Origin of the sequence: Arthrobacter zhaoguopingii (assembly GCF_009828605.1) — a bacterium.
Taxonomy (GTDB): Bacteria; Actinomycetota; Actinomycetes; order Actinomycetales; family Micrococcaceae; genus Arthrobacter_D; species Arthrobacter_D zhaoguopingii.
Map to the genome: position 1 here is coordinate 512129 of NZ_WIAE01000001.1, position 108960 is coordinate 621088.

General features: G+C 69.8%; 105 protein-coding genes (1 of these 105 running past the window's edge). 82 read left to right on the forward strand and 23 right to left on the reverse strand.

What is annotated here, in order from left to right; genetic code table 11:
- Together GVV77_RS02275 and GVV77_RS02280 are read right to left on the reverse strand one after the other, a co-directional pair.
- Window positions 1–161: the 5' portion of a hypothetical protein gene (locus GVV77_RS02275; RefSeq protein ID WP_246199574.1), read on the reverse strand. The gene continues 211 nt to the left of window position 1, outside the view; the window shows 161 of its 372 coding nt (coding positions 1–161); the start codon lies at window positions 159–161; its stop codon lies beyond the left edge, outside the window.
- A gap of 86 nt (window positions 162–247) precedes the next feature.
- Window positions 248–1561, reverse strand: coding sequence for a DUF2252 domain-containing protein (locus GVV77_RS02280; RefSeq protein ID WP_159615959.1), 1314 nt, complete (start codon window positions 1559–1561; stop codon window positions 248–250).
- A gap of 227 nt (window positions 1562–1788) precedes the next feature.
- On the opposite strand from GVV77_RS02280, the gene GVV77_RS02285 reads away from it, so the two are divergent.
- Together GVV77_RS02285 and GVV77_RS02290 are read left to right on the forward strand one after the other, a co-directional pair.
- Window positions 1789–2346 carry a dihydrofolate reductase family protein gene (locus GVV77_RS02285; protein ID WP_159615961.1) on the forward strand — a complete coding sequence of 186 codons (558 nt, stop codon included), beginning with the start codon at window positions 1789–1791 and terminating at the stop codon, window positions 2344–2346.
- Between the two features lie 317 nt (window positions 2347–2663).
- On the forward strand, window positions 2664–3938 hold the full coding sequence (locus tag GVV77_RS02290) for an MFS transporter (RefSeq protein WP_246199575.1): 1275 nt from the start codon (window positions 2664–2666) through the stop codon (window positions 3936–3938).
- 129 nt (window positions 3939–4067) lie between these two features.
- Here GVV77_RS02290 and GVV77_RS02295 read toward each other — a convergent pair whose 3' ends face one another.
- The gene (locus GVV77_RS02295) at window positions 4068–4535 is read right to left on the reverse strand and encodes a GNAT family N-acetyltransferase (RefSeq protein ID WP_159615965.1); all 468 of its coding nucleotides are present in this window, start codon (window positions 4533–4535) and stop codon (window positions 4068–4070) included.
- Window positions 4536–4663: 128 nt separating this feature from the next.
- Entirely contained in the window at window positions 4664–5275 is a 612-nt protein-coding gene (locus GVV77_RS02300; RefSeq protein WP_159615967.1) for a TetR/AcrR family transcriptional regulator, read from the reverse strand.
- A 115-nt stretch (window positions 5276–5390) separates the two neighbouring features.
- Between GVV77_RS02300 and GVV77_RS02305 the strand changes: the two genes are divergently transcribed.
- Genes GVV77_RS02305 through GVV77_RS02335 form a run of 7 tightly spaced genes read left to right on the forward strand, consistent with a single transcriptional unit; the run spans window position 5391 to window position 13254 of the window.
- Window positions 5391–6995 (forward strand): carboxyl transferase domain-containing protein, encoded by a 1605-nt coding sequence (locus tag GVV77_RS02305; protein WP_159615969.1) that lies wholly within the window; start codon window positions 5391–5393, stop codon window positions 6993–6995.
- An 11-nt stretch (window positions 6996–7006) separates the two neighbouring features.
- Window positions 7007–9232, forward strand: coding sequence for an acetyl/propionyl/methylcrotonyl-CoA carboxylase subunit alpha (locus GVV77_RS02310; protein WP_159615971.1), 2226 nt, complete (start codon window positions 7007–7009; stop codon window positions 9230–9232).
- Window positions 9229–10401, forward strand: a complete 1173-nt coding sequence (locus GVV77_RS02315; RefSeq protein ID WP_133403288.1) for an acyl-CoA dehydrogenase family protein — start codon at window positions 9229–9231, stop codon at window positions 10399–10401. The genes GVV77_RS02310 and GVV77_RS02315 overlap by 4 nt, the downstream gene beginning before the upstream one ends.
- Before the next feature lie 30 nt (window positions 10402–10431).
- A complete protein-coding gene (locus tag GVV77_RS02320; protein ID WP_159615973.1) occupies window positions 10432–11214 on the forward strand; it encodes a CoA transferase subunit A in 783 nt (260 codons plus the stop codon).
- Window positions 11215–11217: 3 nt separating this feature from the next.
- Window positions 11218–11871, forward strand: a complete 654-nt coding sequence (locus GVV77_RS02325) for a CoA transferase subunit B (protein WP_159615975.1) — start codon at window positions 11218–11220, stop codon at window positions 11869–11871.
- Complete coding sequence (locus GVV77_RS02330) at window positions 11864–12436, forward strand: MaoC family dehydratase (protein ID WP_159615977.1); 573 nt, start codon at window positions 11864–11866, stop codon at window positions 12434–12436. Before GVV77_RS02325 ends, GVV77_RS02330 begins: the two co-directional genes overlap by 8 nt.
- Before the next feature lie 11 nt (window positions 12437–12447).
- Complete coding sequence (locus tag GVV77_RS02335; protein WP_159616191.1) at window positions 12448–13254, forward strand: HpcH/HpaI aldolase/citrate lyase family protein; 807 nt, start codon at window positions 12448–12450, stop codon at window positions 13252–13254.
- 539 nt (window positions 13255–13793) lie between these two features.
- Here the strand turns inward: GVV77_RS02335 and GVV77_RS02340 are convergent.
- The gene (locus GVV77_RS02340) at window positions 13794–15116 is read right to left on the reverse strand and encodes an HNH endonuclease signature motif containing protein (RefSeq protein ID WP_159615979.1); all 1323 of its coding nucleotides are present in this window, start codon (window positions 15114–15116) and stop codon (window positions 13794–13796) included.
- Between the two features lie 154 nt (window positions 15117–15270).
- Here GVV77_RS02340 and GVV77_RS02345 point away from each other — a divergent pair, with 154 nt between their 5' ends.
- From GVV77_RS02345 to GVV77_RS02390, 10 genes are all read left to right on the forward strand, one after another.
- Window positions 15271–15939: an SDR family oxidoreductase gene (locus GVV77_RS02345; RefSeq protein ID WP_159615981.1), complete on the forward strand. Its 669-nt coding sequence runs from the start codon at window positions 15271–15273 to the stop codon at window positions 15937–15939.
- Window positions 15940–15987: 48 nt separating this feature from the next.
- Window positions 15988–17241 carry a 1-deoxy-D-xylulose-5-phosphate reductoisomerase gene (dxr, locus tag GVV77_RS02350; protein ID WP_159615983.1) on the forward strand — a complete coding sequence of 418 codons (1254 nt, stop codon included), beginning with the start codon at window positions 15988–15990 and terminating at the stop codon, window positions 17239–17241.
- Window positions 17242–17256: 15 nt separating this feature from the next.
- Complete coding sequence (locus tag GVV77_RS02355; protein WP_159615985.1) at window positions 17257–18654, forward strand: M50 family metallopeptidase; 1398 nt, start codon at window positions 17257–17259, stop codon at window positions 18652–18654.
- A 65-nt stretch (window positions 18655–18719) separates the two neighbouring features.
- Window positions 18720–19490, forward strand: coding sequence for a MarR family transcriptional regulator (locus GVV77_RS02360; protein WP_343033030.1), 771 nt, complete (start codon window positions 18720–18722; stop codon window positions 19488–19490).
- Complete coding sequence (locus tag GVV77_RS02365; protein WP_159615987.1) at window positions 19490–19954, forward strand: hypothetical protein; 465 nt, start codon at window positions 19490–19492, stop codon at window positions 19952–19954. Before GVV77_RS02360 ends, GVV77_RS02365 begins: the two co-directional genes overlap by 1 nt.
- Window positions 19955–19971: 17 nt before the next feature.
- Window positions 19972–20262: a YciI family protein gene (locus tag GVV77_RS02370; protein WP_159615988.1), complete on the forward strand. Its 291-nt coding sequence runs from the start codon at window positions 19972–19974 to the stop codon at window positions 20260–20262.
- Window positions 20263–20362: 100 nt separating this feature from the next.
- Entirely contained in the window at window positions 20363–21529 is a 1167-nt protein-coding gene (gene ispG / locus GVV77_RS02375) for a flavodoxin-dependent (E)-4-hydroxy-3-methylbut-2-enyl-diphosphate synthase (RefSeq protein WP_159615989.1), read from the forward strand.
- Complete coding sequence (locus tag GVV77_RS02380; protein WP_343033031.1) at window positions 21504–22385, forward strand: GNAT family N-acetyltransferase; 882 nt, start codon at window positions 21504–21506, stop codon at window positions 22383–22385. The genes ispG and GVV77_RS02380 overlap by 26 nt, the downstream gene beginning before the upstream one ends.
- Before the next feature lie 147 nt (window positions 22386–22532).
- Window positions 22533–24332 carry a proline--tRNA ligase gene (locus GVV77_RS02385; protein ID WP_159615990.1) on the forward strand — a complete coding sequence of 600 codons (1800 nt, stop codon included), beginning with the start codon at window positions 22533–22535 and terminating at the stop codon, window positions 24330–24332.
- A gap of 5 nt (window positions 24333–24337) precedes the next feature.
- Window positions 24338–25147, forward strand: a complete 810-nt coding sequence (locus GVV77_RS02390) for a sulfite exporter TauE/SafE family protein (protein ID WP_159615991.1) — start codon at window positions 24338–24340, stop codon at window positions 25145–25147.
- Here GVV77_RS02390 and GVV77_RS02395 read toward each other — a convergent pair.
- The 3 genes from GVV77_RS02395 to GVV77_RS02405 are packed head-to-tail and all read right to left on the reverse strand — an operon-like array spanning window position 25134 to window position 27994.
- Window positions 25134–26165, reverse strand: a complete 1032-nt coding sequence (locus GVV77_RS02395; RefSeq protein WP_159615992.1) for an aminoglycoside phosphotransferase family protein — start codon at window positions 26163–26165, stop codon at window positions 25134–25136. The two genes, GVV77_RS02390 and GVV77_RS02395, sit on opposite strands and share 14 nt — an antisense overlap.
- A 9-nt stretch (window positions 26166–26174) precedes the next feature.
- Window positions 26175–26897 carry a VIT1/CCC1 transporter family protein gene (locus GVV77_RS02400; RefSeq protein WP_159615993.1) on the reverse strand — a complete coding sequence of 241 codons (723 nt, stop codon included), beginning with the start codon at window positions 26895–26897 and terminating at the stop codon, window positions 26175–26177.
- Window positions 26894–27994: a DUF4439 domain-containing protein gene (locus GVV77_RS02405; RefSeq protein ID WP_159615994.1), complete on the reverse strand. Its 1101-nt coding sequence runs from the start codon at window positions 27992–27994 to the stop codon at window positions 26894–26896. Before GVV77_RS02405 ends, GVV77_RS02400 begins: the two co-directional genes overlap by 4 nt.
- Window positions 27995–28066: 72 nt before the next feature.
- On the opposite strand from GVV77_RS02405, the gene GVV77_RS02410 reads away from it, so the two are divergent.
- The 5 genes from GVV77_RS02410 to rbfA all read left to right on the forward strand — a co-directional run bounded on the left by GVV77_RS02410 (window position 28067) and on the right by rbfA (window position 33820).
- Window positions 28067–28729, forward strand: a complete 663-nt coding sequence (locus GVV77_RS02410; RefSeq protein WP_246199576.1) for a ribosome maturation factor RimP — start codon at window positions 28067–28069, stop codon at window positions 28727–28729.
- 11 nt (window positions 28730–28740) lie between these two features.
- Window positions 28741–29721 (forward strand): transcription termination factor NusA, encoded by a 981-nt coding sequence (gene nusA, locus GVV77_RS02415; RefSeq protein ID WP_133403304.1) that lies wholly within the window; start codon window positions 28741–28743, stop codon window positions 29719–29721.
- Window positions 29722–29782: 61 nt separating this feature from the next.
- Window positions 29783–30133 carry a YlxR family protein gene (locus tag GVV77_RS18550; protein WP_159616197.1) on the forward strand — a complete coding sequence of 117 codons (351 nt, stop codon included), beginning with the start codon at window positions 29783–29785 and terminating at the stop codon, window positions 30131–30133.
- 152 nt (window positions 30134–30285) lie between these two features.
- A complete protein-coding gene (gene infB, locus GVV77_RS02425; protein WP_159615995.1) occupies window positions 30286–33252 on the forward strand; it encodes a translation initiation factor IF-2 in 2967 nt (988 codons plus the stop codon).
- Window positions 33253–33361: 109 nt separating this feature from the next.
- A complete protein-coding gene (gene rbfA / locus GVV77_RS02430; protein ID WP_120166623.1) occupies window positions 33362–33820 on the forward strand; it encodes a 30S ribosome-binding factor RbfA in 459 nt (152 codons plus the stop codon).
- A gap of 83 nt (window positions 33821–33903) precedes the next feature.
- Here rbfA and GVV77_RS02435 read toward each other — a convergent pair whose 3' ends face one another.
- Entirely contained in the window at window positions 33904–35079 is a 1176-nt protein-coding gene (locus GVV77_RS02435) for a pyridoxal phosphate-dependent aminotransferase (protein WP_159615997.1), read from the reverse strand.
- Between the two features lie 84 nt (window positions 35080–35163).
- Here GVV77_RS02435 and truB point away from each other — a divergent pair, with 84 nt between their 5' ends.
- The 8 genes from truB to GVV77_RS02475 all read left to right on the forward strand — a co-directional run bounded on the left by truB (window position 35164) and on the right by GVV77_RS02475 (window position 43323).
- Window positions 35164–36066: a tRNA pseudouridine(55) synthase TruB gene (gene truB / locus GVV77_RS02440; protein WP_281350560.1), complete on the forward strand. Its 903-nt coding sequence runs from the start codon at window positions 35164–35166 to the stop codon at window positions 36064–36066.
- A complete protein-coding gene (locus GVV77_RS02445) occupies window positions 36066–36434 on the forward strand; it encodes a hypothetical protein (RefSeq protein ID WP_120166619.1) in 369 nt (122 codons plus the stop codon). The genes truB and GVV77_RS02445 overlap by 1 nt, the downstream gene beginning before the upstream one ends.
- The gene (locus tag GVV77_RS02450) at window positions 36431–36934 is read left to right on the forward strand and encodes a hypothetical protein (protein ID WP_425483328.1); all 504 of its coding nucleotides are present in this window, start codon (window positions 36431–36433) and stop codon (window positions 36932–36934) included. The genes GVV77_RS02445 and GVV77_RS02450 overlap by 4 nt, the downstream gene beginning before the upstream one ends.
- Window positions 36935–37074: 140 nt before the next feature.
- Window positions 37075–37740, forward strand: coding sequence for a DUF4345 domain-containing protein (locus GVV77_RS02455; RefSeq protein ID WP_159616001.1), 666 nt, complete (start codon window positions 37075–37077; stop codon window positions 37738–37740).
- A 167-nt stretch (window positions 37741–37907) separates the two neighbouring features.
- Window positions 37908–38903 carry a bifunctional riboflavin kinase/FAD synthetase gene (locus tag GVV77_RS02460; RefSeq protein WP_159616003.1) on the forward strand — a complete coding sequence of 332 codons (996 nt, stop codon included), beginning with the start codon at window positions 37908–37910 and terminating at the stop codon, window positions 38901–38903.
- Between the two features lie 135 nt (window positions 38904–39038).
- Complete coding sequence (gene rpsO / locus GVV77_RS02465) at window positions 39039–39308, forward strand: 30S ribosomal protein S15 (protein ID WP_120166611.1); 270 nt, start codon at window positions 39039–39041, stop codon at window positions 39306–39308.
- A 269-nt stretch (window positions 39309–39577) separates the two neighbouring features.
- Window positions 39578–41836: a polyribonucleotide nucleotidyltransferase gene (locus GVV77_RS02470; RefSeq protein WP_159616004.1), complete on the forward strand. Its 2259-nt coding sequence runs from the start codon at window positions 39578–39580 to the stop codon at window positions 41834–41836.
- 116 nt (window positions 41837–41952) lie between these two features.
- Window positions 41953–43323, forward strand: a complete 1371-nt coding sequence (locus tag GVV77_RS02475; protein ID WP_159616005.1) for a M16 family metallopeptidase — start codon at window positions 41953–41955, stop codon at window positions 43321–43323.
- Window positions 43324–43393: 70 nt separating this feature from the next.
- Here the strand turns inward: GVV77_RS02475 and GVV77_RS02480 are convergent, their stop codons facing one another.
- Window positions 43394–43648, reverse strand: a complete 255-nt coding sequence (locus GVV77_RS02480) for a MoaD/ThiS family protein (RefSeq protein WP_159616006.1) — start codon at window positions 43646–43648, stop codon at window positions 43394–43396.
- Entirely contained in the window at window positions 43649–44719 is a 1071-nt protein-coding gene (gene moaA, locus GVV77_RS02485) for a GTP 3',8-cyclase MoaA (protein ID WP_159616007.1), read from the reverse strand.
- A gap of 293 nt (window positions 44720–45012) precedes the next feature.
- On the opposite strand from moaA, the gene GVV77_RS02490 reads away from it, so the two are divergent.
- From GVV77_RS02490 to GVV77_RS02515, 6 genes are read left to right on the forward strand one after another with little or no spacing between them, the layout of a single operon-like run.
- Window positions 45013–46341 carry a molybdopterin molybdotransferase MoeA gene (locus GVV77_RS02490; RefSeq protein WP_159616008.1) on the forward strand — a complete coding sequence of 443 codons (1329 nt, stop codon included), beginning with the start codon at window positions 45013–45015 and terminating at the stop codon, window positions 46339–46341.
- Window positions 46338–46829, forward strand: a complete 492-nt coding sequence (gene moaC, locus GVV77_RS02495; RefSeq protein WP_159616009.1) for a cyclic pyranopterin monophosphate synthase MoaC — start codon at window positions 46338–46340, stop codon at window positions 46827–46829. Before GVV77_RS02490 ends, moaC begins: the two co-directional genes overlap by 4 nt.
- Window positions 46826–47311: a MogA/MoaB family molybdenum cofactor biosynthesis protein gene (locus tag GVV77_RS02500; RefSeq protein WP_159616010.1), complete on the forward strand. Its 486-nt coding sequence runs from the start codon at window positions 46826–46828 to the stop codon at window positions 47309–47311. Before moaC ends, GVV77_RS02500 begins: the two co-directional genes overlap by 4 nt.
- A complete protein-coding gene (locus GVV77_RS02505) occupies window positions 47298–47726 on the forward strand; it encodes a molybdenum cofactor biosynthesis protein MoaE (protein ID WP_159616011.1) in 429 nt (142 codons plus the stop codon). Before GVV77_RS02500 ends, GVV77_RS02505 begins: the two co-directional genes overlap by 14 nt.
- Window positions 47727–47745: 19 nt before the next feature.
- Window positions 47746–48522, forward strand: a complete 777-nt coding sequence (gene dapB / locus GVV77_RS02510) for a 4-hydroxy-tetrahydrodipicolinate reductase (RefSeq protein ID WP_159616013.1) — start codon at window positions 47746–47748, stop codon at window positions 48520–48522.
- The gene (locus GVV77_RS02515; protein WP_159616015.1) at window positions 48515–48970 is read left to right on the forward strand and encodes a tetratricopeptide repeat protein; all 456 of its coding nucleotides are present in this window, start codon (window positions 48515–48517) and stop codon (window positions 48968–48970) included. Before dapB ends, GVV77_RS02515 begins: the two co-directional genes overlap by 8 nt.
- Window positions 48971–49079: 109 nt before the next feature.
- Here GVV77_RS02515 and GVV77_RS02520 read toward each other — a convergent pair whose 3' ends face one another.
- Window positions 49080–50273: a heparan-alpha-glucosaminide N-acetyltransferase domain-containing protein gene (locus GVV77_RS02520; RefSeq protein ID WP_159616017.1), complete on the reverse strand. Its 1194-nt coding sequence runs from the start codon at window positions 50271–50273 to the stop codon at window positions 49080–49082.
- A 101-nt stretch (window positions 50274–50374) separates the two neighbouring features.
- On the opposite strand from GVV77_RS02520, the gene dapA reads away from it, so the two are divergent.
- From dapA to GVV77_RS02550, 6 genes are all read left to right on the forward strand, one after another.
- A complete protein-coding gene (gene dapA, locus GVV77_RS02525; RefSeq protein ID WP_159616019.1) occupies window positions 50375–51316 on the forward strand; it encodes a 4-hydroxy-tetrahydrodipicolinate synthase in 942 nt (313 codons plus the stop codon).
- Complete coding sequence (locus GVV77_RS02530; protein ID WP_159616021.1) at window positions 51313–52998, forward strand: ribonuclease J; 1686 nt, start codon at window positions 51313–51315, stop codon at window positions 52996–52998. The genes dapA and GVV77_RS02530 overlap by 4 nt, the downstream gene beginning before the upstream one ends.
- Before the next feature lie 106 nt (window positions 52999–53104).
- Entirely contained in the window at window positions 53105–55921 is a 2817-nt protein-coding gene (locus GVV77_RS02535) for an FtsK/SpoIIIE family DNA translocase (protein ID WP_159616023.1), read from the forward strand.
- Window positions 55922–55933: 12 nt separating this feature from the next.
- Entirely contained in the window at window positions 55934–56530 is a 597-nt protein-coding gene (gene pgsA, locus GVV77_RS02540) for a CDP-diacylglycerol--glycerol-3-phosphate 3-phosphatidyltransferase (protein WP_159616201.1), read from the forward strand.
- The gene (locus GVV77_RS02545) at window positions 56527–57000 is read left to right on the forward strand and encodes a CinA family protein (protein ID WP_159616025.1); all 474 of its coding nucleotides are present in this window, start codon (window positions 56527–56529) and stop codon (window positions 56998–57000) included. Before pgsA ends, GVV77_RS02545 begins: the two co-directional genes overlap by 4 nt.
- Window positions 57001–57133: 133 nt before the next feature.
- Window positions 57134–57574 carry a helix-turn-helix domain-containing protein gene (locus GVV77_RS02550; protein ID WP_159616027.1) on the forward strand — a complete coding sequence of 147 codons (441 nt, stop codon included), beginning with the start codon at window positions 57134–57136 and terminating at the stop codon, window positions 57572–57574.
- Between the two features lie 115 nt (window positions 57575–57689).
- Here the strand turns inward: GVV77_RS02550 and GVV77_RS02555 are convergent, their stop codons facing one another.
- Window positions 57690–58163 carry a MarR family winged helix-turn-helix transcriptional regulator gene (locus GVV77_RS02555; RefSeq protein ID WP_120166577.1) on the reverse strand — a complete coding sequence of 158 codons (474 nt, stop codon included), beginning with the start codon at window positions 58161–58163 and terminating at the stop codon, window positions 57690–57692.
- Window positions 58164–58314: 151 nt separating this feature from the next.
- On the opposite strand from GVV77_RS02555, the gene GVV77_RS02560 reads away from it, so the two are divergent.
- From GVV77_RS02560 to dapF, 6 genes are all read left to right on the forward strand, one after another.
- Window positions 58315–58551 carry a DUF3046 domain-containing protein gene (locus tag GVV77_RS02560; protein ID WP_159616029.1) on the forward strand — a complete coding sequence of 79 codons (237 nt, stop codon included), beginning with the start codon at window positions 58315–58317 and terminating at the stop codon, window positions 58549–58551.
- Window positions 58552–58746: 195 nt separating this feature from the next.
- A complete protein-coding gene (gene recA, locus GVV77_RS02565) occupies window positions 58747–59796 on the forward strand; it encodes a recombinase RecA (protein WP_120166573.1) in 1050 nt (349 codons plus the stop codon).
- A gap of 5 nt (window positions 59797–59801) precedes the next feature.
- A complete protein-coding gene (locus tag GVV77_RS18260) occupies window positions 59802–61031 on the forward strand; it encodes a regulatory protein RecX (protein ID WP_246199578.1) in 1230 nt (409 codons plus the stop codon).
- Between the two features lie 99 nt (window positions 61032–61130).
- A complete protein-coding gene (gene miaB, locus GVV77_RS02575) occupies window positions 61131–62693 on the forward strand; it encodes a tRNA (N6-isopentenyl adenosine(37)-C2)-methylthiotransferase MiaB (protein WP_159616031.1) in 1563 nt (520 codons plus the stop codon).
- A gap of 146 nt (window positions 62694–62839) precedes the next feature.
- Window positions 62840–63766: a tRNA (adenosine(37)-N6)-dimethylallyltransferase MiaA gene (gene miaA, locus GVV77_RS02580; protein ID WP_159616033.1), complete on the forward strand. Its 927-nt coding sequence runs from the start codon at window positions 62840–62842 to the stop codon at window positions 63764–63766.
- 4 nt (window positions 63767–63770) lie between these two features.
- Window positions 63771–64718 (forward strand): diaminopimelate epimerase, encoded by a 948-nt coding sequence (gene dapF, locus GVV77_RS02585; protein WP_159616035.1) that lies wholly within the window; start codon window positions 63771–63773, stop codon window positions 64716–64718.
- Window positions 64719–64820: 102 nt separating this feature from the next.
- On the opposite strand, the gene GVV77_RS02590 is transcribed toward dapF, so the two are convergent.
- Window positions 64821–65432 (reverse strand): class I SAM-dependent methyltransferase, encoded by a 612-nt coding sequence (locus GVV77_RS02590; protein WP_159616037.1) that lies wholly within the window; start codon window positions 65430–65432, stop codon window positions 64821–64823.
- A 159-nt stretch (window positions 65433–65591) separates the two neighbouring features.
- On the opposite strand from GVV77_RS02590, the gene hflX reads away from it, so the two are divergent.
- Both hflX and GVV77_RS02600 read left to right on the forward strand, forming a co-directional pair.
- The gene (hflX, locus tag GVV77_RS02595; RefSeq protein WP_425483329.1) at window positions 65592–67199 is read left to right on the forward strand and encodes a GTPase HflX; all 1608 of its coding nucleotides are present in this window, start codon (window positions 65592–65594) and stop codon (window positions 67197–67199) included.
- Entirely contained in the window at window positions 67192–69222 is a 2031-nt protein-coding gene (locus GVV77_RS02600) for an ATP-dependent DNA helicase (RefSeq protein ID WP_159616039.1), read from the forward strand. The genes hflX and GVV77_RS02600 overlap by 8 nt, the downstream gene beginning before the upstream one ends.
- Window positions 69223–69279: 57 nt before the next feature.
- Here GVV77_RS02600 and GVV77_RS02605 read toward each other — a convergent pair whose 3' ends face one another.
- Together GVV77_RS02605 and lexA are read right to left on the reverse strand one after the other, a co-directional pair.
- Window positions 69280–70425: a GGDEF domain-containing protein gene (locus tag GVV77_RS02605; protein ID WP_159616041.1), complete on the reverse strand. Its 1146-nt coding sequence runs from the start codon at window positions 70423–70425 to the stop codon at window positions 69280–69282.
- Window positions 70426–70624: 199 nt separating this feature from the next.
- Window positions 70625–71320: a transcriptional repressor LexA gene (gene lexA / locus GVV77_RS02610; protein ID WP_159616207.1), complete on the reverse strand. Its 696-nt coding sequence runs from the start codon at window positions 71318–71320 to the stop codon at window positions 70625–70627.
- Between the two features lie 382 nt (window positions 71321–71702).
- On the opposite strand from lexA, the gene GVV77_RS02615 reads away from it, so the two are divergent.
- From GVV77_RS02615 to GVV77_RS02645, 8 genes are all read left to right on the forward strand, one after another.
- Window positions 71703–72125, forward strand: coding sequence for a LysM peptidoglycan-binding domain-containing protein (locus tag GVV77_RS02615; protein WP_246199579.1), 423 nt, complete (start codon window positions 71703–71705; stop codon window positions 72123–72125).
- A 75-nt stretch (window positions 72126–72200) separates the two neighbouring features.
- Window positions 72201–73295 carry a histidinol-phosphate transaminase gene (locus GVV77_RS02620; RefSeq protein ID WP_159616043.1) on the forward strand — a complete coding sequence of 365 codons (1095 nt, stop codon included), beginning with the start codon at window positions 72201–72203 and terminating at the stop codon, window positions 73293–73295.
- Window positions 73296–73387: 92 nt separating this feature from the next.
- Complete coding sequence (gene hisB / locus GVV77_RS02625) at window positions 73388–74005, forward strand: imidazoleglycerol-phosphate dehydratase HisB (RefSeq protein WP_159616045.1); 618 nt, start codon at window positions 73388–73390, stop codon at window positions 74003–74005.
- Entirely contained in the window at window positions 74002–74643 is a 642-nt protein-coding gene (gene hisH, locus GVV77_RS02630; RefSeq protein ID WP_159616047.1) for an imidazole glycerol phosphate synthase subunit HisH, read from the forward strand. Before hisB ends, hisH begins: the two co-directional genes overlap by 4 nt.
- Window positions 74643–74798: a hypothetical protein gene (locus GVV77_RS18090; protein WP_201291387.1), complete on the forward strand. Its 156-nt coding sequence runs from the start codon at window positions 74643–74645 to the stop codon at window positions 74796–74798. Before hisH ends, GVV77_RS18090 begins: the two co-directional genes overlap by 1 nt.
- Before the next feature lie 116 nt (window positions 74799–74914).
- Window positions 74915–75673 (forward strand): bifunctional 1-(5-phosphoribosyl)-5-((5-phosphoribosylamino)methylideneamino)imidazole-4-carboxamide isomerase/phosphoribosylanthranilate isomerase PriA, encoded by a 759-nt coding sequence (gene priA / locus GVV77_RS02635; protein WP_159616049.1) that lies wholly within the window; start codon window positions 74915–74917, stop codon window positions 75671–75673.
- Window positions 75670–76509: an SseB family protein gene (locus tag GVV77_RS02640; protein ID WP_159616051.1), complete on the forward strand. Its 840-nt coding sequence runs from the start codon at window positions 75670–75672 to the stop codon at window positions 76507–76509. Before priA ends, GVV77_RS02640 begins: the two co-directional genes overlap by 4 nt.
- 30 nt (window positions 76510–76539) lie before the next feature.
- Entirely contained in the window at window positions 76540–77847 is a 1308-nt protein-coding gene (locus GVV77_RS02645; protein WP_159616053.1) for an MFS transporter, read from the forward strand.
- A gap of 132 nt (window positions 77848–77979) precedes the next feature.
- Here GVV77_RS02645 and GVV77_RS02650 read toward each other — a convergent pair whose 3' ends face one another.
- Window positions 77980–78435: a DUF1844 domain-containing protein gene (locus GVV77_RS02650; RefSeq protein WP_159616055.1), complete on the reverse strand. Its 456-nt coding sequence runs from the start codon at window positions 78433–78435 to the stop codon at window positions 77980–77982.
- 347 nt (window positions 78436–78782) lie between these two features.
- Between GVV77_RS02650 and infC the strand changes: the two genes are divergently transcribed.
- From infC to GVV77_RS02670, 4 genes are all read left to right on the forward strand, one after another.
- Window positions 78783–79880 carry a translation initiation factor IF-3 gene (gene infC, locus GVV77_RS02655; protein ID WP_246199580.1) on the forward strand — a complete coding sequence of 366 codons (1098 nt, stop codon included), beginning with the start codon at window positions 78783–78785 and terminating at the stop codon, window positions 79878–79880.
- A gap of 113 nt (window positions 79881–79993) precedes the next feature.
- Entirely contained in the window at window positions 79994–80188 is a 195-nt protein-coding gene (gene rpmI / locus GVV77_RS02660; RefSeq protein ID WP_120166546.1) for a 50S ribosomal protein L35, read from the forward strand.
- Window positions 80189–80280: 92 nt separating this feature from the next.
- Window positions 80281–80721, forward strand: coding sequence for a 50S ribosomal protein L20 (gene rplT / locus GVV77_RS02665; protein WP_120166544.1), 441 nt, complete (start codon window positions 80281–80283; stop codon window positions 80719–80721).
- A gap of 38 nt (window positions 80722–80759) precedes the next feature.
- Entirely contained in the window at window positions 80760–81710 is a 951-nt protein-coding gene (locus GVV77_RS02670) for a TrmH family RNA methyltransferase (protein ID WP_159616057.1), read from the forward strand.
- Window positions 81711–81741: 31 nt separating this feature from the next.
- Here GVV77_RS02670 and GVV77_RS02675 read toward each other — a convergent pair whose 3' ends face one another.
- On the reverse strand, window positions 81742–82965 hold the full coding sequence (locus GVV77_RS02675) for an MFS transporter (protein WP_159616059.1): 1224 nt from the start codon (window positions 82963–82965) through the stop codon (window positions 81742–81744).
- A gap of 253 nt (window positions 82966–83218) precedes the next feature.
- Between GVV77_RS02675 and GVV77_RS02680 the strand changes: the two genes are divergently transcribed.
- Together GVV77_RS02680 and GVV77_RS02685 are read left to right on the forward strand one after the other, a co-directional pair.
- Window positions 83219–83464, forward strand: coding sequence for a hypothetical protein (locus tag GVV77_RS02680; RefSeq protein WP_159616061.1), 246 nt, complete (start codon window positions 83219–83221; stop codon window positions 83462–83464).
- An 86-nt stretch (window positions 83465–83550) separates the two neighbouring features.
- Window positions 83551–83997: a (deoxy)nucleoside triphosphate pyrophosphohydrolase gene (locus tag GVV77_RS02685; RefSeq protein ID WP_159616063.1), complete on the forward strand. Its 447-nt coding sequence runs from the start codon at window positions 83551–83553 to the stop codon at window positions 83995–83997.
- A gap of 43 nt (window positions 83998–84040) precedes the next feature.
- On the opposite strand, the gene GVV77_RS02690 is transcribed toward GVV77_RS02685, so the two are convergent.
- Window positions 84041–85144 carry an Rv2578c family radical SAM protein gene (locus GVV77_RS02690; protein WP_159616065.1) on the reverse strand — a complete coding sequence of 368 codons (1104 nt, stop codon included), beginning with the start codon at window positions 85142–85144 and terminating at the stop codon, window positions 84041–84043.
- A 68-nt stretch (window positions 85145–85212) separates the two neighbouring features.
- Here GVV77_RS02690 and pcp point away from each other — a divergent pair, with 68 nt between their 5' ends.
- Entirely contained in the window at window positions 85213–85851 is a 639-nt protein-coding gene (pcp, locus tag GVV77_RS02695; RefSeq protein ID WP_159616067.1) for a pyroglutamyl-peptidase I, read from the forward strand.
- A gap of 138 nt (window positions 85852–85989) precedes the next feature.
- Here the strand turns inward: pcp and GVV77_RS02700 are convergent, their stop codons facing one another.
- On the reverse strand, window positions 85990–86433 hold the full coding sequence (locus tag GVV77_RS02700) for an eCIS core domain-containing protein (RefSeq protein WP_159616069.1): 444 nt from the start codon (window positions 86431–86433) through the stop codon (window positions 85990–85992).
- 145 nt (window positions 86434–86578) lie between these two features.
- Between GVV77_RS02700 and pheS the strand changes: the two genes are divergently transcribed.
- Window positions 86579–87661 (forward strand): phenylalanine--tRNA ligase subunit alpha, encoded by a 1083-nt coding sequence (gene pheS, locus GVV77_RS02705; protein ID WP_159616071.1) that lies wholly within the window; start codon window positions 86579–86581, stop codon window positions 87659–87661.
- Window positions 87662–90205, forward strand: coding sequence for a phenylalanine--tRNA ligase subunit beta (gene pheT, locus GVV77_RS02710; protein WP_159616073.1), 2544 nt, complete (start codon window positions 87662–87664; stop codon window positions 90203–90205).
- A gap of 152 nt (window positions 90206–90357) precedes the next feature.
- On the opposite strand, the gene GVV77_RS02715 is transcribed toward pheT, so the two are convergent.
- Window positions 90358–91323 carry a quinone oxidoreductase family protein gene (locus GVV77_RS02715; protein ID WP_159616075.1) on the reverse strand — a complete coding sequence of 322 codons (966 nt, stop codon included), beginning with the start codon at window positions 91321–91323 and terminating at the stop codon, window positions 90358–90360.
- 131 nt (window positions 91324–91454) lie between these two features.
- On the opposite strand from GVV77_RS02715, the gene argC reads away from it, so the two are divergent.
- From argC to GVV77_RS02760, 9 genes are all read left to right on the forward strand, one after another.
- Entirely contained in the window at window positions 91455–92486 is a 1032-nt protein-coding gene (argC, locus tag GVV77_RS02720) for an N-acetyl-gamma-glutamyl-phosphate reductase (RefSeq protein ID WP_159616077.1), read from the forward strand.
- A complete protein-coding gene (argJ, locus tag GVV77_RS02725; protein WP_159616079.1) occupies window positions 92483–93652 on the forward strand; it encodes a bifunctional glutamate N-acetyltransferase/amino-acid acetyltransferase ArgJ in 1170 nt (389 codons plus the stop codon). Before argC ends, argJ begins: the two co-directional genes overlap by 4 nt.
- A gap of 14 nt (window positions 93653–93666) precedes the next feature.
- Window positions 93667–94614: an acetylglutamate kinase gene (gene argB / locus GVV77_RS02730; protein ID WP_246199581.1), complete on the forward strand. Its 948-nt coding sequence runs from the start codon at window positions 93667–93669 to the stop codon at window positions 94612–94614.
- Entirely contained in the window at window positions 94611–95858 is a 1248-nt protein-coding gene (locus GVV77_RS02735) for an acetylornithine transaminase (RefSeq protein ID WP_159616081.1), read from the forward strand. Before argB ends, GVV77_RS02735 begins: the two co-directional genes overlap by 4 nt.
- Window positions 95855–96811, forward strand: coding sequence for an ornithine carbamoyltransferase (gene argF / locus GVV77_RS02740; protein ID WP_159616083.1), 957 nt, complete (start codon window positions 95855–95857; stop codon window positions 96809–96811). Before GVV77_RS02735 ends, argF begins: the two co-directional genes overlap by 4 nt.
- Window positions 96808–97404 carry an arginine repressor gene (locus tag GVV77_RS02745; protein WP_246199582.1) on the forward strand — a complete coding sequence of 199 codons (597 nt, stop codon included), beginning with the start codon at window positions 96808–96810 and terminating at the stop codon, window positions 97402–97404. Before argF ends, GVV77_RS02745 begins: the two co-directional genes overlap by 4 nt.
- Window positions 97401–98603 (forward strand): argininosuccinate synthase, encoded by a 1203-nt coding sequence (locus GVV77_RS02750; RefSeq protein ID WP_159616085.1) that lies wholly within the window; start codon window positions 97401–97403, stop codon window positions 98601–98603. The genes GVV77_RS02745 and GVV77_RS02750 overlap by 4 nt, the downstream gene beginning before the upstream one ends.
- A gap of 1 nt (window position 98604) precedes the next feature.
- Window positions 98605–100044, forward strand: a complete 1440-nt coding sequence (gene argH / locus GVV77_RS02755) for an argininosuccinate lyase (protein WP_159616087.1) — start codon at window positions 98605–98607, stop codon at window positions 100042–100044.
- A 66-nt stretch (window positions 100045–100110) separates the two neighbouring features.
- Window positions 100111–101061 (forward strand): SRPBCC domain-containing protein, encoded by a 951-nt coding sequence (locus GVV77_RS02760; RefSeq protein WP_159616089.1) that lies wholly within the window; start codon window positions 100111–100113, stop codon window positions 101059–101061.
- Window positions 101062–101316: 255 nt separating this feature from the next.
- Here the strand turns inward: GVV77_RS02760 and GVV77_RS02765 are convergent, their stop codons facing one another.
- On the reverse strand, window positions 101317–101877 hold the full coding sequence (locus GVV77_RS02765; protein ID WP_159616212.1) for a methylated-DNA--[protein]-cysteine S-methyltransferase: 561 nt from the start codon (window positions 101875–101877) through the stop codon (window positions 101317–101319).
- Complete coding sequence (locus GVV77_RS02770; protein ID WP_159616091.1) at window positions 101877–103502, reverse strand: DNA-3-methyladenine glycosylase 2 family protein; 1626 nt, start codon at window positions 103500–103502, stop codon at window positions 101877–101879. The genes GVV77_RS02765 and GVV77_RS02770 overlap by 1 nt, the downstream gene beginning before the upstream one ends.
- Window positions 103503–103677: 175 nt before the next feature.
- Between GVV77_RS02770 and GVV77_RS02775 the strand changes: the two genes are divergently transcribed.
- The 4 genes from GVV77_RS02775 (at window position 103678) to tyrS (ending at window position 108494) form a co-directional block, all read left to right on the forward strand.
- Entirely contained in the window at window positions 103678–104286 is a 609-nt protein-coding gene (locus GVV77_RS02775; protein WP_159616213.1) for a DNA-3-methyladenine glycosylase, read from the forward strand.
- Window positions 104283–104837: an adenine phosphoribosyltransferase gene (locus tag GVV77_RS02780; protein WP_246199583.1), complete on the forward strand. Its 555-nt coding sequence runs from the start codon at window positions 104283–104285 to the stop codon at window positions 104835–104837. The genes GVV77_RS02775 and GVV77_RS02780 overlap by 4 nt, the downstream gene beginning before the upstream one ends.
- Window positions 104838–104899: 62 nt before the next feature.
- Window positions 104900–107152, forward strand: coding sequence for a HelD family protein (locus tag GVV77_RS02785; RefSeq protein WP_159616093.1), 2253 nt, complete (start codon window positions 104900–104902; stop codon window positions 107150–107152).
- Between the two features lie 13 nt (window positions 107153–107165).
- Window positions 107166–108494, forward strand: coding sequence for a tyrosine--tRNA ligase (tyrS, locus tag GVV77_RS02790; RefSeq protein ID WP_201293152.1), 1329 nt, complete (start codon window positions 107166–107168; stop codon window positions 108492–108494).
- Window positions 108495–108960 lie beyond the last annotated feature (466 nt).

The window sequence follows — 108960 nt, forward strand, 5'->3', positions numbered from 1 at the left end:
TTCTCTTTTACCTCACCTGTCGCGGCGGTAGCGGCCGACGACACGGCGTCCCGGGCTGTGTCCTCGACCTGGGAGCACGCTCCCAGCAGCGCGGCGAACGGAACGGCGAGCAGGGCGAGGCGCAACTGTTTCCGGCCGCGGGTGTGGGTCTGGACGGTCATCAAAGATTCTCCTCGGTTCTGCGGAAGGCCGGCACAACAGGCCGGACGCCGCGCAATAGGTTGATTTTACCTCTGCTGGGGAGGGTTCAGGTGGCCGGAACTGCCGTGATTTTTCCTTCCCGGAAGGCATCGACGAACAGTGAATGGTCCCGGCGGACCTCCGCCGCGTAGGCCGTGGCGAAGTCGATGATGTCTTCGATGAACTCCTCCTCACGGCCCTCAAGCAATTCGATGATCGCAGTTTCGATGCGGAAGGGCACAAGATCGTGGTCGCTGTCCTCGTCGCTGGCACAGTGGATCTTGGCCGTGGCCTGGCCAAGGCTGGCCAGGACGGGTTCCATCTGGGACGGCTCCGTCAGGTCTTCCCAGTCGAGGTCCCGCTTGTAGGGGGAGAGTTCGCCGACGACGAAGGACACCCCGTCGATCGTGGTGTAGCCGAGGAACGGATCAGTGTGGGTCTGGAGTGAGCGCTGGCTGATGACTGCGCGGTGGCCGTCATCAATAAAGTAGGAGCGCACCCGTTCATCGGAGACGATCCGGCTGGGCGCGGCAACGTTCGACTGCTTCATGGTGAGGATGATGTCGTTTTCCTGGGCCTCGTCGAAGCCTTCGATGAGGACGTTGTAGGCGGGCAGGCCCGCACTGCCGATGCCGAAACCCTTCTTGCCGACGATTCCCTTCACCTGGTAGAACACCCGCCGCCGGGACCGTTCGCTGTCGGGAATGGTCGTCAGGTACTGCTCGAACGCGGCGTCCACCTTCCGGTACTCGGCCTCCTCAAGCGTGCGGATCGAGCCATCCTCGCGGAAGTGCCGTTCATAATCCTCGATCCGGGTCAGGGCGTCGAGCAGCGCGGTCCGTCTGGAGGCCCGGGCCTCCTGGAGGACGGCACGGACTGCCCCGTCGGTATTGGAAAGGCCGAAGGCGAAATCCTCATCTTCGGCACGGACATAGTCGCGCACCCGGTCCAGGTAGGCCTGCAGGTAGACCCGGGCGAGGTCGTGCACAGCCCGGGTGGGAAGTGCCTTCTGCCAGCACAGCAGGGCAAGGGACGCGGCGAAGCGGCGGAGGTCCCAGGAGAAATGGCCAACGTAGGCCTCGTCGAAGTCGTTGACGTCGAAGGTCAGGCGTCCTTCATTGCTCATGTAGGTGCCGAAGTTTGCGGCGTGCAGGTCCCCGTGAATCCACACGCGGCTCGTGCGCTCGTCGGCCCAGCGGTCCTCGAGGTCCGCCATATCGGCGTAGAAGAGCGCGGCACTGCCCCGGTAGAACGCGTAGGGGTCGGCGGCCATCTTCCGGAACCGGGCACGGAAAGCGTGAGGATCGGCCTCCATCAGTGCCTCGTGGGCTTCGACCAGGGTGTCGATGATGAGCTGCTGGCGGCGCGTGGAGTCGACCATGGAGTCAGACTACCCGCGCTCCGCAGCCTTGCGCAGGGGGGAAACGGCGGGTGCGCCTCGTGGAAATGGCAGGTGCCGGATCGGTGGAGCCGGGCGGGGAGCCCGGGGTACGCTTCGTCCGGAATCTGGCGGTCGATGGAACCGGCCGGCCGGTCCCATCCGGTCCGTGCAGCGGCCGGCCCCTGCCGGGCCGCGCGCAGGCCGCCCCGCGTACCCGAAGGAGAAGCATGGCAAAGCTGATCTACTCGATGATCACCTCGCTCGACGGCTACGCAGAGGCGGCGGACGGCGACCTCGGCGCCGGGGCCGAGATTGCGGAGGTGCACACCTTCATCGGTGACATTTTCCGCCCCGTCCGCACCTTCCTCTACGGCCGGCGGATGTACGAGACGATGGTGTTCTGGGAGACGGCGCATAACCTGCCCGACGTGCCTCCGCACATCCTGCAGTACGCCCGCGACTGGCAGGCCGCGGAGAAGATCGTGTACTCCACGACGCTGGAGTCGGTGTCAAGCGCGAAGACCCGGATCGAGCGGACCTTCGATCCTGATGCGGTGCGCAGGCTCAAGGCTGAGTCCGACTCCGACCTCACCGTCGATGGCCCGAACCTCGCGGCCCAGGCGATCGCGGCCGGTCTGGTGGACGAGTACCACCTGTTCATCACCACGAGTGTGGTCGGAGGCGGCAAGCGGTTCTTCCCCGACGGCGTGAGGCTGGATCTCCAGCTGGTCGAGGAGCGCGCCTTCGACAGCGGACTGATCTACGCCCGCTACCGGACCCGCTGAGCCGCACCCGGCGGCGCCGCTGCCGGAGCCCGATCCTCCGCCGGTGACCTCTCCAGCAGGCGTCGCCACCCGATCGCGTTGAAGTCCTTCCCTGGTGATCCCGCCCGAGGCGGGACAGGTTGGCCCTGGATTCACGTGCTCGACCGGCTCCCTGGCGCGGCGCGCCGTAAGCGGCGCTTCATTGAACTCCGTTGGAGTGGATGCCATTCTCGACGGGTTGCAGCTAACGGCCGAAGAGAACGGCCGGAACTCACGGCCGGAGCTACCGGCGGGCCGTGCCGGCAGCTCGTGCCGGCCGGAGACAGGACGGGGATTCAGTGGTGGAGGATGGAGGGCGCCCTCCCGGGGATCCGGTGCCCGATGGCGAACGGCAGCCGCTCGGGGCCGCGTTCTGGACGCTGTGGACCGCTTCGGGCTTCTCGAACCTCGCCGACGGCATCCTCAAGGTCGCCCTGCCGCTGATTGCCCTGCGCTTCACCGATTCCCCGACGCTGATCGCCGGCCTCGCCGTGGCCCTGTCGCTTCCGTGGCTGCTCTTCGCGCTCCCGGCCGGAGCGCTCGCCGACCGCGGCGACCGCCGCCGGATCATGCTCACGGCCAACACCGCTCGAGCCGCCCTTCTCCTCGCCCTCGTCGCTGCCCTGCTGTCGGGGGCGGAGCCGATCTGGGCCCTCTACATTGTGGCGTTCGGCATCGGCTGCTCCGAGACCGCCTACGACACCTCGGCCCAGTCAATCCTGCCGCAGGTGGTGCCCCGGCCGGTGCTCTCGCGGGCCAACGGCCGGCTCTTTGCAGTGGAACTGACGGCGAATCAGTTCATCGGGCCACCGCTGGGAGGAGCGCTCGTCGTCGTGGGGGCCACCCTGGCCCTGGCCCTCCCGGCGGCCCTGTGGGTCTGCGCGGTTGGCGCACTGCTGTTCGTACGCGGCAGTTTCCGGGTGGAGCGGACTACATCCTCCTCGATGCGTGCCGACATCGCCGAGGGGCTGCGGTTCCTGTGGAGCCGGCCGCTGCTGCGCACGCTCGCGGCGATGGTCGGGGGCTTCAACTTCGCCTCCAGCGCGGCGTTCACCGTCTTCGTGCTTTTCGCCGTCGGGCCTGGATCGGCCATGAAGCTTTCGGAGCCCGGTTTCGGGCTGCTGCTGACCTCAATCGCCGTCGGAAGCCTCCTCGGTTCGCTCGTCGCCGAAGGGATTGAGACGCGGCTGGGACGCTCCCGGTCCCTGGCCGTGGCGATCCTCGCGAGCGTCCCCCTCATCGGCATCCCGGCCGTGACCGCCGACCCGGCGTTCGTGGGCCTGGCCTTCTTCGTGGGCGGGGTGGCCATCGCCGTCTGGAACGTCGTCTCGGTCTCGCTGCGGCAGCGGATCACTCCGGACCGGCTGCTCGGACGGGTCAACAGCACCTACCGCCTGCTGGCCTGGGGCACGATGCCGGCCGGTGCGGCCGCCGGCGGGCTGGTGGCCCAGTACTTCGGGCTGACCACGGTGTTCGCCGCGATGGGCATCCTGTCCCTGGCGCTGCTGCTCGGCATGCGGGTGGTGACCGAACCGGCCATTGAGGCCGCGGAGCGCGACGTCGAAGGCGCCTGAGCGGGCGCCGCGGTGACGGACTGCAGCCCCGGACGGACCGCCCGCGGCGCGCCGCGCTGACGGACGGCGGGCCCGCGGGGTTGGCTGCCCGGCCGCGCCCCCGGCCGGCGCAGTGCGGTTCCGGCGGGCCTACCGTAGTTCGAGAATCAGTTCCTTGACCACTGCGCCGCGGGCGTTGGCGAAACCCTGGGCCTCGCCCACGCGCTGGAAGCCCCACCGCTCAAGAATGCGGATCGAGCTGACGTTGTCGACCACGGCCCGGGCGCGCAGGGGCCGTTCGGTCACCTCGGCGAGGAACTGGCCCACCGCCGCCGTCGTGATGCCCTGGCCCCAGCGGGCCTTGTCCACCCAGTAGCTGATTTCGGGGGTCTCCTCGTCCTTGTAGGCGAGGATGCTGCCGACGACCTCGCCGTCCGCGAGGATGGTGCGCACCGTGATCTTGGGGTTGTTGAGGATGTCCTGCCAGTGGTGGTCGAACACCCCGCGGTCCGATGGATTCTTCGCGGCGAAGGCCGCCATGTGGTTGGCGCTCGGGTCCAGCTGGTGGGTGAAGAACTTATCCAGGTCGGCGGCTTCAACGGGGCGGAGTTCAATCACGGCGGAACTTTCGGTTAGGAGGCACTGTCGGTTAGGAGGCACTGTCGGTGAGGAAGCACAGTCGGTTGGGCGGCACTATCGGTATCGGTAAGGAACCAGCGTACCTGCGGGTTCGGCGGATGCCGGGCTCAGGCGTTGAGTGCGGCCCACGCCATGTTCTCCAGCAGGAGGCGCAGGCCGCCGAGATCCCTGCTGCTCCTGCTGCCCTGGGTCGTGTGCGGGGTTGAGTTGATGAGCCCGAACACCGCGTGGGCCTTGCGGCGCAGCTGCACCAGGTCGGCGCCCGGAGTGCGGTCGGCCATCGCCTCGACCCACACCTCGAGGTAGCGGCGCTGCAGGGACCTCACCGTCTGGGCATCCTCCCTGGACAGGCTGCTGAGGTCGCGGTCCTGGACGCGGATGACGTTGGCATTGCTGAGGGCAAAATCGACCTGGAACTCGATGAGTCCGCGCAGGGCGCTGTCGGCGTCGGCGGAGTTGGCCAAGACGGCCCGCCCGCCGTCGAGAAGGTCTTCGCTCACTCCGGTCAGGAGCGCCGACAGCACTGCCGGCTTGCCGCTGAAGTGCCGGTAAACAGCTGGCCCGCTGACGCCTGCGGCAGCGCCGAGGTCCTCAATGGAGACACCGTTGTACCCGCGCTCCGCGAAAAGCTGGGCTGCCGCGCCCAGGAGGGCGGCGCGCCGCGAGGCCTTGGCCAGGCTGCGGCCCGTGACCCGGTCGACGGTGGGCGGTGATTCCATGACAATATCCCCCTGTTGGTGTGTGTGCTCTTATTGTGGTGGACAGGCCGGTTAATCGCCACTAACCTAAATTCGGTTAGCGTTTACTAACTTAATTCGTTTGAGGGAAGAGTCGATGGAGACGCTCACGTCGAAGGTGGACACCACCTCGCTGGAATTCTTGGAGAACGACGCCGCGCAGCGCCGCCTGGCCGGTGAGCTCGGCGACCGGCTCGCGGAAACCGCCCTGGGCGGACCGCCGCGGTCCCGCGAGCGGCACGTGGCCCGCGGCAAGCTCCTGCCGCGCGAACGCATCGACTTCCTGCTCGACGACGGCAGCCCCTTCCTCGAGATCGCGCCGCTGGCGGCCAACGGCATGTACGACGACGAGTCCCCGGGAGCCGGCGTCATCGCGGGCATCGGCCTGGTCCACGGCCGGCACGTCCTGGTCATCTCCAATGACGCGACGGTGAAGGGCGGTACCTACTACCCGCTCACGGTGAAGAAGCACCTGCGGGCCCAGGAGATCGCGCTCGAGAACAACCTGCCGTGCGTCTACCTCGTCGACTCCGGCGGGGCCTACCTCCCGAAGCAGGACGAGGTGTTCCCCGACCGCGACCACTTCGGCCGCATCTTCTACAACCAGGCCACCCTGTCGGCGCGGAAGATCCCCCAGATCGCCGCGGTGATGGGCTCCTGCACCGCCGGCGGCGCCTATGTCCCCGCCATGAGCGATGAAACGGTGATCGTCCGGAACCAGGGCACCATCTTCCTGGGCGGGCCGCCGCTGGTGAAGGCCGCCATCGGCGAGGTTGTCACGGCGGAGGAACTCGGCGGCGGCGAGCTTCACTCCCGGGTCTCCGGAGTCACCGACCACCTCGCGGAGAACGATCATCACGCCCTCGAGATCGTGCGTGACATCATCTCGACGCTCCCGGTCCAGCGGCCGGCCGAGGAAGCCGTTCCGGTGCAGCCCCCCGCCGTCGACACCGACGAGCTGTACGGTGCCGTGCCGGTCGACGTCAACGCCTCCTACGACGTCCGAGAGGTCATCGCGCGCCTCGTCGATGGAAGCCATTTCCACGAGTTCAAGCGTGACTACGGCACCACGCTGGTCACCGGTTTCGCCACCCTGCACGGGCACAAGGTCGGGATCGTCGCCAACAACGGAGTGCTCTTCAGCGAGTCGGCGCTCAAGGGCGCCCACTTCATCGAACTGTGCGACCAGCGCGGCATCCCGCTGATCTTCCTGCAGAACATCTCCGGATTCATGGTCGGCAGGGACTCCGAGGCCGGCGGTATCGCCAAGAACGGGGCCAAGATGGTCACCGCGGTGGCCACCTGCCGCGTTCCCAAGCTCACAGTGGTGATCGGGGGCTCCTTCGGGGCGGGCAACTATTCGATGTGCGGGCGGGCCTATTCCCCGCGCTTCCTGTGGATGTGGCCCGCGAGCCGCATCTCCGTCATGGGCGGAAACCAGGCCTCCTCGGTGCTCAGCACGGTCAAGCGCGACCAGCTCGAAGCGCGCGGGGAAGCGTGGAGCGCCGAGGAGGAAGCGGCCTTCACCGCCCCGATCCGGGAGCAGTACGAAGCCCAGGGAAGCCCCTACTACTCAACGGCCCGGCTGTGGGACGACGGCATTATCGACCCCGCCGACACCCGCACCGTCCTCGGCCTTGCCCTCGACGTGTGCGCCAACAGCCCGTTGCCGGAGACCTCCTTCGGCCTCTTCCGGATGTGAGAGAACTGCCCATGACTGCTCCCCACCGGCCGCCGTTCTCGACGGTCCTTGTTGCCAACCGCGGTGAGATCGCCTGCCGGGTGATCCGCACCCTGCGCTCCCTGGGCATCCGCTCCGTCGCCGTCTACAGCGACGCCGACGCCGGGGCCCGCCACGTCCAGGAGGCCGACACCGCCGTGCGGATCGGTCCCGCCTCCGCGGCCGAGAGCTACCTCAGCGCCGAGGCGATCCTCGCCGCCTGCCGGCGGACCGGAGCCGAAGCGGTCCACCCGGGCTACGGGTTCCTCAGTGAGAACGCCGGGTTCGCCCGGGCGCTGGCGGAGGAGGGCATCGTCTTCATCGGCCCCGACGTTCACGCCCTGAACGTGATGGGTGACAAAATCCGTTCGAAGAACCACGTGGCAGGCCACGGCGTGCCCGTGGTTCCGGGGCTCGCCGAGCCGGGCCTGACGGACGAGCAGCTGATCGAGGCCGCCGGAAGCATCGGCTACCCGCTGCTCATCAAGCCCTCGGCCGGCGGCGGCGGAAAAGGTATGCACGCCGTGTACGGGCCGGAGGAACTGCCGGCGGTGCTGCTGACCGCCCGGCGCGTTGCCGCTTCCGCGTTCGGCGATGACACCCTGTTCCTCGAACGGCTCATCCCCACGCCGCGCCACATCGAGGTGCAGGTGCTCGCCGACCAGCACGGGAACGTCGTCCACCTGGGGGAGCGCGAGTGCTCATTGCAGCGCCGCCACCAGAAGGTCATCGAGGAGGCGCCGTCGGCTCTGCTCACCGAGGCCACCCGGGCGCGCATCGGCGAGGCCGCCTGCAACGCCGCGCGCAGCGTGGACTACACCGGGGCGGGAACCGTCGAATTCCTCGTCTCGGATGCCTCGCCGGACGAGTTCTTCTTCATGGAGATGAACACCCGCCTGCAGGTGGAGCACCCGGTGACCGAGCTCGTCACCGGCGTCGACCTGGTTGAGTGGCAGGTGCGCATCGCCGGAGGGGAGGCGCTCGCCTTCGGTCAGGACGACGTCGTCCTCACCGGCCATGCCGTGGAGGCGCGGGTCTACGCGGAGAACCCCGAGGCAGGCTTCCTTCCCTCCTCCGGAACGGTGCTGCGCCTCGAGGAACCGGCGGGCGAGGGAATCCGGGTGGACAGCTCGCTGCTGCCCGGGCTCACCATCCCGGCCGCCTACGATCCGATGCTCTCCAAGGTGATCGCGTGGGGTGCCGACCGGACCGAGGCCCTCGACCGGCTCGACACGGCGCTCGCCTCCTCGGTGGTGCTCGGCATCGACACCAACACCGAATACCTGCGCCTGCTCATCGGCGACGAGGACGTCCGGGCCGCGCGGCTCGACACCACCCTGATCGAGCGGAAGCTGCCGGAGCTTGCCTTCCGGACGGTCACCGACGAAGAGCTCGCCGTCCTCGCTGTCGGCATGCTGGAGTCCGATCCGCAGGGCGCCGGGGGCTCTCCTGCCGCAGCGGGGGAGCTGCCGCCCTGGCAGCGCCGGGACGGCTTCCGGTTGGGCGTGCCCCAGCCGCGCCGGCTGAGCCTCGAGGTGGGCCCCGACGACGTGCGTGAGATATCGGTCCTGCCTACCGACTCCGCGAGGCCGGCTGGGACGTACGCGGTCGCCGTCGATGGCGGGCCGACCCGGACCGTCCGGCTCGATCCCGCAGGCGGCGCCGTCGTGGACGGCGTGCGCACCGGTGTGGCGATGGTGCACGCCGACGGCGTGTCCTGGTTGGGGGAGGACGGCTGGTCGGTCTCGGTGCGCGGGCTCAGCCGCAGCGCCCGTTTGCAGGCCCAGCTCGCCCTGGTGGCCCGCGCTGCCGGAACCGCCGATCCGCTCGTGCGCAGCCCCATGCCGGGCACCGTCGTCTCGGTGTCCGTCAGCGATGGGGACGCCGTCGAGGAGGGCCAGGTGCTCCTGGCCGTCGAGGCGATGAAGATGGAGCACCAGCTGCGGGCCGCCGTCGCCGGTACCGTCCACCTCACCCTGAAACCGGGAGATCTGGTGCGGGCCGATCAAGTGGTCGCGAGCATCCATGTCGAGGAGGCCGTCCCGGCAGCGGAACCCGCCGGGCGAGACGCGGCGGATCAGGACGCGGCGGATCAGGACGCGGCGGATCAGGACGCGGCGGATCAGGACGCGGCGGATCAGGACGCGGCAGATCAGGACGCGGCAGATCAAGAAACAGCAGCGCAGAAACCAACAGCGAAGGAAGTATCAGCACGATGAACTTTGAACTGTCTGAGGAGTACCAGGACCTCGTCGACACGGTGCGCGAATTCGCCGACGAGGTTGTCGCGCCGGTTTCCGCCAAGCACGACGAGGAGCACAGCTTCCCCTACGACGTGGTGAAGCAGATGGCTGACATGGGCCTGTTCGGCCTGCCGTTCCCCGAGGAATACGGCGGAATGGGCGGAGACTACTTCGCGCTGTGCCTCGCGCTCGAACAGCTCGCCCGGGTCGACCAGTCGGTGGCCATCACCCTCGAGGCCGGTGTCTCCCTCGGCGCCATGCCGATCTATCGGTTCGGCACCGAGGAACAGAAGCAGACCTGGCTGCCGTCGCTGGCCTCCGGCAAGGCCCTCGGCGGGTTCGGCCTGACCGAGTCCGAGGCAGGCTCCGACGCGTCCGGCACCCGCACCACCGCCCGGCTCGAGGACGGCCCGAACGGCCGCGAGTGGGTCATCAACGGCACCAAGGAGTTCATCACCAACTCCGGCACCGACATCACGAGCCTCGTCACGGTCACCGCGGTGACCGGCACCTCCGAAGGCCCCAACGGGACGGTGAAGAAAGAGATCTCGACGATCCTCGTTCCCTCGGACACCCCCGGGTTCACTGCAGAGAAGGCCTACAACAAGGTCGGCTGGAACGCCTCCGACACCCACCCGCTGACCCTGCGCGACGTCCGGGTGCCCGAGGCGAACCTGCTGGGTACCCGCGGCCGCGGCTACGCGAACTTCCTGCAGATCCTCGACGAGGGCCGGATTGCCATCGCGGCGCTGGCCACCGGAGCGGCGCAGGGCTGCGTCGAGCAGTCGCTGCGGTACGCCAAGGAACGCCAGGCGTTCGGCACCAATATCGGCTCCTACCAGTCGATCCAGTTCAAGATCGCCCGCATGCAGGCGCGGGCACACACCGCACGCCTCGCCTACTACGACGCCGCCTCGCGGATGCTCGCCGGCAAGCCGTTCAAGACGCAGGCCTCCATCGCCAAGCTGGTCGCCGGCGAGGCCGCGATGGACAACGCAAGGGACGCGACCCAGATCTTCGGCGGGTACGGTTTCATCAACGAGTTCACCGTCTCCCGGCACTACCGGGATTCGAAGATCCTCGAAATCGGCGAGGGCACCACCGAGGTTCAGCTCATGCTGATCGCCCGCGAGTTGGGCCTGTAACCTGCCAGCAATGGAGTTGAAGGAGACGCAGTGATCGACAAAGTTGTGGCAAGCGCGGCGGAGGCCGTCGCCGACATCCAGGACGGGGCGAGCCTCGCCGTGGGCGGGTTCGGTCTGTGCGGGATTCCCTCGGTCCTGATCGACGCCCTGCACGCCCAGGGCACCGGGAACCTTGAAACCATCAGCAACAACTGCGGGGTGGACGAATGGGGGCTCGGTGTCCTCCTGATGGACCACCGGATCCGCCGCACCATCAGCTCCTACGTGGGTGAGAACAAGGAGTTTGCCCGCCAGTACCTCTCGGGCGAACTGGAGGTTGAGCTGACCCCGCAGGGCACCCTCGCCGAGAAGCTGCGGGCCGGCGGCGCCGGCATCCCGGCGTTCTACACCACCGCCGGGGTGGGCACCCTCGTGAGCGAGGGCGGACTGCCGCAGAAGTACGACGCCGACGGGAACGTCCTCCTCTCCTCCAAACCCAAGGAGGTCCGGACCTTCGACGGCGTCGACTACGTGCTCGAGGAATCGGTGCGCCCCGACTTCGCCCTGGTCCATGCCTGGAAGGGCGACCGCCACGGCAACCTGGTCTTCCATGCGACGGCCGCGAACTTCAATCCGTTGTGCGCCCAGGCCGGGCGGATCACCATCGCGGAAGTCGAGGAACTGGTGGAGCCGGGGGAGCTCGATCCCGAACACATCCATCTCCCCGGGATCTTCGTGCAGCGGGTAGTGCACGCGCCCGGCGTCGAAAAGCGGATCGAGAAGCGCACCGTCTCGCTGTCGGCCACCGAACCATCACCAGCCAAGGAGGTCTGAGACGTGGCACTGACTCGAAATGAACTCGCCGCCCGGGTGGCCCGGGAGCTCGAAAACGGGCAGTACGTCAACCTCGGCATCGGGATGCCGACGCTGATCCCGAACTACATTCCGGAGTCCGTCGAGGTGGTGCTTCACTCCGAGAACGGCATCCTCGGGGTGGGACCGTATCCGACGGAAGAGCAGTTGGACCCCGACCTGATCAACGCCGGCAAGGAGACCGTGACTGTCAATGCCGGTGCGTCGTTCTTCGATTCGGCCGCGTCCTTCGGCATGGTCCGCGGCGGTCACGTCGACCTCGCCGTGCTCGGAGCGATGGAGGTCGCGGCCAACGGTGACCTGGCGAACTGGGTCATCCCGGGAAAGATGGTCAAGGGGATGGGTGGTGCCATGGACCTCGTGTTCGGCGCCAAGCGGCTGATCGTCATGATGGAGCACGTCGACCGTGCAGGAAATCCCAAGATCGTTGAACGCTGCTCCCTCCCGCTGACGGGCAGGGGCTGTGTCGACCGCATCATCACCGACCTCGCGGTGATCGACGTCGATTCAACGCGCGGGGGCGGAACACTTGTGCTGCGCGAAACGGCACCGGGCGTGAGCGTTGAGGAAGTTCTCGCCAGGACCGGGGCTCCGCTTGAGGTCCGCATCGATGGGTGAGCCGCAGGAGCCGGCGCCGGGCGAGGTGATCGTGCAGCGCGGGCTGTACTTCGATGAGCTGAGGACAGGGGTGAGGTACGCCCACCGTCCGGGCCGAACCCTGACCGAGGCCGACAATGTGCTCTTCACGACCCTCACCATGAACACGCAGGGCCTTCACCTCGATGCCGCCTGGTCCCAGGGCCAGCCCTTCGGCCAGCGGCTCGTCAACTCGATGCTCACCCTGGCGACGCTCGTGGGCCAGTCGGTGACCCAGCTCACCCAGGGCACCATCGTGGCCCAGCTCGGGCTGACGGACATCCGGTTCCCGCATCCGCTCTTCCACGGCGACACCCTGTACACCGAAACGGAGATCACCGGGGTGCGGGAATCGTCCTCCCGCCCTGGACAGGGCATCGTCACCATGGTGCACACCGGCCGGAACCAGGACGGTGTCGTCGTCGCTTCTGCGGAGCGCTCAGTGCTGATGTGGTCAAGGGCGGGACATGAGGCGTCAGGATCTGAGCCGGCGGGATCTGAGCCGGCCGGACCTGAAGCTATCGGGCATCAGGCGGCGGGCTCGTGAGCGGCTTCACAATGGGTCCGTCGCTGCTGTTCTGCCCGGCGGACCGGCCCGAGCGTTACCGCAAGGCCGCCGAGCGGGCCGACGCCGTCATCCTCGACCTTGAGGACGCCGTCGCGCCGGATAACAAGGAGGCGGCACGGGAGGCGCTCGTCGACAGCGCACTGGATCCGGAGCGCACCATCGTGCGGATCAACCCTGTTCCGACGGGCGACTTCCTGCGCGACTGCGCGGCGCTGCGCCGCACCTCCTACCGCACGGTCATGCTGGCCAAGGCCGGATCCGGTGGTGACCTCCGCGATGTCGGACTGCACCTGCCGTCCTATGACGTGATCGCCCTGTGTGAGACGGCCTCGGGGATCCTTAAGGCACCGCACATCGCGATTCAGCCGAATGTCACCGCGTTGATGTGGGGCGCCGAGGATCTTGTCGCCTCGCTCGGGGGTACCTCGAGCCGCCGCAAGGACGGCACCTACCGTGGCGTGGCCGCGCATGCGCGGTCGCAGGTCCTCCTCGCCGCGGGTGCGGCGGGCATCCCCGCCATCGACTCCGTCTATCTCGACATCCCCGACCTTGACGGGCTCGCGGCCGAGGCAGAGGATGCCGCGGCCTCTGGGTTCTTCGCGAAAGCCTGCATCCATCCCAGCCAGGCCGAGCCGGTGCGCAGGGCCTACGCACCGAGTGATGAGGAAGTCGAGCAGGCCCGTGACCTGCTGCGTGAGGCAGCCGACCGGGGCGGGGTGTTCCAGTACCAGGGGCGCATGATCGACGGTCCGATCCTGAGGCATGCCGAGCAGGTGCTTTCCCGGGTCCGCGGCTGACGTCACGGCCCGAAGCGTCCGTACCGGCGAAGCTTACGGAGATGGTCACCATGCGGGGATCACACCGCTCATGAGATGCGCGGTTCGCTGTCCAGCCTGCGTGCTTCCGGGCCTTCCGGGTCCTTCCGGTGGGGGAGCGGTTCGGGTACGAGCGGGAATCACCCGTTCACGGCATGCGCAGTTCGCTGCCCGGACTGCGTGCTGCCGGGTCATTTCGGTCCCTCCGGTGGGGGAGCGGCTCGGGTACGAGCGGGAATCACCCGTTCACCGCATGCGCGGTTCCCTGCTCGGACTGCGTGCTTCCGGGACTTCCGGGGCCCTCCGGTAAGGGAGCGGGCCGCTCCCGAGCGGGAATCATCCGTTCACGGCATGCGCGGTTCCCTGCCCGGACTGCGTGCTGCCGGGTCACTTCGGTCCCTCCGGCTGGGGAGCGGGCCGCTCCCGAGCGGGAATCATCCGTTCACGGCATGCGCGGAGCCCCATCTGGGTTGTGCCCTTCCAGCTCTTTGCAGGTCATTCCGGCCGGGGAGCGGCCCTCGTTAGAACGGAGGCGGCTCGGCCAGTTGTCCCGGAGGCGCCGTCGTGTAGTGGCGGCCGGTGGGGGACTTCCACTTCAGGGTACCGGCGTCGTTCTCCAGGAGGTTCCAGCAGGTCACCGACTTGTACATGAGGTGCTTGCGGCAGAGATGGGCGAGATTTCCATGGTCCGTCGGCCCGCCCCGTGACCATGGAATGCTGTGGTCGATGTCGGAGTGTGCCGCCGACCGCCCGCACCCGGGGAAACGGCAGGTCGCGTCGCGGTACCGGAGCCACCTCCGCAGCGTCGTGGATGGCAGCCTGGCCTTCCGGCCCAGGGCCAGCACGTTCCGGCCCTCGGAGGTCAGCAGGGGAAGGAAGGTTCCGGACAGCGCCGCAAGTTCCCTCGCGGTTTCGGGGCTGATGGGCCCGTATCCCTCAAGTTCGGCGGGGTGGTCGGCGACTCCGAGGAGGGTCTGGACATCCATGGTGACCAGAACGTCGGCGGGCGCCGATGGATCGCTTCCACCCGCCGGGAGGGCCGTCTTGGTCAACAGATCGGCAAGGACGTCGGCTCGCAGCTGGGTGAGAGTCCTCGGCTCGTCCGGGCACTGCACCGCTCTGGCCAGAGTGGTGAGGCGGTTGTAGGCGGCCGTCGCCGTGTCCGCGGGAAGGTAGGCGGAGAACCAGCACATCCCGTCGAGATCCGGCGTCAGGGAGACCCTGCGGTCGGCTGCTGCTTTCCGTGCGCGCTGCAGAATCGTCTCGGGGTGATGTTTCTCCCGCTCACGCCGGCTGCTGCGGGCCAGTTCGGCCGTCGTCTGGGTAGGAGCATCGGCAAGCAGGTGCTCCTCGAAGCCGGCCCGGGCGTCGGGTGGCAGGAGGAGTGCGTCGTCGACGATCGTCTCCGCCTGGCGGTAATTGAGCTCACCGGTACGCAGGGCAGTGAGGGTTGCCGGGAAGTCCTCGCACAGCAGGCGGGCGGTCCTCAGCTTCCCGAGCGCGGTGCGCTCTGGAACACGTAGCGCACAGGCGGCCTCGGTGGCGGCGAGGCTAGTTGCGAGTTCTTCGTCGAGCCGGCGGAGCGCCGCCCGGGTGCTCCCCTTGATTTCGGCAGGTTGTGGGAGAGAATCCCTGGCTGCGGCGTCGAGGAAGCTCTGTTCAAGCAGGTGCAGGACCCGTGCCTGGCCTGCGTGTGCCCAGTTGATCAGCGACTCAAGTTTCTCGAGGGCGGCCACGAGGCCCGGCCCGTCGAGCAGTTCGGGGGAGAACAACTGGATCGCGCCGCTGAGCCCCGCCGGGACGGGAATCTCCCGTGTGGTGGATGGCTGCGTCGGTGCTTCCATGACCCCACTCTGTCACCCGCCACCGACATTTCTGGCGGGCCGATCGGCTGACCAATCACTCGAGGCCCGTCCTCGGGCGCACCTGAAAAGCCCTGCGAAATAGGTTCACCTGAAGGACGGGGAATGTGCCCGGGGCCACAACCGTTGTCCCCATATGAGAATTGGAATTGCAGGAGCCCACGGAAAAATCGCCCGCGAACTGACCCGCCGGCTGGTGGCGCAGGGCCACTACGTCACCGGACTGATCCGCAACCCCGACCACGCGGCAGACCTTCGACAGGACGGGGCCGACCCGGTGGTTCTCGACCTCGAGTCGGCCACCGCCCAGGAAGTGGCCGATGTCCTCACAGGGGCCGACGCCGTCGTCTTCGCCGCCGGAGCCGGGCCCGGCAGTGGCGTTGAACGCAAGGACACCGTCGACCGCGCAGCGTCGGTGCTGCTCGCCGACGCCGCGGAACTCGCGGGAGTTGGACGCTTCCTCCAGATCTCCTCGATGGGCGCCGACTCCGTCGACGGCGGCGTCAGGCCCGAAGGCATGGATGACATCTTCTACGCCTACCTGCTGGCCAAGCTTGCGGCCGAACAGGACCTGCAGGCCCGAAAGCAGCTGAGCTGGACGATCGTCCGGCCAGGAGGGCTCACCGACGAACCGGGCACCGGCCGGGTGAAGCTCGCCGCCAAGACCGGTTTCGGCTCCATCCCGCGCGCCGACGTCGCCTCCGTCCTCGCCGCACTCCTGGTCGGCAACACCGGCCGCTCAGCGGTTCTCGAACTCACCTCGGGGGAACAGACGGTGCGCGACGCCGTCAGCGCGCTCGCCTAGCGGCCCGCCCGTTTCTGCCGACGGCGCGCCGTGCGGGATACTTGGGCCATGGACTTCACCAAGCTTCCGCGCGGCCACCGCCGGGTTGTCATCCTGGGATCCACTGGTTCCATCGGCACCCAGGCGCTTGAAGTGATCGCCCAGGCCCCGGACCGGTTCAGCGTCGCTGCGCTCGCCGCCGGCGGCCGCAACCCGGCCATGCTGGCACGGCAGGCCGTGACAACCCGCGCGCCGGCGGTCGGGGCTGCCCTGTGTACGGAAAGCGAGCTCGAACAGGCTATCGGCAAGGCCGCGGACGCCGCAGGAGTGCGCGGCTACAACCCGGAGATCGTCGCCGGACCCGACGCGGCCCAGCGCCTGGCCGCCTGGCCCGAGGCCGACGTCGTCCTCAACGGCATCACCGGTTCGATCGGCCTCGCGCCCACCCTGGCGGCCCTGCGGGCAGGGCACCTGCTGGCTCTGGCGAACAAGGAATCCCTCATCGTCGGAGGCCAGCTCGTGAAGGACGCCGCGGCCCCCGGACAGCTGGTGCCTGTGGATTCCGAGCATTCGGCCCTCGCCCAGGCCCTCCGGTCGGGCCTCCCGGACGAAGTGGACCGGCTGGTACTCACCGCCTCGGGCGGCCCGTTCCGTGGGATGTCCCGATCCGATCTCACCGCCGTCACCCCGGCCCAGGCGCTGGCCCACCCCACCTGGACCATGGGCAGGGTGGTCACCACCAACTCCGCCACCATGGTGAACAAGGCCCTCGAGGTCATCGAGGCGCACCTGCTCTTCGACATTTCCCTGGACCGGATCGACGTCGTGGTGCACCCCCAGTCGGTCATCCACTCGATGGTCCAGTTCATCGACGGCTCCACCATCGCCCAAGCCTCGCCGCCGGACATGCGCCTTCCGATCGCGCTCGGCATCGGCTGGCCCTACCGCGTGCCGGGCTCCGCCGCCGCATGCGACTGGAGCACCGCCGCGAGCTGGACCTTCGAGCCGCTCGACGAGGAAGCGTTTCCCGCCGTGCGCCTCGCAAAGACCGCGGCCGCGGCGGGCGGTACGTCAATGGCGGTGTTCAATGCCGCCAACGAGGAGGCCGTCGAGGCCTTCCACACGGGCATCATCGGCTTCACCGACATCGTCGATACGGTCGCGGCGGTTGTGGCAGAGCACAGTGAATCCGGTGACACCCGGGCGGCGACCGGCGGCGCCGACGCCGGCGACATCACCCTTGACGCGGTGCTCGACGCCGAGCGCCGGGCACGTGCCTCCGCCCGCGCCCGTTGTGGAATGAAGGAAACCTCCGCCGGATAGGGACGGGCACGCCGGATGCACCGGCGCCCGACGCAACCGACGGAACACGAAATCGAAGGAAACGCCTTGTCTATTCTGCTCTTCATCCTCGGAGTGCTTTTCGTTGTGGTGGGCATCGGTGCGTCCATCGCGCTCCACGAGGTGGGGCACCTGGTGCCGGCCAAGCTGTTCAAGGTCCGCGTCACCCAGTACATGGTCGGCTTCGGCCCCACCCTCTGGTCCCGCCGCAAGGGCGAAACGGAGTACGGAATCAAGGCAATCCCTGCCGGCGGCTACATCTCGATGATTGGCATGTTCCCGCCGGGGCCCACCGACGAGGAAGGCAGGGCCCGCCAGTCCGGCACCGGCGTATTCCAGCAGTTGACCAATGACGCACGCCAGGCCGCTGCCGTGCAGCTCCAGCCGGGCGACGAAAAGCGCGTCTTCTACAAGCTCCCGATCTACAAGCGCATCATCATCATGCTCGGCGGGCCACTGATGAACCTGCTGATCGGCATCGTCCTGTTCGCCGTCCTGATCATGGGCTTCGGGACCGCCCAGGCGACGACGACCGTCGCAGAGGTCTACAAGTGCGTGGTTCCGGCTGACCGGCAGGCCGAGACCGGCCAGACGGACTGCGCCGACGGCGACCCGGCCGCCCCCGCGTTCGAGGCGGGACTCCAGCCAGGCGACCGCATCCTCACCTTCGACGGCCGCGACGTCGAAAGCTGGGGCGAGTTCTCGGAGTGGATCCGTGAGGCTGCGGGCCGCAGCGTTCCGATCAGCTACGTCCGCGACGGGGAAACGCGGAGCTCGTCCATCACACCGCTGCTCACCGAGCGGCCGGTGGCGGGGCCCGACGGCCAGGCCCGCGTCGACGCCGACGGCAGTCCGATCACCAAGGAGGTCGGCTTCATCGGCATCGGCTCCCAGCAGGAGCTGGTGCCGCAGCCGGCCAGCGAGGTCCTGCCCGCAGTGGGGGATTCCCTGGCCCGGGTCACCGGCGTCGTGCTGAACCTGCCCCAGCGGGTGGTCGATGTCGGGGAGGCCGCATTCTCGGACGCACCCCGGGACCCGGAGGGACCGATCAGCGTGGTGGGTGTCGGCAGGATCGCCGGCGAGGTCTCCGCCATGGAGGAAATCCCCCTCAAGGCACGGGCAACGACCCTCGTCGGGCTGGTGGGCGGAGTCAATCTCGCGCTGTTCGTCTTCAACCTCATCCCCCTTCTCCCGCTCGACGGCGGGCACGTCGCCGGCGCCCTGTGGGAGGGGCTGCGGCGCACCGTCGCCCGGATCTTCCGGCGCCCCGACCCGGGACCGTTCGACATGGCCAAGCTGCTGCCCCTGACCTACGCGGTGGCTGTCCTCCTGATGGGCATGGGCATCCTGCTCATCTACGCCGACATCGTCAAGCCGGTTTCCCTGTTCGGATAGGGTGTAAATTCATTTGAACCCCAATATGGTTGAAAGTCGGCATTCAGCCTTATAGGCTCAGGCGCGTGTTCGTACTCACAATCGACCAGGCCGGCAGTCAGCGCGACGTCGACCGCGTCCCTGACCTGCTGGAGCTCCTCCGCGGGATCGACGTGGTCACACCCTTCGAGCGCTCGGTCGGAGACGAGGCACAGGGCATTCCCGCCACGGCTGAGGCCACCATCGAAGCCGCACTGCTGTGCCTGCGCCAGGGCGGCTGGTACGTGGGCCTGGGAATCGGCGGGATCGAGCGTCCCCTGCCCGCCAGCCCCCGGGAGGGCCGCGGCAGCGCCTTCGTGGCGGCGCGTACCGCCGTCGAGCGGGCCAAGAAGACCGGCGACCGTGCTCCGCTGGCCGTGGAGGGCCCGCCCGGAGCCGCCGAGGCAGAGGGGGTGCTGACCCTGATTGGACGCCACGTCATGCACCGGACGCGGGCCGAGTGGCGCATCCTCGACCGGCTGGAACCGGGAAGGTGGGGAAGTCAGACGGCCGCCGCGAGGGAACTGGGCATCGCCCCGCAGTCGGTCAGCAAAGCGGTGGCGCGCTCGGCCTGGACCGAGGAATGGGCTGCCCGCCCGGCGGCGGCGCTCCTGCTGCAGTGGGCCGATAAAGCGTCGGACGCAGAGCCTACAGTCGACGGGAAGGCCGCAGCGGGTGCTGGACGCCCCGGGGACGCGGGACACCGCGACACAGATGCCCCCGGCACCTCCGGCGGAAACCAGGACGGCTCCGGCGGAACCCCCACGGTGGCCGAGCCGGACTCCGCGGCTGCCGAAGCGGAAGGAGAGGGAAATTGATGGACATGCTGTGGATCGTCCTCACCCTCGTCGTCGCGGGAGGTTTAGGCTGGCCGGTCACCACGCTGGTGCTGCGCCTGGCACGGACCGTCGACGCCCAGGAGCGCCTCAACGAATCCGGACCTGAGCCGGCGGACCAGCCCCAGCTCGCCTTCCCGGCCCCACCCCGGCCCAACCCCTGGGAGCAGGGGACTCCGCCCGCACCGGCGCCGCCGCCGGAGCTCCCTGCGGGGGTCCTCCGCGGCGGACTCGTCATCGGCGTGCTCGAACGCCTCGCCGTCGCCACCGCAATCCTCACCAGCGAGCCGGTGGCCATCGCCTACGTGGTGGCAATCAAGGGCCTGGGCCGGTACGCCGAACTCAAGGAAACCCCGGCCGCCGCCGAACGCTTCATCATCGGCACCCTGACCTCAATGCTGTGGGCCGCCGGCGTGGCCGCACTCACGGCAAACTACCTGCTCTGATCACGTAGGGTGGCTTTATGAGTGTTTTCGCCGTCGAGTACGTCTACAGCCCTGACCAGTCCGACCTTCGGGCCGAACACCGCCCGGCCCACCGGGAGTGGCTGGCCCGACTCGTCGAGCAGGGCCGGCTCCTGGCCTCCGGGCCCTTCGCCGACGGGACCGGAGCCCTGCTGGTCTTCACCGCCGACTCCGAGAACGACCTGCACCAGCTGGTGAGCGAGGACCCCTTCACCCGGGCCCAGGCGATCTCCGCCGTGAAGACCACGGAGTGGAACCCCGTCGTCGGTGCTTTCGCCAGGTACGTGTGAGCTTCGTCCTTCAACTAGGAGAACCGACTTCTCCGGGGTGGATAATAGGATCAGGAAAATTGGACTGCCACGCGGTGAACGCCGCCACATGGAGGATGTTTTGACTTCGGTCAGCCTAGGAATGCCAGCAGCGCCCCCGCCCGTACTCGCCCCGCGGCGCAAAACCCGCCAGATCAAGGTCGGCTCGGTCGGGGTGGGCTCGGATTCCCCGATCAGCATCCAGTCGATGACCACGACCCCGACCACCGACATCAACGCGACGCTCCAGCAGATCGCCGAGCTGACGGCGACAGGCTGCGACATCGTGCGCGTCGCCTGCCCCTCCGCCGACGACGCGGCCGCGCTGCCGATCATCGCCAAGAAGTCCCAGATCCCGGTGATCGCCGACATCCACTTCCAGCCGAAGTACGTCTTCGCCGCAATCGACGCCGGCTGCGCCGCGGTCCGCGTCAACCCGGGCAACATCCGCAAGTTCGATGACCAGGTCAAGGAGATCGCTGCCGCGGCGAAGGCCGCCGGCACCTCGATCCGCATCGGTGTCAACGCCGGATCGCTCGACCCGCGCCTGATGGAGAAGTACGGCAAGGCCACACCCGAGGCCCTCGTCGAGTCGGCGGTCTGGGAAGCCTCCCTGTTCGAGGAGCACGACTTCCACGACTTCAAGATCTCGGTCAAGCACAACGACCCCGTGATCATGGTGCGCGCCTACGAACTGCTCGCCGAACGCGGCGACTGGCCGCTCCACCTCGGCGTGACCGAGGCCGGGCCGGCCTTCCAGGGCACGATCAAGTCGGCCACCGCCTTCGGTGCGCTCCTCTCCAAGGGCATCGGCGACACCATCCGCGTGTCCCTCTCGGCCCCTCCGGTGGAGGAGGTCAAGGTCGGCACCCAGATCCTGCAGTCGCTGAACCTCCGGCCGCGCAAGCTCGAAATCGTCTCCTGCCCCTCCTGCGGCCGCGCCCAGGTCGACGTCTATACCCTCGCGGACCAGGTCACCGCCGGACTCGAAGGCATGGAGGTACCGCTGCGCGTCGCCGTCATGGGCTGCGTGGTGAACGGCCCGGGCGAGGCCCGCGAAGCCGATCTCGGGGTGGCCTCCGGCAACGGGAAGGGACAGATCTTCGTCCGTGGCGAAGTGATCAAGACCGTCCCCGAGGACCAGATCGTTGAAACACTCATCGAAGAAGCAATGAGGATCGCGGAGGAGATGGGGGAGACCGATGGCGAAAATGCTGTCCCGGGTGGCCCCGTGGTTACCGTTAGCTAAGGCACCGGCCGACCCGGTCGGGCCGTGGTCCTTCCGCGTCCTCGAACAGCAGGACACCGCGGCCCTGTGGGCCCTCGTGAACCGCGATCCGGTCGCCAACGTCTTCCTCGCGGCGCACCTCGAAGCCACCGGAAGCGCCGCCGGCTCGGCGGTGGGCGGCCACATCGTGGGCATGTACCGGAACGGCGCACTCGAATGCGCCTGCTGGGCTGGAGTGAACCTCATCCCTGTCGGCGTGACCGCAAAGACCGGCGCCGAGTTGGGCGAGCACCTGGGCCGCTCGGGCCGCAGTTTCTCCTCGATCTTCGGACCGGCCGCCGGCGTGCTGGCGCTCTGGTCGACCCTTCAGGACTATTCCTCGGAGCCCTTCGACCTGCGACCGGTCCAGCCGCTGCTCACGCTGGACACCGACCCCGCGGTGGAGCCGGCGCAGGGAATACGCTTCACACGGCCCGATGAGCTTGATGTCCTGCTGCCCGCCTGCGCCGCAATGTTCGAGGAGGAGGTCGGCTACTCGCCCTACATCGGCGGCACCGAACACTACCGCCGCCGCGTCGCCTCGCTCATCCGCAGGAAGCACTCCCTGGCCGCCTTCGCGGACGACGGAGCCGTGATCTTCAAAGCGGAACTCGGCACGGTTTCATCCCAGGCCGTCCAGGTCCAGGGCGTCTGGATGAACCCGGACTACCGCGGCCGGGGCCTGAGCGCCGGCTACATGGCGGCTGTGGCCGTGGCAGCCCGCGCCCTCGCGCCGACGGTCAGCCTCTACGTCAACTCCTACAACGCCCGCGCCATCGCCTCCTACCGCCGGGTCGGATTCACCGAGGCGGGAACCTTCGCCACCGTCCTGCTCTGACGGCTGCGCCCGCAAACCGGCCCCTCCACCGCCGGGGCGGCGGGTCTGCGGCGGCGGCTGTCGTTGCCGGAGCCCCGGAGCCGATAGATTGGTACCTGTTGTTCCCCGCCCGGTCGGGGCCTGTCTCGAAGAAACGGATTCCCCAGCGTGGTCCTACGACTCTCAACCCTGTTCCTGCGCACCCTGCGTGAAGACCCTGCCGAAGCCGAAGTGGCAAGCCACCGGTTGCTGGTGCGCGCGGGCTACATCCGCCGGGCCGCCCCGGGGATCTACAGCTGGCTGCCGCTGGGCCTGAAGGTCCTGGGCCGGGTTGAAACGATCATCCGTGAGGAGATGGCGGCCATCGGCGCGCAGGAAGTCCACTTCCCGGCCCTGCTGCCGAAGGAACCCTACGAGGTGACGAACCGGTGGACCGAGTACGGCGACGGCATCTTCCGCCTGCAGGACCGCAAGGGCGCCGACTACCTCCTGGCCCCCACCCACGAGGAAATGTTCACGCTGCTGGTGAAGGACCTGTACAACTCCTACAAGGACCTCCCGGTCAGCCTGTACCAGATCCAGAACAAGTACCGCGACGAGGCCCGGCCCCGCGCCGGCCTGCTGCGCGGCCGCGAATTCATCATGAAGGACTCCTACTCCTTCGACATCGACGACTCCGGCCTGGAGCGCAGCTACCAGCTGCACCGGAAGGCCTACCTGCGCATCTTCGAGCGCCTCGGACTTGAGGTCATCCCGGTGACGGCGACCTCCGGCGCCATGGGCGGCTCCAAGAGCGAGGAATTCCTCCACCCCACCGACATCGGCGAGGACACCTTCGTCCGCTCCGCCGGAGGCTACACCGCGAACGTCGAGGCCGTCACCACCGTTGTGCCGCCCGAGCTCGACTATTCCGGCGCCCCTGCGGCCGAGGTGCTCGATACCCCCGACACCCCCACCATCGAGACGCTGGTGAACTCGGCCAACGCGAATGCGCCGCGTGAAGGGGAGCCCTGGACTGCTGCGGACACCCTCAAGAACGTCGTCCTTGCCGCTGTGCTGCCCACCGGCGGCCGCGAGATCTTCGTCGTCGGTGTGCCCGGGGACCGCACCGTCGACCTGAAGCGCATGGAGGCGACCATCGGCAGCCACCTGGAGGTGGGCGGCGAGGTCGCCGTCGAAGCCGCAACCGATGAGGACCTCAAGAAGCACCCGGGCCTGGTGAAGGGCTACATCGGCCCGGGCCTGAGCCTCGGCGAGCCGGTGATCGGACTGGAGGGCAGCACCGGCCTGCGCTACCTCGTCGACCCGCGCATCGTCTCCGGCACCACCTGGATCACCGGTGCGAACCAGCACGGAAAGCACGTCTTCGGCCTTGTCGCAGGCCGCGACTTCGCCTGGGACGGGGTCATCGAGGCCGTCGAGGTGCGCGAAGGGGACGAGGCCCCGGACGGCTCCGGGCCGCTGCAGGCCGCCCGCGGCATCGAGATGGGCCACATCTTCCAGCTCGGCCGTCTATATACCGAGGCCCTCGGCCTGAAGGTCCTCGACGCCAACGGCAAGCTGGCCACCGTCACCATGGGCTCCTACGGCGTCGGCGTAACCAGGGCTGTTGCGGCCCTGGCCGAAGCCAACCACGACGACAAGGGCATCATCTGGCCCCGCAACGTCGCCCCCGCCGACGTGCACATCGTCGCCACCGGCAAGGGCGAGGAGATCTTCGCCCTTGCCGAAAAGCTCGCCGGGGACCTCGAGGCAGCCGGCTTCGACGTGATGTACGACGACCGGCCCAAGGTCTCACCCGGGGTGAAGTTCGGCGACGCCGAACTGATCGGCGTCCCCACCATCGTCGTGGTGGGCCGCGGCCTGGCCGACGGCGTCATCGAGGTGAAGGACCGGCGGACCGGAGAAGCCGCATCCGTCGCCGTCGATGAGGCGCTGGAGCACCTCCGCACCCTCCTGAACGGCTAGCGCCGGTGGTCTCCGGGCTCGAGGAAATCGAGCTGGCGACGATCCTGCTGGTGCTCATCGCCGGCCTGGCCGCCGGCTGGATCGACGCCGTGGTAGGCGGAGGAGGGCTGCTCCAGCTGCCGGCGCTGCTCCTGGTACCGGGCATCACGCCCGTCCAGGCGCTGGCGACGAACAAGATGGGCTCGATCTTCGGCACCACGACGAGCGCCATCACCTACTACCGCCGTGCCCACCCCGACCTGCGCACCGCCGTTCCCATGGCGCTGATCGCGCTGGCGGGCAGCTTCGGCGGGGCGGTGCTGGCGGCCTCGCTGCCCTCGTCGGTGTTCAAGCCGATCATCGTCGCGGCCCTGATCGCCGTCGCGGTTTTCACCGCCCTGCGGCCCACCGTCGGAACGCTGACGAAGCTTAAGTATTCCGGCCGGCGGCACTACGGAACCGCAGGGGCCATCGGCGCAGTGATCGGGTTCTACGACGGACTGATCGGCCCGGGCACCGGCTCCTTCCTCGTCATCGCGATGGTGACGCTGCTCGGCTACAGCTTCCTGGGCGCGAGTGCGAAGGCCAAGATCGTCAACATGGCCACCAACTTCGGCGCCCTGGTGTTCTTCCTGCCGCACGGCTCCATCCTGTGGGGCCTCGGGCTCCTGCTGGGGGCGGCCAATATGGTCGGCGGGTATCTCGGCTCCCGCATGGCCATCACCCGGGGGAGCCGGTTCATCCGCATCATCTTCCTCGTCGTGGTCGGCGCCCTCATTGTGAAGCTCGGCTACGACGTGTGGGTCGAAAACCTCAGGCCGCTCACGGAGCGCTAAGCAGGTGCGCCGGCGGGAGATCCGGCAGCGTCCGCCCCAGCAGGGAACTTGCCACCCACAGGGACCGCCTGGCATGCCCCGGGGAACCCAGCTCAAGGTAGTAGAGGGTGTTGCGCACCTCCCGCACCACCGTCCAGTCGCGGGCGAGGTCCGGATCCAGACCGGCCGACGCAGCCAGCGCGGCGCACCGCAGGCGCAGCTCCGCGGCCGGATCGGCGGGCGGCAGGTCCCCGATCCGGTTCCACAGCATGGGCGCGACGGCGTACTCGGCGTCCCCGAGCAGGGGCTTGGGATCAATGGCGACGAAGCCGCGGGCCGACGGCTGCTCCGCTACCGCATCCTCGGCGTCGCCCTCAGGCGTGCGGCGGGCCAGGATGTTCCCGTAGTGAAGGTCCGAGTGCACCAGCACGTCCCGTGCCGAGCGCCGGCCCACGGCTCCACGCACCTGGCAGGTCTCAAGTGCGTGCTCAAGCAGCCACCGCGGGAACGGCCTGCCGGTGGCCTCCCAGTCCGCGGGCAGGGTGTCGGTCCAGGTCTCGGCCTCGGCGGCGAGCGCAGGGATCTGCGCCCATTCGCTCCTGCCGTCCGGGCGCAGCGACAGCCGCCGCATCAGCGCACCCCAGATGGACGTCGTCTGCTCCAACGGAAGCGACCCGAGCGGGCGGCGCGCATCGAGGCGCTCCAGCAGAAGGATGGAGTCCGCGGCGTTGGAGGCCAGCAGCCGCACGGCCCCGGCGCCGCCCCACAGCGTGAGCGCCTGGGGCTCGGTGCGGGACTCGTCGTGCGGGACGCCGATCTTCAGCGCGGCCTCCGTAGCATCCGAGGTGCGTACCGGCAGGACCACCGAGCACTGCCCGGACCAGGGCGGCCGGCCGGAGGGAAGATCGAGGGTCAGCTCCCAGGCTTCGAGGTACCGCTGGAGGATACCGGGCCAGTTCCGCAGCCAGGCGCTTCCGCCGGGCAGCTGCCGCGCGGCGCGCTTCAGCCCCTCGGGGAGCTCGACTGCGAAACCTGTCATTCCAGCACGCTATACGAGATTCGTGGCCCCGAGCAGGTTTCCGATCAGGAAGGTGGCCAGGAGGGCGAGGAACCCTCCAACAACGACCCTCAGCGCGGCGCGCAGCTTCGATCCGCCGCCCACCTGTGCTCCGAGGCCGCCGGTCAGGGCAAGGGCCATGAGGACGGCCGCGAAGGTGACGGGAACCCGCAGCCCGGTCGGGGGAAGCATAACGGCGATCAGTGGCAGCAGGGCCCCGACGGTGAAGGCCACGGCCGACGCGAATGCGGCGTGCCACGGGCTGACGACGTCGTCCTCTTCGATGCCCAGTTCCGCCGAAAGGTGCGCGCCAAGGGCGTCCCTTTCGGTGAGCTCGACCGCCACCGTCATCGCGGTCTCGGCGCTGAGGCCCTTCGCCTGGTAGAGGCCGGCCAGTTCGAGCAGTTCCTCCTCCGGCTCCTCCTCAAGCTCACGGCGTTCCTTCTCGATCAGGGCCCGCTGGCTGTCGCTCTGGCTGCTCACCGACACGTATTCGCCAAGGGCCATCGAGAGGGCTCCGCCGACCAGGGCAGCCACCCCGGCGGTGAGGATGGGCCCGGAGGCGGTGGTCACGCCGGCGACTCCGACGACGACGGCGGCCACCGAGACGATGCCGTCGTTCGCTCCGAGGACTCCCGCGCGCAGGCGGTTCAGGCGTTGGGCGAGCGCGCCCCGGTGCGGTTCGCCGTCGTGGAAGGCATCATTTCCGCTCATGGTTTCCCAGTATCCTCCGCGTTGGATCCGTCGGTGCTCTCCGCCGCGGGCAGCGCCTGCTCCTCGACGGGAATGCCGGGGAAGGGCTCAGTGACGCCGTCCAGGGCGAAGCTGCGCTGGACGGCGGTGGTGAGCCGCCCGACCGCCCAGCCCCGAAGTTCCGGTCCGCCCGAGCCGACCACCGAACCGTAGAACACGCTCAACTCCTGCTCCAGCTGCGCGATGCCGGCCGCGGGGTCGGCGAGGAACTCCGGGGCCAGGGCGTAGGCCGAGGGCACCGGCGCCGGTGCGGCGCAGAGCCCGGCCAGCGCTGAGGTGGCCGCGGCGGCGACCGCCGCGTGCTCCCGGGAGGCCGCCAGCAGATTCTCAGGATCGGGCAGCCGGGCGGCGGCCACCTCATAGGCGTAGACGGCCCTGTCCTCGGTGCGGACGGCCGACAGCAGCGCGCGGCGCTGTTCGGCGCTGCCCCGGGGTTCATCCGTGCACGCCGGACCGTCGGCCGCGTCCAGGGCGGCCGCAGCGGGAGCCTCGGCGGGCAGGCCCAGCAGGGCGCCAAGGGAGGCGGCCTGCTGCCACTGGCTGCTGCCGACCGAGGCGAGTAGCCTCGCGATCCCGGGCTCGGCCTTGACCGCGTCGGAGAGGTTCCTGCCGGCCGACGCGGTGAGGTCCTCAAGGAACCCCGCAGGGGTCACGGGCCCGGCCGGGCCGGTGCTCTCCGCGGTCGCCTCCGGACCGCCGGACCCGGTGCCGGAGCGGGTGCCCGAATCCTGCCCCCGCGCGCCGCCCTGGCCGGCCGGGGCGAGGCCGCGCGCCTGCGCCGCAAGCAGCTCCGCGGTGTCGGCATAACCGGCCGTCGGCGCGGAGGCGGCAAGCACGGCGGCGTCGGCGGCGAGGTCCCGGGCACGGTCTGCGGAGGCCTGCTGCGCCCGTTCCGTGAAGCTTGGTTCCGGCCCGCCGCGGGGGCTCAGCGCGGCGACTCCGGCGCCCGTCACCAGCAGGAAAACCAGCACCGGAACCAGGAGCCCGGCCACCCGGAAACCGGCGGGAGGGGCACCCTTCTTCCCGGTGATGCGCTGGCGGGGCGGGGGTGTCGTCACAGGAAGAGATCATGTCATGAACGGGCCGGTTTGAGCCGCCGATACATCTGCGCCTACCGAAAGTCGGTACTCTTGGGAGACAACATCATCGAGTGGGAGGCAGCTATGGCGGTTCGGTCCGGCCAGGGAAATCCGTCGTCGCCGCGCAAAGCGGCCCAAGATGCCGAGCTGCAGGCGGAAGCGCAGAGGCTCCGGGACCTGCTCCAGCCGGTCGTCGAGAAGCACGACCTCTTCCTCGAGGACATCGACATCAAGACCGCCGGCGTGCAGCGCACCGTCCACGTCATCGTCGACCTCCCGGAGGACCGGCAGGGCGGCATCGGCCTCGACGTCATCTCGAATGTCTCCCTCGACCTCTCCGAAGCCATGGACAACGACCCCCACGACGACGGCAGGCCGTACAGCCTCGAAATCTCCTCGCCTGGAGTCTCGCGCCCCCTGACCGAGCCGCGGCACTGGCGCCGGAACCTCGGCCGGCTCGTCGAGGTGACGCCGGCCAGCGGCGACACCGTCGTGGGACGGCTGCTCGAGGTGTCCGCCGACGGCATCCGGCTGCTTCCGCAGCTGCCCGTCAAAAAGGGGATGAAACCCCGCCAGGGCGAACCGATGACCCTTGAATTTTCCCGAATCCGCAAAGGCACGGTGCAGGTCGAATTTGCGCACGCCGAGGATGAACACCACGAAGACAACGGTGCCGACGGTCCGGGCGATCCCGGCCCGGCGCACCCAGCATAAGGAGTCCCCCAATGGATATTGATATGAGCGCGCTGAGGCTGCTCGAGCGCGAACGGGAGATCCCGCTTGACCTGCTGATCCCCACGATCGAACAGGCCCTGCTCGTGGCCTACCACCGCAGCCCCGGCGCGGTGGAAAAGGCGCGGGCCGAACTCGACCGCAAGAACGGCCACGTGACCATCTGGGCGACCGAGGTTGACGACGACGGCGAGCCGGTCGGCGAGTTCGACGACACGCCCAGCGGTTTCGGGCGCATCGCCGCGAGCACCGCCCGGCAGATCATCCTGCAGCGGCTGCGCGACGCCGAGGACGACAACATCCTCGGCGAGTTCCGCGGCAAGGAGGGCGAACTCGTCGCCGGCATGATCCAGCAGGGCAGCAACCCGCACATGATCCAGGTCAACCTCGGCTCGGTCGAAGCAGTGCTGCCGCCGCCCGAGCAGGTGCCGGGGGAGAAGTACCTCCACGGCACCCGGCTGCGCGCCTTCGTCGTCGACGTCCACCGCGGGATGAAGGGCCCCTCGATCACGCTCTCACGCTCCCACCCGGGCCTGGTGCGGAAGCTCTTCGAACTCGAAGTTCCCGAGATCGCCGATAAGACCGTCGAGATTGTGGCGCTTGCCCGCGAGGCCGGGCACCGCACGAAGATCGCCGTCAAGGCCAACGTCCCCGGCGTCAACGCCAAGGGTGCCTGCATCGGGGAGATGGGCTCGCGGGTGCGTGCGGTCATGAGTGAGCTCAACGACGAGAAGATCGACATCGTCGACTACAGCGACGACGCCGCCACCTTCATCGCCAGCTCGCTGTCGCCGTCGCGGGTGTCATCGGTGACGATCACCGACGAGACGACCCGCTCGGCCCGCGTCGTCGTCCCCGACTACCAGCTCTCCCTTGCCATCGGCAAGGAGGGCCAGAACGCGCGCCTTGCCGCCAAGCTCACCGGCTGGCGCATCGACATCGTCTCCGACGCCGCCCAGCCCGCCAAGGCCTGAGCGGGGCGCGGGTAACAACATCGTTCGCGGAAGCGGTAGAATGGAAGGGACTGAGGATTTCATGCGCCTCGGCGGACCGGGCACGACGGACACGGGGTTCCACCCCATCCGGACCTGCATCGGCTGCCGGCAGCGCGGAGACCAGTCGGAACTAATGCGGGTGGTGGCCCAGGCAGGCGACGAAGGTAAGGTCGCCGTGCTTGACGCGCACCGCCGGCTGTCCGGTCGGGGCGCATGGCTGCACCCGGATCCGGCCTGTATGGAAACGGCTCTTCGACGCAAGGCATTTCACCGTGCTTTTCGGGGCGCTGTCGAGACCGGGCAACTGGCGCTTCAATTCCATGCACTCACTGGGACCTCCAACGGCCCCAGGCAAGAAACCGTCCTCCCTGAAAGCGGGTCAGAAAACTGATGGAAACCCGATGAGTACCCAGCGATGAGTGCCCAACGATGAACAATCCGTTGAGCTCTGCATTCGGCTTCCCGGCTGCCTCGGCAGGCGGGTTCTGCAGTAGGAATTAGACGGTTCGTACCTGACTCGGTGCGGACCGAGACAGGAGAAATGTGGCCAAGGTCCGCGTACACGAACTCGCAAAAGAGCTCGGTATTACCTCGAAAGACGCAGTAGCAAAACTGCAGGAACTGGGCGAATTCGTCCGTTCCGCCTCCTCAACCATTGAGGCCCCCGTCGTGAAGAAACTTCGCGGCGCCTTCCCATCCAACGGTGCATCCAAGACCGACGCGGCCGCTTCGGCGCCCAAGGCCTCAGCACCGGCACCGTCAGCGCCGGCCAGCGCGGAGCCCGCCCCGGCGGCCCCGTCACCGGCGCCCGCCGCGGTTCCGAGCCCGGGCGCCCAGCCGAAGCCGGCAGACGCCGAGCAGGCTCCGGCGCAGCAGGCCCCGGCCGACGCGCAGGAGCAGGCGCCTGCTGCCAGCCCCTCACCGTTCTCCGAGCCGGCCGCCCCGCAGGCACCGGCCGGCGACGGCACCCCGGCCGGAAGCTCCTCGGCCGCCAAGCCCGGTGCCCGTCCGGCACCCCGCACCGCAGCAACCCCTCCTGCGGCAGGTGCGGCCCGTCCCGGCAGCACCCGCCCCGGCGGCGGACCGCGTCCGGGCAACAACCCCTTCGCCCCCTCACAGGGCATGGGCTCCCGTCGCGGCGACGGAGATCGTCCGGCCGACCGGACGGGCGACCGTCCCGGTGGCGGACCGCGTCCGGGCAACAACCCGTTCGCCCCCTCCCAGGGCATGCCCCGCCCGGGTGGACGCCGTGAGGACGAGCGCGGACCCCGCCCGGCGGCAGGTCCGGGTGGTCCCCGTCCGGCAGCAGGCGCCGGCGGACCCCGCCCGGCAGCAGGCGCCGGTGGACCCCGTCCGGGCGCTCCGCGTCCGGGTGCGCCCCGTCCCGCCGGTCCCGGTGGAAACCGTCCCACCCCGGGCATGATGCCCAACCGCACCGAGCGTCCCGCAGCCCCCGGCCGCGGCGCGCCCGGAGCGGGTGCAGGACCGCGCCGCGGTCCCGGTGGAGCTCCGGCAAGCCCCGGTGGAGCCCCCGCAGGCGGCGGTTTCGGCAAGGGCGGCCGCGGACGCGGCGGCACCGCCGGAGCCTTCGGTAAGGGAGGAGCAGGCCGCGGCAAGCAGCGCAAGTCGAAGCGTGCCAAGCGGCAGGAACTCGAGCAGATGTCGGCTCCCTCGCTGGGCGGCGTCAGCGTTCCCCGTGGCGACGGAAACACCGTCGTCCGCCTGCGCCGCGGTGCATCGATCACCGACTTCGCCGACAAGATCGAGGCGAACCCGGCGGCCCTGGTCACGGTGCTCTTCCACCTCGGCGAAATGGCGACGGCAACCCAGTCACTCGACGAGGACACCTTCCAGGTGCTCGGAACCGAGCTGGGCTACCTGATCCAGGTCGTTTCCCCCGAGGACGAAGAGCGCGAGCTGCTCAGCAGCTTCGACATCGACTTCGATGCCGAGCTTGAGGCCGAGGGCGACGAGCAGCTGGAGGCACGTCCTCCGGTCGTCACCGTCATGGGCCACGTGGACCACGGTAAGACGCGCCTCCTGGACGCCGTCCGCAACACCAAGGTTGTCGAGGGCGAGCACGGCGGCATCACCCAGCACATCGGTGCCTACCAGATCCAGCACGAGATGGAGGACTCGGAACGCGCGATCACCTTCATCGACACCCCCGGTCACGAGGCGTTCACCGCCATGCGTGCCCGTGGTGCCAGCGTCACCGACATCGCGGTGCTGGTTGTTGCAGCGGACGACGGCGTCATGCCGCAGACCGTTGAGGCACTCAACCACGCCCAGGCGGCCAACGTGCCGATCGTCGTCGCAGTGAACAAGATGGATAAGGAAGGCGCGAACCCGGACAAGGTCAAGGGACAGCTGACCGAATACGGCCTGGTTCCCGAGGAGTACGGCGGCGACACCATGTTCGTCCACGTCTCCGCGCTCAAGGGCGACGGCATCGACGAGCTGCTCGAAGCGGTCCTGCTGACCGCCGACGCGGCGCTCGACATGCGGGCGAACCCGAACAAGGACGCCCGCGGCATCGCCATCGAGGCAAACCTCGACAAGGGCCGCGGCGCCGTTGCGACGGTCCTGGTCCAGTCGGGAACGCTGCGCGTCGGAGACACCATCGTCGCCGGAACGGCCCACGGACGCGTCCGTGCCATGTTCAACGAAAACGGCGATGTGGTCACCACTGCCGGACCGTCGCGGCCCGTCCAGGTGCTCGGTCTTTCCACAGTGCCGAGGGCAGGCGACACGTTCTTCGTCACCGACGACGAGCGCACCGCCCGCCAGATCGCCGAGAAGCGTGAGACCGCTGACCGCAACGCCGCCCTGGCGAAGCGCCGCAAGCGCATCAGCCTCGAGGACTTCGACCAGGCCGTGGCCGAGGGCAAGGTTGACACCCTCAACCTCATCCTCAAGGGTGACGTCTCCGGTGCCGTTGAGGCGCTCGAGGATTCGCTGCTCAAGATCGACGTCGGCGAAGGCGTGCAGCTGCGCGTCATCCACCGCGGCGTCGGCGCCATCACCCAGAACGACGTCAACCTGGCGACCGTGGACAACGCGATCATCATCGGCTTCAACGTCAAGCCCGCCGAGCGCGTGGCCGACCTGGCCGAGCGTGAAGGCGTGGACATGCGCTTCTACTCCGTCATCTATGCAGCCATCGATGACATTGAGCTCGCCCTCAAGGGCATGCTCAAGCCGGAGTACGAGGAGGTCCAGCTCGGCACCGCCGAAGTCCGCGAAGTCTTCCGTTCCTCGAAGTTCGGAAACATCGCAGGCTCGATCGTCCGCTCGGGGATCATCCGCCGCAACACCAAGGCCCGCGTCCTGCGCGAGGGCAAGGTTATCGGCGAGGGCCTCACCGTCGACTCGCTCAAGCGGTTCAAGGACGACGTCACCGAGGTCCGGACGGACTTCGAGTGCGGTATCGGCCTTGGGTCCTTCAACGACATCAAGGAAGGCGACACCATCGAGACCTTCGAAATGCGGGAGAAGCCCCGCGTCTAGCAGGTAGCACAGCACAGGCGCTCCGGGATCCGGGGCGCCTGTGCTGTCCGCCGGCCGTTCTGCGGCCGGCTCAACGTTTCAGCAGACCAGAGCAACAGGAGGAAGAGTAATGGCAGATCCGGCACGCGCTGCGCGGCTCGCACAGCGGATCAAGGTGATTGTCGCCGAGGCTCTCCGCCGCAGGGTCAAGGATCCACGGCTCGAAGCAGTGACCCTGACCGATGCACGCGTCACCAACGACCTCCAGCACGCCACCCTCTACTACACGGTGCTCGGTGACGAGGACGAGCAGCAGGCCACCCGGGCGGCCCTCGAATCCGCCCGCGGCATCCTGCGCGCCGAAGTCGGCAAGAACATCACGGCGCGGCTCACGCCGACGCTGGAGTTCGTTCCCGACGAGATTCCGGTGAACGCCGGCCACCTCGAGGAGCTCCTCCGGAAGGCCCGCGAACGCGACGCCGAAGTGGCAGCCATCGCCCAGGGCGCCGAATTCGCCGGCGACGCCGACCCGTACCGCACCGCCGAGGAGCGCGACGAGGAGTCAACCGAGGCTCCGCGCGGGCTCTAGGGCCTCCGCCGGGTTGAGGGCCGGGCACGTCCGGCCGAACCGGCACCGGCTCACGGTGCATAGAAGAAGCAGTTGACCGTTGGTCAGCTGCTTTTTCTGTGCGGGAGGCGGCCGAGGCCCTCAACCAGCGCGTCGGTATCGGTGCACAGGGCAATCCGGACCCAGCCCTCACCCCCGGAGCCGAACGCCGTTCCCGGCGCCAGCGCCACCCCCCGGGTCTCCAGCAGGGAAGCGACCCACGCCCGGACATCGCCGCCGGAGGCGTGGGAGACATCGGCCCACAGGTAGAACGCCCCCTGCGCCGGCAGGTACGGAATATTGAGCTCCCGGAGCACCGCCGTGGCCGCGTCCCGGTTCTTCCGGTAGTGCGCCAGGGCGTCGACCACGTAGTCCTGCGGCCCGGTCAGCGCTGCGAGGGCGCCGTACTGGGACGGCGCGGAAACGCAGGAGACGGTGGCCTCCATGATGTTGTTCAGCAGCGCCTCCATGCCGGGCGGGGTGACCAGGGCGCCGATCCGCAGCCCCGTGAGGCCGTAGGTCTTCGACAGGGTCAGGGAGGTGAAGACCCTCGGACTGCCGGCCTCCGCGGGGGCCTCGGGGCCGCCGGCGTCGAAGCGTGCCGGGCTCACATGCTCGACGTCGAAGGTGAACGCCTCGTAGCACTCATCGGAGAGGATCCACAGGTCCCGACGCCGGGCGAGGTCCACCAGCCGCCGGGTCAGATCGGCGTCGAACACGGCCCCGAGCGGGTTCGACGGCGAATTGAGGACGAGCATCCGGGTGCGCGGGGTCACCAGCGCCTCGAGGTCTTCGATGCGCGGCTGGAAGCCGTTGTCCGGCAGCAGCGGGTAGGGGACGGCGACGGCGTGCACCAGCCCCGCCGTCATCGGGTAGGTGGGGTAGCCGGGGTTGGGGATGAGCACCTCGTCGCCGGGCCCAAGGAGGGTGCTCATCGCCAGGTGCAGCCCCTGCTGGGCGCCGGCGGTGACATAGACCTGCGAGGGATCCACGGCCACGCCGTTGTGCTCAAGGAACCGGGCGGCGAAGGCCTCCCGCAGCGGTGCGATGCCCGCATTTGGCGTGTAGTTCGTCTCGTCGCGGTCCAGCGCCGCCATCGAGGCCTCAAGGACGTGCCGGGCGACGGTGAACCCGGGCTCCCCGATGCTGAGCACGATCGAGTGCGGCGTGGCCCACGCGGCCTGGGTGATCTCGCGGATCTGGTTGACCGGTACCTGACGGGCGTGGGCGGCGGGAAGCATAGGGGAATGCTATCGCCTGCGCTGCGCCGCGCGGGCGGCACCGGCCGGTGGGGAGCGCCCCGGCTTCGCCCTATACTGGGAGGCGTGAATTCCGGGCAGGTCCACTCAGGGCTGATAATCGTGGACAAGCCCCAGGGCTGGACTAGCCATGACGTCGTCGGACGCATGCGCCGGCTGGCGGGCACCCGCAAGGTCGGCCACGCCGGCACCCTCGACCCGATGGCCACCGGGGTCCTGGTGATCGGCGTCAACCGCGCCACCCGGCTGCTCACCTACATCGTCGGCACCGACAAGACCTACACCGCCACCATCCGGCTGGGCCAGTCGACGATCACCGACGACGCCGAAGGCGAGATCACCGGAGGCAGCATTGCGGCCGCCATCACGCCGGAGGACATCGCCGCCGGCGTGCGCACACTCACCGGGACGATCTCCCAGGTGCCCAGCAGCGTCAGCGCCATCAAGGTCAAGGGCCAGCGGGCCTACGCCAGGGTGCGCTCGGGGGAGGACGTCCAGCTCGAGGCGCGGTCCGTCACGATCTCCCGGTTCGAGATCCACGACATCCGCCGCGTCAACGGCGGACGGCATCAGGACGTCGACGTCACCGTCGAGTGCAGCTCCGGCACCTACATCCGCGCCCTCGCCCGCGACCTCGGGGAGGCCCTGGGGGTGGGCGGGCATCTCACCGCGCTGCGGCGCACCCGGGTGGGCCCCTACACCATCGAGCAGGCTTCCACCCTTGACCAGCTTGCCGAAACGCTGACGCTGCTTGAGCTCGACGACGCCGGGCGCGTCCTGTTCCCGGTGCGGGAGCTCAGCGCCGACGAGGCCGACGACGTCTCCCACGGCCGGAAGATCCCCGCCGGGCAGGAGGGCGGGCCCGCGGCCGCCTACTCGCCCAATGGCACCCTTGTCGCCCTTCTCGAGAACCGCGGCCAGGACGCCCGGGCCCTCCTCGTCTTCGCACCCGGAAACGGTCCGGCATGATGGACGGATTCCTCCTTGCGGGCTCGGTGATCGGCGTCGTCTCCGCCCTGCTGTGCATCGGGGCAGCGCTGCTGCGCCAGCCCCCGAACGACATCACCATCCTCTCCGTGGCAGCCGTCGAGCTGTTCCTGCTCGTCTATGCCGTGGCCGCCGGCGTGCGGCAGGCCGGCGGAGAGCCGGTGCTGGGCGAGGCCTGGGAGTTCTGGGGCTACCTCCTGACGGCCCTGGTCCTGCCGGTAGGCGCATTCTGGTGGGCCATCCTCGAGCGGAGCCGCTGGAGCAATCTTGTGCTGGCCGCCGCCGGGCTCGCCGTCTTTGTCATGCTGGTTCGAATGGAGCAGATTTGGGACGGAGTGGCAGGACTGTGAAGCACACCGGAAGCGGCGGTGCCGGCGGCCCCGGAAACGCGGGCACTCCCTCCGGCGGCGGAGCCGCTCCCGCCGGCCGTTCCGACGGGGGAGGGGAGGGCCGGCGGACGCACGGCCCGGGACGGCTGCTGATTGCCGTCTACGGGATCTTCGCCCTTGCCGCCTCCGCACGGGCCGCCTTCCAGATCGCCACCAAGTTCTCCGAGGCACCGCTGGCATACCTGCTGACCGCCTTCGCGGCCGCCGTCTACGTCCTCGCGACCGTGTCCCTGGCCCGGCCCGGCACCCGCTGGTATCGAATTTCCGTCGCCGCCGTCGGCGTCGAACTCATCGGCGTGCTGGGCGTGGGCATCTTCAGCCTCCTCGACCCGCAGGCCTTTCCCGCCGACACCGTGTGGTCCGCCTTCGGCCAGGGCTACGGCTACGTCCCCCTGATCCTTCCGGTCCTCGGCCTGGCGTGGCTGTACCGCAATCGGCCGGCGGCCCCCGTTCCCGCCTAGGCTGCACCGCCCTCCGCCTGCAGCCGCCCGGGGCCGCGTGCCGCGGCCCGACCCGCCGGTCGCCCCAAGATCGCCCTTTCCGGTCCCTGTGCCGCGTGAGAGTATTGCGGCAGGAGCAGCAAAAACAGCGAGGAAGAGTCATGAGCACGAACATCCCGGATCCGCACGGCCGGCCGGGGACCAACACCCCGGGCTCGGCGGCTTCCGCATCCAGCACGGGATCGACCGGCACCGGTCCGGCCGAAACCCCGCCCTCCACTCGACCGCCCTCCACGCCGGCGCCGTCCCGCACCTCAGCCGGTCCGGCCAGGGAAGGGACCACCAAGGGAGACTCCGCCAGGAAGGGGACTCCTCCGGAGAAGACCAAGGCGAGCGAGGGGATCGGCGGCAGCGACTGGAGCATGTTCCGCACCGTCGTCGTCCTCGTGGGCCTGATCCTTGCCGGATTCGGCGCCTACTACCTGATCCTCGGCACCGCGGGCCTTCCCGACACCGACGCCCGGCCCGTCAACCCGACCCTCGAGAACCAGTTCCGTTTCTTCTCCGCGATGATGGTCGGCGTGGGGGCCGCCTTCGTCACCATCGCCGTGAAGTTCAAGTGGGCCAACATGCTGTGGCTGGTCTGCCTCATGGTCTTCGCCGGGGGCATCGGCAGGGTGCTGTCCTGGGCGTTCTCGGGAACTCCCCACTACCTGCTGATCATCCTCATGGTCGTTGAGCTCGCCTTCCCGGCCGCCCTGCTGGTGTGGCATAAATACATCACCAAGACCACCCAGCTGCGGAAGGACTTCAGCTCCCGCAGCTGATGCCAGTGGCGGCACTTCCCCGTGATCCTGCCTGCGGCTCCTGTGAAGCTTTCCTCCGGCAACCGTGAAATACCGAAGCGCGTTATCGGCAATAATGGACACTGGCGCTGCAGGGAACCGGACGCTCCGGCCCGCGCCGCGGAAAGCCGCAACGGCGAAGGAGATGCGTGTTCTACTGGAGAGACCTTGCCGATGTGCCCCACGATTTCGGCCCGTCGGTCCTCACGCTCGGCAACTTCGACGGTGTCCACCGGGGCCACCAGCGCGTGCTGGAGCACCTGGTTGAGGCGGCGCGGAAGCGCGACGCCGCGGCCGTCGCCATCTCCTTCGACCCGCACCCCGCCCAGGTCCACCGCCCCGACAGCGCACCGGCGCTGATCATGGGGCTCGAGGACCGGGTGCACACGCTGGCCGAGACCGGCATCGACGGCGTCCTGATGATGCACTACACCCTCGACCTCGCCTCCCACACCCCCGAAGAGTTCGTCGAGAAGGTCCTCGTGAACGCGCTCCACGCCCGCGCCGTCGTCATCGGACATGACGTGCGGTTTGGGCGCGGCAACAGCGGTGACCTCGAGACAATGCGCGCCCTTGGCCAGCGGTTCGGCTTCGAGGTCCTCGCCATCGACGACTTCGCGGCGAGCGTCCCCCTGGCCACCGGCGACGGTGAGGCAACGCGCCGCTGCTCCTCGACCTGGGTGCGCGAATCGCTTGACGCCGGCGATGTGGAAACCGCGGCCCGGATCCTCGGGCGCCCGCACCGGATGCGCGGCGAGGTGGTCCACGGGGCGAAACGGGGAAGGGAGATGGGTTTCCCGACGGCCAACCTCTCAGACGACGCCGAGGGCTACATCCCGGCCGACGGCATCTATGCCGGCTGGCTCGTCGACGGATCGGGGACCCGGTGGCCCGCGGCGATCTCCGTCGGATCGAACCCGACCTTCGACGGCGTCACCCGGCAGGTCGAGGCGCACGTCATCGACCGTCCGGAGGAGGAGATCTCGGCCTTCAACCTGTACGGGCAGAGGATTGTCGTCGAGTTCGTCCAGCGGCTGCGGGGCCAGGTCACCTACACGGGACCGGAGGCGCTGGCCGAGCAGATGGGTCTCGACGTTGACCGCTCGCGGCAGGTGCTTTCGACAGATCTGCAGGCCAGCGGCTAAACTGGAGGCTGAGATCCGGCTGCAGTCCGTGGTGGCTGGATTTTTGTGTGTCAGGCCTTCGCGCGGTCCGCTCCGGCGGACGGTCCGGCAGCCGGCCGAAACCTCTTATTCACGGTACAACTCTAGGAGTTACACGTGGCCCTTGACGCCGCTATCAAGCAGGAAATCATCAAAGAGTACGCCACCTCCGAGGGGGACACCGGTTCCCCCGAGGTGCAGATCGCGATGCTTTCCCGCCGCATCCTCGACCTGACCGAACACCTGAAGATGCACAAGCATGACCACCACACCCGTCGTGGCCTGCTTCTTCTGGTCGGACGCCGCCGTCGCCTGCTGGACTACCTGCGCGACACCGACATCACGCGTTACCGGACGCTCATCGAGCGCCTCGGCCTGCGCCGATAGGTTGAATGGAAGGCGGCGCCATCTCCTGAGGAGACGGAGCCGCCTTCCGCTTATGCCCGGTCAGTCCGGGTGCACCACCGCTAGATAAACATCTGGAGCCAGCAGGCACCGCGCATTCGCGGTCCTCGGTAGTGATCTCCGGGAGGCGGGCCGCAGAGGCCGCCGTCCCGTGGATCTCGATCGAAGACCGGGTGCACAGGCGGCCCACGAGGGGCCGCCCGACAATGGTTCCGACCGCCCCCACCACAAAGAAACGGAGGTGACTCTCTATGGAGGGTCCCGAGATCCAATTTGCTGAAGCCGTCATCGACAATGGCCGCTTCGGAACACGCACCGTCCGCTTCGAGACCGGCCGCCTTGCCCAGCAGGCCGCCGGCGCAGCGATGGTCTACATCGACGAAGACACCGCGCTCCTTTCGGCGACCACCGCCGGAAGCTCCCCGCGCGAAGGCTTCGACTTCTTCCCGCTGACCGTCGACGTCGAAGAGCGCATGTACGGCGCCGGGCGCATCCCGGGCTCGTTCTTCCGCCGCGAGGGACGCCCCTCCACCGAGGCGATCCTCGCCTGCCGCCTGATGGACCGCCCGCTGCGTCCGGCCTTCGTCAAGGGCCTGCGCAACGAGGTCCAGATCGTCGTCACCGTGCTGGCGATCAACCCCGACGTGCGCTACGACGTCGTGGCCATCAACGCGGCCTCGATGTCCACCCAGCTCTCCGGACTTCCCTTCTCCGGCCCGATCGGCGGCGTCCGCGTTGCGCTCGTCTCCGACGGCAGCGGAAGCGACCAGTGGATCGCCTTCCCGAAGCACTCGGAGCTCGAGAACTCCGTCTTCGACATGGTCGTTGCCGGCCGCGTCGTCGGTGACGACGTCGCCATCATGATGGTCGAGGCCGAAGCGACCGACAACTCCTGGAACCTCATCAAGGAAAACGGCGCCACGGCACCGACCGAGGAGATCGTCGCCGAGGGCCTGGAAGCGGCAAAGCCGTTCATCCGCGCCCTGTGCGAAGCGCAGTCGGACCTGGCCTCGCGTGCGGCCAAGCCGACCGTCGAGTTCCCCGTGTTCCTCGACTACCAGGACGACGTCTACGCCGCCGTCGAGTCGGCCGCCGCGCAGAAGCTCGCCGAGGTCTTCCAGATCGCCGACAAGCAGGAGCGCAACACCGCCTCCGACGCCCTCAAGGCCGAGGTCCTCGAGTCCCTCGCCGGGTCCTTCGAGGGACGCGAGAAGGAGCTCTCGGCAGCCTTCCGCTCGGTCACCAAGGCCGTTGTGCGCCAGCGCATCCTCAAGGACCAGGTCCGCATCGACGGGCGTGGCCTTTCCGACATCCGCAAGCTCACCGCCGAGGTCGAGGTCCTGCCCCGCGTCCACGGTTCGGCCATCTTCGAGCGCGGCGAGACCCAGATCCTGGGTGTCACCACGCTGAACATGCTCAAGATGGAACAGCAGATCGACTCGCTGTCCCCGGTGACGCGCAAGCGCTACATGCACCACTACAACTTCCCGCCGTACTCCACCGGTGAAACCGGCCGCGTGGGTTCGCCCAAGCGCCGCGAAATCGGCCACGGTGCCCTCGCCGAGCGCGCCATCGCCCCGGTCCTTCCGAGCCGCGAGGATTTCCCCTACGCGATCCGCCAGGTCTCCGAGGCGCTGAGCTCCAACGGCTCCACCTCGATGGGCTCGGTCTGCGCCGCAACGCTGTCCCTGCTCAACGCCGGTGTCCCGCTGCGGGCACCCGTCGCGGGCATCGCGATGGGCCTCGTTTCCGATGAGGTCGACGGTCAGACCCGCTACGCGGCGCTGACCGACATCCTTGGAGCCGAGGACGCCTTCGGTGACATGGACTTCAAGGTCGCCGGTACCTCCGAGTTCGTCACCGCCATCCAGCTCGACACCAAGCTCGACGGCATTCCCGCCTCGGTGCTGGCAGCCGCGCTGAAGCAGGCCCGTGAGGCCCGCCTCCACATCCTCGGCGTTCTCGAAGCCGCGATCGACGCGCCGGACGAGCTCTCCGAGTTCGCCCCGCGCATCATCTCGGTCAAGATCCCCGTTGACAAGATCGGCGAGGTCATCGGCCCCAAGGGCAAGATGATCAACCAGATCCAGGAGGACACCGGCGCCGACATCTCCATCGAGGATGACGGCACCGTGCTGATCGGCGCGACCGACGGAGGCTCGGCCGAGGCCGCCCGCGCAGCGGTCAACGCCATCGCGAACCCCCAGGTTCCCGAGATCGGCGAGCGCTACCTGGGCACCGTCGTCAAGACGACGACGTTCGGCGCGTTCGTCTCGCTGACCCCGGGCAAGGACGGACTGCTTCACATCTCCGAGCTGCGCAAGCTCTCGGGCGGCAAGCGCGTCGACAATGTCGATGACGTCGTCGCGGTGGGCCAGAAGGTCCAGGTCGAGATCACCAAGATCGACGACCGCGGAAAGCTCTCGCTGTCGCCGGTGGTCGCCGATGAGGCTGCCGACGACGCCGGCATCGAGCTCCCTGAGGTGCCCGCCGAGGACGCCGTCAGCTAGGTGCCCGCGGTTCCGCCGCCGACGGCCCCGCCGTGGACCCTGGTCCACGGCGGGGCCGTTGGCCGTTTCCCGATCGACGCTCAACCCTGAACCGACGCACAACCTGAGAGACCCCGATGTCACTGCCTTCAGCTGTTTCCCTCCCGCTGCTCCCCACGCCGCTCGCCGACGGTGAGAGCGGCGACCCGACGTTCGTGGCCGGCGACCCCGGCGGGGCGGTGGTCCGCCGCTCGGTGCTGCCCGGCGGAGTGCGTGTACTGACCGAAGCGATGCCCGGGCAGCGCTCGGCCACCATCGGGTTCTGGGTCGGGGTCGGGTCACGGGACGAGGCCGAGGGCGAGCACGGCTCCACCCACTTCCTCGAGCACCTGCTGTTCAAGGGCACACGGAAGCGCTCCGCCCTGGAAATCGCCTCCGCCTTTGACGAGGTCGGCGGCGAATCCAACGCGGCGACGGCCAAGGAAAACACCTGCTACTACGCCCGGGTGCTCGACACGGACCTGCCCCTGGCCATCGACGTGATCGCCGATATGGTCACCTCGGCCGTCCTCGACCCCGAGGAACTCGAGCAGGAACGCGACGTCATCCTCGAGGAAATCGCGATGGACAGCGATGACCCCGCCGATGTCGCGCACGAGGAGTTCGTCTCGGCCGTCCTCGGCGGCCACCCCCTGGGGCGGCCCATCGGCGGCACCCCCGAGGCCATCCGCGCCATCCCGCGCGACGCGGTGCTGGCCCACTACCGCCGGTACTACACCCCCGCCGAGCTCGTCGTCACCGCCGCCGGCGGCCTCGACCACGACACCGTCTGCCGGCAGGTGCAGCAGGCCCTCGAGGAGGCCGGCTGGGTCCTTGAGGAGGGCGCCGTGCCGGTGCCCCGCCGCCTGGGCAGGCCCGTCGAGATCTCCGGTGCGCCCGGGGTGCACGTGATCCGCCGCGCGGTCGAACAGGCGAACATCCTGATCGGCTGCCCCTCGCTGGTGGCCACGGACGAGCGCCGATTCGTCATGAGTGTGCTGAACGCCGTGCTCGGCGGCGGCATGTCCTCGCGGCTGTTCCAGGAGATCCGGGAGAAGCGGGGCCTGGTGTACTCGACGTACTCCTTCTCGGCCTCCTACGCCGACGCCGGCTACTTTGCCATGTACGCCGGGTGCTCACCAGCCAAGACGGGACAGGTCATCGCCCTTCTGGGGGAGGAGCTGGACCGCCTTGCCCGTGACGGCATCAGCGAGGAGGAGCTGCGAAAGGCCGTGGGCCAGCTTTCCGGCGGTCTGGTGCTCGCCCTCGAGGACAGCAGTTCGCGCATGTCGCGCCTCGGCCGCTCCGAACTCGTCTCGGGGGAGTTCATCGACCTCGATGAGTCGCTCGCTCGGGTCCGTGCCGTCACCCCCGCCGAGGTCCAGGAACTGGCCGCGGAGCTGGCCGCCGCGCCGCGCACCACGATGGTCGTCGGACCCTTCGACGGGCCCGCGGACTTCGGGCTGTAGGCACCCGGAGGCAGCGCGCCCGACGCAGGCGCACCGGCGTGGCCGCTGCGGCGGCCGCTGGAGCTTCCGGTCAGCCGCCGGCGAAGGGCGGCAGGACGTCGAGGACGTCCTGCTCGGCCAGGACCCGGCCGCGGTCGCGCAGCGCCACCTCGTTCAGCAGGAAGCTGCTGCGCCGCAGGACCTGCTCCATTGACGGGCTTTGAGTTCCGGCATAGCGGTCGCCGAGGATGGCCAGAATGTCTTCAACGGTGGCCCCGGCGCCATCGAGGATTTCCTCGGCGGTGCCCGCTGCCGCACGCGCCGCACCGAAATAGCGGATCAGCATTCAGCCACCGATCGCGCTCATCGAGCGGTCGGGCTGGATGAAGCCCTCAGCACCGAGCCCGGTGCGGGCCATCCCATGCGCCTTGGGCTTGGCCCACATCGCCTCCTGCCACCGCCGGGCGACGGCGGCATCGTCAGCGCCGGAACGAAGCAGTTCCCGCAGGTCCGTCTCCTCACGGGAAAACAGGCAGCTCATCACCTTTCCCTCGGCGGTGATCCGGGTCCTGCGGCAGTCGGCGCAGAACGGCTCCGTGACGGAGGCGATGATGCCCACCGAGCCCACGACCTTCTCCGGCGCGCTGCGCCTCCGCACCTCCCACCGCTCGGCCGGTGCGCCGTCGCGGCTGCGCGGGTCGGCGGTCAGGACGAAGGCCGGTTCGAGCAGCGCGCGCATTTCGGCGGCCGTGATCATGCCGTCCCGGGTCCAGCCGTGGTCGGCGTCAAGGGGCATCTGCTCGATGAACCGCAGCTCGAATCCGCGTGAGACGGCCCATTCGAGCAGGTCCGGGGCTTCATGATCATTGATGCCGCGCATCAGCACCGCATTGATCTTCACCAGGCCCAGCCCCACCTCCGCGGCGGCCTCGATCCCGCGCAGCACCCGGTCGAGGAACGGACGCCGGGTCAGCTGGGCGAAGGTTCCGGGGTGCAGGGAGTCCATCGAGACGTTGATGCGGGTGAGTCCCGCCTCCTTCAGCCGGGCTGCCTTCCGATCGAGCCCGAGCCCGTTGGTCGTCAGGGAAATCGGCAGACCGGGGTGGGCGGTGCGCAGGTCCGAGACGATTTCCACCAGGTCCGCCCGCACCAGGGGTTCCCCACCGGTCAGGCGGAGCTCGCGCACCCCGAGGAGGTCGACGCCGATCCGCACGAGGCGCACGATTTCGGCGCGGGAGAGCACCTGCTCCTTCTGCAGCCAGCTGAGGCCCTCCGCCGGCATGCAGTAGGTGCAGCGCAGGTTGCATTTGTCGGTCAGCGACACACGCAGATCGGTGGCGCGGCGCCCGAAGGTGTCGAGCAGGCCCACGCCCGGATCCGAGGGTGCCGGGCCCGGCAGCCCGAGAGATATTCCCATAGTGAGAGGTTACGCCTTTTCGCATCGGCTCCAAGGGCGAATCTGGAGCCCGGGGATAAGGATGTCGGGTGGCTGTTCTTTCTTCGGCCCCGCCGGGAGTCCGCGGCGGCCCCCGGCGGACTAGGGTTGAAGTACCGCAGCACCCGCCGGCCAGGCCCAGCCCCCGGCCCACCGACCCGACCCGCCCACCGACCCGACCCGACCCGCCCACCGACCCGCCGCCGAGCCACCCGACCCGCCCACCGACCCGCCGCCGAGCCACCCGCCCACCGGGGCGCAGCCGAAAGGACGTCATGACCCGCAGCGTTTCCGAGCACCAGTCGGCGGTCGAACAGCTCCTGAGCGCCGGCGGCTACGCCCGCGGCGGGCGCGGCGGCGCCGTGGAGTCCCTTCCGCTCAGCGCAGCCCTCGGCCGGGTCCTCGCCGCGGACGTCTCTGCCCCGGTGGCCCTTCCGCCCTTCGACAACTCGCAGATGGACGGATACGCGGTGCATCTGCGCGATCTGGGGGACGGCTCGGCCGTGGCAGGCGACGGGGAGCCCGAGGGCCACCTCCGGCTCCACGTGGGGGCGCCCGTTCCCGCCGGAAGTTCCCCGCCGCCGCTCGAGCCAGGCACGGCCGTTCCGATCATGACCGGGGCGATGGTTCCCTCCGGCACCGGCGCCGTCGTGCCGATCGAGCGCGCTGACCCCCCGCGGTTCCCCGCCCTGTCCTCGGGCGACGGCGGGCCGCCCGCGGTGCGGCTGCCTGCCGGAACCCCTGCCGGCAGTTTCATCCGGCGCGCCGGCAGCGACATCGCCGCCGGGGAACTGGCTCTGGGGGCCGGGACCCTGCTCGGCCCGGCGCAACTGGGACTGCTGGCCGCCTGCGGCCTGGCCGAGGTCGCCGTCCGCACGCCGTTCCGTGTCCTCCTGCTGTCCACCGGGGACGAAGTGACCGAGCCCGGCGGGCCGCTCGGGGCCGGCCGGATCTACGACGCCAACACCACCCTGCTTGAGGCCGCCCTGCGGGAAGCCGGCGCCGAGGTCCTCCGGACCCGGGTCCTCTCCGACGACCCGGAGAAGCTGCGCGAGGCACTCGACGCCCCGCCCGCGGCGGAGGTCCACCTGATCCTGACCTCCGGCGGCATCAGCCAGGGCGCCTACGAGGTGGTCAAGCAGGCCCTGTCCGGCAGCGGCGTCGAGTTCCCCGGGGTGGCCCTGCAGCCCGGCGGGCCGCAGGCCATCGGTACCCTCGGCGGGGTCCCGTTCCTCGGCTTTCCCGGCAACCCCGTCAGTGCCCTCGTGTCCTTCGAAATGTTCCTCCGGCCGGCCCTGACGGCCCTCACCGGCGCGCCCGCACCGCGGGTCGCGCTTCCGGCACGGCTCACCGCCCCGGCGTCGTCCCCGGCCGCCAAGCACCAGGTCCGGCGCGGGCTGTACCGGGACGGGCAGGTCGAACTCATCGGAGGACCCGGATCCCATCTGCTCAACGCCCTCGCGGGCTCGAACGCCCTCGTCCACTTCCCTGTCGGCCTCTCTGAGGCGGCCGCCGGCGACGAAGTGACCGTCTGGCTGATCGGCCCCGTCCCGCCGCCGGCACCTCCCGCGCCGGCCCCAACCGACCAGGAGCTGCCCTCATGACACCCAACGAAACCGCCGACGCGCCCGCGCTGTCGCATGTCCGGGCCGACGGCACCGCCCACATGGTCGATGTCTCCGCCAAGGCCGTGACGGCCCGCCAGGCGGTGGCACAGTCGGTCCTGGAGACCAGCGCCGGGGTCGTAGCCATGATCACCGACGGGTCGCTGCCCAAGGGGGACGCCCTCGCCGTCGCCCGCGTCGCCGGGATTATGGCCGCCAAGCAGACCTCCACCCTGATCCCGCTGTGCCATCCGCTGCCGATCAGCCGCGTCTCGGTCGACTTCACCGCCGACGCGGGGACCGTCACGGTGACGGCGCTCGTGAAGACGACCTCGGTGACCGGGGTTGAGATGGAGGCGCTGACCGCCGCCTCCATCGCCGCCCTGACCCTCTATGACATGATCAAGGCCGTCGACCCGCGCGCCGTGATCCGGGAGACGAAGGTCCTTTCGAAGACCGGTGGGAAGAGCGGAGACTGGAGCGTATGACCCCGCTGAGGAACGCCGCGGTGATTATCGCCTCGACCCGCGCCGCCGCCGGCGCCTACCAGGACGAATGCGGCCCCCTCGTGGCCGGCTGGCTCCTCGAGCACGGCTTCGCCGTGCAGGACGCCGAGGTCGTGCCCGACGGGGACGCCGTGGGCGAAGCCATCGGCCGGGCGCTGGCTGCCGGGCCGGCCGTGCTCATCACCAGCGGGGGCACCGGCCTAAGCGCCGACGACGCCACGCCGGAGCAGACCCTGCCCTACCTCGACCGGCAGCTGCCGGGCATCATGGAGGCGGCGCGCCGGGCGGGAGCCGACAAGGTGCCCACCGCGGCCCTGACCCGCGGCCTTGCCGGCACCGCAGGAAGCACCTTCGTGATCAACCTCCCGGGTTCACCCGGGGGCGTGCGGGACGGGCTCGCCGTCCTCGAACCGCTCATCGGCCACATCTGTGCCCAGCTAGAAGGATCCCATGACCACCAGTGAAGTTGTCCGGGCCTACGTGTCGGACACGCCCATCACCCCGGAAGAGGCCCTGGCCGCCGTGGATTCCCCGCGCTGCGGCGCCGCGGTCTCCTTCAGCGGCGTCGTGAGGAACCACGACGGCGGGCGGGAGGTCACCTCCCTGAGCTACAGCTCCCACCCCAGCGCCGAACGGGTCATCGCCGAGGTCGCGGCGGAGGTCGCCGGCCGGCACGACGGCGTGCGCCTCTGGGTGGCGCACCGGATCGGCCCGCTCGAAATCGGTGACTCGGCCCTCGTGGCCGCCGTCGCCGCAGCCCACCGCGGCGAGGCCTTCGCGGCCTGCTCGGAACTCGTCGACGCCGTCAAGGAGCGCGTGCCGGTCTGGAAGGAACAGTTCTTCACCGACGGCACCGTGGAATGGGTCGGCGCCGGGTAGGAACAGTAGGCTGGGAGGCATGACGCAGGAACTCCCGGTTGCAGTGCTCGGCGCCTCGGGGCGCATGGGCTCCGAGGCGGTCGCCGCCATCCAGGCCGCGGAGGACCTCTCCCTCGTGGCGGCACTGGGCCGGGGGGATGACCTTGCCACCCTGGTCTCCGCCGGCGCCCGGGTGGTGCTCGACCTGACCGTGCCCGAGGCGACCTATGACAATGTCTGCTTCGCCGTCGAGCACGGCCTCCACGCCGTCGTCGGAACCACCGGCTGGACACCCGAGCGGCTCGACGGGCTGGGCGTTCTGCTCGGGCGCACCCCGTCCACCGGTGTGCTGATCGCCCCGAACTTCGCCCTGGGTTCGGTGCTGGCCACGGCGTTTGCCGCCTCGGCCGCCCGGTACTTCGAATCCGTCGAGATCATCGAACTCCACCACCCCGACAAGGTGGACGCCCCCTCGGGGACGGCCCTGCGCACCGCACAGCTCATCAGCGCGGCGCGCGGCGCGGCCGGGGTGCCCGCCGCCCCCGACGCGACCGCCGGCGGCCTCGCCGGGGCCCGGGGCGCGGACGCCGACGGCATCCCCGTCCACTCGGTGCGCCTGCGCGGGCTCACGGCCCACCAGGAGGTGCTGCTGGGCAGCCCGGGCGAGCAGCTGACCATCCGCCACGACTCCTTCGACCGCGCCTCCTTCATGCCCGGCGTCCTGCTCGGGCTCCGGAGCGTGGCCTCCCACCCCGGCCTCACGGTCGGCCTCGAGGGCTACCTCGACCTCGCCACGAACAAGGACCCCCATGCTTGAAACCTTCCGCCGCCACCGCGTCAAGATCGGGGTCGTCTTCGTCACCCTCCTGCTGGTGCTCTGGCTGGCCGTCACGTTCCAGCGCGGCGTCCTGCTGCTCGGCGACCCCGCACCGGTGGCCAAGGCCCTGGGTGCGGGCTACCTGTTCCTGCCGATCATCGGGGCCTGGGCACTGATCCGCGAACTGCTCTTCGGCGCCCAGACGGAGCGCATGGCCAAGGTCCTCGAGGCCGAGGGCGGACTGCCCGTTGACGACCTGCCGCGAACCCCGGCCGGACGGATCGTCCGAGACGCAGCCGACGAGCGCTTCCCGCAGTACCAGGCGGAGGTCGAGAACGACCCGGAGAACTGGCGCAGCTGGTTCCGGCTCTCCTGCGCCTACGATGCCGCCGGCGACCGCACCCGAGCCCGGAAGGCAATGCGCGACGCCGCCCGACTGTTCCACTGAGCCGGGCGGCCGGTCCGGGCCCGGCAGGGTCCAGGCAGTGGGTAGGCTCGACGGCGCACCAGCGCAGGGGGGCAGGCCGGGTGACACCTGCCCTGCGGCCCGCGGTGGGTCAGCGCCGGTCCGGACGCGACGCCGGGTGCCCGCCGCTCCGGGCGGCCTGCGCGGCTCCCGACGCGATCAGCTCGAGGGGGCCGCGGGCGTGGATCCGCTGGAACAGGATGCCGAGCGCCACCGCGCCCAGCGCCTGGAACCAGAACACCGGAGCGGGCTCAAGCACGGGCTCCTGCTGATCGACCCAGCTCATGACGCAGATGTGGAGCGAATACAGGGTCAGGGTCATCGCCCCCGGCGCCGAGAGCGGAAGAAGCAGCTGCCGGAAACGCCGGGTGATCAGCAGGCAGATCCCGGTCACCGCGGCGGCGGTCCCGGCCGTGTGCAGCAGGTCGAAGGGCGTCCCGGAATGCGGGGTGCTGACGGCCAGCCACCACCACGACCCGGTCGAGTTCAGGCCACCGATCCCCACCTGCAGCATCGCCTCGAGGGGGTAGCGCGCTCCCTCCGGTGTCTGAAGCAGCGCGTCGAGGCCGCCGGCGGGGCCGAGCAGGTAGCCGCTGGCCGCCTTCGCGGCAACGGCCGCCGCGGCGCCGCCGAGAATCAATGCGGCCTGGACGCCCAGCCGGGCGAGGTCGAGGCGTCCGATCACCAGGCCGATGAGCAGATAGCTCAGCCACTGCAGCGCCGGGTAGTACCCGGTGACAAAGACGTCCGCCAGCAGCGTCGCCGGCTCAAGGAAGTGCTCCCAGACCGGATTCCCGTCGAGCGAGGGCGGATCGAGCGTCCCCTCGATCCAGGGGCGCAGGAGGAAGGCCGCGACGGGGGAGAGCAGCAGCCAGCCCGCCGCCCAGGCCGCGAGGACCGGCAGCCGCAGGCCCAGGAAAGGAAGGGCCAGCAGGAACAGGATCCCGTAGTGGAAGAGAATGATGGCGATGTTCGTCTCGACGCCGCCGAGCACGAGCCCGACGGTGGCGATGATGACGGCGCGCACGGCGATCCCGCGGCGGTCCCCCGAGAGGACCCCTGACCGGTGCGGAGTGCTTCCGCCCGTCAGCAGTGCGAGCCCGATCCCTGCCACCACGGCGAACAGGGCCGACGCCCGCCCGGTGAAGAGCAGCGCGACCCACGACGGGTCGGCCGTCCCGGGGACGTACAGGGGAAAGATGTGGGTGCTCATCATTCCGAAAAGGGCAATGCCGCGGGCCGCGTCGAGACCGGTCAGACGCCGGAAGGCCGGGGAGGACACCATCCCTCGATCGTCTCACAGCGGCCCGCCGCGGCGGGTGTGCCACCCGCGGCGGCGGTGGCCCGGCCCTGCACCCTGCGGCCCGAGCAGGTAACGTTTTACCCATGGTTGAAACCCTCCCCTCAAACCCGTTCGGCACCCTGGTCACCGCAATGGTCACCCCTTTCACAGCCGACGGGGCGGTGGACCTCGACGGCGCCGCCGCCCTGGCGTCGCGGCTCGTCGACGACGGCTGCGACGGCCTCGTCGTCTCCGGCACCACAGGGGAGACCTCAACCCTTGAGGACTCGGAGAAGGAAGACCTGTTCCGGGTCGTCGCCCAGGCCGTCGGCGGCCGGGCGCGGGTGATCGCCGGAACCGGCACCAACCACACCTCGCACTCGGTGGAGATGGCGCACCGTGCCGTCCGTGCCGGCGCCGACGCGCAGCTGGTTGTTACCCCGTATTACAACAAGCCGACCCAGTCCGGGGTCCTCGCGCACTTCACCGCCGTCGCCGACGCGACGGACCTGCCCATCATGGTCTACGACATTCCGGGCCGCGCAGGCATCCCCATCGCCACCGAAACGATGATCCGGCTGGCCGACCACCCGGCAATCCTCGCACTTAAGGACGCCAAGGCCGACTTCGGCGAGGTGACGAGGGTGCTGGCCAACACCGACCTCGCCATCTACTCGGGCGACGACGGCCTCACCCTGCCCTGGATGGCGGCCGGCGCCGTCGGTGTCGTCAGCGTCACCGCGCACGTCGCCACCGCCCAGTTCCGCGCGCTCGTGGATGCGGCCGCGGCCGGGGACTTCGCCACCGCCCGGCGCCTTCACTTCGAGCTGGACCCGGTGATCCGCGCCGTGATGACCCACCTGCCCGGGGCGATCTCCGCCAAGCAGATCCTCCACCGCCAGGGCACCCTCGCGGGCACCGCCGTGCGACTGCCGCTTGTGGTTCCGACCTCGGCGGAGCTCGAGCCGGTGTTCGCGGACCTCGCCGAGGCCGGGTGGGACCTCCCGCCGGCCGCGCCCTCGCCGGCCGCCGGGGCGCGCGCGTGAGCCCCACCGCCCCGCTGGTCCCGGCGCCCCCGCTCGCCGCTGGAACCCTCCGCATCGTCGCGCTCGGAGGCCTTGGGGAAATCGGCCGCAACATGGCGGTGTTCGAGCTGAAGGGCAAGCTGCTCATCGTCGACTGCGGGGTGCTCTTCCCCGAGGAGCACCAGCCCGGCGTCGACCTGATCCTGCCTGACTTCTCCTACCTCGAGGGCCGGCTCGACGACGTCGTCGGCCTCGTCCTGACCCACGGCCACGAGGACCACATCGGGGCGGTGCCCTACCTGCTGCGGCTCAAGGAGGACATTCCGCTCATTGGTTCCCAGCTCACCCTGGCCCTGATCGAGGCAAAGCTGCAGGAACACCGCATCCGCCCCTACACCCTCACGGTGTCCGAGGGGCAGATCGAACAGTTCGGCCCCTTCGAGTGCGAGTTCGTTGCGGTAAACCACTCCATCCCGGACGCGCTGGCCGTGTTCATCCGCACCGAGGCCGGAAACGTGCTTCACACCGGCGACTTCAAGATGGACCAGCTTCCCCTGGACGGGCGCATCACCGACCTGCGCGCCTTCTCCAGGCTGGGGGAGGAAGGCGTCGACCTGTTCCTCGTCGACTCAACCAACGCCGACGTGCCCGGCTTCACCGCCGCCGAGCGGGAGATCGGGCCGGTCCTCGAGCGGCTGTTCGCCGACGTCCGCAAGCGCATCATCGTGGCCTCCTTCTCCTCCCACGTGCACCGGGTCCAGCAGGTCCTCGACGCCGCGCACGCCCACGGACGCCTCGTCTGCTTCGCCGGTCGCTCCATGGTGCGCAATATGGGCATCGCCGCCCGACTGGGCTACCTCCGGGTCCCCGAGGGCATCCTCGTCGACCTCAAGGACGTCGACAACCTGCCCGACGATCGGGTGGTGCTGATGTCCACCGGTTCCCAGGGCGAGCCCATGGCGGCCCTGTCCCGGATGGCCAACGGGGACCACCGCATCACGGTGGGCCCGGGCGACACGGTGATCCTTGCGTCCTCGCTCATCCCGGGCAACGAGAACGCGGTGTTCCGGGTCATCAACGGCCTGCTGAAGCTCGGCGCGGACGTCGTCCACAAGGGCAACGCCCGGGTCCACGTCTCAGGCCACGCGGCGGCGGGGGAGCTGCTCTACTGCTACAACATCCTGAAGCCGCGCAATGTGATGCCGGTCCACGGGGAGACCCGCCACCTCATCGCCAACGGCCGGCTCGCCGAGCTGACCGGGGTGCCGGCGGAGAACGTGATCCTCGCCGACAACGGCTCGGTCATCGACCTCAGCGGTGGAAAGGCCCGGACGGTCGGTGCCGTGGAGTGCGGCTTCGTGTATGTCGACGGATCGAGTGTCGGCGAGATTACCGACGCCGACCTCAAGGACCGCCGCATCCTCGGCGAGGAGGGGTTCATCTCCATCGTGGCCGTCGTGAACCGCACCACCGGCAAGATCGTCTCCGGTCCGGACATCCACGCCCGCGGCTTCGCCGAGGACGACTCGGTGTTCGACGAGATCACCGGCAAGCTCAACGCCGCCCTCGAAGAGGCGGTGCGCAGCAATACCGACCACACCACCTACCAGCTCCAGCAGGTGGTGCGCCGGGTCATCGGCACGTGGGTGAACCGCCGGTACCGCCGCCGCCCGATGATCATCCCGGTGGTCCTGGAGGCCTGACCCGGCGCCCGGTCCCGCTCCGCGGCCGGAGCGGCGGGGGTCCCTGCCTGCCCCGGAAACCGCGTATATTCCGGTGAACGCGGGCCCCGTCCGGTACCGTAGCAGTATGGCGACTCGTACTTCCCCTGCCCCGCGGGGCCCCCAGCGATCGCGCGGCAAGGCCGCGCCCGCTGGACGCTCAACGTCGGGCCGGGGTTCCTCCAGCGCCAGGACGCAGACCACCAAGGCCATCGCGGTGCCGGCCGATGACCGGCCGCCGCTTCCCGTCCGCGCCGTGCGCGGGGCCTGGCTGGGCGTCGCCCGGATGGCCGGGGCGGGAGTCCGCAAGTTCGGCCACGAGGTCCACCCTGAACGCGAACTGCGCCGGGACGGCACCGGATTCTTCCTGCTGCTGCTGGCCGTGGCCGTCGCCGCCGTCGAATGGTGGGCACTCAAGGGCCCGGTCGCGGACGTCGTCCACGCCGTCGCCGGCGGGACCTTCGGCTGGATGGCGCTGCTGATCCCCTTCCTGCTCGGCATCGGCGCCGTTCGCCTCTTCCGCTACCCCGAGGCGCACCGGGCCAACAACCGGATCGCCATCGGTCTGCTGATCCTCCTGTTCGCCGGTTCCGGCATCTCCCACCTCGTCGGCGGACAGCCGGGCCTCTCCGCGGGCCTGCCCCTGCTGTGGCGCGCCGGGGGAGTGGCCGGCTTCCTGGTGGCCGGTCCGCTCAGCTCCGTGCTCACCCCGTGGCCAGTCGGGGTGCTGCTCGGCTTCGTCGTCTTCGTGAGCCTGTTGATCATCACCGCCACCCCCTTCCGTCACATCCCCGACCGGCTCCGGAGCCTGTACGAGCACCTGATGGGCCAGGACCTGATCGACACCGCCGACCGCGACAGCCACGACCAGAGCTACCTCTACGAGGCGCACGGCTCGACCGCCGTGAAGCCAAAATCCAAGCGCAAGGAACGCCAGGCCAGGAACCGCGGCGACGAGCCGGCCGAGGATCCGTCCTCCGACGGGTTCGTCGGCGACGAGGCGTTCGAACGCGCCCTGATCGAGGACGAGGAACGCAAGGCCCGCGAGGCCGAGCGGCAGATCCCCGCCGGCGTGCGCCGTCCCACCCAGCAGGAACTCGCGACCGAAAAGATCAAGCGCGCCCAAGGCCTGGGGGACGAGCCGGCGGGCGGGCCCGCCACCGAGGCGATCGACGTCGTGCCGGCCGCCAAGGCCCTCATCGTCCCCTCCACCCCTGTCCAGCCGCAGACCCCGCCCTCGCCGATCCCGCAGCGGACCGAGCAGCTCCAGCTGGCCGGAGACGTCGCCTATACCCTGCCGCCCTCGGACTACCTCCCGGCGGGCACCCCGCCCAAGGAGCGCTCCGAGGCCAACGACGCCGTCGTCGCCGCCCTGACGCACACCCTCGAGCAGTTCAACGTCGATGCGAAGGTCACCGGCTTCTCCCGCGGCCCGACGGTGACGCGCTACGAGATCGAACTCGCCTCCGGCACCAAGGTGGAGCGGGTCACCGCCCTGTCAAAGAACATCTCCTATGCCGTCGCCAGCTCGGACGTGCGCATCCTCTCGCCGATCCCCGGCAAATCGGCGATCGGCATCGAGATCCCGAACACCGACCGCGAGACCGTCTCCCTCGGGGACGTGCTGCGCTCGGGCAACGCCCGCAAGACCGAACACCCCATGGTGATGGGCGTGGGCAAGGACGTCGAGGGCGGCTTCGTCGTCGCGAACCTCGCCAAGATGCCCCACCTGCTCGTGGCCGGCGCCACCGGCGCGGGCAAGTCCTCCTTCGTGAACTCCATGATCACCTCGATCCTGATGCGGGCCACCCCCGATGAGGTGCGCATGGTCATGGTCGACCCCAAGCGCGTCGAGCTGACCGCCTACGAGGGCGTTCCGCACCTGATCACGCCGATCATCACCAACCCCAAGAAGGCCGCCGAAGCCCTGCAGTGGGTGGTCCGCGAGATGGACACCCGCTACGACGACCTCGCCAACTACGGGTTCAAGCACATCGACGACTTCAATAAGGCCGTCCGCAACGGCAAGGTCGTACCGCCCGAGGGCTCCAAGCGCGTGGTGCGCCCCTACCCGTACCTGCTCGTGATCGTGGACGAGCTCGCGGACCTGATGATGGTCGCCCCGCGCGACGTCGAAGACTCGATCGTGCGCATCACCCAGCTGGCCCGCGCCGCGGGCATCCACCTGGTCCTCGCCACCCAGCGGCCCTCGGTCGACGTCGTCACGGGCCTGATCAAGGCGAACGTGCCCTCGAGGATGGCGTTCGCGACCTCCTCGGTCACCGACTCCCGCGTGGTGCTCGACCAGCCCGGCGCGGAGAAGCTGATCGGCCAGGGTGACGCCCTGTTCCTGCCGATGGGCGCCTCCAAGCCGATGCGCGTCCAGGGTGCCTGGGTGACGGAGTCCGAAATCCACCGCGTGGTCGAGCACGTCAAGGGCCAGCTGGGGGCGGTGTACCGCGAGGACGTCGCTGTCGAGGCGCCCAAGAAGCAGATCGACGACGACATCGGAGACGACCTCGAGGTGCTGCTGCAGGCCACCGAGCTGGTGGTGACGACCCAGTTCGGCTCGACGTCGATGCTCCAGCGCAAGCTGCGGGTCGGCTTCGCCAAGGCCGGCCGGCTGATGGACCTGCTCGAGTCCCGCGGCGTCGTGGGCCCCTCGGAGGGCTCAAAGGCCCGCGACGTGCTCGTCAAACCGGACGACCTCGCCCCGGTGCTCGCCGCCATGCGCGGCGATGAAGGCGCCGCCGTGCCGCAGGCGCCCGCTGCCGCGCCGGCCGCGGCCCCCGTCGACCTCGTGGCCGACGACCTCGCAGCGCGCTCCCAGGCGGTCGAATGGAACGACGGAAATGACAACGCCGATGACGACGGCGAGGACGCCTGGAGCCTTACGGGAAGGTAGCCTTATCGCGTGATGAACACCCCAGCCAAAGAAGTGCCCGTTCTGAATATCGCGAACGTCCTCACCGTCGTGCGGATCGTGCTCGTCCCCTTCTTCGTCTGGTTCCTCGCCGCCGACGAAAGCACGGGCGGGTTGTTCCGCTGGCTTGCAGTGATCACCTTCGCCGTGGCGATCTACACGGACAAGCTCGACGGCGACCTCGCGCGCAGCCGCGGGCTGATCACCGACTTCGGGAAGATCGCCGACCCGATCGCCGACAAGCTGCTGATCGGCTCGGCGCTGATCATGCTCTCGATCCTCGGCGAGCTCTGGTGGTGGGTCACCATCGTGATCCTCGCCCGCGAGGTGGGCATCACCCTCCTGCGTTTCGCCGTGATCCGCTATGGGGTCATGCCGGCCTCTCGCGGGGGCAAGCTGAAGACTGTCGTCCAGACAGTGGCCATCCTCGTCTTCCTCCTCCCGTTCGCCAGCACCCCCGGCGCGTGGGGCTGGTGGATCGCGGCGGCCTTCATGGCGGCGGCCCTGGTGATCACCGTGGTGACCGGTCTCGACTACATCCGGCAGGCCGCCCAGCTGCGTGCCAAGGCCCGCTCCAACGGACAGAAGTGAACGCTGCCGACGTCGTCGCGGCCGCCCTGGCCGCGCACGTCACCGTCGGGACCGCCGAATCCCTGACCGCAGGGCAGGTATCAGCGGCGCTGGCCGATGTTCCGGGAGCGTCGGGAACGCTGCGCGGCGGGATTGTCGCTTATGCCAACGAAGTCAAGCGGGACGTGCTCGGAGTCGACGCGGCGCTCCTCGACTCGGCGGGCTCGGTGGATCCCGACGTCGCCGCCCAGATGGCCGAAGGGGCCCGCCGGGTGCTCGGGGTGAATGCCGCCGTCTCCACCACCGGAGTGGCAGGGCCCGCCCCGCACGACGGCCAGCCGGTGGGCACCGTTTTCATCGCCGTGGCCACCGCGGGCGGGACCGAGGTGCGCCGGTTCGGGTTCCCCGGCGGACGGGAGTCGGTGCGTGCTGCGTCCTGCGGAGCCGCCCTGGAACTGCTCGGCGCGGCCATCCTAAGGGAACAAATGTGAAGACACACTAGTTATCTATACAGCGAGCCGTTGATAAGGTTGACGACTCAGGCCCAAGAAGATCGGGCCGGACCGACTATGCATTCTCCGCTTCCCGGCGGGTCCGCATTTATGAGGGAGCAAGGCGATACAGATGGTAAGACAACCCGTATCCGTAAACGGAGTGGTCCGTTGGCGTGATGTGGGGTTGGCAGATGACGCACAACGCAAGCCAAAGGAGCGCAAAATGGTCGTACTACGCCATGAGATCGGAGACGTCCTCCGGGACGTGCGCCAGCGCCAGGGCCGTACGCTGCGTGAAGTCTCCCACAGTGCAAGGGTTTCCCTGGGTTACCTGAGCGAAGTGGAGCGCGGCCAGAAGGAAGCGTCATCTGAACTCCTCTCATCAATCTGCAGCGCGCTGGACGTACCACTGTCCACGATGCTGCGGGAGGTCAGCGACCGGCTCGCGGAGGCGGAGGGTGTCTCAGTACCGGACACCGTTCCGCAGGAATTCTCCCGCGAGTTCGAGAACAACATCCCCGACGATCTCACCGAAAACTTCAGCAGGGGCCTGGCGGCAACGAACCGCTAGGCAGCAGCGACCCACAAGGACCCGCCCACCGGCGGGTCCTGCTGCTTTTAAGGCGCGGCGTCAACCCGGGGCGGTGCGGCCGTTGTCTTGAGGCCTTCCAGTCCCGCCGAGCGGCCTACCAGTTGTCCTTGGCGTAGGTGGCGTTGAGCTGGGCGATCAGGTGACCAAGCTGCTCGAGGTCGGAGACGTCCCAGTCGGCCATCAGCTCGTGGAAGGCCTGCTTGCGGGCGGTCTGGGCGTTCACCAGCTGCTGAGTGCCCGCCGGCGTCAGCGAAATGGCCTGGGCGCGGCCGTCAAGCGGATCGGCCTCCTTTTGCACGAGACCGAGCTGTTCGAGCATGGCGATCTGCCGGCTCACCGACGGTTTGCCCACTCCAACGCTTGCGGCAATGTCGGTGAGCCGCATCGAGCCCTCCTGCTGAAGGATGACGAGGAGACCGTAGGCGGCAGGTTCCATCTCCGGGTGCACCCTGCGGGCCACCTTGTAGGAGTTGGACCGGGCGCGCCTCCAGAGCATACTGAGTTGCTGCTCAAGCGCCACGATGGCGGAATCCACGGCGGCGTCGGTTGTGCTGGGGTCAGGGGTCATACCGCTTATTCTATGGTTCGCGGTCCCTCCAGCCGCCCCGCTGCGGGTAACGGATCGGCAACCTCCCGGTCCCGGCGCCGCCGGAAAATCGAATGCGCCCCCCTGTGCGGTTGGGGCATCCTGTAGGAACAGCAACGACAAAGGATAGAAAATGCGGCTCAGCGACTTTTGGCGGCTGATGGACGACGAGTTCGGGGCCCACTACTCACGGAGCCTCGCGGGCGATCTCGTGATCGGTGAACTGGGGGACCGGACCGCCCTCGACGCGCTGCGGGCGGGGATCGACCCCCGGCGGGTGTGGGAGGCGGTCTGCGCGGTGCAGGACGTGCCTCGCGAGCGGTGGCTGGGGCGCGACCTGAAGCCCCGGGCCCGCAGCCGGGCCGAATAGGACACGCCGTTCATCGACCCAATTCATTCGAATATCTGTTCGGATCGAGATATGCTTGGAGGACGGGTCCTGCCGGTTTTTTCACATACCGGGCGGCCTCCCAAGACTGTCAGAGCCGGCCGGTAGGGTCGGAACGAACATGCAAACGGCCCGCGGGGTTTCGCAAGCCCAGGGCACAATCAACCGAGGTGAACAATGGCTGCACCAGCCGATCGTGAGAAGGCCCTCCAGGCTGCCCTCGCGCAGATTGACAAGCAGTACGGCAAGGGCTCCGTTATGCGGCTTGGCGATGAGATTCGAGCACCCATCGAGACGATCTCCACGAGTTCGATCGCCCTTGACGCCGCGCTCGGCATCGGCGGCCTGCCCCGCGGCCGCGTCGTCGAGATCTACGGACCCGAGTCCTCGGGTAAGACCACGGTGGCCCTCCACGCGGTGGCCAGCGCCCAGCGCAACGGCGGCATCGCGGCCTTCATCGACGCCGAGCATGCCCTCGACCCGGAGTACGCGAAGAAGCTTGGGGTCGACACCGACGCACTCCTGGTGTCCCAGCCCGACACCGGTGAGCAGGCACTCGAGATCATGGACATGCTCATCGGATCCGGCTCCATCGACATTGTGGTGATCGACTCCGTGGCAGCGCTTGTTCCCCGCGCGGAAATCGAAGGCGAGATGGGCGACAGCCATGTGGGCCTGCAGGCCCGGCTCATGAGCCAGGCCCTCCGCAAGATCACCGGCCGCCTGAGCCAGACCAAGACCACCGCCATCTTCATCAACCAGCTCCGCGAAAAGATCGGTGTCTTCTTCGGCAGCCCCGAAACCACGACCGGTGGCAAGGCGCTGAAGTTCTACGCCTCCGTGCGCATCGACGTCCGCCGGATCGAGACCCTCAAAGAGGGCGTGAACCCGGTCGGCAACCGCACCCGGGCCAAGATCGTGAAGAACAAGATGGCCCCGCCCTTCAAGCAGGCCGAGTTCGACATTCTCTACGGACACGGCATCTCCCGAGAGGGTGGTCTGATCGATGTGGGCGTCGAGAACGGACTGGTCAAGAAGTCCGGCGCCTGGTTCACCTATGACGGCGACCAGCTGGGCCAAGGCAAGGAAAACGCCCGCAAGTTCCTCATCGACAATCCCGACCTCGCCGACGAGCTTGAGCAGAAGATCCGGGTCAAGCTTGGCATCGGTGTGCAGCCCGAAGAGAACGAGGGCGGCCCCAAGCTGAAGGCTGTCGGAGGAGAGTAAGAACCGTGGCAGGAGCCGGATCCTGGGGGCGGCGGGCCGGCGGCCCGCCGCCCCCAGGGGATTCCGAAAGCACACGGGCCGATACCGGGGAGGTCCGCCGGACACCTGACGGACCATCGGCCGAACACCAGATGACCGAATACGAGTTGTTCGGGGCAAGCGCTGGCAGCGGCCTCTCCGCCGGACCGCCGGCCGAATACGAGATGTTCGGCGCAAACGCTGCCGGCGGCATGACCTTCGGCGAAGAGTCCGCGGCCGACGGGTCCTCCTGGAGGAAGCCGGCCAGCCGTGGGTCCTTCGGGAAAAAGTCTGCCAGCGGCGGGTCGTTCGGCCGGAAGCGGGCCGGGGGTGGACCATCCGGGGAAAACATTGCGGGTGGGGGCTTCGGTCAAAAACCAGCTGGCGGCGGATCGTTTGGGAAAAAGCCGGCCGGCGGCGGGTCCCTCGGGAAAAAATCCGGCAGCGGGGGATCCTTCGGGGGGCAGACGCCCAAGTCACGCAGCCGGCGGAAAACCGAGCGCGCGCTCAACGATTCAGCATTCGGCCCCGTCTTCGGACGCTCGGCGGATCTCCCTCCCGAACAGGATCCCGATGAGGCCGCCCCGGCCCTGTGGAGCCCTTCCGGGTTCCCCGATGACGCGCCGCACAGCGGGGCGGGCACCGCCGACGGCTCCAGTGGGCGTTCACGGCGTCGCGGCCGCGGGGAAGCAACGCCGGAGGACCCAGCGGATCAGGCGCAGCCGTCCGACCCCCTCGCCCTCGGCCGCTCCATCGTGCTTCGCCAGCTCGCGATGGCGCCGAGAAGCCGGCACCAGCTGGCCGTGAAGCTCGCCGAGCGGGGCGTGCCAGAGGAAGCCGCCACGGCGGTCCTGAACCGCTTCGAAGAGGTCCAGCTCATCGACGACGCGGAGTTCGCCCGGATGTGGGTCCGCAGCCGCTCCGCCACCCGCTCGTTGGCCCGCTCCGCCCTGAAACGGGAACTGGCCGAAAAAGGCATCAACCCGGCCCTTGCCGAGGACGCCCTCGCCCAGGTGAGCGACGACGACGAACGGAACGCCGCACGTGAACTGATCCACCGGAAGATGCGGCAGGGCGTTGACCTCGCGGACCGCTCCGCGCGGGACAAGGAGGTCCGCAGGCTCGTCTCAATGCTCGCCCGGAAGGGCTACGCGCCGGGCCTGGCCTTCGCACTCGTCAAGGACGCCCTCGACGCGCAGGACACCGCCTCCGAATGACGCGGCGAGGGCGTTCTCGCGTGCCTCTCCTGCTGGAGTGACTACCGCCGTCGGGCGCGCGATTGTGGGCCGGTGGCGGGGCGGTCGTACCCTTAAGCCGTGAGTATTACAGTCCCCGCACCTTCCTCCGCCGACCCGTCGACTACCCCGGCGGGGGCGGCTTCCGTCGGCCCGCAGCGCACCTACGAGGTGCGCACCTTCGGATGCCAGATGAACGTCCACGACTCGGAGCGGATCTCGGGCCTCCTCGAGGGGGCAGGACTCACCCCGGCCATCGGCGGGCAGGCCGACGTCGTCGTCTTCAACACCTGCGCCGTCCGTGAGAATGCCGACAACAAGCTCTACGGAAACCTCGGCATGCTCGCCCCGGTCAAGGAGGCCAACCCGGGAATGCAGATCGCCGTCGGCGGCTGCCTGGCGCAGAAGGACCGCGAGACCATCCTCCGCAGGGCGCCCTGGGTCGACGCCGTCTTCGGCACCCACAACATCGGGGCGCTGCCGGCCCTGCTTGAACGCGCCCGGCACAACGACGAGGCCCAGCTCGAGATCCTCGAATCCCTCGACGTCTTCCCCTCGACCCTGCCCACCAAGCGGGACTCGGTGTACGCCGGATGGGTCTCCATCTCGGTCGGGTGCAACAACACCTGCACGTTCTGCATCGTGCCGTCCCTCCGCGGCAAGGAGCGCGACCGCCGGCCCGGAGAGATCCTCGCCGAAATCGAGGCCCTCGTGGCCGACGGCGCCATCGAAGTGACCCTGCTCGGCCAGAATGTGAACTCCTACGGGGTCGAATTCGGCGACCGGGGCGCCTTCGCGAAACTGCTCCGGGCCTGCGGCAGCATCGAAGGGCTTGAGCGGGTCCGTTTCACCAGCCCGCACCCGGCGGCGTTCACCGATGACGTCATCGACGCCATGGCCGAAACCCCCAATGTCATGCCGCAGCTCCACATGCCGCTGCAGTCCGGCTCCGACCGCATCCTCAAGGCGATGCGCCGCTCGTACCGGTCGGCGAAGTTCCTGGGCATCCTTGACCGCGTGCGCGAGCGGATGCCTTCCGCAGCAATCTCCACCGACATCATCGTCGGCTTCCCCGGCGAAACCGAGGAGGACTTCCAGGCCACCCTCGACGTCGTCGAGAAGTCCCGGTTCGCGACGGCCTTCACGTTCCAGTACTCGCGGCGCCCGGGCACCCCGGCAGCGGACCTCCCGGACCAGCTGCCCAAACACGTCGTGCAGGAACGCTTCGAACGCCTCACCGCCCTGCAGGACCGCATCGCCGAAGAGGAAAACGCCCGCCAGGTGGGCCGGTCCGTCGAGGTGATGGTGACGGCGAACCAGGGCCGGAAGGCCGGAGAGACCCACCGCCTGACCGGGCGCGCCCAGGACCAGCGGCTGGTGCACTTCAGCGTCCCCGCCGGCGCCGAGGTGCCCCGCCCCGGCGACCTGGTGACTGTGCCGGTGACCCACGCCGCGCCCTTCCACCTGCTGTCCGACCCCACCGCCGCCGAATACTCGGTGCGGCGCTCCCGTGCCGGGGACGCCTGGGACCGCAGCCAGGCCGACTCGTGCGGGGCGCCGGTCCCCGGTGGCGGGCCCGGCACTGCCGGTGCGGGGGTGTCCCTGGGCATGCCGTCGCTGCCCCCGCGACGCTCCGCCCCTTGATACCGCCCTTCGCGGGCACCGGGCCCGTAAGCGGACCCGGTGGAGCAGAACCCGGCACCGGAGGTCCCGCCGGGCCCGCCAGTGGAGCCGGGGTAGGGCAGGCCGTTCCACGCGCGCAGGCGCCCGGGCTGGAACAGGCTACCGGGGTGCCTTCAGGGGACGCCCGGCCGCCCATCGTCGCGGTCGTCGGTCCCACCGGCACGGGCAAGTCCGACCTCGCGATCGCCCTCGCCGTTGAACTCGGCGGTGAGGTCATTAACGCCGACGCGCTCCAGTTCTACCGCGGCATGGACATCGGGACGGCCAAGGTGCCGTTCGAGGAACGGCGCGGCGTTGCGCACCACCTCCTCGACATCCTCGACATCCGCGAGGAGGCGAGCGTCGCCGCCTATCAGGCCGAGGCCCGGCGGGCCATCGACGCCGTCCGGGCCCGCGGCAGCGTCCCCGTGCTCGTCGGCGGGTCGGGACTCTACGTCCGCGCCGTCCTTGACCGGCTCGAATTCCCTGGTACCGATCCGGCCGTCCGGGAACGCATCGAGGCCGAACTCGCCGCCGGAGGGTCCGCCGCGCTCCGCGTCCGGCTCGCCGCGGTGGATCCGGTGTCGGCGGCCCGGATCGCCGATGACCGCCGGCTGATCCGGGCACTGGAGGTGGCCGAGCTCACCGGACGCCCGTTCAGCTCCTTCATGCCCGACCGGCAGTACTACGCGCCGGCGGTCCAGATCGGGCTGGCGGTCGACCCGCACGAACTCCAGGTCCGGCTCGCGGAGCGGGTGCACACGATGGTCCGGAGCGGCCTGCAGGAGGAGGTCCGGGCCCTCGACGCCCGGGGCCTCCGGGAGGGACGCACCGCCTCGCGGGCCCTGGGGTACTCCCAGTTCCTTTCGGTCCTTGACGGGACCCTCAGCGAAGCTGCCGCCATCGAGGACACCATCACCGCGACCCGGAAGTTCGCCAAGCGCCAGCGCACCTGGTTCCGGGGCGACCCCCGGGTGCAGTGGCTGCCCTGGCGGGCTCCGGACCTGATCCAGCGGGCCCTCCTCCTCGCCCGCGGCGCCGGGACACTATCCTAGAAGGGTGAGCACCGCACCCGCCCGGCAGGCCCCGACCGTATCGCCCCTTACCGGTGTGCCGTTCACCAAGGGCCATGGAACGGGCAACGACTTTCTCCTCCTCCTCGACCCCGAGGCGGCACTCGACCTCAGCGCCGACGCCGTCGCCGCGGCGTGCGACCGCCACCGTGGGGTCGGAGCCGACGGGCTGATCCGCGCCGTGCGCTCCGGGCAGCTTCCCGAGGGGCGTGAGCTGCTCGGCGGGAATCCGGAGGCCGAGTGGTTCATGGACTACCGCAACGCCGACGGATCCGTCTCCGAGATGTGCGGCAACGGTGTTCGGGTCTTCGTCCACTTCCTGGTCAGCAAGGGCCTGGTGAGCCTCGATCACGGGGCCGCGGTGTCCGTGGCGACGAGGGCCGGCATCAAGGTGGTCTCGCGGTCGGCCGACGGGTACTCGGTGGATATGGGCCCCTGGGAGTTCATCCATCCCGGTGAGGCTGCCGCCAGGGCTGTGGATTCGACGGTTGAGGCGGCGGGCCTCGGCGTCCCGAGGCCGGGCCTTTCGGTGAGCATGGGCAACCCGCACACGGTCGTCGCCCTTGCGGGGCTCGACGAGCTCGCCGCGCCACCGCTGATCGAGGCCCCGAAGGTCGAGCCGGTACCTCCGCACGGAACGAACGTCGAATTCGTCGTTCCCGCCGAGCCGCTCGTGGAGGACGGCGTCGGCAGGCTCACGATGAGGGTCCACGAACGCGGGGTGGGCGAGACCTTCTCCTGCGGCACCGGGGCGTGCGCCGCCGCCGTCGCCACCCGCTACTGGGCCGGGCCTGAGTCGCCCTCCCACTGGGCAGTCAGCGTCCCCGGCGGCGTGCTGGGGGTCGTCTTCCATATCGGCGCCGATGGACGCGAGCACGTCGACCTCAGCGGGCCCGCGGTGCTCGTGGCCGAGGGGACCCTGCTCGGGTCCTGAACGGGCTCTTTCCGCAACAGACGGGGTCCGCGGTCTCCGGAACGCCCGCGCTGGTCAAGGCTCCGCCGGCTCGGGCGCCACGGCCCCGCCCGGCGGGCGCCGTCAGTCCGCCGGACGGGTGATGGAAAGAATGCGAAAGGACTTCGCGGTGTCTGCCCGGCGCACGGTGAAGCCGGGGGGAAGGGCTTCGGCGAGCCAGCGCTGCAGGGAATCGGCGCCCAGGTTTTTCTGCACCACGAGCCAGGCCTCCCCGCCGGGAGCAAGCCGCGGCAGCCAGCGCAGCAGGAGCGCGTGGAGCTCCCCCTTGCCGATCCGGATGGGGGGATTCGACCAGATGGTGTCGAATTCGAGCGACGGGTCGACGTCGTCCGGCGTGCCAACAGAAACATTCGCCAGGCCGAGTCGGGCCGCATTGTCCCGGGTCAGGGCGATGCACCGCTCATTGACATCCACGGCGTACACCTGAGCGTCCGGGGCCTTCAGCGCAAGGGTCAGGGCCAACGGACCCCACCCGCTGCCGACGTCGAGCAGGCGCGTGCCCCGCGGCTCGGGGACGGAGCCGAGAAGGATGGCGGTGCCCTTGTCGATTCCGTCGGGGCTGAACAGGCCCGATGATGTCACGAGGTCGCGCCGCTCGCCATTGAGGACAACCGACAGCGGCCGCCGGATGCCCGGGCCGGCGGGCTGGGGGCTGAAGTAGTGCTGGGATTCCATAAGCGTCAAGCCTAGTGCCCCGCCGGGCCGTCCACCGGGCGTGGGCCTGCCGGAGCCCGGTCCCCCGGAAGCAGCCGGCCGGCCGGGGGCAAGTCCCGTTGCGCGGAGAGTGAATTCGCTGTGCTGGCGGTTTTCGTGCTACTAGCATTGAAGGACGCAATGACAAAGGAGAACATGACCACGAACCACGAAGGATCGACCGGAGCCGAGATGGGACCCGCGGAGATCCAGGCTGTCATCGACCGGATTCTCGCCCACGACGAGGCGGTCGAGTCCAAATCTTCGGCGGCAGCCAAGCCCCCGGCCGGCGACGGCCCGACCGGCGGCGCCCCGGCGACGTGGCGCTCACGCGCACAGGCCCTCTCCGCCTCCGCACAGGAGCACTCGGAGTTCGACGGAGACCAGGAGGACCTTGCCGAGCGGCACGCCCTGCGCCGCGTGGCAGGTCTCTCGACCGAACTTGAAGACGTCACCGAGGTCGAATACCGGCAGTTGCGCCTCGAGCGCGTTGTCCTCGCCGGCCTGTGGAGCGACGGCACGGCGCAGGACGCCGAGAACTCGCTCCAGGAGCTCGCCGCCCTCGCTGAGACAGCCGGCTCGGAGGTGCTCGACGGCATGGTCCAGCGGCGCCTGAAGCCGGACCCTGCCACCTTCCTCGGCTCCGGCAAGGCCCAGGAGCTCAAGGCCGTGGTGGCGGCCCTCGGGGCCGACACCGTCATCGTCGACAGCGAGCTTTCCCCCTCCCAGCGCAGGGGCCTCGAGGACATCGTTAAGGTCAAGGTCATCGACCGGACCGCCCTGATCCTCGACATCTTCGCCCAGCATGCCCAGTCCCGCGAGGGCAAGGCCCAGGTGGAACTCGCCCAGCTCGAATACCTCCTGCCGCGGCTTCGTGGCTGGGGTGAATCGATGTCCCGGCAGGCCGGTGGCCAGGTCGGCAGCGCCGGCGCCGGAATGGGCTCCCGTGGTCCGGGTGAGACGAAGATCGAACTCGACCGCCGGAAGATCCGCACCCGCATGGCGAAGCTGCGCCGCGAGATCGCCGGCATGAAGCCGGCACGGGAGACCAAGCGCTCGAACCGGCGCCGCAACCAGGTGCCGTCGGTGGCCATCGCCGGCTACACCAATGCCGGGAAGTCATCGCTGCTGAACCGGCTCACCGACGCCGGTGTGCTGGTGGAGAACGCCCTGTTCGCCACCCTCGATCCGACGGTGCGCCGCGCCGAGACAACCGACGGCCTCGGGTACACCCTGGTGGACACCGTCGGCTTCGTCCGGTCGCTGCCCACCCAGCTCGTCGAGGCCTTCCGGTCAACCCTCGAGGAGGTGGCGGACGCCGACCTGATCCTGCACGTCGTGGACGCCTCCCACCCCGACCCCGAAGGGCAGATCGCCGCCGTGCGCACGGTCCTCGCCGAGGTCGACGCCCGGAAGATCCCCGAGATCATCGTGCTGAACAAGGCCGACGCCGCCGACCCGTTCGTCCTCGAACGCCTCCGGCAGCGGGAGCCGCGCCACGTCGTCGTGTCGGCCCGCACCGGCCAGGGCATCGATGAACTGCGCATGCAGATCAGCACTTCCATTCCGAGGCCCGGGGTGCGGATGTCCCTGCTCGTTCCCTACGACCACGGGGAGATCACCAGCCGGCTTCACGAGGAGGACGCGGAGATCCTCTCCCTGGACCACGCCGAAGAGGGAACCGTGCTCGAGGTGATGGTGAGGGAGGGCCTCGCGGCGGAACTTGAACCGTACCTGAGGCATGAGTAAAGGGCCCGAGCCCGACGCGCTGAACCTGCTGGATGCCGCCGTTGCGGCGATGGGCGGTGAAAGCCGCGCCGGTCAGCATGAGATGACGCGCCGGGTGAGCGAGGCCATCGACACCGGGGAGCACCTTCTCGTCCAGGCCGGTACCGGAACGGGAAAGTCGCTGGCCTACCTGCTGCCGCTGATCGCCCATGCCATGGAGAGCGGGAAGCCTTCTGTCGTGTCAACGGCGACCCTGGCCCTGCAGGCGCAGATCGTGGGCCGTGACCTGCCCCGGCTGCTGTCGGCGGTTCAGCCGCACCTTCCCCGGCCCGTCGACGTCGCCCTCCTCAAGGGGCGGTCGAACTACGTGTGCCTGCACAAGACGGCGGGGGGATTCCCGGAGGAGGACGCCCCCGACGCCCTGTTCAGTCTCGGCGAGGACGCCGTCCAGCACCCCGGCGCGGCACCGGCCGCGCCGGGCAGCGCGCTCGGCCGGGAGGTGGTGCGCCTCCGCGAATGGGCCGAAGACACCGAGACCGGTGACCGCGACGAACTGCTGCCGGGCGTCAGCGACCGCGCCTGGCGCCAGGTGTCGGTCAGCAGCCTCGAGTGCCTCGGCGCCCAGCGGTGCCCGGTGGCCAAGGAGTGCTTCAGCGAGCGTGCCCGCGAGGCCGCCGCGACCGCCGACATCGTCATCACGAACCACGCGATGCTCGCCATCAGCGCCTTCGAGGGCCTCGCCGTGCTCCCGGACTACGACGTCGTCGTCATTGACGAGGCCCACGAACTCCACGACCGGGTCACCGGAGCCGTCTCGGGCCAGCTCTCGGCGGCGATGGTCTCCGCGGCGGCAACCGCGGTGCGCCGCCACGCCTCGTTGCGCACCGACGCACTCGACTCCGCGGGCAAGGCCCTCGAGGAGGCCTGCGCGCTCCTGCCGTCGGGACTGATACCCGGACGGCTCCCCGAGGAGCTCGAATCCGCCCTGGAACAGGTGCGCGATGCCTCGCGTACCGCCCTGTCGGACACCAAGACCGACGGCAAGGCCGACGGCCCGGGGGACGCCGACGGCGGACGGCAGCAGGCGCGCGGACGGCTCGGCCTGGTCTTCGAGGTAGCCGAGCGGCTCCTCGCCGCCGGTGAGGCCGGCGAGGTGGTCTGGGCCTCCCGGCCCAGCACCTTCACCCCGGGTGCCGGCTACTCCATGGCCGACGAGAGCGCTCCGGCCATCCTGAACGTGGCACCGCTGTCCGTCGCGGGGCGCCTCCGCGAAGGATTGTTCGAAGATCACACGGTCGTCCTGACCTCGGCGACCCTTGCGATCGGCGCCGAGTTCGGCCCCGTCGCCGGTTCCCTCGGGCTGACCGGAGCGGGCGCGCCATCCTGGGCCGGGGTCGACGTCGGAAGTCCCTTCGACTACCCGCGCCAGGGGGTGCTGTATGTGGCCAAGGACCTCCCCAAGCCGGAACGGGGAACCTCCGAGGCGCAGCTGGCCGAGCTGGAGGCACTGCTGAAGGCCTCCCGCGGCGGAGCGCTCGGACTGTTTTCCTCGCGCCGGGCGGCGGAGGAAGCAGCCGAGGCGCTGCGGCCGCTCGTCGACTTCGAGATCCTGTGCCAGGGGGAGGCGTCGCTTCCCTCGCTCGTGCAGCAGTTCGCCGAGGAACCGGACACCTGCCTGTTCGGGACGATGTCCCTGTGGCAGGGAGTCGATGTGCCGGGGCAGTCATGCCGGCTCGTGGTGATCGACCGCATTCCCTTTCCCCGCCCCGACGATCCGCTGATGACTGCCCGCACCCGGGCGGTGGCGCGCGCCGGCGGGAACGGGTTCATGAGTGTGTCCGCCACGCACGCGGCCGTGCGGCTCGCCCAGGGGGCAGGGCGGCTGATCCGGGCCTCCGGCGACCGCGGTGTCGTCGCGGTCCTCGACTCGCGCCTTGCCACTGCGCGCTACGGGTCGTTCCTGCGCGCAGCCCTGCCGCCGTTCTGGCACACGACCGATCGAACGACAGTGCTGGGCATCCTCGAGCGGGTCGCCGCAGGGTAGGGCCCCGACGGAGGCACAAGGGGAGGCACAGAGGGGGAGGTACGGAGAAACCACCGGCTAGGCGGCTGCCCGGACCGCCCGGTTCCGGCCCTGCGACTTCGCGGCGTAGAGCGCGGCGTCGGCCGCGGCGATGACCGCCTCCAGCCCGCGGCCCGCTTCTCCGGCGTCGGCGATTCCGTAGCTGACGGTGGGCAGCGGGAATCCCTGCGCCGTCGGTGTTCCCTGCAGCGCACGGCTGATCTCCGCGCTGACCGCCTCGGCGCGCTCCCCATCGGCGCCGGTGAGCAGGATGATGAACTCCTCCCCGCCGTAGCGTCCCACGAGGTCGGTGGAGCGCACCGACCGCGCACACGCCTCGGCGAACGCCTGCAGCGCCGTGTCGCCCGCTGCATGGCCATAGGTGTCGTTGACCTGCTTGAAGCGGTCGAGGTCCGCAAGGATGAGCGCCCCCGGGATCCCGGCGGCGCTGAGGCGCTTCAGTTCTCGGTCCGCCCGGTCAAGGAAGGCTGAACGGTTGAGCAGCCCGGTCAGTCCGTCCCGTGCTGCCTTGTGCCGCAGGTCCCGGGTGACCTGGTCGTTGCTCAGGGCGGCCATGGTGAAGGAGACCACGACGAGGAGGGTCAGGGTGATCAGGGTGGTCACCGCCGACCCGAAGTAGGTGGTGAAGACGAACCCGTCGACTCCGTCAACGACAAACGCGATGCCGCGGCCAAGGTAGAAGAGCGAGAGGAACCCCGAGGCGACGGCGAGCGGCACCTGGGTGCGCACCCGGTGGGGCACGGGCCGCCACACCTCGCGGGCGGCGAGGCCGAACAGCAGGGACATCATCGCCAGGAACACCGGTCCGCCGGACCAGGCGTTGACTGCGGGGTTGTCCGCGGCCGAGGCGAGAGCCGTGAGCAGGGGCGGGGCGGCGAGCTGCGCCACCCGCGGTCGCCCGCGGTGGAGCGAACGGGCCGCCGCCCAGACGGCCGCGGCGCCGGCCACGAGCAGGGTGTTCCCCAGCGGGTTGGCCCAGACCTGGTGGGAGGTGCCGTCGAGGAGGAAGGCCGCGGACCCGGCAAGGAACAGGCCGATCGCCGCGCACCACCAGGCACTGTAGGCCGACCGGGTGCGGCGGAAGGTCACAAGATAGAACAGCACGAGCTGGATGAGCGCGACAACGCCGAAGGCGACCCTCAGGGTAGAGGTATCAAGCGGCATCCGGCGGACCTTCCCTTCCGTGCGACATGCCGCCAGTATTGCACCGGGCGCCGACTATTGCGGCCGAGCCCCGCCTCCGGCGCGGCCGGCACGACCGGTCACCAGATCCACAACCGACGCGGTCGGCCCGGCGGCACGACGCCCACGACCGATATAGCGGGCCCGCCGACACCGCCAACCCTGGCGGCGGACCGGGAGCCTACAGGGCGCGCATCACCGAGACCACCTTGCCCATGATGCTCGCATGGTCGCCCAGAATCGGTTCGTACCGGGTGTTCTGCGGAAGCAGCCAGGTGTGCCCGTCGCGCTGGCGGAAGGTCTTGACGGTGGCTTCGTCGTCGAGGAGCGCGGCGACGATCTCACCGTTCTGCGCGCTCTGCTGGCGCCGGACCACCACCCAGTCGCCGTCGCAGATGGCGGCGTCGATCATCGAGTCACCTGTTACCCGGAGCATGAACAGTTCGCCGTGGCCGACGAGCTGCCGCGGCAGGGGCATGACGTCCTCGACGACCTGGTCGGCCAGGATCGGACCACCTGCGGCAATCCGTCCGACCATTGGCACCATTGCGGTGTCCACAGCGCCGGAAAAGTCGGAGGCAGGGCCTGTCCCTGACCGGCCCTGCTCGGGTGCCGGGGCGTCCGCCAGGGTCAGCGGCAGCAGGATCTCCATGGCCCGCGGCCGCTTCGGGTCCCTGCGGATATATCCAAGCCGCTCCAGCTGGGACAGCTGGTGCGTGACACTCGAGAGGCTCGCGAGCCCCACCGTGTCCCCAATCTCGCGCATCGACGGGGGGTACCCGTTGGCGCCGATTGACCGTTGGATCGTCTCGAGGATCTTCATCTGCCGGGTGGTCAGACCCTTGGGGACGCTCCGGCCCCTTGGACGTCCGCGCATCGGCGTGCCGGTGGGAACTCCTGCGGCTGCCTCTCCTACCGGGACGGTCGGAACCGCCCGAGCCTCTTCCGCTGCCCGCTCTGCCACTGGTTTGTCCCTTCGCTGCGCCGCCACCTGCGCCGGACCCGTCGGCGGATCGTTTTGTCGGTGGCAGATGGTGTTGTCAGGTTGTCGCCGTCCGGTAGCGAAACCCCGGAGCCCGCGTCTTCCTCTGAACCCAACGGTAGGCGAGCGCGGAGGTGTTTTCAAACATATGTTCGAGCGAGTCTCGACAAAGATCGATAACAGATGCTAAGAATAAGCAGGGCGAAATAGAAGACATGTTCGAATTCAATGTTCGAACGGGTTGAACTTATTCGAAACTCCAGAAGAGGTACACGTCATGACCGCAACGCCAGGCTCGCTCAGTGCCACCGCAGGTTCCGCAATGGCGGGTGGTTTCCGGTCCCTTGGCCACACGGGCGACCGTCTTCCCAGTCAGCGGGATGCGGATCTGCCCCCACTGCGGCTGACGCGCCGCGGCCGGGTGCTGCTGGTCGGAGTGCCGCTGGTGCTGCTGGTGGCCGTCCTGGTGTTCCTTGCCGCCTCCACGACGGCGCCGGCCCGGGCCGGCAGCGACGCGGGCCAGCCGACCCAAACCATGGACGTCAATGTGGCACCGGGGGAGACCCTCTGGTCCCTGGCGGGCGAATTCGCCCCCGAGCGGGATCCGCGCGATGTGGTCTCGGAGATCGTCGAGCTCAATGGGCTGGGGTCATCGACGGTGCAGGCGGGCCAGGTCGTTGCGATTCCCGTCTCCCGGTAGCCTTCGCCCGCCTGTGGCGCCCGGTCGTCCCGCCTCAATTCCTCGCCCGGGCGGACTGTCGCTTAAGCTCGATGGGTGAGGAACCGCATTGAGTCCCTGTCCCGCCTTCCGCTGCGTGAGAACCTTGTGGGGCTATCTCCCTACGGTGCACCGCAGATTGACGTACCGATCCTGCTCAACGTCAATGAGAACACCCATGGGGTGCCCGCCGAGGTTCACCGGGCCATCGTGGACGCGGTGCAGGCAGCAGCCCTGGGCCTGAACCGTTATCCCGACCGCGAATTCACCGAACTGCGCGCAAACCTGGCCCGCTATCTCGGCGGGGGAGTCACCGCCGAGCACGTCTGGGCCGCCAACGGCTCCAACGAGGTGCTCCAGCAGATCCTGCAGGCCTTCGGGGGCCCGGGGCGCACCGCGATCGGCTTCCCACCCACCTATTCCATGTATCCGCTGCTGGCCAGCGCCACGGACACCCGCTATGTCACCGCCCCGCGGGACCCCTCGTTCCAGCTCGAGGCCGGCTATGTCGCCCGGGAGGTCGCCTCCTCGGGGGCCAACATCGTCTTCCTCTGCTCGCCGAACAATCCGACGGGGACGGCGCTGGGGCTCGACGTCGTTGAGGCCGCGTACGAGGCCGGCGCGGCGGCGCGAGCCATCATCATTGTCGACGAGGCCTACGCGGAGTTCTCCCACGCCGGAACACCCAGCGCAATCACCCTGCTTCCGGGCCGGGAGCGGCTCATCGTCTCGCGCACCATGAGCAAGGCCTTCGCGCTGGCCGGGGCCCGCCTGGGGTACCTCGCGGCGGCACCGGAGGTCGCCGACGCGCTCCGCCTGGTCCGCCTGCCGTACCACCTTTCGGCCATCACCCAGGCCGCCGCCAACGCCGCCCTGACCCACTCCGCGACCCTCCTGGCAAACGTCGAGGCGATCAAGGTCCAGCGCGACCGCATTGTCTCCGAGCTCACGGCGCTGGGCCTGAGCCCGGCCCCTTCCGATGCCAATTTCGTCCTGTTCGGCGGGCTGACGGACCCGCAGCGGGTCTGGCGGGGCCTGCTCGAGGCCGGGGTGCTGATCCGCGACGTCGGAATTCCCGGCCATCTGCGCGTGACGGCCGGTACCGAGAGCGAAACCACAGTGTTCCTTGAGTCACTGAAGCGCCTCCTTTGACCGGCGTCTCCTAGACTGGAGGGGAACGTGCGACGCCCCTCCACTTCCGGATGCAGGCAGCACCGACGCGAAGCCCCTAGCGAAGGACACCAATGACCGTGGAGATCTCCGCCGCCCGCACTGCGCGGATCGAGCGGACCACCAGCGAATCCAGCGTGTACCTCGAGGTCAATCTCGACGGCACGGGTACCTCGGATATCAGCACCTCCGTGCCGTTCTACGACCACATGCTCACGGCCCTCGCGAAGCATTCCCTGATCGACCTGACGGTGAAGGCCACGGGCGATACGCACATCGACGTCCACCACACCGTCGAAGACACAGCGATCGCCTTCGGGGAGGCCCTCCGCGAGGCGCTCGGCACGAAGGCCGGCATCCGGCGCTTCGGCGAGGCGACCGTTCCCCTCGACGAGGCCCTTGCCAATGCAGTGGTCGACATCTCCGGGCGCCCCTTCCTCGTTCATGGCGGCGAGCCGGCGGGCCAGGAGTACCACCTCATCGGAGGACACTTCACCGGATCGCTGACCCGCCACGTCTTCGAAGCCATCGCGCTGCACGCGGGAATCTGTCTGCACCTCAACGTGCTCGCCGGCCGCGACCCCCACCACATCGTCGAGGCGCAGTTCAAGGCCTTTGCGCGGGCACTCCGAGCCGCCGTGGAGTCCGACCCTCGGGTCGAAGGCATCCCGTCGACGAAGGGGGCGTTGTGAGCGCGCCGAAGGTGACGGTGCTCGACTACGGGTCGGGCAACGTCCGCTCCGTGGTGCGGGCCCTTGAGCACGTCGGTGCCGAGGTCACCCTCAGCGCCAAGTCGCAGGACGTCCTCAACGCCGACGGGCTCGTGGTGCCCGGCGTGGGCGCCTTCGCGGCCGTCATGAAGGGACTGAAGGACGTCGATGCGCTGCGCCTGATCGGACGCCGTGTAGCCGGGGGCCGTCCCGTCCTTGGCATCTGCGTGGGCCTGCAGATCCTCTTCGACGAAGGGGTCGAGCACGGCGTGCGCACCGCCGGGATGGGGGAGTGGCCCGGCAAGGTGGAGCGACTCCAGGCCGACGTTGTGCCCCACATGGGATGGAACACGGTCAGTCCGCCCGAGGACTCGGTGCTGTTCGACGGCATCGAGGACGAGCGGTTCTACTTCGTCCACTCCTACGGAGTGCAGCACTGGGACTTCGACGTCAGCCAGCCCATGATGAAGCCGCCCCAGGTGACGTGGTCCGACCACGGCGGGCGGTTCATCGCCGCCGTCGAGAACGGGCCGCTCTCTGCCACCCAGTTCCACCCGGAAAAATCAGGCGACGCCGGAGCCCAGCTGCTGCGCAACTGGACCGGCAGGCTGGGAACATAATGATCAGCGTTCTCCTGATGGGGGTTGCCGGCCTGCTGATCGGCGGGGCGTTGTCCTTCCGCTCGCAGGGCTTCCCCAAGGCGCTGATCATCAGTTTCTGGATCCTCGCCGGCATGGCCCTGGTAGGGGCGTACCTCTTCACCCTTGACGCCTAGGCAAGCGCAGCACGCCCGCCCCGCACCAACGCCAGCCCCGCACCCCAGCGTGCACCTCCGCCAGCTGTGCACCCATTCCCGCGGCCCCTCCCGGCCACGTCGACCGAAAGAAGCGCATGAGCCCGTTCACCGACTCTCCCAACCTGGAACTCCTCCCCGCCGTGGACGTCGCCGACGGCCAGGCCGTCCGCCTCGTCCAGGGGGCCGCCGGCAGCGAAACCAGCTACGGCGACCCCGTCGACGCGGCGCTGGCCTGGCAGGAGGACGGCGCGGAGTGGGTCCACCTCGTCGACCTCGATGCCGCGTTCGGCCGCGGGTCGAACCGCCCGCTCCTCGAAAGGGTCGTCCGGAAGCTCGACATCAAGGTCGAGCTCTCCGGCGGGATCCGCGACGACGAATCACTCGACGCCGCCCTCTCCCTCGGGGCCACCCGGGTGAACCTGGGAACGGCAGCCCTCGAGAACCCCGAGTGGACCGCCAGCGCCATCGCCCGCTACGGCGACGCGATCGCCGTCGGCCTCGACGTCCGCGGCACCACCCTGGCCGCCCGGGGATGGACCCAGGAGGGCGGGGACCTGTGGGAGGTGCTGCAGCGGCTCGAGGACGCAGGATGCGCCCGTTACGTTGTCACCGACGTCACCAAGGACGGCACCCTGCAGGGGCCGAACCTCGAACTGCTGAAGCAGGTGATCGAGCGCACCAGTCGGCCCGTGGTGGCCTCCGGTGGCATCTCGAACCTCGATGACCTCGCGGCACTGCGCCAGCTGGTGCCCAGCGGCCTCGAAGGAGCGATCGTCGGCAAGGCCCTCTACGCCGGGGCGTTCACGCTTCCTCAGGCGCTGGACGTGGCCGGCCACCCGGCACCTCGGGAATGAGCAGGGAGCTCCCGGCGCACATCGCCGCCGCGCTGGCGGGAAACACCACGGACTCGGCGGGACGGCCCTGGGCCGGACGGGACCTCTCCGGTGACGGGAACCCCCTCCATAACTTCGACGACGACGACGGACAGGCCGACCCCGGCTACTCGTCCGCCGTCCGGGCCCTGATCGAGGGAGCCGGCGGCGAGGAGCAGGTGATCCAGGCGCTGGCATCGGCGCGGGTCTTCATCCCCATCGTGGCCCAGCTCGCCGCCGCCGGTGAGGGCCTCGATGGGGTCGAGGCCGACAAGGAAGCCGACATGGCCCTGGTGACCCTGCGTGCGCCCGACGGGCGGGCGGCGCTGCCGGTGTTCACCTCGGCGGACCGGCTCGCGGCCTGGCACTCCGACGCCCGTCCTGTGGCCGCCTACGCGGCGCGGGCGGCCCTGGCCGGTGTGGCGGAGAAGGCCGAACTGCTGGTCGTCGACCCGGGAGCCGACTTCACGTTCGTGGTGCGCCGTCCGGCGGTGTGGGCGCTGGCCCAGCAGGAGCCGTGGACGCCGTGCTACCGCGACCCCGGCCTCCGCGGGTTCGTCGCGCCGATCACCGCCGGCGAGGAGGCAATCCTCGACGTCGTCCTCGAGCCAGGCTCCGGGGTGGCCGCCCGGACGGCTGGCGGTAGGCTGGTTTCCGGCGGCGGAGCCGGACCGGAACTGAAGATGAGTATCCGGCTGCAGCCCGGGCTCAGCCCCACCGCCGTCCGGGACCTTACCGAGCGCCTGCGCGCCTCGCTCCAGGCCCGCAGGGAGTTCGTCGAACGGGTCGACTCCCTGGAGATCCGAATAACCCGCTGACCGCGAAGGATCAGCAAGAGAGATGCTGCCGTGAACTTTGCCGTGTACCTGGAACTGCTGCGCATCGTTCCCGTCCGGAGGCTTTTGCTCGTGGGCATGGTCGCCCGGTTCCCCCACTCCGCCGCGGGGGTCCTTCTTACCCTTCACGTCGTCCAGACCCTCGACCGCGGCTACGCCGCCGCCGGGACCGTGGCCGCGCTGGTGACGATCGGCATCGCCGTAGGCGCGCCCTGGCGGGGCCGGCGGGTCGACAGCGTCGGCCTGCGCCGGGCGTTGATCCCCTCGGTCATCGCCGAGGCCGTCATCTGGTCGATCGCCCCGCGGCTGCCGTACGAGTGGCTCCTGCTCGCGGCACTGGTGGGCGGGCTGTTCACCCTCCCGGCCTTTTCCGTGGTGCGCCAATCCCTTGGCGTGCTGGTCGAGGGGCACTCCCGCCGCACGGCCTTCACCCTTGACGCCATCTCCACCGAGACGATCTTCATGGTGGGCCCGGCCGTTGGCATCGTGCTCGCGACCCAGGTGTCGACGGTGCTCGGCCTCACCCTGGTGGGTTTCGCCACCGCCGCGGCGGGCATCCTGCTGATGATCTACAACCCGCCCACCCGCACCGGGCAGCCCGGGGCGCTTCCCGCGCCAAGCGACGCGGAGGACTCGGCGATGGCCGTCGAATCCGTGGTGGCCGCCGCCCCCGCCCGGGTCAACGAGGCGTCGGCGGAACTGATGCCGCGCGCGGCGGTGCCGGTGCTGCGGCGGGTGGGCGGCCGGGTCGGTTCCCGGTTCGCCTGGGTCACCATTCCGCTGGCCGTCGTCATGGCCGTCGCCGCCGGGGCGGGCCTCGCGCTCTCCGGGACCGAGGTCGGCATCATCGCCACCCTGGAGCACACCGGCCGGGAGGAGCAGCTCGGCCTGGTCTTCGCCGCCTGGTGCGCCGCCTCGATCGTCGGGGGACTGCTCTACGGCGCCCTGCACAAGCCGATCTCGCCCCTGGTGCTCCTGCTCGGCATGGGGGTGCTGACCATTCCGATGGCCTTCGCCACGGACACCCTTTCCCTGAGCCTGCTCTCCATCGCCCCTGGCCTGCTCTGCGCACCGGTACTCTCCGCCGCTTCCGAAAAGGTCGCCGACCTCGTACCGGAGAAGCGCAGGGGGGAGGCAATGGGCTGGTACGGCTCGGCTCTGACCTCCGGCGTCGCCGTCGGAGCTCCGCTCGCCGGGTTGCTGATCGACACGGCGGGACCGTGGGGAGGCTTCGCCGCCGTGGGCGGTGCCGCGGCGCTGATCGGCAGCGCAGGGCTCGCCGCCCAGCAGGTCCGGCGCCGCCGGGCTCCCGTCGCCTGAAATCCGTTCCCGCGCGCCCGTCGGAGAGCCGGTCCCGCATGCCGGGCGGTTGACCGCGGTCCTTAAGCGCAGCGGCGGCCGGCCCGTTGGAGGCCGGCCGCCGTCGGATCGGCGCCGAGTGGTTCCGCGGTGCTAGTTCACGGGGCCCGTGAACTTCTCGCCCGGACCCTTGCCCGGAGCATCGGGGATTACCGACGCCTCCCGGAAGGCCAGCTGCAGCGAGCGCAGGCCGTCGCGCAACGGGCCGGCATGTTGGCTGCCGATCTCCGGGGCGGCGGCCGTGACGAACCCGGCGAGGGCGGTGATCAGCTTCCGGGCTTCGTCGAGGTCTTTGAGCTCCTCCGCGTCGTCGCCGGCGGCCAGCCCGCACTTAACGGCGGCGGCGCTCATCAGGTGGACGGCCGAGGTGGTGATGACCTCCACGGCGGCCACCTCTGCGATGTCGCGCATGTGCTGCTGGACCGACTCCTCGGAGCCGTGCTCCGGGCCCGCCTCCTCCGCGAAGCTGCGGCGGGTCGGAGAGGGGTCGGAGGCGGAGGCCGGGGCCCCGTGCCCGGTTTCGGCGGGATTGCTGTTCGGAGTGCTCATACTGGTAAGCTTGTCACAGACCAACTGAACGTCGTTACTCCCAGCGCCCCCTGCGGGTATGGGAAATGACACGTTCAGGATGCAAGCGGAGTCCTCTCCCACCCGCGATTGCCTGGTGCTTCCTTGGGAAGTGCTTCAGGCAGCCGGGTCCAGGTCGGTGCAGCAGGCGCAACCGCGCCTGAGCACACGCCGGTATCTGCCGGACGTGTACGCACTGATACCCGAGGCCTTCGATTGCGCATGCGATTGGAGGCCTTCTCCATGTGCAGGCGGTCTCCCGGGTTTTCAACAATCAGGAGCTACACATTAGCGAGCCAAGAATCAATGATCGTATCCGCGTCTCCGAGGTGCGGTTGGTTGGGCCTGCCGGCGAACAGGTAGGAATTGTCCGTATCGAGGACGCACTTCGACTTGCCGCCGAGTCCGACCTGGATCTTGTTGAGGTTGCACCGCAGGCCAAGCCTCCGGTTGCGAAGCTGATGGATTTTGGCAAGTACAAGTACGAAGCCGCGGTCAAGGCGCGTGAGGCGCGGAAGAACCAGACCAACACGGTCCTCAAGGAAATCCGTTTCCGCCTGAAGATCGACACCCACGACTACGAGACCAAGCGCGGGCACGCCATCCGGTTCCTCGGCGCGGGCGACAAGGTCAAGGCCATGATCCAGTTCCGCGGCCGCGAACAGCAGCGCCCCGAGATGGGTATCCGGCTGCTGCAGCGCTTCGCCGAGGATGTCGCCGAGGTCGGCGTCGTCGAGTCCTCGCCGAGGATCGACGGTCGCAACATGGTCATGGTGATCGGCCCGGTCAAGAACAAGGCCGAGGCGAAGGCCGAAGCCCGCCGCGCGACGCAGCGTGCCGATGCCAAGGCTGCGAACGAGGCGGCCAAGTCCGGCACGCCCCGCGTCGATGTCTCCGGAACCAGCGGCGCGCCGCTGACGCAGACCCTCGCGGATCTGCTGCCCGAGGGCTACTCGATCACCGGCAGCCAGCCGGAGGAGGCAACCGCTCCCGCCGAGACCGCACCGGAAGCGCCCGAGCAGGCTGCTCCCGCCCAGGAGGCGGCCCCGGCCGTCGTCGAGCAGGCAGCGCCCGCCGCCGAGCAGGCCCCGGCCGCCGCCGAGCAGGCAGCGCCCGCCGCCGAGCCGGCCAAGGCGCCTGCACCCCGGCAGACACCCGCCAGGACCACTCGACCTGCAGCGGCTGCGTCAAAACCCGCGGCCGCCCGGCCGGCAGCGGCGGCGTCCAAGCCCGCCGAGGCCAAGCCCGCCGCCGAGGCGGCTCCGGCAGCACCGGCGCCCGCGCCGAAGCCAATGGCGGCACCGAAGCCCGGTGGCGCTCCGAAGCCGATGGCGGTTCCCAAGCCCGCTGCCGCCCCCAAGCCCGCCGGAAGGACGGCTCCCTCGAAGAGCCCGTCGAGCCGGCCGAAGCCTGGAAGCTCCGAGTAGGAACTTCCCAGCTCTTGGAATCCCTCCGGGTGACCAAGTAAAACCGCAGGCGCTCCTGGGCGCCGTCCAACCGCTGACACCCGTCCGCGGCTAGCAGAAGGAGATCGGTCCCCATGCCGAAGATGAAGACCCACAGTGGCGCCAAGAAGCGCTTCAAGCTGACCGGCAGCGGCAAGCTGAAGCGCCAGCAGGCCAACCGCCGCCACTACCTCGAGCACAAGTCCTCGACGCTGACCCGGCGTCTGGCCAGCGACAAGATCGTCTCGAAGGCCGACACCAAGGTCATCAAGAAGATGCTGGGCGTCTAAGACCACACCAACCATTCCGTCTTCGGGCACCGCACAGCGGAGGGCACCGCGGCCAGCAGGCCGGACGGACGAACTACTGAAGGAGTACGCACGTGGCACGTGTGAAGCGGGCGGTAAACGCCCACAAAAAGCGTCGGGTTATTCTTGAGCGCGCCAAGGGCTACCGCGGGCAGCGTTCGCGCCTGTACCGCAAGGCCAAAGAGCAGCTGCTGCACTCGTTCGTGTACAGCTACGGTGACCGCCGCAAGCGCAAGGGCGACTTCCGCCGCCTGTGGATCCAGCGCATCAACGCTGCATCCCGCGCGAACGGCCTCACCTATAACCGCCTGATCCAGGGCCTGAAGGCTGCGGAGATCCAGGTGGACCGCCGCATGCTCGCCGACCTCGCCGTCACCGACGCCGCCGCGTTTGCCACGCTGGTATCGCTGGCCAAGGCCGCCCTGCCAGCCGACACCTCAGCCCCCGTCGTCGCGGAGGAGAAGGTCGTCAAGGCGCCCCGGGCCACCAAGGCCAAGGCCGCAGCGAAGGCCTAGGTCCGTTGCCGGCACCGCCGGCGGCAGCCTGAAATTTCATGAGCATATCCGGACGCCCCCAGGCACCTGCGATGACCAACCCCCGAGCCGATCGGGTGAGGGAGGTCGCGCGGCTTGCGGGGCGTCCGGCGCGTTTAAAGCGGGGGCAGTTCCTGGCCGAAGGCCCCCAGTCGGTCCGCGAGGCGCTCCGGCTCCACGCGCTGCGCGGGGCCTCCGGCGGGCAGGAAGTCGTCACTGAACTCTTCGCCACCGGCGCCGCACTCGAACGCAACCCCGACATCGCCGCGCTGGCCGACGGGCCGGGCCTGCCCACCGCGCGGCTGGTCACCGACGAGGTCCTCGCCGAGATGTCCTCGACCGTCACCCCGCAGGGACTCATCGCCGTCTGCCGCTTCATCGACGTCTCCCTCGAAAGCGTCCTCGCGGCGCGGCCCAAGCTGCTCGCGGTACTGGTCGAGGTCCGCGACCCGGGCAACGCCGGAACCATCCTGCGGGCGGCCGACTCCGCCGGAGCCGACGCCGTCATTCTGACCGCCTCGAGCGTCGACCTTTACAACCCGAAGGCGGTGCGCTCGACCGCCGGCTCGCTCTTCCACCTTCCCGTGGTGCTGGGTGCCGACCGGGACGAACTCCTTGCAGCCCTGCGGGAGCACTACCTGACCGTCCTTGCGGCGGACGGGTATGGCGACGTCGACCTGGACGCGCTCCAGGACGAATCCTCGGCACGCCGGCTCACCGGGTCCGGCACCGCCGGCACCGCCGGTGGCGCCGCGGGGGACCGGGCCCGGCTCGAAGAGCCGACCGCCTGGCTTTTCGGCAACGAGGCCCAGGGCCTTCCGGCGGATCTGGTCGAGGCGGCCGGACACCGCGTGGCCGTGCCTATCTACGGGCAGGCCGAAAGCCTCAATGTCGGCACCGCGGCCACCGTCTGCCTCTACGCCTCGGCCCGCGCCCAGCGCCGGACACCGGCGAACTCCTCACCCGCCTGAGCGGCCCGCTTCCGGGCCGGGCCCTCGGGACTCAGCCGACCGGCTCGAGGGTGCGGGCCTTCGCCCGCGCGGACCGGGCGTCCATCCTGCCGCTGGACAGCGCCACAAGAAGCCCCACCACGGCCAGCCCCGCCCCGACGAGGGCAGGCGCCGTGAATCCCCAGCCGGCCGCGATGACCGCGCCGCCCACCGCCGCGCCCAGGGCGTTGGCGATATTGAGTGCGGCGTGGTTCAGCGATGAGGCCAGCGAGGGTGCACCGGGGGAGACATCGAGGAGCCGGGTCTGCAGCGACGGGATCAGGGAGGCGCCGCTGGCCCCGACCAGGAAGACGAACAGGAACGCCGTCGGTGGGAAGCGCATCGCCAGCGGGAACACCACGAGCACGACGACGATGACCGCCATGACCGCGTAAATGCTGCCCAGGACCGACCTGTCGGCGATCCGCCCGCCCACCACATTGCCGACCAGCATGCCGATGCCGTACAGGGCGACGACCAGGGGCAGGATGCCGGCGGGCAGGTCGGTGACCTCGGTGATGATGGGGGAGATGAACGAATAGACGGCGAAGAAGCCGCCGAAGCCCACCGTGCCGATCAGCAGGGTCATCCACATCTGCGGACGGCGGAGCGCGGAGAGCTCGCTGCGGATACTCGCATCGGGGTGCACCTCCTGCAGCGGAACAAACCGAAGGACCAGGAGGATCGTGGCGACACCGGTGACCGCGACCAGCAGGAACATGGTGCGCCAGCCGAACTGCTGGCCCAGCCAGGTGGCTAACGGGACCCCGATCACGTTGGCGATGCTGAGGCCGACCATCACCATCGAGATCGCCCAGGCACGCCGGGTCGGCTTGGCCAGGGAGGCGGCGATCACGGCGGCCACCCCGAAGTAGGCGCCGTGGGGCAGGCCCGAGAGGAACCGGGAGAGCAGCAGCATGCCGTAATCGGCGGCCAGGAATGAGAAGAGGTTGCCGAGCGTGAACACAAGCATGAGCATCAGCGCCATGGTCCGCTGGCGCCTGCGGGCCCCGAGCGTTGCCAGCACCGGTGCGCCCACCACCACTCCGATGGCATAGGCGGAGATGACGTGGCCGCCCTGGCTGTAGCTCAGGCCGAGGTCGTCGACCATCTCCTGAAGCAGCCCCATAATGGCGAACTCGGTGGTTCCGATGGCGAAACCGCCGACGGCGAGGGCCGCGATGGCGAGGCCAAGCTGGCGGGGCGTGATGACGGCTGAGGGCCGGGAGGAAGACATAGACGACTTTCGGCGTGAAGTGGATGTCGACGCCGGAACTCCGGCGGGTGACGCCGTTGTCTTCCCCCACTGTAGTGCGGGTGGGAGGAGCGCGCAGATCGGATGGGTCACAGCAGCGGCCGCTCCCCGGCGCGCAGGCACCGCCGCGCCGGCGTCGGTCCCTCTCCCCACCCTTTCTCCACTCCTCTTCCCGGTCCGCGCGGCGCGCCGCGCGGTTCTGGTGCAAAACCGCGCCGTCTGATTGGCTTAAGACATGAGTTGGCTCCACCCCAAAGACCAGTTGCCGGAGAGCGAACACCTCCGGGAGGACATCAGTCTCCCCGAGGCCGGGCACGGGTCCGCCGGGGAGTTCTCCGAGGAGGCATACACCTCGACCCAGCTCAATGCAGGGCAGTTCGTTCCCGGGCTGAGCCCGCACGGCGAATACCGGCATGAGCTCAACCCCGAGCACTTCGATGAGCCCGGCGACGGCCGACTGGTCCACCCCGAGGAGAGCTGAGGGGCAGGATGGATCGGGGCGCTGGTTAGACCCGGCGCTGGTTAGACCGGGCACTGGCTGGCCCCGGCGCTGGCTAGACTCGAGGCGTGACCCTACGTGAAACCGCTCCTGCGCTCCGACAGATCGTCGGCGCCGCCATCGTGGACTCCCTCGCCCGCCCCACGGCCCTCCTCGTGGCCCGCCGCACGGCACCCGAGCAGTTCGCCGGCATGTGGGAATTCCCGGGCGGCAAGGTGGAGCCCGGCGAGAGCTGCACCGACGCCCTCCACCGCGAACTGAGAGAGGAACTCGGCGTCGACGTAAGCCTCGGCGCCGAGGTGGACGGACCACTTCCGGGAGGGTGGCCGCTGAATGCCACGGCAGTGATGCGGGTCTGGCTTGCCGAGGTGGCCGACGGCGACCTGCAGCCCCTCCAGGACCACGACGAACTGCGCTGGATCGACCTGGCCGACGCCCCGGCCCTGGCCGCGCTGCCCTGGATCCCGGCCGACCGGCCCATCGTCAGCGCGGTCCTGCAGCTGGCGGGCTCCTAGGGCGGCGCTCCTCGGGCGGCCTGCGGCCGGCGGCCCGCGCGGATTAGAACAAGGTCGGCTCGGTCTGCGCCGGTGAGGTGCGGGCGCCGGGCCGGTTCCCGCCGCCGGGCGGCTGGGGCCGCGTGCCTCCCGAGGGTCCCTCACCGGATTTCTCCCGCCCGGTGCCGGTCGAGGTGCTCCGCATAAAGCCGGCTCCGGCCGGAAGTCCATGGCGTTTCCGGAAATAACGGACCCTTCCGGTGAGCCACTGTGTGTACTCCTTCGAGGCGTAGGAACCGCCCCCGTACAGCTCCCGGTACCGGGGGAGGAGGTGCCGGTGGGTCCGGGACAGCCAGTTCAGGAACCATTCCCGGGCACCCGGGCGCAGGTGAAGCGGTCCCGCCGTCACGCCCGTGGCTCCGGCCGCTGCCAGCGCCGCAAAGAGCCCATCGAGAGCTTCATCGGTGTCGGTGAGCCAGGGCAGGATCGGCATCGCCATCACCCCGCAGGGAAGGCCGGCGTCCCGAAGCCTGCGGATCAGCCCGAGGCGCGCCTTGGGTGCCGGCGTCCCGGGCTCCACGGCTTCGGCCAGGGCCGCATCCGTCAGGGCCAGGGGAATGCCCATCCCCACCGGTACGGAGCCGGCTGCGGCGGTCAACAGCGGAATGTCCCGGGCCAGGAGCGTGCCCTTGGTGAGGATTGAAAACGGCGTCCCGGAATCGGCAAGGGCGGTGATGATGCCGGGCATCAGGCGGTAGCGTCCCTCGGCCCGCTGGTAGGGGTCGGTATTGGTGCCCATCGCCACGTGCTCGTGCTTCCAGGAGGGCCGGGCGAGCTCCCTCCGCAGCACCTCCGGGGCGTTGGTCTTCACCACGAGCTGCGAATCGAAGTCCAGTCCCGAGTCGAGGTTGAGGTAGCTGTGGGTCTTGCGGGCGAAGCAGTACACGCAGGCGTGGGAACAGCCGCGGTACGGGTTAATCGTCCAGGAGAACGGCATGCCGGAGCCGGCGTGCACCCGGTTCAGCACGGACTTGGCGACCACCTCGTGGAAGGTGATGCCGGCGAACTCGGGGGTCCGGACGGTGCGGACGAGCCCGGCCAGGGGCAGCAGCGGTTCGGCGCCGGTGACCGGCAGGGCGGGGTCGGTCTTCTGAGCATCCCAACGCATCCCTGAATTAGAACACACCTTCGAGAAAAAATCAGGATGGTCGGGCCGGGATGGCTTACGCTGGTTTCATGATCCTCCTCACCGGCTTCGAGCCTTTCGGCGGCGAGGCCGTCAATCCCTCGTGGACGGCGGCCCGCGGCGCCGCCGACCGGCTGGCGTCCGAGGGATACGAGGCCGCTGCGGTCGAACTGCCGTGTTCCTTCGCCGAGGCTCCCCTGGTACTCGCCGCCGCGCTGGAGCAGTTCCAGCCCCGGCTCGTGCTGTGCACGGGGCAGGCGGGAGGCCGGAGCGCCATCTCGCTGGAGCGCGTGGCGATCAACCTCGTCGATGCGCGCATCCCGGACAACCGGGGGGAGCAGCCCGTCGACCGCCCGGTGCGGGACGGGGGGCCGGCGGCGTACTTCACCTCCCTCCCGATCAAGGCGGCACTGGCACGGGTGACCGGGGCGGGGATTCCTGCGGAGGTTTCCCAAACGGCCGGCACCTATGTGTGCAACTTCCTCTTCTACGCCCTGATGGACCTGCTCGCCGCGCGGGAGAACATCGCCGGCGGGTTCATCCACGTGCCGTACTCGACCGGCCAGGGTGCCGTTCACGGCCAACCCGGCCTCGACGTCGGCCGAATGGCGACGGCGCTCGCCCTCATCGCCGTCACGGCGCTTGAAAACCCCGTCGACATCGAACTCCCTGCCGGCGCCGAACACTAGCCCGAAATTCTAGAGGCGGCCGGCTCCGGAGGACTTCCGCCGGGGGTGGCTGGATTTCGTCACGGCCGGTCTTGACCGCGGACGGCCGGCGAACGCGCCGTCCGGGCCGCAGCCGGGCGCGCGGCGTCGCCCGTGTCGTCAGCGCCGTCGGATCGCCGCGGCCGCCGCGGACCGCAGGCTGCGCACGGGCCGCTGCCGGTAGCCGCCGTCGGCCAGGCCCGCATGGCGTTCGAAGGGGTTGAGCGAGGCGGGATCCCCGGTGCGCAGCACCGACCACGCGGCGGCGGCGAAATACATTGGAAGGAAGGGCAGCCCAAGGCAGGCCGCGTACTGCAGGCTGTGCCGGGCCTCGTGGGTGAGCAGGGCCTTTCCCGCCCGTGAGCGGGGACCGCGCAGGAACACGACGCTTCCCACGGTGAAGGCCCCGGCAATCGGCAGCCGGCCGGTCCAGCCCTCGGCGATGATGATCCCGCCGGGCCCGGGCGAGAGGGTGCACCCTTTGGCCCGGGCGAGCAGCAGCGCGCAGGGGGTCGAGAGGTTCAGCCAGTTCAGGGCGCTGGCCACTGCGCCGCCGGAGCTCATGCGGATATCCTAGTTCCCGTTCAATTAGACTGGCCATGCCGGGAGCTTCGTGATCAACCGCTGCTCCCGGAACTTCCCCGATCGGCTCCGCAGGCTTCCTGCGTCCGCCGGACCCGCAAACGAGAGTGCTAGGTAAGCCATCCCGATGTCTAACTCCCACGAGCAAGTCGGGGCCGGGAGCCCCGGCGCCGAAATCCCCGACCCCCTTGATGCCGCGGCCGTCTCCGCGGCGGTCGACCGGGCCCTGGCCGACATCGCAGCGGCCGACACCCTCGATGCCCTCAAGGTGGTCCGGATTGCGCACGCCGGGGAGAAGTCGGCGCTCAGCCTGGCCAACCGCGGTATCGGCGCCCTCGCCAAGGACCAGAAGGCCGCCGCCGGCAAGAACATCGGCCCGGCCCGCGGCAGGATCAACGCCGCGCTCGCCGCCCGCACCCTCGAACTCGAAGCCGAACGCGACGCCCGGATCCTTGTCGAGGAGGCCGTCGACGTCACCGCCGCCCCGCGGCGGCGGCGGATGGGCGCCCGGCACCCGCTGTCCACCCTGCAGGAACGCGTCACCGACGTTTTCGTCGGGATGGGCTGGGAGATCGCCGAGGGCCCGGAGCTCGAGTCGGAGTGGTTCAATTTCGACGCCCTGAACTTCAAGCCGGACCACCCGGCGCGCGAAATGCAGGACACGTTCTTCGTCGAGCCGCCCAGCGCCCACCTGGTGCTGCGCACCCACACCTCCCCGGTGCAGGTGCGCTCCATGCTTGAACGGGAGCTGCCCATCTACGTGCTGTGCCCGGGGAAGGTCTTCCGCACCGACGAGCTCGATGCCACCCACACGCCGGTCTTCCACCAGTTCGAGGGCCTCGCCATCGACAAGGGCCTCACGATGGCCGACCTCGTGGGAACCCTCGAGCACTTCACCCGGCAGCTCTTCGGAGCTGAGGCCAAGGTCCGCCTGCGGCCGAACTACTTCCCCTTCACCGAGCCGAGCGCCGAGCTGGACATCTGGCACCCCGGAGCCAAGGGCGGCCCGCAGTGGATCGAGTGGGGCGGCTGCGGCATGGTCAACCCGAACGTGCTGCGCGCTGCCGGGATCGACCCCGAGGTCTACTCCGGGTTCGCCTTCGGCATGGGCATCGAGCGGGCGCTCATGTTCCGCAATGAGGTCAGCGACATGCACGACATGATCGAGGGCGACGTACGTTTCAGCCAACACTTCGGGATGGAGATCTAAGTGAGAATCCCCCTTTCATGGCTGCGGGAGTTCGCCGCAGTGCCCGCCGACGCCACAGCGGAAGGCGTCCTGGCCGACCTTGTCACCGTGGGCTTCGAGGAGGAGGCTGTCCACCGTCCCACCGACGAGCTGCGCGGCCCCATCGTCGTGGGGCAGGTGCTCAGCGTGGTCAAGGAACCCCAGTCCAACGGCAAGACCATCAACTGGTGCCAGGTGCGCGTCGTGCCCGAGGGCGCCGAGCAGAGCCTGACCGGTGAGGGCATCGACCCCTCGGGCGTACAGGGCATCGTCTGCGGCGCCCACAACTTCGCTGAGGGCGACAAGGTGGTCGTGACCCTGCCCGGCGCCCTGCTGCCGGGCAACTTCGCCATCACGCCGCGCAAGACCTATGGCCACCTCTCGGCCGGCATGATCGCCTCGGTGCGTGAGCTGGGCATCGGCGAGGACCACGACGGCATCCTGGTGCTCTCCACCGTGGGCCTTGACCCCGAAGTGGGCTCCGACGCACTGGAGCTGCTCGGGCTGTACGACGAGGCTGCCGAAATCAATGTCACCCCCGACCGCGGGTACGCCTTCTCCCTTCGGGGCGTTGCCCGTGAGTACGCCCACGCCACCGGGACTCGGTTCACCGACCCGGCCGGCGCCGTCACCGTCCCCGAGGCCTCCGGTCCCGGGTACCCCGTGCGGCTCGAGGATACGGCCCCGATCTACGGCCGGCCCGGCTGCGACCGGTTCGTGGCGCGCACCGTGCGCGGAGTCGATCCGACCCGGCCCACCCCGCCCTGGATGGCCGCGCGCCTGCGCCTGGCCGGAATGCGCTCGATCTCGCTGATCGTCGACATCTCCAACTACGTCATGCTCGAGCTGGGACAGCCGCTCCACTTCTACGACCTCGACCGGCTGTCCGGCGATATCGTGGTGCGGCGCGCCACCGAGGGCGAAAAGCTCAAGACCCTCGACGACAAGGAGCGCGCCCTCGATCCGGGCGACCTGCTGATCACCGACGCCTCCGGGCCGATCGGCATCGCCGGGGTGATGGGCGGTGCGGCGACCGAGGTCTCCGCAGCGACGGCGAACGTGCTGATCGAATCGGCACACTTCGAGGAGGTCAGCATCGGCCGCTCCCGGCGCCGCCACCGCCTGCCCTCGGAGGCATCGAAGCGCTTCGAGCGCGGCGTTGACTGGCACGTCGCCGACATCGCGGCCCAGCGCGCCGTCGAACTCATTGTCCAGCTCGCCGGTGGCACCCCCGACACCACCGCCACCGACGTCGGGACGGCCCCGGAGCCGCGCCGGATCGACCTGCCGGAGGGTTACCCCGCCCGGCTGATCGGGCTCGACTTCACCCCGGAGCAGATCACCGGCACCCTTGAGGACCTCGGCGCCGCTGTCACGGCTCACGACGGCGGTCACGAGGTGGTTCCGCCGAGCTGGCGCCCCGACCTCGAGACGCGCGAGGACCTCACCGAGGAAATCATTCGGCTCGTCGGCTTCGACAAGATCCCGTCCTCGCTGCCGACGGCGCCTCCGGGGCGCGGGCTCACCCGCCTGCAGCAGCAGCGCCGCCGCCTCCTGAACGCCCTCGCCGCCGCCGGGCTCACCGAGGTGCTTTCCTACCCGTTCGTCTCCAGGGTTTCGAACGACACCTTCGGATCCGCCGAGGAGGGCGTGCCGGCCCGGGCCGTGAAGCTGGCGAACCCGCTCAGCGCCGAACTCGGGTACCTGCGCACCTCCGTGCTGCCGGGACTGCTGGACGTTGTCCGGCGCAACGTCTCCCGCGGGTTCCGCGACCTCGCGCTGATGGAGACCGGCCTGGTGTTCCTCCCGGGCGAATCCATGGGCACAGGGAGCATCCCGCCCCTTGGCGTGCGCCCGCCGGAGGGGGTGCTCGATGCCCTCTATGAGGGAATCCCGTACCAGCCGCAGCTGGTCGCCGCCGTCTTCACCGGCCATGAGGCTCCCGCCGGCCCGGGCCTGGCGCCGCGGGCCTGGGACTGGGCCGACGCAGTGGATGCCGTGCGCCTCATGGGCGAGGTCACCGGCGTCGACCTCGTTGTTGAGCAGGGCGCGCACCAGGCCTTCCATCCCGGGCGCACCGCACGCATCCGGCTGCGCAGCGGGGAGGTCCTTGGCTACGCGGGAGAACTCCACCCGAAGCTCACGGCGGCCTCGGACATTCCGGCCCGGACCGTCGCGCTCGAAATCAACGCCGACCTGCTGTTCGAGGCGGCCCCGGATGTCATCGTGGCGCGGGACCTCTCCGCCTTCCCGGCGTCCACCCAGGACGTGGCGCTGGTGGTCGGGGACGACGTCCCGTCCTCGGCCGTGCTTGAGGCCCTGCGCGAGGGGGCGGGGGACCTCCTCGAGGACCTGAGCCTGTTCGACGTGTACTCGGGCCTGGGGATTGACGAGGGGAAGAAATCCCTCGCCTTCGCCCTGCGCTTCCGTGCACCGGACCGCACGCTCACCGCCGAGGAGGCGAGTGCCGCCCGCGGCTCTGCCATCGCGGTGGCCGCCGAACGGTTCGGCGCCTTCCAGCGCTGAGGCACGACCACCGCTGAGGCACGACCACCGCTGAAGCACGACGGCGGCACCGGAGGCAGCGCGACTGCACCCGGTGCCGCCGTCGTCCTCCGGCGGATCCGGTGAGTTGCTTCGTTCCCGCCGGGCGTGAAGGGCGTTCCCTCTGCCGGGGCTCAGGGGATCAGGAGCACCTTCCCGGTGGTCCGGCGGGCCTCAAGGTCCTCATGGGCGCGCGCGGCTTCCGTCAGGGGATACCTCGCTCCGATGCGGACCGTCAGCGCGCCGGTGGTGATGGCATCGAACAGCTCGCCGGCCCGCCAGCGGCGCTCCTCCGCGGTGAGCAGGTAATGGCCGAGCGTCGGCCGGGTCAGGAACAGCGATCCGGCCCGGTTCAGGCGCTGCGGGTCGAGCGGGGGGACCGGACCCGACGCCGCCCCGAAGAGGACCATCGTGCCGCGCACCCGCAGCGAGTCCAGCGAGCCGTCGAAGGTGCTTCTGCCCACCCCGTCGTAGACGACATCGACGCCGGTGCCGCCGGTGAGCTCCCGGACCGCCTCGGCGAACCCGTCATACCCCAACACCTCGTCCGCCCCGGCGCCGCGTGCCAGTTCCTCTTTCTCCGCGGTGGACACCGTCGTGATCACCCGCGCGCCCCTGGCCTTGAGCAGCTGGATCAGCAGCAGGCCAACACCCCCGGCCCCGGCATGGGCCAGCACCGTCTGGCCGGAGACGACCGGAAAGGTGGAGTTGATGAGGTAGTGGGCCGTCAGGCCCTGCAGGGCGGCGGCAGCGGCCGTTTCCAGCCCAACGGCGTCGGGCACCGGCAGCGCCTTGTCCGCCTCCACCAGGGCGTACTGGGCGTAGGTGCCGGTGCCTTCGGCGAAGGCCACCCGGTCGCCCACCGCGAAGCCCGCCGCGGAAGGCCCGAGGCCGACCACGACGCCGGCGGCCTCGGCGCCCAGGGGGAAGGGGAGCTCAAGGGGGTAGGCGCCGCTGCGCTGGTAGGTCTCGATGAAGTTGACCCCGGCCGCGGCGACCTCGACCAGCAGCTGGGTGCCCTGCGGTTCCGGGCGCGGCACCTCGGTGCTGGACAGGACTCCGGGGCCGCCGGTCTCGGTGAGGACGATGGCCTTCGCCATGGTGGGCTCCGTTCGTTCGATGAAACCCTCATGCTAGGCGGGGTCCGCTCCTCCCGCCATCCGAAGCCCCGCCCTCCGCTCGCGTGCATAACTATGTGGTGCACTGCATAAATCTGCCGTATGCTTATGGAATGAGTCTTTCAGTTGCCGTGTCGGGAGCCAGCGGGTACGCCGGAGGGGAGCTGCTGCGGCTTCTCGCGTCGCATCCGCTGGTGTTGATCGGCGCCATCACCGCCCACAGCAACGCCGGCGAGCGGCTCGGCGCGCTCCAGCCGCACCTCCATGCGCTCGCCGACCGGGTCCTTGAGGAGACCTCGGCCGAGACGCTCAGCGGGCACGACGTCGTCTTCCTGGCCCTTCCCCACGGTGCGAGCGCCGGCCTCGCCGCCGAGCTGTCCCCGGACACCCTTGTCATCGACGCCGGAGCGGACCACCGCCTCGAGGACCCCGCCGCGTGGGAGGCATTCTACGGGTCCGCGCACGCAGGGACCTGGCCGTACGGACTGCCCGAGCTCCCCGGGCACCGGGAGGCCCTGCGCGGCGCGCGGCGGATCGCCGTGCCCGGCTGCTATCCGACCTCCGCCCTGCTCGCCCTCGTCCCCGGCTTCGCGGCGGGCCTGCTGGAGCCCGACGACGTCGTCATCGTCTCGGCCTCCGGCACCTCGGGGGCGGGTAAGGCCGCCAAGGCCCACCTCCTGGGCTCCGAGGTGATGGGCGGAATGAGCCCGTACGGCGTCGGCGGAAGCCACCGGCACACTCCGGAGATCGAACAGGGCCTCAGCGCCGCCGCGGGGGAGGAGGTGCGGATCTCCTTCACCCCGACCCTCGCCCCGATGGCGCGCGGCATCCTTGCCACGGCGACGGCGCGGGTGCGTCCGGGCACTCCGGCGGAGGCGCTCCGGGCCGCCTGGGCCGGCGCCTACGGGGCCGAGCCCTTCGTGCGGCTCCTGCCGGAGGGGCAGTGGCCGGCCACGAAGGCGGTGCTGGGCTCCAACTACGCCAACCTCCAGCTCGCCTTCGACGCGCACGCGGGGCGGGTGATCGTCAGCTGCGTCATCGACAACCTCACCAAGGGGACTGCCGGCGGGGCCGTCCAGTCAATGAACATCGCCCTCGGACTCGACGAGACCGCGGGCCTGACTCTCCAGGGGACAGCACCATGAGCATCACCACCCCGGGCGGCTTCCGCGCCGCCGGCGTCACCGCGGGCCTGAAGGCCTCCGGCGGCTCCGACGTAGCCCTCGTCGTCAACGACGGGCCGCTGAAGCACGCCGCGGCGGTCTTCACCACCAACCGGGTCGCCGCGGCGCCGGTGCTCTGGTCGCGCCAGGTCGTCTCCGACGGCCGGGTCGACGCCGTCGTCCTGAACTCCGGGGGAGCCAACGCCTGCACCGGCCCGGAGGGATTCGCCAACACCCACCGCACGGCCGAGGCCGCGGCGGACCTGCTGGGCGTCTCAGCGGCCGACGTTTTCGTCTGCTCCACCGGGCTCATCGGGGAGCAGCTGCCGATGGAAAAGCTGCTGGCGGGCGTCTCCGGGGCGGCCGGAACCCTCAGCTCCGCCGGAGGCCCGGCCGCCGCCGAGGCCATTCTGACCACGGACACCGTCTCCAAGCAGGCGCGCTATCCGGCGTCCCCCGACACCGCGAGCGAGGGGTACTCGATCGGGGGAATGGCCAAGGGCGCGGGAATGCTCGCCCCCGGGCTCGCGACCATGCTGGTGGTGCTCACCACCGACGCCGTGCTCTCCCCGGCACAGCTCGACGCAGCGCTGCGGGCCGCCGTGCGGGTCAGCTTCGACCGGACCGACGCCGACGGGTGCATGTCGACCAACGACACCGTGGTGCTGCTCTCCTCGGGAGCGAGCGGAGTCGCCCCCGATCCGGACCAGTTCACCTCCGCGCTGACCGGCGTCTGCCTCGACCTTGCGTCCCAGCTGATCACCGACGCCGAGGGGGCAAGCCACACCATCGCCATCACCACGGTCCGTGCAGCCTCCGAGGCCGACGCCGAAACCGTGGGGCGCGCGGTGGCACGCTCGAACCTCTTTAAGACGGCGATCTTCGGCAACGACCCCAACTGGGGGCGGGTCCTGGCGGCCGTGGGCACCACCGACGCGGCGTTCGAACCCGACCGCCTCAACGTGTCGATGAACGGGGTGCAGATCTGCCGCAACGGCGGCATCGGGGACCCCCGCGACCTCGTCGACCTGTCGGGCCGGGAAGTCGCTGTGGAGATCGACCTGGCCGCCGGGACGGCCAGCGCCACCATCTGGACCAACGACCTCACGCACGAATACGTGCATGAGAACTCCGCCTACTCGAGCTGACCGAAGGACCGAACGTGACGCACTCCGCCGCCTCCGCCGCCGGCCTGCTCCGGGCGCAGGGCACCGCCGCCGCCCTGGTCGAGGCGCTGCCCTGGATCCAGCGCTTCGCCGGCACCACCATGGTGATCAAGTACGGCGGCAACGCGATGATCAACGACGACCTGCGCCGCGCCTTCGCCGAGGACATCGTGTTCCTGCACCACGTCGGCGTCCGGCCGGTCGTCGTGCACGGCGGCGGTCCGCAGATCAGCTCGATGCTCGGCCGCCTGGGCATCGAATCCGAGTTCGCCGGCGGCCTGCGGATCACCACCGCCGAGGCCATGGATGTGGTGCGCATGGTGCTCACCGGGCAGGTCGGCCGCCAGCTGGTGGGTCGAATCAACGCCCACGGCCCCTACGCCGTGGGACTCAGCGGCGAGGACGGCGGTCTGCTTCAGGCAAGGCGCACCGGCACCGTCGTCGACGGGCAGGAGATCGACCTCGGGCTGGTAGGGGAGGTCACCGGGGTCAACCCCGGCGCCATCCTTGACATCCTTGAGGCCGGCCGGATCCCGGTGATCTCCACGGTCGCCCCGGAGACCGACGGCGACGGCGCCGGGACCGGTCAGGTGCTCAACGTCAACGCGGATACCGCGGCGGCGGCCCTGGCCGCGGCGCTGGGGGCCTCCCGGCTCGTCATCCTCACCGACGTCGAGGGGCTGTACCGCAGCTGGCCCGACAGGGACTCGCTGATCTCCTCCCTGCCGGCCGCCGAGCTGCGGGAGCTGCTGCCCTCCCTGGCCGCGGGAATGATTCCGAAGATGAAGGCCTGCCTTCAGGCCGTCGATGACGGAGTGGAGAGCGCCTCCGTCATTGACGGGCGGCTGGCCCACTCCCTGATCCTCGAAACGTTCACCAATGCAGGAATCGGCACCCAAGTCACCGCCGACGCCGCCGCGCACCTGCCGGAGTCCCGGGCATGAGCGGCGGAGCGGAGTTCCTGGCGCGGCTCGGCTCACCAGCGGGCACCCAGGCGTCCGGTGCGGACTGGCTGGCCCGGTACGGCTCGTCCCTCCTCGGAGTCTTCGGCACCCCGCAGCGCGTCCTCGTGCGCGGCAGCGGATGCACCGTCGAGGACGCGGACGGCAACACCTACCTCGACCTGCTCGGCGGGATCGCGGTGAACACCCTGGGCCATGCCCACCCGTTCGTCGCCTCGGTGGTGTCCGCCCAGCTGGCAACCCTGGGCCACGTGTCCAACTTCTTTACCAGCCCCACCCAGATCGCGCTCGCCGAGAAGCTGCTGGCGCTGGCCGGAGCCCCGGACGGTTCCCGGGTGTTCTTCTCGAACTCCGGGACCGAGGCCACCGAGGCCGCGTTCAAGCTGGCCCGCCGGAACGGCTCGCCCACCCGCACCCGGATCCTCGCCCTCGACGGCGCCTTCCACGGGCGCAGCATGGGCGCCCTGGCCCTGACCGCGAAACCGGCCTACCGGGAGCCGTTCCAGCCGCTCCCGGGGGGAGTTGAACACCTTCCGTTCGGGGACCCGGAGGCCCTGCTGGACGCCGTCGACGACACGGTGGCCGCGGTGTTCCTCGAGCCGATCCAGGGCGAGGCGGGCGTGCGCCCGCTTCCGCCGGGCTACCTCCGGCGGGCCCGGGCCGCCACCGCGGAACACGGCGCCCTGCTCATCCTCGACGAGGTGCAGACCGGCATCGGCCGCACCGGCACCTGGTTCGCCCACCAGGCCGAGGGAATCGTCCCCGATGCCATGACCCTGGCAAAGGGCCTCGGCGGAGGGTTCCCGATCGGTGCGCTGATGACCTACGGGCCGGCGTCCGGTCTGCTCACCGCCGGCCAGCACGGGACGACGTTCGGCGGCAACCCGGTCGCCGGCGCCGCGGGCCTTGCCACCCTCGCCGTCCTCGAGGAAACCGGTGCCCTCGACAACGCCCGGAACCTGGGGGAGCTCCTTCGCGCCGGGCTGGCCGCCGTGCCCGGGGTGGTCGAGGCCCGGGGCGCCGGGCTCCTCGTCGGGTTCGACCTGGACGGCGGCTACGCGCCGGCGGCGGTGCAGGCCGCGCTGAACGCGGGATTCATCATCAACAGCACCTCGGAGCGCACCCTGCGCCTGGCGCCACCGCTGATCCTCACCCGCCCGCAGGCCGACAGCTTCCTGGAGGCCCTCCCCGGCATCCTCACCACCGCGCAAGGAGCCGCATCATGACCCGACACTTCCTCGTCGACACCGACCTCAGTCCCGCGGAGCAGCGTGAGGTCCTCGACCTTGCCGACGAGCTGAAGAAGGACCCCTACGCGCTCGCCCCGCTGGCGGGCGGGGAGCACGGGCGCCGCACGGTGGCCGTCATCTTCGACAAGACCTCCACCCGGACCCGGATCTCCTTCGCGGCAGGCATCGCCGACCTCGGCGGCTCGCCGCTGATCATCGGCGCCGGGGAAACCCAGCTCGGGCACAAGGAGTCGATCACCGACACCGCGAAGGTCCTCGAACGCATGACCGCGGCCGTCGTGTGGCGCACCTATGCCCAGGCCGGGCTCGAGGAGATGGCCGCGGCGTCCTCGGTGCCCGTCATCAACGCCCTCTCCGACGACTACCACCCCTGCCAGCTGCTCGCGGACCTCATGACGATCCGCGAGCGCAAGGGCGAACTTTCAGGGCTCACCCTGGCCTACCTCGGCGACGCCGCCAACAACATGGCCAACTCCTACCTGCTCGCCGGGGCCACCGCCGGCATGCACGTGCGGATCGCCGGCCCCGAGGGCCACCAGCCCGCCGGAGCCGTCGTTGACGCCGCCCGGGAGCGGGCCGCGGCGACCGGCGGCTCGGTGCTCGTCACCACCGACCCGGCCGAGGCCCTCCGGGACGCCGACGTGGTCGCCACCGACACGTGGGTCTCCATGGGCCAGGAGGAGGAGAAGGCGGCCCGGCTCGAGCTGTTCCGCCCCTACGGCGTCGACGCGGCCGCAATGGACCTGGCCGGGCCCGACGCCGTCGTCCTGCACTGCCTGCCGGCCTACCGCGGCTACGAAATCTCCGCCGACGTGATCGACGGCCCCCAGTCGGTGGTGTGGGACGAGGCCGAGAACCGGCTGCACGCGCAGAAGGCGCTCCTGGCCTGGCTGCTGCGCAACCCGGCACCGGAAGACGGATCGCCGTGACCCGCGAGTCGCACCGGCCGGCGACGAAGACCGCCCGCCAGGCCCGGATCACCGCCCTGCTCACCGCCCAGTCCGTGCGGTCCCAGGCCGAACTGGCCGCCCTGCTGGCCGCCGACGGCGTCCAGGTCAACCAGGCGACCCTCTCCAGGGACCTCGTCGAACTCGGTGCCGTGCGGATCCGCGGCCGCGACGGCGCGCTCGTGTACGCGGTGCCGGGCGAAGGCGGCGGCCGGACCCCGCAGACCGGGCTGACCCAGGAAATCCTCGACGCGCGCCTCGCTCGACTGTGCGCCGAACTCCTGGTCACCGCGGAAGCCTCGGCGAACCTCGTCATCCTGCGCACCCCGCCAGGCGCCGCCAACTTCCTCGCGCTCGCCATCGACCACTCGGTTATGCCGTCGATCCTCGGCAGCATCGCCGGGGACGACACGGTGATGCTCGTGACCCGCGACCCGAACGGCGGCGCGGAGGTCGCCGAGCGCTTCCTGAACTATGCCCGCGACCCCCTCAGCGCGGGCGAGCCCCACCCCGTCCCCCTCAACCCCCTCCCGGACGCCGTGTCCGGGGATTCACCCAAGGAGCACACCCAGTGACCGAACGCATTGTTCTCGCCTACTCCGGCGGACTCGACACCTCGGTGGCCATCGGCTGGATCGCCGAGGCCACCGGCGCCGAGGTGATCGCCGTGGCGGTCGACGTCGGACAGGGCGGCGAGTCCCTCGAAGACATCCGGCAGCGCGCCCTCGCCTGCGGCGCCGTCGAAGCCTACGTCGCCGACGCGCGGGACGAGTTCGCCAACGAGTACTGCATGCCCGCCCTGAAGGCCAACGCCCTGTACATGGACGCCTACCCCCTGGTCTCCGCCCTGTCCCGCCCGGTGATCGTCAAGCACCTCGTCGCCGCCGCCCGCGAGTTCGGCGCGACGACGGTGGCGCACGGCTGCACCGGCAAGGGCAACGACCAGGTCCGCTTCGAGGTCGGCATCCAGACCCTCGGCCCGGACCTGAAGTGCATCGCCCCGGTGCGCGACCTCGCGCTGACCCGCGACAAGGCCATCGCCTTCGCCGAGGAAAAGAACCTGCCGATCGAAACCACGAAGAAGAATCCGTTCTCCATCGACCAGAACGTGTGGGGCCGCGCCGTGGAGACCGGCTTCCTCGAGGACATCTGGAACGGGCCCACCAAGGACGTCTACGACTACACCGACGCCCCCGAGTCCTCCCCGGCACCCGATGAGGTCATCATCACCTTCGCCGGCGGCATCCCCGTGGCCATCGACGGCAGTCCCGTCACCCCGCTGCAGGCCATCGAACAGCTCAACCGCCGGGCCGGCGCCCAGGGCGTGGGCCGCATCGACATCGTCGAGGACCGCCTGGTCGGCATCAAGAGCCGGGAGATCTACGAGGCCCCCGGTGCCATGGCACTCATTGCCGCGCACCGCGAGCTCGAGAACGTCACCGTGGAGCGCGAGCAGGCCCGCTTCAAGAAGACCGTCGACCAGCGCTGGACCGAACTGGTGTACGACGGCCAGTGGTTCTCCCCGCTGAAGCGCTCCCTTGACACCTTCGTCGAGGACACCCAGAAGTACGTGAACGGGGACATCCGCATGGACCTCCACGGCGGGCGCGCCACCGTCACCGGCCGCCGGTCCGAGACCGCGCTCTACGACTTCAACCTGGCCACCTACGACACCGGAGACACCTTCGACCAGTCGATGGCCCGCGGGTTCATCGAGATCTTCGGCCTGTCCTCGAAGGTGGCCTCCGGCCGCGACCAGCGGGCAGGGGCCTGAGGTGGAGGCCAGCGCCACCGGAAGCACCAACACCGGATCGCTGTGGGGCGGCCGGTTCGACGGCGGCCCGGCCGACGCCCTGGCGGCGCTGAGCAAGTCGACACATTTCGACTGGCGCCTCGCCGTGTACGACATCGAAGGCTCCCGCGCCCACGCCCGGGTGCTGCACCGGGCAGGGCTGCTGACCGAGGGCGAGCTGGCCGGGATGCTCAAGGCCCTCGACGCGCTCGACGCCGATGTCCGCTCCGGGGCCTACACCCCGGCGGACTCTGACGAGGACGTTCACGGGTCCCTTGAGCGCGGGCTGATCGAGCGGGCGGGCGCGGAGCTGGGGGGCCGGCTGCGCGCCGGCCGGTCCCGGAACGACCAGGTCGCGACGCTCGGGCGCATGTACCTGCGGGACCACGCGCGCGTCATCGCCGGCGGCGTGCTCGCTGTCGTCGATGCACTCGTCGGCCAGGCGCGGGCCCACCCGGAGGCACCCATGCCGGGGCGCACCCACCTGCAGCACGCCCAGCCGGTGCTGCTGAGCCACCACCTGCTCGCCCACGCCTGGGCGCTGCTGCGCGATGTGCAGCGGCTGCAGGACTGGGACCGGCGCGCGGGCGTCTCGCCCTACGGGTCCGGGGCACTGGCTGGCTCCTCGCTGGGCCTCGACCCGGAGGCCGTGGCCGCCGACCTCGGGTTCGATTCGGCGACTCACAACTCGATCGACGGGACCGCCTCACGGGACGTCTACGCCGAATTCGCCTGGGTCGCGGCGATGATCGGCGTCGACCTGTCCCGGATCAGCGAGGAGATCATTCTGTGGGCCACCAAGGAGTTCTCCTTTGTGACGCTTCATGACTCCTTCTCCACCGGTTCCTCGATCATGCCGCAGAAGAAGAATCCGGATGTCGCGGAGCTGGCCCGCGGCAAGGCCGGCCGGCTGATCGGAGACCTCACCGGGCTCCTGGCCACCCTGAAGGGACTGCCCCTGGCCTACAATCGGGACCTTCAGGAGGACAAGGAGCCGGTGTTCGACGCCGTCGACACCCTTGAGCTCCTGCTGCCGGCGGTGTCCGGGATGATCGCCACCCTCACCTTCTCCACCGAACGGATGGCAGCGCTGGCGCCCCAGGGGTTCGCGCTGGCCACCGACGTCGCGGAATGGCTGGTGAGGCAGGGGGTTCCCTTCCGTGAGGCGCACGAGCTGTCCGGCGCGGCCGTGCGGCTCGCGGAGGGCCGCGGCGTGGACCTGGACGGTCTCACCGACGAGGAGTACGCAGGAGTCTCCGCGCACCTCACCCCCGGGGTCCGGGAGGTCCTGAGCGTGGAGGGATCCCTCGGCAGCAGGGACGCCCAGGGCGGAACCGCTCCGGCCGCCGTCGCCCGGCAGCTCGAAGCCCTCGAGCGGGAGCTGCGCGCGGCGGCCGGATTCACCCGCCCCCGGGCCTCCTGAGGATCCCCGGCGGCCCGGACGGGCCGCCGGGGGAGTCTTCCGTCGGGCCCGGAGCCGGAGTAGGTTGTGGCTAACCCACCCGGAGGGACCATGGACGCAGGCATCAGCACCGAAACCCCCGCCGGGACGAACGTGCCCGGGCGAACCCACCCCGGCGGAACGCCTGCGGGCGGCTCCGGGCGGGCGGATCCCACCGGACGCGTCGAGCAGGTCCACGGGAATCACGTCCTGGCCTTCGACGAACAGTTCGACTACCCCCGGTCGTATGTGTGGGAGCTGCTGACCTCGCCCCCGAAGCTCGAGCGCTGGCTCGGGCGGCTCAGCCCGGGGCTGAAGCTGGGCAAGGCGTTCACCCTCGAACTCGACGGCGGAACCATCAGCGGCACCGTGGTGCACATCGACCCGCCCACCAGCGCGCAGTTCACCTGGGAGGACGAGTTCGGCCTCGTCTCGATCGTCGAGATCCGGGTGCTGCCCAGCAACGGCGGCACCCTTCTCCAGCTCCGGCTGCACCCGGAGACCGACGAATTCCTGGCCGAGGGAGCGGCGGGCTGGCAGCTGCTGCTCGGGGCCCTGCGGGCGGCGGCGGCGGGCGTGCCGGCGCAGGGGCCGGGGACGGACTGGATGGAGCTGCGCGACGCCTACTGCCGGCGCTTCGCGATCTCACCCAGCATGGGCGTGCTCGAAGAGGAGGACGGCGTGCCCCTTGTCCGTTTCGACCGGCGCTACGAAGGGAAACTGCTCCTTGTCAATGATGCGCTGACCGCTGACCCCGAGGACCAGCCCTTCGTCGAGCTGGCCGAGGTGGACCTCACCCGCGAGGGCAAGAAGTGCACCCGGGTGACGGTGCGCGCGGTCGTTGAGGACCGGGAGGGGCTTCCGCTGCTCATGGCCCGCTGGCATGCCCACCTCGACGCGGTCGCTGTGAACCTCGCCGGCGGCTCATCCCACCGGAGCGAGCGCAAGATCCGGGTCCTCGAGGAGTTCTACCGGCGCCAGCTGCAGCCCGCGGGCTGACTACTCCGAGGCAGGCCGCTCGAGTGGGCACCTCCTCGCCGAAACTGCACCTCACCACGCTCCGCCGCCCGCGAAGGGTGGTGAGCTGCGTCTTCGGCGGGAGGGGCGGCGAGAAGGGGCCGCGCACAGGGGGCCTGACCGTCCCGTCGAGACTGCACATCACCCCGCTTTGCGGGCACCGAAGGGTGGTGAGCTGCCGATTCGACGGGGGCGAGCTGCGCGCCTGCCTGGAGAGGTGCCCTTCGCGCGGAAGGGTCAGTCGAAGAGGGCCGTCTGGGCGCCGGAAGCAGTGGCCGACACGGCAGGGGTGAGGCCGCGCACGGCGGCTTCCCGGTCAAGAAGCCGGCGCTTGACCTCGAGGCCCCAGCGGAACCCGCCCAGGGTGCCGTCGGTGCGGACCACCCGGTGGCACGGGACGAAAAGGGCCGCCGCGTTGCGTGCACAGGCTGCCGCGGCCGCCCGGACGGCGGTCGCCTTGCCGGTCAGCGCCGCGTACTGGGCGTAGGTGACCGGCTCGCCCGCCGGCACCTCGCGCAGCACCTCCCAGGCGCGGGTGCGGAACGGGCCCGAGAGCTGGTGGACGGGGACCTCGAGGATCGCCGCGAGCTCGCCGTCGTAGTAGGCGTCAACGGCATCGGTGATCCGCCGGAGCTCCGCCGGCGCGGCGCTCATCGAGACGGGCTTGAGGCTGACGTGGATCTGCCCGGTCAGGTCAGCCGTGTCGGCGGTCCAGCCCGAGGCAATCACCACCCCGTCGCCTTCAATGATGGTGAACGGCCCGTCCGGGGTGGGGATGGTGGTGGTCAGGGAGGTCATCACTGGTTGTCCTTCGATTCCTTGGAGGGGGCCGGGGTGAGTACGTCGGGGGAGGGACCCGGACGGGCAGCGTGAACCCGGCGGGCGGCGGAGGCCCGCGCCGGGACGCCGGCGGCAACCCGCCACAGGTGCATCGTGGCATAGGAACGCCAGGGGCTGACGGCGGACATGGCGTCGGAGAGCGCGGCGGCCGCCCCGGCCTTGGTCGCCGTGCCGGCCGCCGACCCGCCGGAACCGGTGAGGGCCGCCCACCCGTTCCGGATGGCGGCGTCGTTTCCGAGGTGGATGTCGGTTGCTCCCAGCACCCGCATAGCGACGTAGTTCACCGTCCACGGGCCGATCCCGGGAAGGGGAAGCAGCCGGTCCGCCAGGGACTGCAGGTCGTCCTCCACGCCGAGGCGGATGCTGCCATCGGCGAGCCCCTCGGCGGTGCGCCGCACCGCTTCGATCCGCCGGGCCGGTCCGCGCAGGACGCTCCCTGCCACCGCCGCGATCTGCGCCGGATTCGGAAACAGCCGATCAAAGCCGGGTTGGGACAGCACCGACGGTGTGCCCGCCTCCGCCAGGGAGGTGAGTGCGGTTCTCGCTGCGCCCACGGTGATCTGCTGGCCGATCATCGCCCGGATGAGGAGCTCTGCGGGGTCCACCGCCCCGGGAAGCCGGATTCCAGGCACCGCTGCCGCCAGCGGCGCGAACAGAGCGCTGCCCGACAGGGCGGCGTCGACGGCCGTGGGATCGGCATCAAGGTCGAAGAGCCTGCGGATCCGGCTCAGGAGCACGGGCAGGTCGCTGAGGCTCTCAAGGCGCAGTTCGACCCGCAGACCCCCGGGCGCGTCCGTGCCGCCCACGGGGAACGCCCGGAACCAGCCCTGTCCGCCCGGAAGCCGCACCAGCCGGGCGTAGCTTTCCTCGGTGCCCTGCTCCACGCCGGGCAGTGCGCGGGCGGCCAGGAAGCCGAAGATGCCGTTGTCGTAGGGGGTCCGGACCGGCAGGGTCAGGACCAGCCCCGGAAACGCCGGCGCGGCCGCGCCGGCCGGGCTCTCGGCGGGACGGCGGGCCGTCCGGCCGAGGGAATCCGCCCCGCGCAGCTGGGACGGGGTGAGGTCGAAGACCTCCTGCACCGTGTCGTTGAACTGGCGGATGCTGCTGAAGCCGGCGGCGAAGGCCACGTCCGACAGCTTCATCGACGTCGCAGTCAGCAGCGTCCGCGCGGTCTGCGCCCGGGTGGCGCGGGCGAGGGCGAGCGGGCCTGCTCCGAGCTCCTCACGCAGGATGCGGTTGAGCTGGCGGGTCGAGTACCCGAGCTTTCCGGCCAGGCCGACGACGCCCGAGCGGTCGACCTCGCCGTCGGCGATCAGCCGCATCGAGCGGGCCGCCACGTCCGAGCGCAGGTTCCATTCCGGGGTGCCCGGAACGGCCTCGGGAAGGCAGCGCTTGCAGGCCCGGTATCCGGCCTCGTGGGCTGCGGCTGACGTGCGGTAGAACCGGACATTCGCCGGTTTCGGGGTCCGTGCGGGGCAGGACGGCCTGCAGTAAATGCCTGTGCTGGAGACCGCCGTGACGAACTGCCCGTCGAAGCGGACGTCACGGGCGTCGATGGCGCGGTACTGCTGCCAGAAGTCCATTGCTTCATCCTCCCAGCTTTCCCCAGCCCCACCTAGCGGGAATCGGACATCGCCGTCGTGCCCCGGGTTGGAGGAGGACGCGGAAGGCTTGCTACCGTAACTGGTTGTGGCCCACCTGCCTGCTCCCGGCGCACCCGCGCCCGTCCCGCCCGTTTCCCACCCGTCGCGCAGCCGCCTGGCGGTGAACCCCCTGAAAGCGGCACCTCTGCTGCTGGGTGCATTCCTGACCCATCGGAGCGAAGACGGAGCGGTGACCGTCCGCATCACCGAGGTCGAGGCCTACCGTGGCGCCGAGGATCCGGGCTCGCATGCCTTCCGGGGCAGGACCGCCCGGAACGCCTCCCTGCACGGGCCCGCCGGCACCCTCTACGTGTACTTCACCTACGGCATGCACTACTGCGCCAACGTGGTGTGCGGGGACGACGGCCGCGCCGGGGGCGTGCTGCTGCGAGCGGGGGAGCTCGTCGACGGGATCGAGACGGCCCGGGCCCGCCGCGGAGGGCCCCGAAGCGACCTCGACCTGGCCCGTGGCCCGGCCCGCCTGGCGCAGGCGCTCGGCCTCGACCGCCGGTTCGACGGCGCCGACCTGTTCGCCGCCCCGCTGACCCTCGAGCTGCCCGAGGCGCCCGCAGCGGCCGGGGAGTATGCCACCGGTCCGCGCGTCGGGCTCAGCGGTCCGGGAGGGAGCGCCGAGTACCCATGGCGCTTCTGGCTGCCCGGCGAGCCCACGGTCTCCAAGTACCGGCCCGCGAAGCCCCCTGCTGCCCGTAAGGTGATGGGGTGAATATCAGCTCACCGGCCCCCCAGAGCGCCGGTTCCGCACGCGACCTCGTCGAAAAACTCTGCGCCCCGGTGCCGGACTTTCCCCTGCCCGGAATCATCTTCCGGGACCTCACCCCGGTCTTCGCGGACGCCGCGGCGTTCCGCACCGTCATCGACGCCCTCATCGAACCGTTCCAGGGCACCTTCGACGTGGTGGCCGGGATTGAGGCCCGCGGGTTCCTGCTCGCGGCTGCCGTCGGATATGCCGCCGGAACCGGGGTCGTCACGGTCAGGAAGGCCGGCAAACTGCCGCGTGCCGTCTACTCCGAGGCCTATGACCTCGAGTACGGCCAGGCGACCCTGGAGATCCACCGCGACGCCGTCACTCCCGGCACCCGGGTGCTCCTGCTCGACGACGTGCTCGCCACCGGCGGAACCCTCGCGGCGGCCGCCCGGCTCTTTGAGCGGGGCGGTGCGAAGGTGGTTGGATGCGGCGTTGTCCTTGAACTCGAGGCACTGGCCGGCCGCGGACTCCTGCCGGGTCGCCGGGTGCACGCGCTGTCAACCCTGTAGGGTTCTGCGCACGCTATTCAGGATAGAATTGACGGTCTGCCTTTCCGGGAGGGAAACCCATCATGCATGAAACGTCCCACGCCAAGAACGAACTTGAGCACGAGCGCGGGTACGTTGACGGCCTGTACCGGCGGCTCGACCAGCTGCGTGAGGAAAAAGCCCGGCAGCTGGCGGAGGTCCGCCGCAGCGCCTCGGCCGGCTCGCACCAGAACCGCTCCGAACGCGACGCTTTCGCCACCATGTACGAAGACCGCCTCGCCCAGCTGAACGCCGTCGACGACCGGCTGGTCTTCGGGCGCCTCGACCTCGACGACGGCGAGGAACGCTACATCGGCCGGATCGGGCTCTCCACCGAGGACCTCCAGCAGCTGATGATCGACTGGCGTGCGCCGGAGGCGGGAACGTTCTACCAGGCGACGGCCTTCGAGCGGATGGGCGTCCGCCGCCGCCGGCACCTGATCCTCTCCCGGCGCGACGTTGTCGCCATCGAGGACGACGTCCTGGACGCCGGCCTGCTGAGCAACGACGAGTCGCTGCAGGGCGAGGGCGCGCTGCTGGCCGCACTGAACTCCCGCCGGACCGGGCAGATGTCCGACATCGTCGGCACGATCCAGGCCGAGCAGGACCGCATCATCCGGGCACCGCTGTCGGGGGTGACGGTCGTGCAGGGCGGGCCGGGCACCGGCAAGACCGCCGTGGCACTGCACCGCGCCGCCTACCTCCTCTATACGCACCGGGACCGGCTCAAGTCCGCCGGCGTCCTCCTCGTCGGACCGACCGATGCGTTCATGAAGTACATCGAGAGGGTACTGCCCTCGCTCGGCGAGACGGGCGTGGTGATGGCAGGCATCGGCACCCTCATGCCCGGGATCACCACCGTTCCCGAACACAGTGAAGGAGCCGCGGCACTCAAGGGCCGGCTCGAAATGGCGCAGATCATCCGGAACGCCGTCGCCAACCGCCAGCGCATCCCGGCCGAACCCCGGCGGCTCAATGTGGAAGGCACCATACTGACCCTGACGCCGCGCCAGGTGGCTCGGGCGAGGGACCGGGCGCGCGCCACCGGCAAACCGCACAATGAAGCCCGCGTGACGTTCGTCAAGATCCTCCTGCGCGAACTGACCGAACAGCTGACCGAGCAGCTCGAGGCCTCCTCCGGACCCGGCAACAACGCCGACAGGGCCTACCTCGCCGAGGATGTGCGCAGCTCCCGGGACGTGCGGATTGCGCTGAACCTCGCCTGGATGCCGCTCACGCCGGTGAAGCTCATCACCGAACTGCTGAGCAAACCGGCCCACCTTGCCGCGGCCGCACCGCACTGGAGCGAGGCGGACCGGGCACTGCTGCTGCGGCCCGCCGACGCCGCCTGGACCGAGGCGGATGTGCCGCTCCTGGACGAGGCGGCCGAGCTCCTCGGCGAGCTCGACGCCTCGGCCGGCAGGGACACCGCCGCCCGCGATGCAGAGAGCCGCCGGGACCTGGCCAACGCCGAGCGCACCCTCGAGAACGTCAACGCGTCCCTGGTCGACTCCGGTGTCGACGGCGTCGTCACCGCCGAGGCACTGGCGCAGCACAATGCCGTCCCCACGGCGCGGCTCAGTGCAGCGGAACGGGCCGCCGGCGACCGGACCTGGGCCTTCGGGCACATCGTCGTCGACGAGGCGCAGGAGCTCTCGCCGATGCAGTGGCGCCTGCTCATGCGGCGCTGCCCGGTGAAGTCATTCACGGTGGTCGGGGACATCGCCCAGACAAGTTCGGCCGCCGGTTCGAGCTCCTGGGGCCAGGCGCTCGAACCGTTCGTGGGCGATCGATGGCAGCTCGAGGAGCTGACGGTGAACTACCGGACTCCGGCGCAGATCGCCGAGGCCGCCGTCCGGATGGCCACCGCGGCGGGGCTGGTGATCTCGGCGCCGAAGGCCGTGCGCGAAGGCCGCTTCGCCCCCGTCGTCGACCGGGTGCCCGATCTGATTCCCGCCCTGCTGCAGGCGGTGCCCGAGGAACTGGACATCGTGGACGGCGGGCTGCTTGCCGTCATCGCCCCCGAGGACCAGCTCGATGACGTCCGGCGGGCCCTGACGGCCGAGTACGGCGACCGGGTCGGATCCGGGGCCGGAGGCCCCACCCAGGACATCGTGCTGCTGACTCCGCGGGGTTCCAAGGGCCTTGAGTTCGACGGCGTGGTCATCCTTGAGCCGCAGCTCATGCTCGATTCGGCCACCGCCCGCGTGGGGGACCTGTACGTGGCGATGACGCGTCCCACCCAGCGGCTGCGCCTGATCTCGACCGGCACGATCCCGGAGGGCATCGAGGGCTGATAATTTGGATCCTGTGCCGCAGACGACAGAATCCTCAGATCCGGGCCTGACCGCCCAGCAGAACGACCCCACATTTGCGAACGTGTGGCAGGAGCTCCGCTGGCGCGGGCTCGTGCACGTCTCGACGGACGAGGCCGAGCTTGAAGAGCTCCTGGCCGGAGACCCGGTCACCTACTACTGCGGATTCGATCCGACGGCGCCGAGCCTGCACCTGGGCAACCTGGTGCAGCTGCTGCTGATGCGCCGGCTCCAGCTCGCCGGCCACAAGCCGCTGGCCCTCGTGGGCGGTTCCACCGGGCTCGTGGGGGACCCGCGGCCCACGGCCGAGCGCACCATGAATACCAAGGAGACGGTGGCCGAATGGGTCGGCTACCTCCAGGGGCAGGTGCAGCGCTTCCTCAGCTTCGACGGCCCGAACGGGGCCCGGATGGTCAACAACCTCGACTGGACCGCGCCGATGAGCGCCATCGACTTCCTGCGCGAGGTCGGCAAGCACTACCGGGTCGGGACAATGATCAAGAAGGACATCGTGGCCACCCGGCTCAATTCTGACGAGGGCATCAGCTACGCGGAATTCAGCTACCAGGTGCTCCAGGGCATGGACTTCCTCGAACTGTTCCGCAGCTACGGGTGCGTCCTGCAGACGGGCGGCTCGGACCAGTGGGGCAACCTCACCAGCGGAACCGAACTGATCCGCAAGGCCGAGGGAAAGAGCGTCCACGCCATCGGCACGCCCCTGGTCACCAACTCCGACGGAACGAAGTTCGGCAAGAGCGAGGGCAACGCCATCTGGCTCGACGCCGCCATGACCAGCCCCTACGCCATGTTCCAGTTCTGGCTCAACACCGCCGACACCGATGTCATCGACCGGCTCAAGGTGTTCACCTTCCGGACGCGGGCGGAGATCGAGGCGCTCGAGCAGTCCACCGCCGAACGGCCACATCTGCGTGAGGCGCAGCGCACCCTGGCCTATGACGTCACCTCGCTGATCCACGGGGCCGACGCCACCGAGAAGGTGATCGCAGCCTCGGCTGCGCTGTTCGGCCAGGGGGAGCTGGGCCAGCTTGACGAGCCCACCCTGACGGCGGCCACCGCCGAACTGCCGGCCGTCACCCTTCCCGCCGGAACGCCCACCATTGTCGAGCTGCTCACCGCCAGCGGACTTTCCGCCAGCAATTCGGCCGCCCGCCGGACCGTGAGCGAGGGCGGAGCCTACGTAAACAACGTCAAGGTCACCGACCCGGAGGCGGCCATCGGCACGGAGGCCCTCCTGCACGGCCGCTACGCCCTGGTTCGCCGGGGCAAGCGGACTCTCGCCATGGTCGAGGTCGAACCGGCCTAACCCCGCTCGCACCCCCGGGATTCCGCCGGTTTGTGGGGGGTGGGTGGGGGATTTGTGTTTGGTGGGTGGGGGTCGTATAGTTATGGAGTTGCCCCGGTGAGGGCGGCGAAACCCACACAAATTTCTGAGGCTTTTCCGGTGTGTGCTGTGCACGGGTCCGGGGTGGTCTTGGTTTGGTGTCTGTTGTTGCGGGTTGGTTCTGTTGTGCTGGTGCTGGGTTGTCCGGTGGTGGTGCGGGGGAGCGGATTTGCGGGGATGGTTGGGTGCGGGTAAGCTTGTAAAGTTGCTCCGGAGCGAGGATGGCCTGGTTTTGTCGGGTTGTGTGGTGCCGGTAGTGCCTGTTGTTTGAGAACTCAATAGTGTGCCAAGTTTGTTGATACCGATTGTTTTTTGATTGGTTGAATTGGCTGGTCTGCCGCACCCCGTGTGGTGGGCTGGTTTTTTTGGCTGGTTTCGAATTTTGTGC

Coding starts and splice junctions, on each gene's coding strand:
- GVV77_RS02280 (WP_159615959.1), bottom strand. CDS start 1,561: ATGGTCGACTCCACGCGCCGCCAGCAGCTCATCATCGACACCCTGGTC.
- GVV77_RS02285 (WP_159615961.1), top strand. CDS start 1,789: ATGGCAAAGCTGATCTACTCGATGATCACCTCGCTCGACGGCTACGCA.
- GVV77_RS02300 (WP_159615967.1), bottom strand. CDS start 5,275: ATGGAATCACCGCCCACCGTCGACCGGGTCACGGGCCGCAGCCTGGCC.
- GVV77_RS02305 (WP_159615969.1), top strand. CDS start 5,391: ATGGAGACGCTCACGTCGAAGGTGGACACCACCTCGCTGGAATTCTTG.
- GVV77_RS02310 (WP_159615971.1), top strand. CDS start 7,007: ATGACTGCTCCCCACCGGCCGCCGTTCTCGACGGTCCTTGTTGCCAAC.
- GVV77_RS02315 (WP_133403288.1), top strand. CDS start 9,229: ATGAACTTTGAACTGTCTGAGGAGTACCAGGACCTCGTCGACACGGTG.
- GVV77_RS02330 (WP_159615977.1), top strand. CDS start 11,864: ATGGGTGAGCCGCAGGAGCCGGCGCCGGGCGAGGTGATCGTGCAGCGC.
- GVV77_RS02335 (WP_159616191.1), top strand. CDS start 12,448: ATGGGTCCGTCGCTGCTGTTCTGCCCGGCGGACCGGCCCGAGCGTTAC.
- GVV77_RS02340 (WP_159615979.1), bottom strand. CDS start 15,116: ATGGAAGCACCGACGCAGCCATCCACCACACGGGAGATTCCCGTCCCG.
- GVV77_RS02345 (WP_159615981.1), top strand. CDS start 15,271: ATGAGAATTGGAATTGCAGGAGCCCACGGAAAAATCGCCCGCGAACTG.
- dxr (WP_159615983.1), top strand. CDS start 15,988: ATGGACTTCACCAAGCTTCCGCGCGGCCACCGCCGGGTTGTCATCCTG.
- GVV77_RS02355 (WP_159615985.1), top strand. CDS start 17,257: ATGCACCGGCGCCCGACGCAACCGACGGAACACGAAATCGAAGGAAAC.
- GVV77_RS02365 (WP_159615987.1), top strand. CDS start 19,490: ATGGACATGCTGTGGATCGTCCTCACCCTCGTCGTCGCGGGAGGTTTA.
- GVV77_RS02370 (WP_159615988.1), top strand. CDS start 19,972: ATGAGTGTTTTCGCCGTCGAGTACGTCTACAGCCCTGACCAGTCCGAC.
- GVV77_RS02395 (WP_159615992.1), bottom strand. CDS start 26,165: ATGACAGGTTTCGCAGTCGAGCTCCCCGAGGGGCTGAAGCGCGCCGCG.
- GVV77_RS02400 (WP_159615993.1), bottom strand. CDS start 26,897: ATGAGCGGAAATGATGCCTTCCACGACGGCGAACCGCACCGGGGCGCG.
- nusA (WP_133403304.1), top strand. CDS start 28,741: ATGGATATTGATATGAGCGCGCTGAGGCTGCTCGAGCGCGAACGGGAG.
- GVV77_RS18550 (WP_159616197.1), top strand. CDS start 29,783: ATGCGCCTCGGCGGACCGGGCACGACGGACACGGGGTTCCACCCCATC.
- rbfA (WP_120166623.1), top strand. CDS start 33,362: ATGGCAGATCCGGCACGCGCTGCGCGGCTCGCACAGCGGATCAAGGTG.
- GVV77_RS02435 (WP_159615997.1), bottom strand. CDS start 35,079: ATGCTTCCCGCCGCCCACGCCCGTCAGGTACCGGTCAACCAGATCCGC.
- GVV77_RS02445 (WP_120166619.1), top strand. CDS start 36,066: ATGGACGGATTCCTCCTTGCGGGCTCGGTGATCGGCGTCGTCTCCGCC.
- GVV77_RS02455 (WP_159616001.1), top strand. CDS start 37,075: ATGAGCACGAACATCCCGGATCCGCACGGCCGGCCGGGGACCAACACC.
- GVV77_RS02470 (WP_159616004.1), top strand. CDS start 39,578: ATGGAGGGTCCCGAGATCCAATTTGCTGAAGCCGTCATCGACAATGGC.
- GVV77_RS02475 (WP_159616005.1), top strand. CDS start 41,953: ATGTCACTGCCTTCAGCTGTTTCCCTCCCGCTGCTCCCCACGCCGCTC.
- GVV77_RS02480 (WP_159616006.1), bottom strand. CDS start 43,648: ATGCTGATCCGCTATTTCGGTGCGGCGCGTGCGGCAGCGGGCACCGCC.
- moaA (WP_159616007.1), bottom strand. CDS start 44,719: ATGGGAATATCTCTCGGGCTGCCGGGCCCGGCACCCTCGGATCCGGGC.
- GVV77_RS02490 (WP_159616008.1), top strand. CDS start 45,013: ATGACCCGCAGCGTTTCCGAGCACCAGTCGGCGGTCGAACAGCTCCTG.
- moaC (WP_159616009.1), top strand. CDS start 46,338: ATGACACCCAACGAAACCGCCGACGCGCCCGCGCTGTCGCATGTCCGG.
- GVV77_RS02500 (WP_159616010.1), top strand. CDS start 46,826: ATGACCCCGCTGAGGAACGCCGCGGTGATTATCGCCTCGACCCGCGCC.
- GVV77_RS02505 (WP_159616011.1), top strand. CDS start 47,298: ATGACCACCAGTGAAGTTGTCCGGGCCTACGTGTCGGACACGCCCATC.
- dapB (WP_159616013.1), top strand. CDS start 47,746: ATGACGCAGGAACTCCCGGTTGCAGTGCTCGGCGCCTCGGGGCGCATG.
- GVV77_RS02515 (WP_159616015.1), top strand. CDS start 48,515: ATGCTTGAAACCTTCCGCCGCCACCGCGTCAAGATCGGGGTCGTCTTC.
- GVV77_RS02520 (WP_159616017.1), bottom strand. CDS start 50,273: ATGGTGTCCTCCCCGGCCTTCCGGCGTCTGACCGGTCTCGACGCGGCC.
- dapA (WP_159616019.1), top strand. CDS start 50,375: ATGGTTGAAACCCTCCCCTCAAACCCGTTCGGCACCCTGGTCACCGCA.
- GVV77_RS02535 (WP_159616023.1), top strand. CDS start 53,105: ATGGCGACTCGTACTTCCCCTGCCCCGCGGGGCCCCCAGCGATCGCGC.
- pgsA (WP_159616201.1), top strand. CDS start 55,934: ATGAACACCCCAGCCAAAGAAGTGCCCGTTCTGAATATCGCGAACGTC.
- GVV77_RS02550 (WP_159616027.1), top strand. CDS start 57,134: ATGGTAAGACAACCCGTATCCGTAAACGGAGTGGTCCGTTGGCGTGAT.
- GVV77_RS02555 (WP_120166577.1), bottom strand. CDS start 58,163: ATGACCCCTGACCCCAGCACAACCGACGCCGCCGTGGATTCCGCCATC.
- GVV77_RS02560 (WP_159616029.1), top strand. CDS start 58,315: ATGCGGCTCAGCGACTTTTGGCGGCTGATGGACGACGAGTTCGGGGCC.
- recA (WP_120166573.1), top strand. CDS start 58,747: ATGGCTGCACCAGCCGATCGTGAGAAGGCCCTCCAGGCTGCCCTCGCG.
- GVV77_RS02590 (WP_159616037.1), bottom strand. CDS start 65,432: ATGGAATCCCAGCACTACTTCAGCCCCCAGCCCGCCGGCCCGGGCATC.
- hflX (WP_425483329.1), top strand. CDS start 65,592: ATGACAAAGGAGAACATGACCACGAACCACGAAGGATCGACCGGAGCC.
- GVV77_RS02600 (WP_159616039.1), top strand. CDS start 67,192: ATGAGTAAAGGGCCCGAGCCCGACGCGCTGAACCTGCTGGATGCCGCC.
- GVV77_RS02605 (WP_159616041.1), bottom strand. CDS start 70,425: ATGCCGCTTGATACCTCTACCCTGAGGGTCGCCTTCGGCGTTGTCGCG.
- lexA (WP_159616207.1), bottom strand. CDS start 71,320: ATGCGCGGACGTCCAAGGGGCCGGAGCGTCCCCAAGGGTCTGACCACC.
- GVV77_RS02615 (WP_246199579.1), top strand. CDS start 71,703: ATGACCGCAACGCCAGGCTCGCTCAGTGCCACCGCAGGTTCCGCAATG.
- hisB (WP_159616045.1), top strand. CDS start 73,388: ATGACCGTGGAGATCTCCGCCGCCCGCACTGCGCGGATCGAGCGGACC.
- GVV77_RS18090 (WP_201291387.1), top strand. CDS start 74,643: ATGATCAGCGTTCTCCTGATGGGGGTTGCCGGCCTGCTGATCGGCGGG.
- priA (WP_159616049.1), top strand. CDS start 74,915: ATGAGCCCGTTCACCGACTCTCCCAACCTGGAACTCCTCCCCGCCGTG.
- GVV77_RS02640 (WP_159616051.1), top strand. CDS start 75,670: ATGAGCAGGGAGCTCCCGGCGCACATCGCCGCCGCGCTGGCGGGAAAC.
- GVV77_RS02650 (WP_159616055.1), bottom strand. CDS start 78,435: ATGAGCACTCCGAACAGCAATCCCGCCGAAACCGGGCACGGGGCCCCG.
- rpmI (WP_120166546.1), top strand. CDS start 79,994: ATGCCGAAGATGAAGACCCACAGTGGCGCCAAGAAGCGCTTCAAGCTG.
- GVV77_RS02670 (WP_159616057.1), top strand. CDS start 80,760: ATGAGCATATCCGGACGCCCCCAGGCACCTGCGATGACCAACCCCCGA.
- GVV77_RS02675 (WP_159616059.1), bottom strand. CDS start 82,965: ATGTCTTCCTCCCGGCCCTCAGCCGTCATCACGCCCCGCCAGCTTGGC.
- GVV77_RS02680 (WP_159616061.1), top strand. CDS start 83,219: ATGAGTTGGCTCCACCCCAAAGACCAGTTGCCGGAGAGCGAACACCTC.
- GVV77_RS02690 (WP_159616065.1), bottom strand. CDS start 85,144: ATGCGTTGGGATGCTCAGAAGACCGACCCCGCCCTGCCGGTCACCGGC.
- pcp (WP_159616067.1), top strand. CDS start 85,213: ATGATCCTCCTCACCGGCTTCGAGCCTTTCGGCGGCGAGGCCGTCAAT.
- GVV77_RS02700 (WP_159616069.1), bottom strand. CDS start 86,433: ATGAGCTCCGGCGGCGCAGTGGCCAGCGCCCTGAACTGGCTGAACCTC.
- pheS (WP_159616071.1), top strand. CDS start 86,579: ATGTCTAACTCCCACGAGCAAGTCGGGGCCGGGAGCCCCGGCGCCGAA.
- GVV77_RS02715 (WP_159616075.1), bottom strand. CDS start 91,323: ATGGCGAAGGCCATCGTCCTCACCGAGACCGGCGGCCCCGGAGTCCTG.
- argC (WP_159616077.1), top strand. CDS start 91,455: ATGAGTCTTTCAGTTGCCGTGTCGGGAGCCAGCGGGTACGCCGGAGGG.
- argJ (WP_159616079.1), top strand. CDS start 92,483: ATGAGCATCACCACCCCGGGCGGCTTCCGCGCCGCCGGCGTCACCGCG.
- GVV77_RS02735 (WP_159616081.1), top strand. CDS start 94,611: ATGAGCGGCGGAGCGGAGTTCCTGGCGCGGCTCGGCTCACCAGCGGGC.
- argF (WP_159616083.1), top strand. CDS start 95,855: ATGACCCGACACTTCCTCGTCGACACCGACCTCAGTCCCGCGGAGCAG.
- GVV77_RS02765 (WP_159616212.1), bottom strand. CDS start 101,877: ATGACCTCCCTGACCACCACCATCCCCACCCCGGACGGGCCGTTCACC.
- GVV77_RS02770 (WP_159616091.1), bottom strand. CDS start 103,502: ATGGACTTCTGGCAGCAGTACCGCGCCATCGACGCCCGTGACGTCCGC.
- GVV77_RS02785 (WP_159616093.1), top strand. CDS start 104,900: ATGCATGAAACGTCCCACGCCAAGAACGAACTTGAGCACGAGCGCGGG.